Below are 115,343 nucleotides of genomic sequence, written 5' to 3'. Positions count from 1 at the left end.
ACTAAACGGTGGCGATTGGAACAAAACACCTTGTAGCGTATTCCGGCATTTCGACGTTCTTCCTGTGCTTATCCCGCGTCTGTTCAAAACAACTTCATCTTCGGTAAATCGCTTCGTCTCATGAGAAACTCATCCACCCCCCGCGCCGCCTGTTTTCCTTCGCTGATCGCCCAACAAGTAGCCCGGATAAGCTCACTCCATCCGGAATTGATTTGATTCAAACGTTGAAAGCTTAAATATGGACAATGACCAGATAAGTTACGCCGTATGGCTATAGGTCACTTTGCCAAGGCTACGGGGTAATTGGGATGCTGAGGGTTTACAATCAAAGACTGCTGGCGAGGGTCAATAATCAAATCCACTGCCTCCAAAGGAATGACACCGAGTAACGGCTCATTACCCAGCACAACCGCTTCGGTTACGTAAGTACGATTCTCAAATGCTATTTCTATTGGAGCGATTTTCGGCACCTTGAGTTGATGGCCATCTGCGAGCGTGGCCATTTGCCGACCAACTTCAGTAATATCAAAACCAAGCTGCAAAGCGATTGCTTCGGTGACATACATAAAAGTCGCTCCTGTATCAACCAATGCATTAATTTCCACAACTTGGTTATCCATCCCGTTAGTTCACATTCTCCGGACTCCTCTATGCGCGATCGTTTCTCAGTTAACTTTGGGATAACGAAGATGACTACTGCGGTTTAACAGTCAATCTGTTAAAAAGCATCTGAGCAAATTTATTCAGTGAGTGATTGGTATCGATCACAAATATACGTTTTTGAAATCCTGAGGTGTTGAGAATATCTGTATCGTGCTTCAGTGGAGCCCGCAAATCATGTTTTTCTTATTCCATCAAAAGCGGGCTACCTAAAGGAAGTGGAACTTTGATCGTTCAAGGCTTGGGCGGGTTGCGTTGCCATGCCTTGCCCAGTCCGGCCAAGCGGGTGCGCAGGCTTTTCTGGTCATCAGCCAGCATGTCCATTACACTCGAGAGCTGCTTCGACTTGAGAATGGCCAACAACATGAGTAATGCCGTGATCAGCGTGGTAACTAAGAAATAAGTCAGGCGAGTGGAGACGGGTGCGTCGGCTTCGGCAATGAGATTCATGCCGAGCAGCCCAGTAGCCACCGTGCCGATCATACTGAACGTGGTCACCACGGTGAGGCGGACGATTGTGGTGGATTGCTGGCGCTGCGTGTTGCTGTCGAGATATTGGCTCATGTCCCGCAGATCTTCTTTCACCTCCTGGTACAGGGAATCGTTGCCCAGATGTTTACTGCACAAGCGGTAGAGCGCCTGTACGTGGGATCTCTCGGACAATTCGTGATACCAGTAACGGTGGGTGAAGCGCAAGAAAGCCTCGAAACCGGCGTAAACCCTGCGTCGGAAGCAATTTATAGATTGCGGTACGCGAATATCCAAGTCATGCACCGCATCCACCATGCGGTTAGAAAATACCAACAGCGAGGCGCGGTGAAAATGTGCGATCAGGAACAGTAAAACGTACTGATGGCGGAACTGGGCCAGGATGCCGCGCGCCTTGTCATGAAAATAATCGGCATGTGCATCCCCAACGACAAGGAAGGCGCGACCAGTGCAGAGGAAGCGAGTGTTGGGGCCGGCCTTGGTGTCTGTCCAAAAGCGGTCATAGCAGTAGCGTGATTCGAATTCGACCACGTCCGGATCATGCGTTGGTAACGACTCGTCGGGAGGAAGGGTGGCGACCAGACCGAGGCGCACCCAGTTCTCCCGATCTATGTCGCGCGGATTGTCCACTGCCAGGAAGGCCATCAATGGCATCCGATGGTATTCGATCTGGCGGTAGCGCAAGATGCCAGTTTCTTTCGATGGATCCAGCACCAAAGGGCGCAGGAGAAAATCCCAGTGTTCTGAAACACCTGGTGAGCGATGCTCGCGGGTGTAGGAGAGAAATTTTTTGTGGTTATCTGAATCTGACACGGCGAGAACCGCACCATCTACAGATAACCACTCGGCTCGGTGGACATTGTGCTTGCCATGACCGTCTTCATCCCAGCCTGTAGGGTAGGCGCGGCCAAAACGATACAGCAGGTCGCATACCCAGGCGAATGGCAGATCGGTGGCGGATAATTCCACTTTGAGGAAAGCCACGTTGATGTCGTCGAAAAACCAGAGTTCGATATGCTCCACATCCAGCGTGATGGGTGCTTCGCCCTCGCGCAGAACCAGTCGCAAGGCGGAAACCCCGCATCTTCGGAATATTTTGATTGCCGAACCGCCAGGCGGATCGGATGCATTATCGGACATATGACCGCGGGTTTCGCCATAGATGAAGCGCTGGACATATGGCAAAAAGGTAACGAATTCCTTGTAGTGTCGTTCATCAAAATCAAGCCCATCCGCCTGAAATCTGTCCTTCAGCCTGCGCCATGGATTGTCTTTGTCGCCCTGTGCCAGCAATTCCCAGTAGGGTTGTGCGTTTCTGGCGCCCGCAAGCGGCATCATTTGCACTGGCCAGAAAAGCACTTCGCGGAAATGGCGGACAGTATGATTTGAAGTAGTAGTGGTCATCATGGATCAAATTTACAAAGGTTGTATTAATCTAACTCAAATATTATCAATGGAAACTTCAAATCGTTATAGAATCAGTGAGGCTTCTCGGCTAATTTACACGGAAAATCAAACTACTACTATTCAGGTTTCTCAATGCTTTGTTTAATTCATATTCACGCTAAACTAAAATGGTTCTGAGGCTATTGTCTTATACTAGCCGGTAACCAACTCCAAGTTCAGTAAGCAGAAATTCAGGCTGAGCTGGATTACGCTCTAGTTTTTGTCGCAAGTGTCCCATGTAAATACGTAAATAATGTGAGCGCTCTGAATAATTAGGTCCCCATACTGCCAGCATCAGTTGATTATGTGTAACTACCCGCCCGCGCGCATTGATGAGAGTCAATAGTAATCGGTATTCAATCGGTGTGAGGTGAATCTCCGTGCCAGCACGCGTTATTATATGTGCTGAAAGATCTATGGTTACATCACCAAAGTGTGCTATCGGATTGCTCTGATTCTCATTGCAATGATGTCGTCGCAAGTGTGCCCGAACGCGTGCAACCAGCTCCGGTATACCGAACGGTTTTGTCAAATAATCATCAGCCCCTATGTTAAGCGCTGCGACTTTTTCTTCTTCGCGATCACGGGCGGACAACACAACAATGGGCATTTCGGACCATCCACGAATTTGCCGAATGACTTCTTTTCCTTCGAGATCAGGCAGACCAAGATCAATAATGACAAGATCAGGTTGCCTAGTAGAAGCTTCAATTAAACCTCGTGTACCGCTATCCGCTTCTCTCACATCAAAATTCTCTGCTTCCAGCGCTATACGCACGAAACGACGAATCTGATTTTCATCTTCGATAATCAGAATTCGAGGTGTTTTCATAACAGTTCTTCTGGTATAGGAGCAATACCAAGTGGCAGCGTCACAGTAAAACGAGCGCCACCATCGACTCGATTTTCTGCGGAAATTTTTCCACCATGGGCTTCGATGATCGCTTTACAAAGCGCCAAACCAAGACCAACGCCTGGTTTGTTCGATTCAGTTTCTCCGCGTGTGAATTTGTCAAATAGTTTGGTTTCTTGGCCGAGTGGCAAACCAGGTCCATTATCTTCCACTACAATAGTTATTTCATTATTTCCGGCAGTGGCAGAAACCGAAATCGTACTGCCAGTGGGTGTATATTTGGCAGCATTATCGAGCAAATTGACAATAACCCGTTGTATTAAAATAGGATCACACTCACATAAAGGTAAGCTGGCAGGAATCGAAATAATCAGTTTTTTTGTGGTCATTACGCGATGAAGTTGCATGCATGCACTGCCTACAATCTCCTCTATTGATTGCCAATCCTTTTTCAGCTTTATGCCACTGGCTTGCAATCGTGCCATATCGAGTAGATTTGTGACCAACTCAGTCATTTGTTGCGCTTCATTCCGGATAGCAAGAGCAAGTTCTTTCTGGGTATTTTCTGGGATATTGGTGTCTGCAAGCGTGCTGGACAATCCGACCAAAGCGGTCAATGGAGTCCGTAAATCATGTGAGATCGCGGAAAGTAATGAATTCCGCAACCGTTCTCCTTCCATTGAGACCAATGCGTCCTGCGCAACCTCGACATAGTGGACGCGTTCCAGAGCCAGAGCAATTTGTGCCGCGAAAGTGTCGAGTAAGCGTTTTTCCTCCGGTTCATTAAGAAAAAGCAAATCCTTGGCTTCCAGAACGAGTACCCCGCGAGTGCGCATCGGGGCTTTAAGGGGAAGGTAATGTGAAGCGGCTGCAGACAATGTATGTGTACCAAGACCGGCAGGCAATTGATGATCATAAACCCACTGCGCAACAGCGATATCAATTGTTGGCTGAGAGGATGATGTGCCAGCTACTTTGGTCTTCTCTTGACTACTGGGCAGGAGCACCGCTACTGCTGAATTAAATATTCCACTGACATTCCGGTTTGCAATCTCAACGACTTGTTCAACGGTTAATGCGCCAGATAGCTCTTTGGAAAGGGCTGCCAGTGCTTGGGCGCGCCGTTCGCGCAAATTGGCAATAGTCGCTTCAAATCGCAGTTTTGCTGCAAGCTGTCCGATGGTTAAGGCGATTAGTAGCATCAAGGCGAAAGTGAATAAATATTGCACATCGGAAACAGAGAATGAGAATCGTGGCGGTACAAAGAAAAAATCAAACAACAACACTGACAGTGCTGCAGCCCATGCGCCGGGACCACGACCGAATCTGATCGAAATGCCCACGACAGTTAACAACAATATCATGACGACATTCGATAAATCGAAAATACGTAACAATGCTTCAGCTAATAGGGTCGTTATTCCACACGCAATTGTGGCCCACGCATAGTTCCGCCATTTGGTCGCGCCAGGTTTGATTTCCCGGTTCTTGATTCGAGTAGGTTTCTCATTGCCGACAACTACATAGATGTCAATATCGGGCGCTAATCGAGCTAGTGCATCGATAAAACGAGGACGCAAATGCTGAAACCAAGAGAAATCCGCTGGGCGGCCAACGATCAGCTTGCTGGCGTTCCGGCTTTGTGCATATGCAATCAATGTTGCAATCAAATCACTGCCAGCTAGCGTTGCCGTTTCTGCGCCGAGTTCTTCAGCTAACTTAAGATGATCAAGAATACGTTGCCGATCACCCTTGGATAAACGCTGGAGTGCTGGTGTTTCAACATATACTGCGTGCCAGTCAGCTTTTAGCTCATTTGCCAAGCGAGCGGCACTGCGCACCAGCTTATTACCCATGGAATCTGGGCCAATACAGGCAATAATACGTTCACGTGTCTGCCAAACATTGGCAATTGCATGATCTGCCCGATAGGCTCGCATTTGTGAATCGACACGATCGGCTGTGCGCCTTAAAGCGAGTTCGCGCAATGCAATCAGATTACCCTTGCGAAAGAAATTCTTGGCGGCATGTTCGGCTTGCTCGGGCACATAGACTTTGCCTTCTCTAAGCCGCTCCAATAACTCGTCAGGTGGCAGATCAACTAAGGTCACATCATCTGCGTTATCAAAAAAACGATCTGGAACCGTTTCCCAGACGCGGATGCCGGTGATGCTGCCAACCACATCATTCAAACTCTCAAGATGCTGAACGTTCAGCGTCGTATAAACATCAATTCCACGTGCCAAGAGTTCGTCAACATCCTGCCAGCGTTTCATATGCCTTGAGCCTTCGATATTTGTGTGCGCGAGCTCATCAATGATGATTAACTGCGGCGCTCGTTGCAGTGCAGCGTCGATATCGAATTCAAGAAGTGATTTCCCCCGGTATTTGATTTCATGTAATGGTAATAGGGGAAGCTTCTCCAAAAGCTTTATGGTGTCGCTACGCCCATGCGTTTCAACCACGCCGATAACGACGTCAATCCCTTCAGCTAACCGTTGTTGAGCGGCATTAAGCATGGCGTAGGTTTTGCCTACTCCAGCACAGGCACCGATGAAGATTTTTAGCTTGCCACGTTGCGCAGCAATTTCCTCTTTCTTGATCTCCGCTAACAGATGATCTGGATCAGGACGCTCATCAGTCATTATTTTTCCAATGCATCAAGGGCTAAGTTTAGTCGTAAAACATTGACACGCGAATCACCCAATAAACCCCACTGTGGCGTTTCAATTGATCGATCAACCAGAGATTTGACTATAGCCGCATCGGTATTACGCGCTGTTGCAACGCGTTCGACTTGGTAATATGCTGCGGCGGGTGAAATATGTGGATCCAGACCACTTGCTGACGTAGTGACGAGATCCGTTGGAATTTTTTCCACTTTGTCTGGGTGACTTGCAAGTATGTTCTTGGCACGTTCTTTAACTGCCTCTATCAATACGGGATTGGTTGGCCCCAGATTGGAGCCGCCTGAATTTGCCGCGTTATAGGGCATTGGAGCAGTCGCAGAAGGGCGGCTCCAAAAGTAGGTTGGCCCAGAAAAGTTCTGTCCAATCAGGGAAGAACCGATGACTTCTTCGCCACGTTTAATCACACTGCCAGCAGCATGTTCCGGAAAAGCGATTTGTGCAATGCCGGTAACTGCTAGCGGGTAAAGTAAGCCGGTAACAAGTGATATCAAAATAAATAATGTGATGGCCGGACGGATGAGGTTTTTCATCATAGCTCCTGATTTGCGATTAAACGAGGTCTAAAAGACCTAATAGGACATCAATCAGTTTGATGCCGATAAATGGAACGAGCAAACCGCCCAGACCATAAATCAGCAAATTTTTACGTAATAGCGAAGCAGCACCCAATGCTTGGTATTTCACACCTTTGAGCGCCAGTGGAATCAGAAACACAATAATGATCGCGTTGAAGATCACAGCCGAAAGAATCGCCGATGAGGGCGTGTTAAGCTGCATGATATCGAGCATCTTTAACTGTGGGTAAGTAGTGGCAAATGCTGCGGGAATAATTGCGAAGTACTTGGCGACATCGTTAGCGACTGAGAAAGTTGTCAGCGCTCCGCGCGTCATCAACATTTGTTTACCGGTTTCGACAATTTCGATCAGCTTGGTTGGGTTGGAATCAAGATCAACCATATTGCCTGCCTCTTTTGCTGCTTGCGTACCCGAGTTCATGGCAACGGCTACATCAGCTTGCGCAAGCGCCGGTGCGTCATTTGTGCCATCTCCGGTCATGGCAACCAATCTCCCTTGTACCTGATACTCACGAATCAATTTAAGCTTATCCTCAGGCTTGGCCTCAGCGAGAAAGTCATCAACACCCGCTTCAGCGGCTATCGCAGCAGCAGTTAAGCGATTGTCGCCCGTGATCATCACTGTTTTAATGCCCATTTTCCGTAATTCGCTAAAACGCTCTCTAATACCACCTTTAACGATATCCTTGAGTTCAATGACACCGAGCACGCGAGCGCCATCCGCTACGACTAAAGGGGTGCTGCCACGACGTGATACTTGATCAACTAGAACTTCAACATTTTCAGGGAAAGTACTCCCTAGGTTTTCAATATAGGCACGAATCGTATCTGCTGCGCCTTTTCGGATCTTGCGGTCACCAAAGTCTACGCCGGACATGCGTGTTTGCGCAGTGAAAGGAACGAAAACTGCATTATGCAATTCACGACCACGCAATCCAAATTCCTGTTTTGCAAGTACTGCGATGGATCGGCCTTCCGGTGTTTCATCGGCTAACGAGGCGAGTTGTGCGGCATCAGCTAATTCTTTAATCTGAACATTGAGTGCTGGTAAGAAGGCAGATGCTTGCCGATTACCCAGTGTGATTGTTCCCGTCTTGTCGAGCAGTAATACATCCACATCGCCAGCGGCTTCAACTGCACGCCCAGAGGTAGCAATCACGTTCACTTGCATCATCCTGCTCATTCCAGCCACGCCAATCGCTGACAGCAAACCGCCGATGGTCGTCGGAATAAGACAAACCAGGAGTGCGACTAAAACGGTAATGGATACCGGTGAGCCCGATCCTGCTGACTCAACACTATAGATTGAAAACGGTAATAGCGTTGCGCATACGAATAGAAATATCAGTGTGAGCGTAACGAGCAAAATAGTTAGTGCTATCTCATTGGGTGTTTTCTTACGTTTGGCGTTTTCTACCATTGCAATCATGCGATCCAGGAATGCCTCTCCCGGATTTGCTGTCACGCGAATTATCAGCCAATCCGATAGGATGCGCGTACCGCCAGTAACTGCTGAGAAATCGCCGCCCGATTCGCGGATAACCGGTGCAGATTCGCCGGTGATGGCGGATTCATCAACAGAAGCGACGCCTTCAATGACTTCTCCATCAGCCGGAATGAAATCGCCCGCTTCAATGAGTACGATATCGCCTTTTCGCAGCGATAGGGAGTCAATAGTCGTAATTTTTGCATCGAGCTTAGGCTCAGCTAATTTCTTTGCCATAATATTCTTCCGCGCACCGCGCAAGGCTGCTGCCTGTGCTTTGCCTCGACCTTCAGCGAGTGCTTCCGCAAAATTGGCGAATAAAACGGTGAACCATAACCATGCAGCTATCGTAAAAATGAATCCTGCTGGTGCTTCGCCATGGCCGACGAGAGCATCAATACCCAATATCGTTGTGAGGACACTACCGACCCAGACTACAAACATCACCGGATTACGCCATTGCGCTTGCGGGGTAAGTTTCTTCAGCGCATTGATGAGCGCCGGCTTGATCAATACCGGGTCGAATAACGGAAGGGTTCGTGTTTTTTTCATGAATACTCCTACCTGTTAGTGTGAGAATAGCTGCAAGTGTTCGATGATAGGGCCAAGTGCTAACGCTGGTACGTAGTTAAGTGCTCCGATGATGATGATTGTGCTGATTAGCAGCACAACAAATAATGGCCCATGTGTCGGCAGCGTTCCACTGGTTACAGCGAGCTTTGGCTTTGCTGCCAATCTGCCTGCAATGGCTAACACGGGAATAATGACGCCGAATCGCCCAAACCACATCGCGATAGCAAGCAGAATGTTGTAAAAAGGTGTATTAGCTGAAAGCCCCGCAAAGGCAGATCCATTATTGTTTCCAGCCGAAGTGAATGCATACAGCACTTCGGAGAATCCATGTGCGCCTGGGTTGGCCATACTTGCCTTGCCTACTTCAGTAACAACGGCGATTGCGGCACCACCGAGTACTAGCAAAGGCACAATCAGAATCGCAATCGACACCATCTTCATCTCGAATACGCCGATCTTCTTACCTAAATATTCCGGTGTGCGTCCGATCATCAATCCAGATAAAAAAACGGCGAGTATGGCGAATATGAGCATCCCATATAATCCCGCACCAACACCACCAAATACAACTTCACCCAGCATCATCAATCCCATCGGAATTAAACCGCCCAATGGCAGAAAACTATCATGCATCGCATTGACCGCTCCACAGGAGGCGGCTGTCGTGACTGTCGCAAATAATGCAGAAGAAATGATGCCAAACCGTATTTCCTTGCCTTCGAGATTGCCCATTGACCCATCCGCACCCAATTGGGTGATAAGTGGATTCGAGTGGGATTCAGACCACAATGCTACCGCTGCCATCGTAATGAATAGCACAGTCATCGCAGCAAGAATCGTCCATCCTTGCCGCTGGTCTCCGACCATTTGACCAAAAGCAAAGCAGAGTGCGGTCGGAATCAGGAAGATACTGATCATTTCCAGAAAATTAGTGAGCGGAGTCGGGTTTTCAAAAGGATGTGCTGAATTCGCATTGAAGAAACCACCACCGTTGGTTCCTATCAGTTTAATTGCTTCCTGCGAGGCAACCGGCCCCATGGCAATGGACTGTTTATCTGTTTTGATCGCCTCCATGATCACGTTTCCTAGATCATCCTGCAACGGCTGACCATTAAGATCTTGCTTCGGTGCGGCATATTCAAGCGGCTCTATCAGTTTGACTTCTTGATAAGCATTGAAATTCTGAATAACCCCTTGATTCACCAGAATTAATGAGAATATAAAAGACAATGGCAATAGCACATAGAATATTGAGTGCGATAAATCGAGCCAGGCATTACCGATACCAGCAGCATTCCTTCGCGTAAAACCGCGGATCAGTGCAATGACAACTGCAATGCCGGTTGCACCTGATGCGAAGTTCTGTACCGTCAAAGCGAGCATTTGTGTCAAGTAACTCATCGTCGACTCGCCGCCATAACCTTGCCAATTGGTATTGGTGACAAAGGATATTGCTGTATTGAAGGCCGAGTCTGAAGAAACAGCTCCAAATGCTTGAGGATTCAGAGGCAGTTCACTCTGAAAACGTTGCAAGCCATATACAACAGCTACACCTATAACATTGAATAGCACGATGGCTGTTGCATAACGTTGCCATGGCATATCTTCTTCCGGATTAGTGCCAATAAAACGACAGAATCTATGTTCAAATTTATCCAGCCAAATGAAGCGGCGCGTTAGCTGCCCATCAAATACGTTTGCAAGATAGCGGCCTAAAGGCCAGGCGACTACAAAGAGGACAATAAGAAATAAACCGATTTGTATCCAAGGTGATGTGTTCATGCCACCTCCTCAGCGTTGAATAATGCATAGAGCAGGTATAAGAACAATAAGACAGCAAGAATACCGGTTAGCCAATAAATCCAATTCATCTTTTATTCCTCATGATAGTAGTTGGTGATCAACCCTATGATCAATACTACAGACAAAATGGCAAAACAGAGATAATAAGTAAGATCCATATACTTACACTAAAGTTATTTACTTATTCAATATAAGCAATTGTGTGTAAAAATGGAGTTGAATTGAAAGGTTGTAGCGTAAAAATTGTGTAAAATTTATTGGCTGCTACACCGATGCTGCAAGAAACTACCATTCGTCATGGCAGTCTGGCATTGATTTGGCAAAAGAGGTATTTCAGCAAGTAGCCCGGATAAGCTTGCGTCATCCGGGAATCGACTTGATCCAAATTTTGAAAGCTTGGTGTAGGGGAAATGGCCAGATATACACACAGTTTTGACTCGGTTGGCAATCTTCAAAATCCATCCCATCGGCGGCGATATTCGCACGCTCACTTATGATGCCGCCAGTTGCATTACCAACACACCGGCATGGCGCGGGACAACGTGCACGATTGGAACAAACGCCTTGTAGCGTATTCCGGCATTTCGACGTTCTTCCTGTGCTTATCCAGTGTCCGTTCAAAACAATTTCATCTTCGGTAAATCGCTCCGTCCCATGAGAAACTCGTCCACTCCCCGCGCCGCCTGCCTTCCTTCGCTGATCGCCCAGACCACCAGTGACTGCCCACGGCGCATGTCTCCGGCCGCGAAGACGCCGGGGATGCTGGACATGTAGTTTTGATCGACCAACACATTGCCACGCTGGTCGAGTTTCACACCGAGCTGTGAGATCGGCCCTTCCGGTTCGGGGCTGATGAAACCCAGGGCCAGCAGGCACAAGTCGCAGTCGAGCGTGAACTCGCTGCCGGGGATTTCCTTCATCTTCACCGGGCGCGAACCTTGCATTTCCCATTCCAGGCGGATTCCGTGGAGTTTTTTGACGACGCCGTTTACGCCGGAGAAGGATTGAGTATTGATGGCGAAGTCGCGAACGTCGTGGCCGATGGGAGCGGCGGCTTCTTCGTGGGCGGAACTGACGCGGTAGATCATCGGCCAGTAGGGCCAGGGCATGTCCTGCACCCGGCCAGCGGGCGGCTTGGGAAGCAGCTCGAATTGTTGGACAGACTTGCATCCCTGCCGAATGGCGGTGCCGAGGCAATCGGCTCCGGTGTCGCCACCGCCGAGGATGATCACGTGTTTGCCCTTGGCGCTGATAAATTCCCGTTCGGGGATGTGGTCGCCGAAGTTGATCTTGTTCTGCATCGGCAGATAGGTCATGGCCAGGTGAATGCCATTCAGATCGCGGCCGGGGACGTCAATATCCCGTGCCTTGGTCGATCCGCCGCAGAGGACGATCGCATCGAAATCGCGGTGCAGGTCTTCGACCTTGATGTTGAAGCCAACGTTGGCGCCGGTGACGAAGTTGATTCCCTCGGCTTTCATCAGATCGACGCGGCGGTTGACGATATGCTTCTCCAGCTTGAAGTTGGGGATGCCGTGCATGAGCAGCCCGCCGACCCGGTCGGCGCGCTCGAATACCGTCACCAGATGCCCCGCTTTGTTGAGTTGGGCGGCGCACCCGAGTCCGGCCGGGCCGGAGCCGACGACGGCGACTTTCTTGTCCGTCCGCGTGGCTGGCGGGCAGGGCTTAACCCACCCGTTTTCAAACGCGTGATCAATAATGTTCTGCTCAATCGACTTGATCGTCACCGGCTTCTCATTGATCCCCAGCACGCATGCCTCTTCGCACGGCGCGGGGCAGATGCGCCCGGTAAATTCCGGGAAGTTGTTGGTCTTGTGCAGCATCTCGATGGCATCGTGCCATCGCCCTTTGTAGATCAGATCGTTCCACTCCGGAATGATGTTCCCCAGTGGACATCCGGTGGGGCCATGGCAGAACGGAATCCCGCAATCCATGCAGCGAGCGCCCTGGCGCTTGAGTTTCTCCTCGGCAATGTCGAGATAGACCTCGTTCCAGTCGAGAATGCGCGACTCGACCGGCCGGCGCGTCGCCGTTTCACGCTTGAATTCCTTGAAACCTGTGGGTTTGCCCATTGTTTTCTCTCACGTCAAAATTAAAAGTTAAAAATGCAGGATTCCATCTTCGCCTTCAATTTTTAATTTTTAGTTCACACTGCGCCCGCCTGGCGCTCGCTGAGCTTCCTGGCTGCTTCTTCAATCTCGCCCATTTTCTCCAGTGCATTGCGATAGTCGGTCGGCATTACCTTGACGAACCAGTGGAGTGCCTTCTCGAAATCGTCCAGGATCGCCTTGGCGCGAGTCGATCCGGTCAGCTTGTGGTGGTTCTCCAAAAGGATCTTGATCGTTTCGCGATCATAATCCTTGTCGGGCTTTTCCAGTGCCACCATCTCGGTATTGCACAGGCGCGGAAACTGGCCATTGTCGTCGTAGACGTAGGCGATTCCGCCGCTCATGCCGGCGGCAAAGTTGCGTCCGGTTGGGCCGATGACGACGACCCGCCCGCCGGTCATGTATTCGCAGCCATGATCGCCGACGCCCTCGACAACCGCCTGGGCGCCGGAGTTGCGGACGCAGAAGCGTTCGCCGACGACGCCGCGGATATAGACTTCGCCGGCGATTGCGCCGTAGCAAATGACGTTGCCGGCGATGATGTTTTCCTCGGGCTTGAATGTTGCCTGCTTCGGCGGGAAGAGGGCGATCTTCCCGCCGGAGAGTCCTTTGCCCAGGTAGTCGTTACTGTCCCCTTCCAGCATCAGCGTGACGCCGCGAGCAAGAAAGCATCCGAAGCTCTGCCCCGCCGATCCGGTGAACTTGAATGTGATCGTGTCGTCCGGAAGCCCTTTGTGCCCGTATTTCAAGGCGATTTGGTGCGACAGCATGGTGCCGACAGTGCGATTGACGTTGCGGATCTCAAGGTTGGCTGTAACTTTTTCGCCGCGCTCAATCGCCCGTGCCGCCAGCTGAATGAGCTGGTTGTCCAGTGCCTGTCCCAGCCCGTGCTCTTGCTTTTGCACACAGCGAACGGCTACATCCGCACCGACCTGGGGTTTGTGCAGGATCACGTCCAGATTCAGATGACGCGCCTTGTCATGGCTCGAGACATCCATGAACTCCAGCAATTGCGTCTGCCCGACCATGTCTTCAAACTTCCGGAATCCCATCTCAGCCATGTATTGCCGCACTTCCTCGGCGATGAAGAAGAAAAAGTTGATGACGTGCTCCGGTTTGCCGGCGAATTTCTTGCGCAGCTCGGGATCCTGAGTCGCCACGCCGACCGGGCAGGTGTTCAGATGACAGACCCGCATCATGATGCATCCGGAGGCAATCAGCGGCCCGGTGGAGAAGCCGAATTCCTCCGCCCCGAGCAGCGCTGCGATGACGACATCGCGGCCGGTCTTGAGGTGCCCATCCGTCTGTACGGTCACGCGCCCGCGCAGGTTGTTCATCACCAGGACTTGTTGTGTCTCCGCAAGTCCCAGTTCCCACGGGATGCCCGCGTACTTGATGCTGGTCAGCGGCGCAGCGCCCGTTCCGCCGGAATCGCCGGAGATCAGGATGTGATCCGCTTTGGCCTTGGCGACGCCGGCCGCGACGGTTCCGACTCCCACCTCGCTGACCAGCTTTACGCTGACGCGCGCCTTGGGATTGGCGTTCTTCAGATCGTGGATGAGCTGCGCCAGATCCTCAATCGAATAAATATCATGATGCGGTGGTGGTGAAATCAATCCGACGCCGGGCGTTGAGTGTCTGATTTTCCCGATATACGCATCCACTTTGTGTCCCGGCAATTGTCCGCCTTCGCCTGGCTTGGCACCCTGGGCCATTTTGATCTGCAATTCATCGGCGTTGGCCAGGTATTCAGCGGTGACGCCGAAGCGTGCGCTCGCCACCTGCTTGATGGCGCTGCGGCGAAAAATGATGTTGCCGTTCGCATCCGGCTGCGGATCGGGCTGGAAGCGCCGCGAGTCTTCGCCCCCTTCGCCGGTGTTGCTCTTGCCGCCAATGCGATTCATGGCGATGGCCAGGTTCTCGTGGGCTTCGGTACTGATTGATCCGAGCGACATCGCGCCGGTGACGAATCGCTTGACGATCTCTTTGGCTGGCTCGACTTCTTCCAGCGGGATCGGATTGACCGCTTTCCTGAAGTTAAGCAATCCGCGCAAAGTGCATCGGCTGCGCGCTTCATCGTCCAGCAGCGCGGTATATTCCTTGAACTTCTTGTACCCGTCGATGGGCTTCTCGACCCCTACTCGGACCGAATCCTGGAGTTTGGCCACCGTCTCGGGGTTCCACATGTGGTATTCGCCGTCGCGGCGCCATTGGTACAGTCCACCGGTATCCAGCACCTGCCCATTCACCTGGATCGGCGGAAATCCGCGGCGATGCCGCTCCAACGATTCACGCGCGATGATCTCTAGTTCGATTCCCTTGATGCGCGACGCTGTGCCGGTGAAATACCGGTCGATCATCTCCTTGCCAAGCCCGATCGCTTCGAAGATCTGAGCGCCCCGGTAGCTCTGCACCGTGCTGATTCCCATCTTCGATGCGACCTTGAGGATCGCCTTGTTGGCCGCTTTGATATAATTGTATTGCGCTTTCTCCAAGTTCAGGTCGTTGGGAAGCAATTCGTTCTTATCTAAATCCGCCAGCGTCTCGAAAGACAGATACGGATTCACCGCCCCGGCTCCGTATCCGATGAGTAGACAGAAGTGATGCGCCTCGCGTGCCTCGCCGGTTTCGATCACCAGACCGCATTGCGTGCGTGTGCCTGCGCGGATCAGGTGATGATGCACTGCTGCAGTTGCCAGCAGGCTGGGAATCGGCACGTTCCCGGCATCTACGCCCCGGTCCGACAGAATGAGGACGGATGCGCCTTCCTTAACCGCGTGAGCCGCCCGCTCCATCAATGCTTCCAGTGCATGCTGCAATCCCGTTTCGCCTGCGCTGACCTTGAAGAGCATCTCGAGCGTCACCGCTCGTAATTTACCGACAGCCACTTCCCGCAGCTTTTCCAGATCGGCGTTGCTGATGATCGGGCTTTTGAGCTTGATCAAGTGCGCTGCATCCGGCGTCTCGTCCAACAGATTCCCTTCGCGTCCGATGTAGGTATATGCCGATGTAACCAGCTCCTCGCGCATCGCATCCAATGGCGGATTGGTTACCTGCGCGAAGAGTTGCTTGAAATAGTTGTAGAGCAACTGCGGCTTCTCGGAGAGACATGCCAGCGGCGTGTCCGTCCCCATCGACCCGATCGCCTCGGCCCCGTTTACGGCCATTGGCGTCATGATCAGTTTGAGGTCTTCATGGGTGTGCCCGAACGTGCGTTGCCGCGCCATTAGCGTTGCATGGTCCGGCTGATGCACCTTGCTCGGGGCTGGAAGATTGTCCAACTCGATCAGATTCTGTTCCAGCCATCTCTTCCAAGGCCGTTTGTTTATGAGTTGCCGCTTGATTTCGCTGTCATCGATGATTCTTTCCTGCTTGGCGTCGATCAGGAAAATCTTGCCGGGCTGCAACCGCCACTTCCGCGCCACGTTTTCCGGTGGAATCGGCAGCACGCCTACCTCGCTGGCCATGATTACCAGATCATCCTTCGTTACGTAGTATCGCGACGGCCGCAGCCCATTTCGATCCAACACCGCGCCGACGAGCGCGCCATTCGTAAAGGCAATAGAAGCCGGTCCATCCCATGGCTCCATCAGGCAAGCGTGATACTCGTAAAACGCCTTGAGGTCCTCATCCATCTGATCGTGATTCTGCCACGCCTCCGGGATGAGCATCAGCACCGCATGGGCCAGGCTCCGACCGTTCACGCACAGAAATTGCAGCGCGTTGTCCAGTGTGGCCGAGTCTGAGCCGGATTCCGTCAGAATCGGAAACATCTTCTGGAGCTCATCTCCGAACACTTCCGATTGCAAAGATCCATACCGTGCCCGCATCCAGTTCCGGTTGCCGTGCAGCGTGTTGATTTCGCCGTTGTGAGCGAGGTAGCGATACGGATGCGCCAGCCGCCAGGATGGGAAGGTGTTCGTTGAAAAACGCGAATGGACGATCGCCAGGGATGACAGGAAATCCGGGTCCGACAAATCCGGGAAATACAGTCGAACTTGCGCTGCCGTCAGCATTCCCTTGTAGATTATCCGGTTGGCGGACAGGCAGCAAATGTAGAAATCTTCCGCGGCCTGCGGCGGAAAGTCACCGAACTCGATGGTATTTTCCGTTCGCTGGCGTACCAGGTACAGACGCCGGTCAAAATCCTGCCGGTTGTAGAAACTCTCTCCCATTCCGACAAAGATCTGCCGGATCATCGGCTCCACCTTGCGCGGACTCGGTCCGCACGCCTTGGCGTTGACCGGCACATCCCGCCATCCCAACACCACCATTCCGAAATCGACCGCGACTTTCTCCATCGCCTGCTCGCACAGCTTGCGGGCGGTCGCATCCTTGGGCAGAAAGACCATTCCCACCCCATATTGCCCCAGTTGAGGCAGCTCGATACCGATCTTCTTGGCTTCCCGCCGGATGAACTTATCCGGCATCCGGCACATGATTCCGGCCCCATCCCCGGAATCCGGCTCGCACCCACAGGCGCCGCGGTGTTCCATGTTTTCCAGCATCTTCAGGGATTGCTCGACGATGGAATGGGAGTCCTTTCCTTTGATGTGGGTGATGAATCCAACACCGCAGGAATCATGGTCGAACCGTGGATCGTACAGGCCCTGTGCGGGCGGATAGCCTTTTGTCATCGCTTTAGTCGCTCTAATTCTGGGCTGGTTCCAGTCGGACAAATTCCAGAATTATGATCATAGCGGATGAGGGGAGAGAATCCAAATATTTCTGGGAATGGGAAACTGAAGTTTCTTTGCCCCCCTCCGTCCAACAGCCGCTGATGGTTTGATGTATGCTGTCAAAAATGAGATCTAGAAGACAAATCACTGCTTGATGACAAGAAATCAGATGATCTATGTCTGAATTAATCCAGCAATTGAATTTTGTTTAGCAAAATGAGGAGATCGGGGGCAGGATAGTCCGCGTTAAGGATCGGGCAGCATGTCCTTCCCGGGGCATACCCTTCGCGCCGGACGGCGGCGCGATCCTGGAAAGCTCTAAAGGTTAAAGAAATGGTTTAATGTGTTATTTCCTTAAAATGAGCCATCGCGACCCTGGCAGCTCTCCTCGTTGAATCATCAGCTTCAAGTATTCCATTTTCAATTGCCTGATCCAAACTTACAATGCCGACAGCCAAGTGAATACGATCTGCAGATGACATATTTTTTTGGTGTAATGTCGAAAGAGCGTGAAATTTTGCAAGTTCTAAATGTTTAGAGATAACTTTTCTGTTATCTGCCAAGACCGCAGCCTCAGAATATCTAATTGCCTGATGTAAATGATTTTCTGTCCGACATGCTGAAAGAACGAATAGTAAGACAAATATAATGCTGAGATATAACGACGTGTTAACAATATCGCTAATTATTGGCATAAATTTATTTTTCATCATGTTACAAACACAGCTAGAATTTTAGAAATCAAAGTCAGAAAGATAAGTATAAATTTATAAAATCATCTTATTGCTTTAAACAAACGGGTTAAATGCCCTATTTGTAACTTTGTTCAAAATTCCTTAGACACAATCCACTCATAATCATTGCATAGTAAAAATTATGACAGTGGTGCTGTTCAAAGGCTGTCGGTATCGTTTCGATGCTCCTGCCTTGATGCTGAAGATATTTCCCAAACAACCATAAACATGGCCGCGATGGCCGGGCCAATGACAAGGCCGTTGAGTCCAAACATCTGAAGGCCACCGAGTGTAGAAATTAACACAACATAGTTAGGCAACTTGGTATCCTTGCCTACTAAAGCGGGACGCAAGACATTATCCGCCAGCCCCATTACGAGAGCGCCGAAGGCGATCAAAACCAAGCCCTGCCATACGGCACCGGTCGCCAGTAGGTAAATCGCCACTGGCAGCCAGACCAGACTAGCCCCGATTGCAGGCAGTAGTGAAAGAAAGGCCATTATCACACCCCATAGCAGTGGTGCGTGAATCCCCAGAAACCAGAAAATCAGGCCGCCGAGCATGCCCTGCAGTATAGCCACGAAAATACCGCCTTTAACCGTGGCACGAACGGCCGTGGTGAACTTGGTAAAGAGTGCGTGCTGCTGCTCAGCATGCAATGGGATTGCCTTCCTGATATTTTTGAACAATGCGTCCCCATCGCGCAGCAAAAAGAAAAGCAGATACAACATGACACAAAAATTGACGATGAAGTGAAATGTGAATTGACCGATGCTGAGGATCTGTGTGGCCAAAAACTGGCTACCCTGTCGAAGGCCGACGGCCAGTTTTTCCTGCACCGCACCAAGGTTCGTCAGTCCCAATTGCGCCATCATATTTTGAATCCAAGCGGGTAAAGCATCCCAGACCTGATGAAAATAGAGACCAAAATCCAGCTTGCCGGAATGAATCATGTCATACAGACCGGCAGCCTCCTGCATCAAGGATGTTGCAATCACCATCAATGGCAGGATCACTAACACAATGATAATTAGGATTGTAGTCAGTGCAGCGGCACTGGGGCTCTGCCGCATTGAACCTGATAGCCGCCGAAACATCGGCGCAAACACAATGGCCATCACTGTCCCCCAGAGAATTGCGCCGAAAAATGGCCATAAGATCCAGGCGAAGGCCAGCGAAGCTGTGACGAGGAGCAATAGGAAAGTCTTCTCTTCGAGTCTGTACATACTAATTTCCTTTCAGTTTGCTCACATACGCCGTTCAAAAAACGGCAGTATCTTTAGGTTCAAATTCTAAAAACTAAGTCTTGCAAAGGTCTCATCAAGTGTAAGGGGATCTGCACTTCGGATACCAAATTCCGCAAAGGTGTTGCGATGGTAAAAGGCCTTGGCTGCTTCGATTAATGCTTTAGATGGCATGCAACCAACTCGGGCACAGAGAGTGCCCTACGGGTCGTCGTTAATGATCACAAAATTCTGCGTGTGCTTTCTTACTTTTTGCAACGCAGCAAGACCGTCACCGCTACCCCTGATAATAATCGGGTATCCAGTATTTATTCATAGCAGTGCCATCAATAACGCTGTAACAGATTGCAGTTTGCTACAGATCGGATGAATGACTATGGCCACACACATTGATAATGCTTATTGTGATTCCGTTTGTTTCATTGAATCGCGAAATGTTGTATATAACGCATTGATCGTGACCAGTTGATTTAGCGCACTCATTAAGGTCTTAGTAATGTCTGTAGTTTCCGCAACTTGGGGTTCTTCGCGAGTGCCATGAGGATTGAAAGATTTGCTTTTAGTGAGTTCACCGAGGACAAATCCGATACCGCCTGCTAATAGCAAGCTTGCCGGAGCAGTCATTTGTTGCTGTGTTTTCTGAATGAGGGTATCAGCACGGATAATAACCATATGCTGATGTTGCAACACCTGCAACTCCGCATCCTTAATTTGCGCTGTTAAAGATTTGGTTTCATTTCCGTTTAAAATAGTATCTAACATCAGGTTTCCTCCTTGTTTCCAGGTGTAGGTGCCATAGATCGAAGGGTGCGAAAGGTCGCTGGGAATCGCAAATAATAGCCTTTGCTACGGATCACGCCCCATAGAACCAGCGCAAGCAGTAAATTCAAAACGACGGCCAGCAGTATTAACAGGATGTTATCTGTCAGAATCCCATATCGGTTCAGCACTAACATGACAGCTGCTAGGAATCCTAGCCACGCGACACTCAGCAAAACAGCGGCCATTATGCCGGCCACGATCATGACCACTAAACTATTGCCCGCCTGTTGTGCTTCAAGTGCCGCGAGCCGGAAGTGCATGTGATTCAATTCACGCAATTCATGCCATAACGACTGTACATCATCCGTCACGCTGGACTCATTTTCAGAATGACCATCTGTCGCAGCTTGCTCAGGCACCTCATTTTTTATCATTTGAATCCATCGTATTTAGCGATTATTCAATAATCTGCTCAGAAGAAAACCCACTCCTACTGCAATACTTACCGATGTGATTGGGTTTTCGCGAATATAAACGGTACATTCCTTCATCAGTCGCTGTTCAGCATGTTTCAGCTGATCTCCTTTATCAACAATTTTGTCAGCGGCTTGATTAGTTACCTGGGTGGCCTTATTAACCGCCTCATGCGCTAGATCATTCAATTCATCTCCCTTGTCAACAATTTTATCTGCAACCTGATGAGTGACATGGGTAGCCTTATCGATAGCTTCATGTGCTAAATGGGATGCTTTGTTTACAGTTTCCATGTGATGTTCCTCTTATCGTTTATTTGAACCGTGCGTTCTACAAGACTCACAGATTCATGAAATTTAATGGCCTAACGATTGTTAAACCACTTGCTTAATAGGAACCCCACACCTATCGCGATACCTACCGACGTCACTGGATTATCTCGAACATAATCGGTGGCTTCTTTCATCAATCGCTGCTCGGCATGTTTCAATTGATCGCCTTTTTCGCTCATTGTATCGGCAACCTGTTGAGTAGCTTTGCTAGCCTTATCAATGGCTTTATTGGTTGCCTTGCTGGCCTTTTCAACAGTTTCGTTTGTAAAATCAGTTACTGTATCTACAACTGTGTCGACATTTTTCATAGTGATACCTCTTAGTTTCTATTTAAACCATAAGTTATTTATGGTTCATGGATTAATGATATTTAATCAATTAACGATGACAGAATATCCACTTAATTGAGAACCAATGACTTACTGCTTCGTGGTTCCATAATAAGCATGAATTTCATTCTCCCAGGATTTGTCTGCCATATCCGGCCAATGGCTCTTATCGAATCCCGGTGCATTTTTAAGACGATCCTTATTCACGTTAAGCACAAAGTGTTTTTCTTCTGTGTCTAGCTTTAGTGCATTCCAAGGTACCGCAAATAGCTTGCTTCCTATCCCCAAGATACCGCCAAAAGACAACACCGCATAACACACTTGGCCGGTCGTTGTGTCCAGCATGATTTCTTTAATGTCACCCAGGTCATCACCATTTGGGTTGCAAACATCATTTCCAATAAGCGTTTCGGCGCCCATCAGACGAACTCCTGATGCTTTGTTGTCGCCTTTGTAAATACCATGAGTATCGCGATCTTCGTAATTCATATAAAACTCCTGCCAAAAAATAATATTGGTAAAGGATCCTTCAATCATATTCGTGATCACCAGATCCTGATAATGGAGCGTGTATGATGTTTTATACACCGCATGAGTAACAATATACGTATCACTCAATACAGTCGGTTCGATAGCGAACATAGGTAACATCAGAGTGATTGCTACTTCACAAGATATTCATCTCAGTTAACGATATCCCGCAACGAAAGGCATTCAATGGATTCACATAGTTACTATCGCTACGGCGTGGTATGTCGCAGCAGAGAGAAAAGATAATCGTAATTGGGGTTTCTGGTTACTTTTGCTTGGTAACCTATTATGGTTGATCTGGTCTATACCCAATGCTGCTTGGGCACTAGCGTCGATGCCGGTAATCTTAGCCGGCTTGAATATAAGAGGTGTACTAAAGTCTATTAAAATAAATTGACTTTAGTTTCTTTATTCACACATTGATATCCTTATAACTATTCGGCTTAATTGTGAAATTTATATTTATTTGCAAGTCTGGTTTTTCAGCGGTTTGCTAGGAGTCTGTCGGACTTAAGGCCAATCTACTGCGCCAGTGGGATAACGGTTCGTATTTCCTCAATTTTTCGTTGCATAGATCAACTATGCGCCACAAAATCGAGAAAATCCGCACTCGTTCTCCCACTCGGCTCGCTACGACTGCTTAAGTCCGACAGACCCCTGGCTTGCGATAGTTTTGCCATGACCTCTGATCAGGTAGTCTTCCGACTGCATTTCCATCAAACGCGAAACCGTGCGTTCAAATTCAAAACTGGTATCCGCTTTGACGTACAGTGATTGCAGCGGCACGGCGGCTGAGCACAGAAACTTGACGTTGTGTTCATACAGTGCGTCGATGAACGTGATGAAGCGCCGGGCCGCGTCGCTGTTTTCTTTATTGAACTGTGGAATCGCGACCATGATGACGGTGTGATAGGTGCGTGCAATCGCGAGATAGTCTGCCGGCCCCAGCGGATTGGCGCACAGGCGTTTAAACGAAAACACAGCAACGCCGCGCGCTGCTTTGGGCACAAATAATATGCGTCCCTGCACATTGAGTTCTTCGCTGGGAACCTTGGCCCGGTCTTCCACCCGACGATCGGTCAGGCGGAAGAAGATGGCTGACAATTGCGTCGTCGTTTCGGCATTGATCGGGTGGTAATAGGTTTGTGCGCCTTTCAAGCGGTTGTAGCGATAATCTACCGGACCATCCAGCGCAATAATATCGAGTTTTTCCTTGATTTGTTCGATGAAAGGCAAAAAGCGCTGACGATTCAAGCCATTTTTGTAAAGATCATCCGGTGGTCGGTTGGACGTGGCGACAACGATCACGCCCTGAGCAAATAATTCCTTGAATAGTCGGGTCAGTACCATCGCATCGGCGATATCGGTGACCTGTAACTCATCAAAACATAGCAATGTCGCTTCACCGGCTATTTTCCGCGCGACCGATGGAATCGGATCATCGTCACCGGCACGCCCGCCATGCCGGGCGCGTTCTTGTACAGAAAGATCATGCCATTCCTTAAGCCGCGCGTGGATATCCAGCATGAATTCATGAAAATGTACGCGCCGTTTTGATGCGATCGGAGCGACCGCATAAAACAGATCCATCAACATCGACTTGCCGCGCCCGACGCCGCCGTAAAGATAAATGCCTTGAGGGGCGGGTTTGTTACCATCCAGCCAACGGGATAAACAAGCTGGCCATCTGAAATGGAAGCCATTACTTTTGCTTGTTATCACGGGATAATCGATCAGTTCGCGGTGTAATCGTTCTAATGCAGCGACTGCATTGGCTTGACCGGCATCCGGCTTGAGTTCGCCGGCCTGTATCAGTGCGTGGTAGGCGGCTTGCGGTGCGGTGTCTTGGGGTGTGGTGGGTTGCATGTTCGATTATGGCGATGATCCGGTCGATGTTGCAAATTTGGCCTGCCCGGCAAGCCAGACCAATATCAGAACCGGAAAACCCAATAGTGCCGTGACGATAAAGAAATTTTCATAACCATACGCATCGACAAATTGCCCACTGAAACCGGCAATGAATTTGGGTAGCAACAACATCACCGAACTGAATAGCGCATACTGCGTGGCCGAGTAGGCGGAATTGGTCAGGCCTGACAAATACGCAATGAAGGCGCTGGATGCAATGCCGGCCGATAGATTGTCGGCTGAGATGGTAAAAACCAGCGCGCTGACATCATGACCGCGGCCTGCCAGCCAGACAAACAGCAGATTGGTGGCAGCCGATAACACGGCGCCCAGGAACAGCGTGCGCATGATACCGATTTTGACGGTCAGCACACCACCGATGGCCGCACCGGCGATCGTCATAATGACACCGTATACTTTTGAAATGGTGGCGACTTCCTCTTTGCTGTAGCCCATATCCACATAAAACGGATTGCTCATCACACCCATCACCACATCGGAAATGCGATAAATGGCAATCAAGCCTAAGATCAGCAATGCTTGTTTGCCGTGACGCACGATGAAATCGCGGAAAGGCGCGATCAATGCGCCGTACAGCCATACCAGAATATTGTTGATGCGGGGATGGAGATTCCAGTGCGCAATCGCCAGTTGCGCAATTTTTTCGTTGTCTGAAATCAACCGGCTGTAGGGGACATCCGGCTCGCGGATGATCAGTGTGGTAATGATGCCGACCGCCATAGTGGCGGCCATTACCAGGTAAGCGAAGCGCCACGGCGCATGGTCATACGTGGTGGAAACATCAATCGTCGCTGCAATCCACAGCACACCGGCCGATGCCAGGATCATCGCGATGCGGTAGCCCGCTTGATACGTCGCTGCCATGGCGCCCTGCAATTCGACCGCAACGGCTTCAATACGATACGCATCGAGCGCAATATCCTGGGTGGCGGAAGCAAAAGCGACCGCGAGTGCGAAAAATACCAATTGCGTCAGACTGACGACGGGATCGGTAAATGCCATGCCGACCAAGGCGGCAGCGATGATAATTTGCGACAGTAACAACCAGGCACGGCGCCGGCCGAGGAAGCGGGTCAGCAGCGGCAGCGGTAGCCGATCGACCAGCGGCGACCACAGCCACTTAAAACTGTATGCCAAGCCGATCCAGCTCAGGTGGCCGATGGTGGTGCGGTCGATGCCGGCTTCGCGCAGCCAGAACGACAGGGTGCCCATGATGAGCAGCAGCGGCAGGCCGGCGGAAAATCCCAGCGACAACATGCCCAGCACGCGTGGATGGGTATAAACCCGCAATGCCTGCAACCAACTGGAAAATCCGGTGGATGTCATAAGGTGTGATCGTAGTCGACGATCAGCGGTGCATGATCCGAGAAACGCTCGGTTTTATAAATCGAGGCACTGCGCGCTTTTTGCGCTATCGCGGGTGTGGCAATCTGATAATCAATGCGCCAGCCGACGTTCTTGGCCCAGGCTTGTCCGCGATTGGACCACCAAGTGTATTGATCCGGTTCGGCATTGAGCTGCCGGAATACATCGACAAACCCAATGTCATCAAAAACATTCGATAACCAAGTGCGTTCTTCCGGCAGGAAACCGGAATTTTTCTGATTGGAACGCCAGTTTTTCAGGTCAATTTCCTTATGTGCGATATTCCAATCGCCGCACAAAATAATTTCCCGGCCGTTGGCCATCAGTGTTTTCAGGATCGGAAAGAATTTTTCCATGAAGAAGAATTTTGCAGCTTGCCGGTGTTCGCCGCTGGACCCGGACGGCAGATAGAGTGAAATAATGCTCAAATTACCGAAATCTGCCTGGATAAAGCGGCCTTCGGCATCGATTTCAGGGATTCCGACGCCTTCGATGATGTTGTCTGGCTGACTGCGGCAATAAATGCCGACGCCACTATAGCCTTTTTGCGCAGCACAATGAAAGTAGCCCCGATAGCTATCCGGTGACAGCATATCCTTGGAAAAGTCGGGTAATTGCGCTTTGAGTTCCTGCACACACACAATATCCGCCGATTGTGCGGCCAGCCATCCAAAGAAGCCTTTTTTTGCAGCCGCGCGAATGCCGTTCAGGTTAAGCGTTATAATTTGCATCTTTTTATTTCTAGTGTGGTTAATTGTATGTCCGATTTCCGGCAGGCATTTATTCAGTTCGCCATTGAGCGCAATGTGTTGTGCTTTGGCGAATTTAAAACCAAAGCGGGGCGCATGTCGCCTTATTTCTTTAATGCAGGCTTATTCAACGACGGCGACTCTCTGCGCAAACTCGGGCAATTTTACGCCAAAGCGATTGTCGCTGCAGCGCTTCCGTTCGATATGTTGTTCGGCCCCGCGTACAAAGGCATTCCGCTGGTCAGCACGATTGCTATCGCGCTGGCGGAGATGGGGCATAACTATCCTTTCTGCTTTAACCGCAAGGAAGCGAAAGATCATGGTGAAGGCGGCGTGCTGGTGGGTGCTCCACTGAGCGGACGGGTGCTGATTGTCGATGATGTGATTTCCGCGGGTACCTCGGTGCGTGAATCGGTCGACTTGATTAAAGCCTCGGGTGCAACGTCTGGCGGTGTCGTGATTGCGCTTGATCGTATGGAACGCGGCATCGGGGAACTATCGGCGGTACAGGAAGTGCAGCAAATGCATGGGCTTTCGGTGACTTCGATTATTAATTTGGATGATCTGGTGGAGTATTTGCTGAATCACGCTGCGCTTGCGCAGCATTTGCAGGCGGTGCAGCGGTATCGGGAGCAGTATGGGGTGAACTAATAGCGCTGCGAAAACCATGGAATTTGATTGTACGCAGCAACTTGCTGTGAGGGTATTCAAACCTTTTATTCATTGTCGGACTCCCCATTAAGTACTGCTGATTAGATTTAGTTTTGCGAATTATTGATCATTTGACACTCTATCTAATTTGCAGTACTTTTATCTTATATATGTATATAGTAAGGCACTTATATCTTGCCACATGCTGAAAGTAGTAATTTCGCTATGTTTCACTTCAGATTCTACCAGTCTGCACGCTGGTTTGGCCTGTGAATCGTTCTTCTTTCCATGATTGTTATGCTTTTCTATCATGATGAATAGTGCACCGCGTACTGTCAATCTTGATTCGCAAAGTCTGGACAAAGTGATTAAAGCGCTTTCGGATGTGGTGAAAGACTTCAACCTTACCCGTCGCGAGCGGATTAGCTACTGGGGGTTAATGCTTAGTGCTGATTTGGCAATCGCGCATTTTCTTATTACGTTTGTTTGGCTATTTAGTTCGATATTTGTTCTCAATTTTGTTGATAAGAGTATTGTAGACGCGACGGTCACCCCTCCTGATTGGTTCAAGAATGTACTTGGATTGTTATTTATTTTGTCACTATTGGCTCTTCTCCTGTCCATATTAGCGGGCGTACCGTCGCTACTGTTTAGTATTTCATTGCTTCGCAAAACATTCCAGGAGCGAGCGAAGCTAGAGTTGTTGGGGATTACTGGGTTAACGAAGTCGTTGTGGAAGGAGAGCAGACGCAGTCGGTGGCTAAGTCGCCTTCGAAGTGGATTCCTGATTTTTATAAGTGTGTACATGATAATAGGAGCCGTTTCTGTCTCAATCTTTGTAAAAGCGCTCACGCTTAGACCTGATCTTGCGTTTGAACTTGAATCTGCACTATATCCAAATTTAGGGATTATTGGTTTTGGTAGGATGGTTGTTGCCGTGGCGGTTTGGTTGGCAATCATGCTATTCACCGCGAGATATCTGCGTAATCAGCGTGAACAGATAGACTTGGCGGCTAACGCGGGGCAATTGAGATCTGTGCTAGAGAAGATGTTGCAGCATGCTGGCGTGGCAGGAAAAGTTGAAGTACCGGCCGAATTTATTGAACAGGCTGCGAAGATCGAGTCAGTACAGATAGCCAGAACCCGCAAGACCGCAATTCTCAAGAGTGCGGACATTCGTACTAGCGGCTATGCGATCGTGTTCGAGGAGGGTGCTGCTCGACAACGTTCAATGTTGGGCATTGCAGATCGGATTGAGTTGCAGGATTTGGAAGCACAGCTAAGTACAGAAGATGTAGAATCCTTCTCGTCCTTAGGATCACTTTCTCAAGGCGTTGAAACAATATTACGAAGTTTGACTAAAAATGGGCGTGTTGAAATTGAATTTGTGATAAATCGTGAAAATCGCATCATTCGAGTTACAGCAGTGAGGTCATTCATTGAAGATGCTACTTGCACACCACCAGGAGTAAATGGTGGTTGATCAAGCATTGACACTCGAGCCATACGCGATCCAATTCTCGAGTACAGGTAAGGCAAGTCGGCATGAACTGCCACCTGAAGCGCAGATAGTGTTATTCGAAGTATTGGATATCTTGGCTGCTAATCCAGATGCTTTTCCAGGTCGAACGCGGGCGATTAGCCGCGATGGCACCATTCGATTGTATTTACATCCTTCCCCGGCTTTACAAGTGACCTTCGAACTAGATAGTACACGTAAGGTACTGTATCTGCTACACTTCGTTGCGCCAAAAATTCAAGTTATTAAGCCCGTTTTTATCAGCTACAGCCATAAAGATGCTTTGTGGTTGGAGAAGCTCAAGCAGTTTCTGCAACCCCTTGAGGACAAAGAATTGATTCGGATTTGGGATGACACAGAAATTCGACCGGGATCAGACTGGCTGAATGAGATCCGCATTGCCTTGGAATCGGCGAGGGTCGCCGTGTTCTTGGTTACGCAGAACTTCCTTAATTCCACCTTCATTCGCGAAAAGGAACTGCCGGAGCTACTGGAGGCAGCCCAGAATCGCGGTTGTGTGATTTTCTGGATTGCAGTGAGCTCAACTACTTTCGAGGATTCCCTGCTGGCTAAGTTTCAAGGTGCTAATTCTCCAGATAAACCACTCGATCTACTGTCTGAGGGTGAACAGAATCGCGTACTTGCTGAGATCTATAAAAAAATGAAGTCGGCTGTGATGCCGGACTGAGTCTTTCCGATTGTCGGTAAGCACTCTGTTTATCCGCCCCAGAAACGAAAATTTCCGGTATCCAGATGAATAAAATTAGAAGACGGGTAATAACCCACACCGCCTGCTTGCAGGGACATGGCAACAGTGCGCAGATCGGAAAGTCTACGACTCGGCAAGCGGATATCGATGGCCTTTCCATGCGTATGCATGCTGTTTTTAGCAACGCCGCCGCTTTGCTCTGCCAATTTGGCATTGGTAGCAGGTGAGCGGTACGCGGAAATCACGTGAAATTCCTGATTGGTACCCAGTTTGCGTTGCAGCAAATGCAGAATATCGAATAGCTCAGGATCTATTTTATAGCGATCGCCGGTTCGATGGTCGCGCAGCACATGGTTGATTGCGCGCATGCCTTCGGGGATATAGCGGCCATTGGCCCAGTAGGTGGCGCGGGTGCGTTCGCCGGTGTGTAAGTTGAGAAAGCTCAGTTTTTTCTCGAAAGGTCTTTTGAATGCTGCGTGTGCGGATGTTGCTGCTAGGGGGAGTGTCAACAGCGTGCATGCGCCTAATCCTGCTTTTAAAAAACGGCGGCGGCTGTGCACCGGTTCTGTTTCTGATAAATAATTTTGATTCAAAAGTTTTTGTATCAGCATCGTATGTTTTTCTCCGGAAAATTTTGTTATTGTTTTTGTTAATAACGCTACCAGCCGGCATATTGCAACGCGCGTAAATCCCGGCCGTAAATATCGGGTGAAAAATGTACCTGGTCCTGCTCATCAACCCAGGCCGTAATATACACTAAGTAAATGGGCAGTTGTTTAGGTAAATGCACGGCCATGGTCTTGCCGCTGTCCATGTCGGCGAGAAATTTGTCGGATACCGTTTGCCCGCCCATTAGGAAAGCAGCCAGTTCCAGCGGTTTTTCCAGGCGGATGCAGCCGGAGCTGAACGTGCGGATATCTTTTTGGAATAACGATTTGGATGGCGTGTCGTGCAGATAAATATCAAAACCGTTGGCGAACATGAATTTTATCCTGCCTAATGCATTGCCTGCGCCCGGATCCTGGCGTAACACGTAAGGAAATCCTTTTTTGACGCCATGCCAGTCAATCGTATCCGGATCGAGCGCTGTGGCATCACGGCTATGGCTTGGGTAAATCTTGAAGCCGCCCGCGGTGAAAAAATCCGGATCTTTCTGCTGTTTCGGTAACAAATCCTTACGCGCAATACTGGCGGGAACATTCCAATAGGGATTCAAAACCATATGCGAGAGCGCGCCATTGAAACTTGGCGTGGAACGATAATCACGTCCGACGATAATGCGCATGCTGAGAATATTCTCGCCCTGTGCAGCGGCGGTGAGCCGGAAGCCGGCCGTGTTCACCAGCACATAGCGTTTGCCCAGATCACCCGGAAGCCAGCGCAGACGTTCCATATTGATGCGCAACTGGCGTATTTTCCAGGCAAGCGGGATATTCAATGCACGGATAGTATTTTTCCCGATGATCCCGTCCGGATTCAGACCGTGCTGAATCTGATATGCCTTGATTGCAGCGACCAACGCATCATCGTACTGCTGGCTATTGCTTGAAGTGAGATGATATTCAGCAATACCGTCAGCGGCGTAGGCTTGTGCGATGCGCTGACGGATCAACGGAATGACTGTGTCGGTTGCGCCCGGGCGAATGGATGGGGTGCTGGGAATGTGAATCCATTCTGCATGACTGTTGATGAGATTCTGATAGCGCATCAGCGTTTGTTTGAGCAACTGATAACCGTGCTTTTGGGGAGATAGATCGTGCAGGGATTGTTGCAGACGACCAGTTTTGATTGCGCCATGCAAGAAGGTTGCCGCATCAAATTTGGGTTGCGGGATATGCCAGTCCGGATCAGCCGCGATGGCCGACAGCCGACCGCGCGATAAATCTTTGGCTAATTGCATGACTGCATGCGTTGTGCGTAACTCCAGTTCGATGGCTGCCGGTAAAGATTGTTTGGCTTGCTGCTGCAATTGCTGTAATTGTTGCAAGTGATAATCCTGGCTATTCAATCCTTCATTTTCGGCGCTGGCGATGAAGGCGAATGCCATTTCAAGTGAAGACGATTCCGGTTCGGGTGTTATCCAAACGGGCCGGTAATTTCGCGCGTTATAAAATTGCTGTAGATTTGCAGTTGCCGTCTCAGTAAAAGCAAATGAAGCTGGTTTCGCCAGCTGTTGCTCGAGTGCTTTTGCTTCAATGGTCAGTGCTTGAGAAATAGATGGCGTCAGCAGAAAAACAAAGTAACAAAAAAATTGAAAGATCAGTAAGAAGGATCTGAATGGATTGTGTGACACGCAATGATTCCTTGGCTGTAGCAGGGTTTGGGCCGAAAAAGTACTGAAATTTTATCATCAATATTGTTGATGACATGACTTGAATTCGGCCGGAAAACTGTGGTTGTTAGATGAATGGGGTGATCTATACCCATCCCTCTTGCAGCATGGCACTGCCTACCAAATGCATGGCAGCTTCGGTGCTTTGAGTGATTTCAGCCGCCAGCCATTCACGATCCACTTGATGGCTATCCAAACGCGACAGCTGTTGATCGAGTTCATCATTTGTCGCAGCACGGCCTAATGTTTGGGTATAAATCGTTTGCACATAATCCGTATTGGACAGATCATCCAAACCGGCATGTTGCTGGAACCAATCCAAGATACTGCGATGACTTACCTGAGCATCCAGTGCTTCCCGCCCTAATTGCCATTCCTCCGGGGTGGCGTCCCGGTCAAAGAAACTATGTACCAGGCGCGCTAGCATGTCTTCTGTTTGATTATGCGCAATCACCACTGTTTCACCGCTGTCAAAAGCGAGCATTTCAGCGTTCTTGAGGCTCAGCATGGCGCCATCATTGAGACGGGTTAATTCCAGACGATTATTGACAGATTCAAGGTGAACATCGTCACGATTGCCCAACATATGCAATACATCAAAGCCTTCGCCACCATCTGCATTTAAAGCCAATCCCAACGGTAAATAGCCCTGATCGTTACCCGCGTCGGCGATGACTTCGCGAATTACATCGAGCCGGATAATATTTGGATTCGTTTCCAAACCGGCTAGCAATTCATCGCTGGTTTTATCTTGGAATGCCACTGCTTCAGGCAGGTTATGAAAAGCAGTTAAAATATCATCCGTAGTGGCTGCTTGCCAGTTTTGTACGGCATCACCTTCAATAGCTGTCAAGTCACGTCCCAGCCAGGTTTTAACCAGATGATGTGCAACCGCTTCAACGCTGGAATAAGCGACGGACAAACTGGGGCCGGTGGCGAAATGGATCAACTCAACATCGGTGAATGTATCGACTTCACCGTTACTTTGCGTGAGCGTGATTACGCCACCATGCGCTTCAACCTGATAATCCGATAATTGACCCTCTTGAGACACGCTATCAAAACCCAAACCGCCATTGAGCTGATCGTTGCCGGTGGCGCCACTCAACAAGTCATTGCCGGTGCCGCCGAAAACAATATCATCGCCTGCATCGCCGGAAGTCTGATCATTACCGGCCAGGCTGCCGACCGTATCATTACCGCCACCACCCAGCAAAATATCATCGTCGGCGCCCAGCACGATATACTGATTTTGATTATCACCGACGACAAAGTTCTCACCGTTACCGCCGACAACCCGGGCAGCACCGATAATGGATGCGAATGCAACGTTGTCCAGCTGAATGATGGCACCGGATGGAAGGTTTCTGGCATCAATGATTAAGATTTGTTTGTCATCGTTATCGATATTTGATCCGGTAATAATAATGGGGACATCGAGTGCTTGGTTATTACCGATCGATGGCGTGATGGCCTGCACAGTGACGTGTTCATCTGTGGCCAATGTCGCTAGAAAATCCTTGGCACGATCGATGATTTCCTGGGTTAAGGAACTGTCTGAACCGGTTTTTTGCTCAATGCGCTGGGTTAGATCATCGATAGCCTCTGGTAAATCTAGCAGTTGTGATTTACCGGCAATATTCAAACCCGCACCGACAGGCAGGCTGGCGGTCAGTAAGGTATCGCCATTTGAATTACGGATGACGGGGATATCTGCATATTGGCGGAATAAGCTGTTCGGATCATCCTGGCGATTAGCGCTGACTGGCAAAACAGTGGTGATAACTGTGCCATCCGATTGCGTTGTCGTGCTGGTAGTGGCGCCATCAATAATCGTAGGGGTCGGGGCAGGGTTGCCGCCACCGCCGGATGAAGCAGGTGGAATGGTCACTGTTATACCGTTGCCTGCCAGGTCAGCAACATTGACAGCCGCATCGGCGCCAGCCGCCCAATCTTCTGCCGCAGCGACATTGTAGGTTGTCGCATCGCTCGATGCTGTACCGTCCTCATTCAGGAGCAGATTCACAGCAGCTTTATCCGTCGCACTCAATGTGAGTGTCAATGCGGTGCCGGAGGTAATTTCGACGTTGGCCGTATCGGTCAAGGTATAGGTGGCGCCGCCTTCGCCAGTGAACGTGAATTTATTGGCGACAATATCGTTGGTCGCGCCGACGGCTTTCAGGAAATCGCTGCCGGTTACCACCAATGCGCCGGTACTGGCGTTGTAAGTCGATGAGGTAATCGTTGGCACAGCCACGTTGGAGACGGTGATTCCGTTGCCGGTGGCATCAACCACATTGACAACCGCATCCGCGCCTACCGCCCAATCTTCTGCGGCAGCCAGATTATAAGTGGTGGCATCGGTAGAACTGGTGCCGTTCTTGTTGACGATCTGGTTGACGGCTGCTTTATCGGTACTGCTCAAAGTGACGGTGAATGCGGTACCGGAAGTAATTTCGACATCGATGGAATCGGTTAATGTGTAAGTTGCACCGCCTTCGCCGGTGAACGTGAATTTGGACACATCAATATCGTTGGCGGCACCGCTGGCTTTCAGGAAGTCTGTGCCGGTAACGATCAATGCGCCGCTGCTGGCATCGTAAGTGGCTGATGTGATGACGGGAGCAGCCACGTTGGAGACAGTAATGCCATTGCCGGTGGCATCCGACGTATCGCCGGTCGTTGCATTGGTATTCCAGTCATCCGCCGTGGCCAGATTGTAAGTCGTAGCACCTGCGGAAGTTGTGCCATTCTTGTTCATAATCTGATTGACCGCGGCTTTGTCAGTGGCACTTAATGTGACAGTAAATGCTGTGGCGGAGGTGATCTCGACATCGGCTGAGTCAGTCAAGGTATAGGTGGTGCTGCCTTCTCCGGTGAAGGTAAGTGTGGAAGCATCAATATCGGAACCGCCGCCATTGGCTTGCAGATTGGTACCGGTAACCACCAAGGCGCCTGTTGACGCATCATAGGTGGCTGAAGTGATGCGCGGGTTAATTGAAACCGTCACGGCACTGCTTGCATCGCTGATATCGCTGGCCGCATTTGCACCAGATAGCCAATTATCCGCGGCAGCCAGATTATAGGTAGAACCGCCTGATGACGTGGTGCCGGTTTGATCCAATAAAGCATCAACATTTGTCTTATCCGCGCCGGAAAGCGTGACGCTAAAGGAAGTTGCTGATGCGATTTCAACATCCGAGGCACTGGTAATCGTGTAAGTGGCATTTGCAGTGCCACCGGTCAATGTCAATGTTGAAATATCAATGTCGTTATTCGCGCCGACTTTGTTGAAAAAATCGGTACCCGTCACAACCAATAGGCCGGTATCGGAATCGTAGGTCGCTGAAGTAATGGCGGGTGTCTGGACATTGCTCACCGTGATGTCGTTGCCTGTCAGATCGGCGACAGTAATGGAAGCAGCCGTTCCGGCCATCCAGTTCTCAGCCGCTGCGATATTGTAGGTTGTTGCATCGGAAGAAGCCGTACCATTTTTGTTCAACAATCCATGTGCCACGAGTTGATCGGCGGCATTCAACGTCACGCTGAAGGAAGTCGCTGAAGTGATTTCGACATCCGCTGAAGTTAACGCGTAACTGCCGCCTTCACCGGTTAATGTCAGCAGGGAAACTGCAACATCGTTGGTTGCGCCGCTATTGGAGATTAAGTTCGCTCCGGTTACTGTCAATACATTGGTGCTGGCGTCAAACGTAGCGGAAGTGACCGTCGGGGCGGCATAGTTGCTGACCGTAATTGCGTTGCCGGTAAGATCGGCTACGGTTACCGCAGCATCGGCTCCGGCTGCCCAATCCTCGGCTGCGGCAAGATTATAGGTTGTGCCACTGACTGCCGATGCGCCATTCTTATTCAGCAATGCTTCGACATTGATCAGGTCTGCATCCGTCAATGTCGCTGAGAATGAAGTTCCCGAAGTAATTTCCACATCCGTGGCGCTGGTGAGGGTGTAAGTTGCTCCTCCTTCTCCGGTAATGGTCAGTTTGGAGAGATCGATATCGTTACTGGCGCCGTTTTGTTGTAGAAAACCGGTGCCGGTAACGGTTAATACGTTGCTGTTGTAATCGTAGGCCACTGATGTAATCGTGGGAACGGCCACATTGGAAACGGTGATGCCATTTCCGGTGAGGTCAGCCACGACGACTGCAGCATCGGCGCCTGCCGCCCAATCTTCCGCGACAGCCAGGTTATAGGTGGTAGCACTCGTTGATGAAGTGCCGTTTTTGTTGACGATTTGGTTAATGGCGGCTTTGTCGGTTGCGCTCAATGTAAGCGTAAAAGCCGTGCCGGAGGTGATTTCGACGTTTGCAGTATCGGTCAATGTGTAGGTTGCGCCGCCTTCGCCGGTGAAGGTGAATTTATTGGCGGCGATGTCATTGGTGGCACCGCTTAAACTCAGAAAACCGGTTCCAGTGACCGCCAGTGCGCCGGTATTGGCGTCATAAGTCGCCGATGTGATCGTGGGAACGGCAACATTGGAGACGGTCATGCCATTACCGGTGAGATCTGCGACGACAACCGCAGCGTCAGCACCGGCCGCCCAATCTTCCGCGGCAGCGAGGTTGTAGGTGGTAGCACTCGTTGATGAAGTGCCGTTTTTGTTGACGATCTGGTTAATGGCGGCTTTGTCGGTTGCGCTCAATGTAAGCGTAAAAGCCGTGCCGGAGGTGATTTCGACGTTTGCAGTATCGGTCAATGTGTAGGTTGCGCCGCCTTCGCCGGTGAAGGTGAACTTATTGGCGAAGATGTCATTGGTGGCGCCATTTAGACTCAGAAAACCGGTTCCAGTGACCACCAATACACCGGTATTGGCGTCATACGTCGCCGATGTGATCGTGGGTGCGGCAACGTTACTGACAGTAATGCCGTTGCCCGTGGCGTCAGAGGTATCCGCATTGCCGATCACGGTGTTCCAATCATCCGCGGCAGCCAGGTTATACGTTGTGGCACCGGTAGAGCTGGTGCCATTTTTATTGCTAATCGGGTTAATCGCGGCTTTGTCCGTTGCACTCAATGTAATGGTAAAAGCCGTGCCGGAGGTAATCTCGACATTGGAGGAATCGGTCAGGGTATAGGTCGCGCCACCTTCGCCGGTGAACGTAAATTTATTGGCGGTGATATCGTTGGTAGCACCATTGGCGTTTACGAAGTTCGTTCCGGTCACCACTAATGCACCGGTACTGGCATCGTAGGTGGCGGATGTGATGGTGGGTGTTTGTACATTACTGACGGTAATTCCATTTCCGGTTGCATCTGCATTACCGGTTTGGGAAGGATTCCAGTCAGCCGCAGCAGCAATATTAAACGTTGTGGCATCGACGGCGGCAGTGCCATTCTTATTCAACAATCCTTCCACATGCGTTTGATCTGCGGCATTCAGGGTTATGGTAAATCCGGATGCTGAAGTAATTTCAACGTTGGCCGAGGTGAGGGTATAAGTGGAGCCGCCTTGTCCGGTCAGGGTCAGTTTCGTTACATCGATATCATTGGCAGCACCTACTGTGGCGGTCATGTTGGTGCCGGTGACTACCAGTGAGTTAGTGCTGGCATCGTAAGTGGCGGATGTAATGGTGACGGGAATCGGCTGAAAAATAAAATTCTCGAACAATATGCCATCCTGCCCGGGTGTTCCTGAATCATAAAAACCAGGCGTTGTTTGCCGGACACGGATTTCGTCGACATTATCAAAGTCGGAAGACATGCTGAGGGTTTGCTGCGTTGTACCAGTAGAGAGCGTTAGCGACTGCGTGGCCACTTGTAATCCATTGCGAAAGCCCACGGCTTGCATCGAAGTGAATGCGCCTAATCCTTCCGTCATTTTTAATGAAACCAGATCAAATTCTCCGCCGTTGGCGGTGGCGAAGGCAAACCAAGTTCCTGTCGTGCCGCCACTGCTTCCATCGTTTAGGCCGATACCTACCGAAATGCCTGGTCCAAGCTGAGAATCTGAATCGTATAAACCGGCAGGATTGGACAGATTGACTAATGAGCCAAAAGCTATTCCAATGGCGGAGTCAGTGCCTTTGATGGTTAGATTGCCGTAGCCGGTGGTTCCTTTGGTATAAGTGGCAAGTGGTTCACCTGAAAGCTCATTGTCAGCAAATGAAATCGTTTCAGTCGCCAAGGTGCCGGCGTAATTGTCTAACGCATTTTGTGCAAAAATCTGCGGATGATTGATCTGCCCGCAATGGAATGCGAGTTCCCAGTTTCCTCCGAGAGATTTAGCACCGGTCAGATCGACAGAAGCGGCGATACTTGCTTGGATCGTTGCGCTTAACTGGCGGACGAATTGTTGCCCGATAGCGCCTTTGGCCACATGGCAGCCGTACAGTACAACTTCTGCTGTTTCTGAAAGCGCGTTGCGCCAGGATTGCAAGACAGGCTGATAGGCAGCGAATGAACTGCGGTTCAACGTGGCATTACCAAGGATCACTTCGGCTTGATTACCATGAGACAGGATGTGGACACTGTCTACACTGGAAGATTGATTCAGCACGTCAGTAATTTGCTGTACACCATCCTGATCAACATTCAGTATGACAACCTGCGTTCCCGCTTTAACGCCGTTAATCAGAGTTTGGTAATCGGCTACGCCACTGTCAATGAATAAAATAGATTGTTTGGGTTGCATTGTCTGAGTAGTCATCGTCTTTATACCTATATTGTCAGTTTCATTGAGGAGCTGCTGATTAAACCGTTATTGCATGATTAATTCAGTAAAACAGTTGCTTATTTGTTTTTTTAATATGGCAAGCAATAATTACATGTGTTCAATGGCTTTCCAACAAATGCTGGGCGACTTTATGGTCAAGTTCAGCAAGCCATGTCGTTGGCATCACCGCTAATATTTGCTGCAGAATCTCTTTTGCTGCACTGATTTCTTCCGGATTCTCTGATCGCTGCACGGTGGCTGAAAGCCATACATAGGCTTTTGCCAGATGCTCTGCCGATAATTGGTTTGTTCCGGGATCGGGTTCTGCGTCAAAAAAATGTTTGCCTGTCTGAAAATAGGCCGGCACGTATTTTAGTGCAGCGGCTTGTTCAAACATTTGTCGGGCTTTCCGGGGCGTATGTCCTTGTGATAAGCCTTTATCCATGATAATACCTAAATAATAAAAGGCTTCAGGGCTTTGTTTTTGTGCAGCTGCTTCAAACCAGAGATAAGCTTTTTGCATATCCTGAATGGATGCATCACCTTGCAGATAAAATTTCCCCATCCATATCTGTGCAGGAATGGCGCCTTGCTCCGCCGCAGGATGGCAAAGCGTAAGCGCTTTGATGGGATCTTTTGGGAATCCCTTGCCGGTCATATAGAGATTGCCCAGATGGCAATAGGAATGGGTGTGTCCTGCCTGAGCTGATTTCTGAAACCAATTCGCTGCTGCTGCGGGATTTGCCGGGCGATGTATACCTTCTTCAAAACAAATGCCGGTCAGATGCTGAGCTGTCGGAATGCCACCTTGTGCTGCTTGCTCAAACCATTGGCAGGCAATAGCTTTGTCCACTGCGCGTCCCCAGCCGTTTTGGTAAAAAAGACCTAGAGAAAATTGTGCCAGTACATTTTTGTCATCGTTGGCTGCTGCATGATATTCGGCAAATGCTTTTTCATAATCACCCGCTGCTAGTGCTGCTTGGGCATCTTTCATGATCTGGGTGTTGTCTGTTTGCGCATTTGCGTTTTCTTCAGGCGACAGCATTGCCATACACAGAAATATCAACAAAGCATTTTTCATTTTTGTTAATAGAATCACCGGTTAATTACCGTCCATGACGGATTGATCCAATTGCTGCCTAATTAATCCGATGATTCTCCTGGTCAAAGTGTAAAATAATCCAGCTATCGAGCAGGCCGTTGAAAAACCATCTGCGTTGCCGCTACGGTGTTAAAGACAGGCTCAGGATGCTTATTTATTACGCATAAACTGCGCTTTCTCGCCTGTTTTTGCCTGGTATCGGCTGCCTCGAAAACGTTTTTCAGCGGTCTGCTAGGGCCGCGAAGGAAAGATTCCATCGATTGCAATAATGCAGTTAACCGTGGTGTATGGTTGCATGATTGAAAATGGTTGAGATCCTCCGGTAGGACCGGCAGTCGCCGTGGTAATTGTCGTAGTTGCCACATTTACGCCACTGAGCGTAGTTTCAATGGAAGCTTGATTCATACTCACACTGGGCGCGGTTGCCGAGGAATATATCTTGGTCAGCGCTGGAGACATTGCAATCGCGCTGCCTCCTGGCGTATTGGTATCACCAGCCGCATTGACTGCTTTCAATGTCGAAGTCGCGGATGCACCAGGAGCAACCACCGAGGTGGAAGTCGAAGTCGCATCGACTGGATGAGAATGGGTAGGCATTTGATTAACCGTCAGCGTAATATTCTCGGAACCCGCTGTTTGTCCCATCACAAAGTTTGAGCCTCCTGCAGATTGGCCCTGATGTACAGGTACTTTGCCGCGCATGTCGGGTAGCGCAAAGGTAGTTGTGCCATTGCCGCCGTACGTGGTGCCAAGCAAGGCAAACACCGCTTGATATTGATTAATCGGTAGCAGTTGTCCATTACATGGGAGCCAACCCTGAGGCGCGTAATTAAAAGCAACGTAGTTAATCTCTCCAACAAATGGTTCCATACCTGCTGTAGCGTTGTCAGGCATTGCAGCAAAGAGTGCCATAGCTGTCGTAACAGTAAAAAAACCTTGTGTCTTTTGGGTGAGTTTCATAGGTTATTTCCTTCTCATTAAGATTTTGATTTCATATCTACCAACTGCTACGACAAATATTACCTGTTTTTTTGATATAAAGTGTTGGGTATCATAGCAGTGCTCCAATCCGATCATAATGTTTAAATCTCTTCGGGTTATATTCCCCGCCGCTTGCGGCGTAAAATATGTAGGTGAGCGCATATGTTCATAAGAGCCGCAATGTCACGGTTTTGATATATCACTGAGTACTTCCTGCAAAATATAGACGAGTGACTTTTGATGAACAGGCTGATGCTGCTCTGAAGGAAGTTTGTCTTGAGGTTGCAGAACGCCGACAGGTTGTAGAAACTGCAATCGGACACCTAAAAACGGATCACCGCATGGATTCGCTGTTGGTTACCGGGCAAATTGATGAGAGCAATACGCCGTTTGGGCCTAAGGAATGCTTTATTACAGCTTGCATTGTTTCAGCTGACTAATAGCTTTTACGCAGAAAACTTTATATTGGCATGACTGCGTGAATTTTGCAGGAACGACTCAGTAGCTTAAAGGATGCTTCTTGATGGGTGCAGAGCAAAATAATTTTTCGATTTCAGCGGCTAACTGCTTTTCTGCATTGATGTAGTCGGTATGTTGCTTATCGGCGGCAATTGTATTGGCAGGGGATTTAATCAACTGGTCCGCTAGCGTATGTGTTTGAAGGTGCAGCGCTACCACACTTTTGTGCCAAGCAGTGTCGCCGAATCGCTGCCGGCCTTCACCTTCCAGCCAGTGACTGAGTATGCAGTCGGATAATTGGATGGGATGTGGCGTCGATTGTTTGTCGTGCAAATGGATTAAATCGGGTATCTGTCCGGCGTCATGCGCTACCTTGGCAAATAGCAGCGATAGGTCGTCATGACTGACTACGGGTGCCGATAACCAGCCGGGATCAGGCTGCCAAGTGGATAACCACGCCGGAAATGCTTCTGCCGGCATCGGTTTGGCAATGCCATATCCTTGTCCCAGTTCGCAACCAAGGTTGATGAGCAAACGATGATGCTGGGCGGTTTCGACGCCCTCCGCAATCACGTTACGGTGGAACACGCTGGCCAGATCCACGACACCTTTAATAATGGCCAGATCCTCTTTGTCCTTGAGCATATCGCGTACAAAGCTTTGGTCGATCTTGATCAGGCGAATGGGTAGCCGTTTCAGATAGCTGAGCGATGAATAGCCCGTTCCAAAATCGTCTAATACGAATCCAACACCAATTTCATTGCAGGATTCAATCAGGTTTGTGACATGGGTGATGTCTTCCAGGGCACTGGTTTCCAGTACCTCCAGCTCTAACTGATGCGGTTGAACATGCGGGTGATTTGCGAGACAGGCGGATAATTTGGCAAAAAAGTCAGGTTGTTGTAGTTGACGCGCCCCGACGTTGACGCTGATTTGCATATTGATACCCATGGTTTGCCAGGTCTCGATTTGTGTCAATGCGGTTTCGATGACCCATTCACCCAACTCAATATCGAGCGGATGATTCTCAAGTTCCGGTAAAAACGATGCGGGTGTCAGTAATCCGTTTTCCGGGTGTCGCCATCGAATCAAAGCTTCAGCACAGAAAGCATGCCCCGTGCGTAAATTGATCTTGGGTTGATAATAGAGCACGAATTCCTGCTGATCCAAGGCCAGCTTGATGCGTTTAAGATTGAGATTGTGACTTCGAATTAGTTTGTCGTGTGCGGCGTCAAAGAAGTGAAAGCGATTTTTTCCGGCTAATTTTGCTTCATACATTGCCTGGTCAGCTTGGCGCAGCAACAAATCGGGAGAGGCGTCTTCATCTTGAGGATAAAGACTGATGCCGACACTGGCAGTAATATTGAGTGTTTCATCATGAATGACGATTGGCTTGGTTACCGAATCAAGAATACGGCGCACAAACGGTTCGCAGTCGGTTCTTGTGTTCAGGTTCTGAAATACCGCAATAAATTCGTCGCCACCGATGCGAGCCAGCGTATCGACTTTGCGGAATGAATCCTGCATGTTTTTGGCAATGTTGATCAGTAGCTTGTCGCCCGCTTCATGGCCGTATTGATCGTTGATGGCTTTAAAGCCATCCAGATCAATAAAGACCACCGCAATGAATTTACTGAGCCGCTTTGTGAGCGCCATGGCTTGCTGCAGCCGTATGGTCAGCAACGCGCGATTCGGCAGGCCGGTTAAAATATCGTAATGCGCGAGGTGTTCAAGTTCGCGTTGATGGGTTTTGATATAGGTAATGTCGGTGAAAATCCCCACGAAATGACGGGTTTCGCCATCTTCACTGCGAATTTGGCTGATATTCAGTAACGCTGCATATACCTCATCATTCTTGCGACGATTCCAGATTTCTCCGTACCAGTGTCCTTTTTCGTTCAGGGATCGGTACATATCTGCGTAGAAATCCATATTGTGCCGATCGGACTTGAGAATGTTGGGTTTTTTGCCGATGACTTCATCGCGCTCATAACCGGTGATATATGTAAAGGCGGCATTGACATCAATGAGAATGGAGTCGGCATTCATGATCATGATACCTTCGCGGGCATGAGCGAACACGCCGGCAGCCAATCTCAGCTGTTCTTCGGCACGCTTTTGCTGGGTAATATCGCGTACGGTTGCTTGCAGGCATAATTCGCCATTGATTTCAGAACGACTCAGCATCACCGTTGCCGGAAAGGTTTCGCCATTCAGGTGTTCGTATGTCCACTCAAAGTAGTGAAAACCATTTTTCAAAGCCAGTTCGGACATCTGATATGCTTTGTCTTCTGATAGTGTTTTATCACTCTGCCTGTTCGGGGAAAGGTCTGATAGTTTAAGCGTAGCGAATGTTTCTAAATCGGGAATACCGAACATTTCAAGTGCGGCGGAATTGCATGTGATGAACTTCAGCGGGTTTGCCATGAGTATGATCATGGCATCATAAGAGCCTTCGAACAGTGTGCGATAGCGGGCTTCACTCTCACGCAGTTGATTTTCCGCTTGTTTGCGTTCGGTGATTTCCACATGAGTGCCGACCACGCGTTGGGGCGAAAGCGGTTTTCCCTGGTTGTCGCGCGCCAGGATGCCGCGCGACAGGACGTACACCCAATGGCCGTTCTTATGCCGCATGCGGAATTCCACTTCATATTTGCTCGAGCGTCCTGCCAGATAATCGCTGAGTTGTGCCAGGGCTGTGTCTTTTTCATCCGGGTGCACCAGCATTGACCACGTGTCTAGACTTGGTGGCAGCTCGTTGGGGTGATAACCCACGATCTCCATCCAGCGCGGAGAATAATAGACCGCCTTGGTTTCGATATTTAAGTCCCACAGGCCTTCGCTGGCAGCTTGCAGCGCATAGGACAGACGCTCTTCACTGCGACGCAACGATTCACTGATTTCATGGGTTTGCGTAATATCCTGGATGGTGCCGAGTACGGAAAGCGGAGAGCCGTCTGTGGCAAATAGAATTTCGGCACGTAAGCGCACCCAAAAGATCTGATTATCAACCAGGATACGGTGATGGCAATCGAAAGGATCACCCTTGAGCGCTAAATTCCACATATCCTGCACCTGGTGATAATCATCCGGGTGGATGCGGGAAGAAAAACTTCGCTGGGTAATGGGTTCGCCAATCGGTACGCCGAGAATGCGATAGGTTTCAGCAGACCAGATAAATTGCTTGGTAACAATGTTGAGTTCCCAGCTGCCGATGTGTGCGACTGCCTGGGCGCGTTTTAATGTTTCTTCACTGTGCCGCAAGGCCAATTCAGCCTGCTTTTGCCGCGTGATGTCACGCACACTACCTTGCAGGAAGACCTGATTGTCGGATTGCATACGCGTGAGCAGCATCATGCAGGGGAATTCTTCCCCATCGATGCGCCGATGCTGCCACTCGAAATAGTGTGAACCTTGACGCAGGGCTGTTTCAATGACGTCGATGGCGGCATCCTTGGAAAGACGTCCATCCGGTTGCCGTTCGGGTGAAATGCTGTCAGGGCCTAATCCCAAAACGGAGAAATCAGTTGACTGAGCCAAACCAAACATTTCTGCAGCCGCCCGGTTGGCCATGGTGAATTGCCATGTCGGCGGTGCCAGAATGAATTGCGCATCGCGAGACTCTTCAAACAAGCTGCGGTATCTGGCTTCGCTCTCGCGCAGCTCATTTTCTGCCCGCCTCTGTTCGGTGATCTCACGATGAACACATTGAACGTATAGCTCTCCTTCAAGTTCTACAGGAAATACCAACACATCCGCAGGATATTCTTCACCATTCATGCATCGGTGTGTCCAGTCGAAATAGTGAAAACCATCGCGCATGGTGGCGCAGAGCACTTCGTGAAATTTTTCCTGTGACGTGCAGCCTTCGGGTTGGTATTCGGGTGAAAATTGCAGGGGAGTCAGGCCACTGATTTCATCGACGCTGGATGCTTTCAACATTTTGAGCGCCGCTCGATTGCACTCGACAACCTTGTTGGTGCGCGCTGACATGATCATCATCGCGTCACGTGAATTTTCGAACAATTTGCGGTAGAGCACTTCGCTTTCGCGCAGTTTGCGCTCTATTAGTTTTTGCTCGGTAATGTCACGTATAGTGGCGAGAATATAGAATTTGCCTGTTATTTCCATTCGCGTCAGCAAGACGGTGGAGGAGAAGGATTCACCATTCAGGCGCTGGTGCGTCCATTCGAAATAGCTGAAGCCATCCTGCAACGCTTTTTCGATGCATTCTGCGGATTTTTCTGCCGACAGGCAGCCATCTTCCTGTCGCTCCGGTGAGACATCGGTAAACCCCAGGGAGGTGAAGGTTTGCGTGTCTGGGACACCAAAGATTTTGAGTGCAGCCGGGTTGCTATCGACAAATTTTCTGGTTCGGGGTGACCAAACCAATTTGGCATCGTGAGAAGATTCGAAGATGACGCGATAACGCTTTTCGCTGTCGCGCAGCAGTGCTTCATTCTGTTTCTGTTCGGTAATATCCAGGTGGGTGCCGATGATGCGCCGCGGTGAGAGGGGATCTCCCTGGCTATCGCGCGCCAAGATACCGCGTGACAGGATGTAAACCCAGTGACCATCTTTATGGCGCATACGAAATTCCGCTTTGTATGTCTCCAGGAAACCTTCCAGATAATCATCGAGCAGCATCAGCGTTCTGTCTTTGTCCTCCGGATGCATTAACATTGTCCAAGTATCAAAATCAGGTGCCAGCTCGTCCGGGCCATAACCCAGCATTGCCTTCCAGCGTGGCGAATAATAAGCGGTTTGCGTTTCCAGATTAAAATCCCAGAGACCGTCATTGGCTGCTTGGAGGGCATAGGACAGGCGTTCTTCGCTACGCCGCAAAGCCGACTCGATTTGTTTTTGCTCGGTAATATCCCGTACTGAACATTGCAGGTAGTCCAGTTCGTTGGATTGCATGCGAGTCAGCAGCACCATGCAGGGGAATTCTTCACCATTTACCCGCTTGTGTTTCCATTCGAAATAGTGCGATCCCTGGCACAGCGCGATTTCAATCATGGCAAGCGCGGCATCCAAGGAAGAACGGCCATCCGGTTGTCGTTCCGGGGAGAGATTCCAGGGATTGAGTTCTAAGGTTATGAAATCCGAAGTCTTGGATAAGCCGAACATCCTGACAGCTGCCGAATTGGCTATCTGGAAGTCCCATGTCGGTGGAGCGAGAATCAACTGCGCATCATGTGATTCTTCGAATAAACTACGATAGTGAACCTTGGTGTTCTTAAGTGTTATCTCAGTGTGCTTGCATTCAGTGATATCAGTCAATATTGTACAGATCGTCGTTTTTTGCCTGAAAGCACTATGAAGAGGGAATTTTGAGCAAACAAGATAGCGTTGGTCGTGAGCAAGATCCAGATAATCCTCATACTCAATCGTTTTTTCAGACTGCATCACCATCTGATCATTTCGATCCAGAATAGCGGCAATATTCTTAGGAAAAAGCTCAGTACTGGTTTTGCCTAAAATATCACCGCGATGGATATCAAAAACTGTTTCGAATTTTTTATTGACAAACAGAAAGTTACCGTGAACGTCCTTGATATAAACAATCAGCCCACTATGCTCTATGATGTCAATGAGGTATCCGGAATTCTTCATCAGTTATGCTTGGAAGAGAATTATTCAAATGATGTATCACCTTTATGAAACGCATAAATGCAGCTTAATTAATAATCGCGTGGGGTATACCGGCGCAGCTTGTATGTTGTGATTATTACAATATGAGTGCGCTTTATTTCTCAATGCTTGAGTTACAAGATCGCCACTTCTGACTCGGCTGACTCGATTTTGCTGTGCCTAGATTTCTAACGGGGTTTGATTTCCGTTAGATTTTATGTGCTTATTGCATTGGTAAGCCAAAAAAACAATCGACCTTTTCGGCAATATGGCTAATAAAATACCAAATCTCTAGCTCATGGTCAAAAATACTGACATTCAATTGGAATATATTCTTACTTTCATGTGTTGAATAATCCTAGGTTGAGTGAAGTGTGAAGGGACTCTGATTCCTAACCGGCCTGCGTTGCCGCTACGGTGTTAAAACAGGCTCGGAATGCTCATGTATTACGCATAAATTGCGCTTTCTCGCCTGTTTTTGCCTGGTATCGACTGCCTAAAACGTTTTCAAACGGTCGGCTAATGGCACAAATTAACCGGTGATACCTTATGGAACGAACGATAGGTAATTGAATTGTGAATTTTAATTCTGTGATACGACGGATGTTGATTTCTTTTAATAGCATACAAGCTAAAATACCCAATCGAGTTTCAAGTGAGCTCAACCAGTTTGCTGAGGCGGATGTAAAGTGAAAATATAATGGGTCAGATAATTTATTTATGCTGGAAGAATCTTGAGAGGAATTTTGCAAGATCATTGATGAATCAACAGGATGATGAAACTAAGCGATCTGAAAAACTGGACGGACTACTGGGAGCAACTCCGGATTGCGTTGCTGGAACCAACAGTCGATAAGGCACTGCTGGAGGCATCTTTGCACGAAGCGCGTATCAAGATGCCGGTGCCAGTATTATGGTTGCTGGGCAAGACGCAGGCTGGCAAGACATCGATTATCCGAGCGCTGACCGGTAGCGAAGCGGCCGAAATTGGTAATGGTTTTCAGCCGTGTACGCGCAGTTCCCGTTTTTATGATTTTCCTGCTGAGGTGCCGGTTATCAGGTTTCTGGATACGCGGGGGCTGGGCGAAGTTTCGTATGATCCTGATGACGATATTCACTACTGCGAGTCTCAGGCGCATTTGCTGGTTGCTGTGATGAAGGTGTCTGATATCAACCAGACTGCGGTATTTGACGTGCTGCATACCATCCGCGGGCGTCATCCCGAATGGCCTGTATTGATCGTGCAAACCGGTTTGCATGAACTTTATCCGGGTGAATGCGGGCATGTGCATCCGTGGTCTTATGATAGTGATCCATTGCCGGAAACGGTTCCGGTTGATTTGCGCCGCGCTTTGTTGGCACAACGCAGTGCCTTGAAACAACTGCCCGGTGCTGCACCGGTACGCTGGGTGGCGGTGGATTTGACATTGCCTGAGGATGGGCTTGAACCGCCGAATTATGGCTTGGAAGCCTTGTGGCAGGCGATTGAATTACTATTGCCGTTGGGTTTGCAGCACCAGCTCAGTGGCGATAAAGAAGTGCACGATCTGTATGCGCGTACCGCGCACCAGCATATCGCGGGGTATGCGCTCGTAGCGGCAGGATTGGGCGCTTTACCGGTGGTGGATCTGGTCGCGGTATCGGCGGTTCAGGCGAAGCTGCTGCATAGCTTGGCGCTGCTATACGGACAGCATTGGGATAAAAGCACCATGACAGAATTTCTCGGACTAGCGGGAGCGGGAATTGCATCCGGGTATCTTGCCCGTTTGCTGAGCCGTGCTGTGGTTAAAGTGATTCCTTTCTGGGGACAGACGGTCGGAGCGGTATGGGGCGCCAGTTCCAGTGGTGCGACTACGTATGCATTGGGTAAGGCGGCGATCTACTTCTTTGCCCGGCGCAAGGATGGTTTGAATGTCGATCCTGAAGCGCTGCGCCGGATTTATGCAGAGGAATTGGAACGCGGTGCGTCCATACTCAAAGATCGTTTGCAGGGTAAACCCGAATGAAAACACCGCTGCCACGTTTTGATCCGCTGCGATTATTGGTTTTCATGCTGATGCTGCTGCCTATACTGGCATTGCTGGGTTTTGGTGTGCTATGGCTGTGGCAGAGTGGAAATCTACAGGTTTGGCTGATCGCCATGGTGCTATGTGGTGTTATGGGGTATGGCTTGCAGCAGTGGCTGGTGCGGCGTGAGCGTCGCTTGTTAGCGGATGCGGCCACCGAACCCAATCCGGATTGGCCGCCGAGCGCGGATGTGGTGTGGCAGAAAGTTGAAGCATTGGCGGCAACATGCAGTCCGGAGGATTGGCCACTCGAGGACGGGACATGGATGCTGGAACTGGGACAGAAAGCGCTGGAAACCGTTGCGCATTGTTATCACCCGGATGTAGAGAAACCGCTGCTCGAACTGACTGTGCCGCATACGTTGCTGATTATCGAACGCGCGAGCCGTGATTTGCGCCAGGATGTCGCTGAAAAAATACCGTTCAGCAATCGCCTGACCATCGGCGATCTGTTCCGCATACAACGCTGGAAGGCCAAGGCAGAGCAAATAGTCAATATCTATCGGGCGGGCAGTATCATTTTCAATCCCGTCAATGCGCTGCTTGGCGAGGCGTGGCGGCATTTGCGCGCGCGCAGTTTTGATGAGGCCAGGAATGAATTGCATCGTTGGTTTTTGCGCGCGTATGTGTGCAAGGTGGGTTATTACGCCATTGATCTGTATAGCGGTCGTTTGCCATTAGGTGATGAAGAGCCGACGGCATCGCCAACACCGCTATCCAGGGCGGATCTGAACCAAGTTGCGGAAACAGAAAGGGCGGTTGTGGAGCCGTTGCGTATCCTCATCCTTGGACGATCCAATGCGGGCAAATCCAGCTTGATCAATGCCTTGTTTGGAGAGCTTGCGACGAGCACCGATGTGCTGCCTGACACAACTCAGGCGCTCAAGCCATTTGCTTTGTCACGCGAAGGATTAACCCAGGCATTGATATTTGACAGCCCCGGGTGTGATAGTCCGTTGTTTGATAACCAACAAATGCTGGCAGCGGCTGTGAATGCCGATTTGATTTTATGGGTTAGCCCGGTCAATCGCCCTGATCGGCAGATCGAGCGCGATTGTTTGGATGCCTTGCGCGCGTCCCAGGCGGCAAGAATGGATCGCCATCCGCCACCTTTGCTGGTCGTGGCCAGTCATATTGATCGATTGCGCCCGGTTAATGAATGGCAACCTCCCTATGATTTGACTGATCGGCTGAATAGTAAGGCGGCCAACATCAACGCCGCGGTACGGGCTATCGCTGCTGATCTTGCGGTGCCGGTAGAGCGGGTCATTCCTGTCTGCCTGCTGGATGGCAAAGTTTATAATGTGGATGATACCCTGTGGGCGGCCATACTAGACCATCAGGAAGAAGCGCTCAGAGTGCGTCTGATGCGCTGTCTGGACGCAAGGAAGCGCGCCGAAGACTGGGTGATGCTGCGCCGCCAGATGGCGGGTGCCGGGCGGTTCTTGCGGAATTTGCCGGAAATACTGGGCAAACGCGCCGAGCGATAGCGATGCGACGGCAAGGTAACAACACATACCGGATTTTTCATATGTCGAGATCAACTTTCTTGAATAGAATAGTGCGCAATTCTGTTTTAACCGATTACCCCTTGAGTAGATCAGTGAGTCGTTTCTTGTCGGCATTTTCCCTATTGCTTTTGCTGAGTTTCATAGTACTGGCGGCTATTCCGGGCCAGGCGCAGGCACAATACTGGTGGAATGCAAGCCGTGAGCCGGTTGGATTGGCGCCGGATCCTGCGACAACGCCGGAAGCGATTGTTCAAGTATATGGTGCGCGCGCTTATAGCTGGCGCGGCTATTTGGGAATTCATACGTGGATCGCGGTGAAACCATCCAGAGCGCAGTCCTATACCATCTATGAAGTGATCGGATGGCTGCAGCGCAGGAAAATGCCGGTGTTAGTGATTTATGAAAACGTGCCTGACAGGCGCTGGTATGGCAATGTTCCGGAGATACTGCTGGAGAAGCGGGGTGACGGTGTGGACGCATTGATTGAGAAAATTGATCAAGCGGCAAAGAGCTATCCGTATGCAAAGGATTACACGATCTGGCCGGGACCGAATTCCAATACGTTTACTGCCTGGGTGTCACGGGCTGTTCCGGAGCTTCAGCTGGATTTGCCGCCAACAGCGATCGGCAAGGATTATCTGGGGTATCGGTTGGTTTCACAAGCACCGAGTGGCAGCGGTTTCCAGATTTCAGTGTTTGGTTTGATGGGGGTATTGGTCAGCGCGGTGGAAGGAATTGAGTTCAACTTTCTCGGACTTTCTTTTGGCGTTGATCTGGATCCGCCGGCGATCAAGTTGCCGTTAATAGGACGTAAAAATTTGGATTCATGACCGCTGAGTGATTGAAAAATGACTGTGATCATTTAATTGATAATTATTCTTATCCATAATATAGTAGCCATCAGTAATCAATCCAATTCTTGAACTTTCTTCCTGGAATTTTGTAATGCTTCGATTTAACTTAAATTATTTTTTTGTGACGGTTTTCTGCTTTTCTTCTTTGTTCGCTACCCATTCGTTACATGCTGAAGAAGTGGTCGTTTATTCGGCGCGAATTGAACAGCTCATCAAGCCCATGTTTGATGCCTTCACCAAGGAAACCGGAATCAAAGTCAAATATACCACTGACAATGAAGGCGCATTGCTGGCCCGATTGGAAGCAGAAGGGAAAAATACACCGGCTGATATGTTGATAACCGCAGATGCCGGGAACCTCTGGGCAGCGGCGCAAGCGGGATTGCTGAAACCTGTGCAATCCGATGTGCTTCAGAGCAATATTCCAGCACATTTACGGGATCCTGAAAATGCATGGTTTGGTTTGTCGATACGCGCACGTACATTGATCTATAACACTAAAAAAGTAAAACCAGAAGAACTTTCGACGTATGAGAATCTGGCCGATCCCAAGTGGCGTAATCGTTTATGTTTGCGTACTTCAAAGAAAGTGTATAACCAATCGCTGGTGGCCATGATGATTGCCGAACATGGTCAAGCTGAGACGGAAAGGATCGTTAAAGGCTGGGTAGCGAATCTGGCAACCGATCCATTGTCGGATGATACCAGAGCGCTGGAATTTGTCGCTGCCGGCAAATGTGATGTGACCTTGGTGAATACCTATTACTACGGTCGGCTAATGAAGAAGGATCCAAATTTACCGTTGGCGGTTTTCTGGCCAAATCAGAATGACGGTGGCGTGCATGTGAATATTTCAGGTGCCGGTGTCACGCGTCATGGCCGTAATGGGCAAGCCGCCATTAAGTTACTGGAATTCTTATCATCCGATAAAGCGCAGAATCTATTTGCAGATGTGAATATGGAATATCCGGTAAATCCCAAAATTGCAGCGGATCCATTTGTCGCATCGTGGGGCGGCTTTAAGCAAAACCCGATGAATCTGGTTAAGGCCGGTGAATTACAGACGACTGCTGTGAAATTGATGGATCGCGCAGGTTACCGGTAATAAGGCGGGGTGAGTGCACAGAACAATGCAGCGCGCGGCGTGGTGGAAAATAAAACTCCCGTAGCAAATGTGTCCGACCGGTTAAATCCATATCATGTCATGACCATGTGGCGTCTGGTTCCTTTTATAGCGGCTGCATTGGTATTAGCACCTGTTGGTGTGATCGTTTCATCATTTTTTGCGCCTGCCAGTGATATTTGGCAACATCTGGCTGAAACTACGCTGCCGCTTTTGTTGGTCAATACGTTCTGGCTTGCGTTGGGCGTTATCACGGGTACCGCGTTCTTGGGCATCAGTCTGGCCTGGTTTACGGCTGTGTATGAGTTCCCCGGGCGCCGCTTTTTTTCCTGGGCGTTGTTATTGCCGCTGGCGATGCCCGCCTATGTGACGGCCTTTGTCGCATTGGGCTTGTTTGATTTCACCGGTCCACTACAGACTGCATTGCGTGCGTGGTTGGATTCCGATTTATCCTGGTTTCCGGATATACGAGGTAGGATAGGCGTCATTATTGTCATGACGTTGGCTTTTTATCCCTATGTGTATTTGCTGGCGCGCAATGCCTTTCTGAGTCAGGGTAAACGCTCGTTGGAAGTGGCGCAATCGCTGGGTTTAAACCGCCGGCAAGGCTTCTTCAAGGTGGTGCTGCCCATGGCACGTCCCTGGATAGCCGGGGGTATCATGCTGGTGCTGATGGAAACGCTGGCGGATTTCGGCACGGTGGCGGTGTTTAACTACAATACGTTTACGACGGCTATTTACAAAGCGTGGTTCAGCATGTTTTCCCTGCATGCGGCTTCCCAGCTTGCTTCCTTGCTGATTATGATTGTTTTTGTGGTAATTGTTGTGGAGCAACAATTCAGGGCGCGTATGCGCTATGCTGAAAATAAAAGAAGCGCAAGAGCACAACGCATCCAACTGACAGGCTGGCATAATTGGCTGGTTACCGGTTTTGTTCTCAGTGTATTGTTTTTTGCATTTCTGCTGCCGGTTACGCAATTAAGTGTCTGGGCGCTACAATCGTTTGCACAAGATTATGATGTCGCGCGTTACCTGGAATTTCTGTGGCATTCGCTATCGTTGTCCGGCTTGGCCGCTGTGTTGACCTGTCTGGTTGTGATTGCCATGGTTTATGCGGCGCGGCGTTATCCCGGCCCTGCCACGCGCACCGCAGTGCGTACGGCAACCATTGGCTATGCATTGCCCGGCACGGTGCTGGCGATTGGCGTGTATGTGCCGCTTGCCTGGCTGGATGGGCAACTCAGTGAGTTAATCCTGCATTGGTTCCGGATTGAAACGGGTCAACTGATTCAAGGCACGCTGATGATCATGCTGATCGCCTATTTGATACGCTTTATGGCGGTCAGTCATTATCCCATTGACGGTGCGATGCAACGCATTACCCACAGCATTGATGAAGCGGCGATGAGTTTGGGGTTGCATGGTTGGGCGATGATCCGGAAAGTGCATATTCCGATACTGAAACCGGGTATTTTTACTGCGGCAACCTTAGTGTTTGTTGATGTCATGAAGGAAATGCCCATTACATTGATGACACGTCCTTTTGGCTGGGATACGCTGGCTGTGCGGATTTTTGAAATGACTTCGGAAGGGCAATGGGAACAGGCAGCCTTGCCTGCCGTGACGCTTGTGTTGGCCGGTTTGATACCGATCATATTGTTCATGCGCCAAACTGAGAAATAAATTAATGAATCCAGTGTTATTGCAACTTAACAATGTCCGGCAAGCTTATGGTGAGCAAGTCGTTATTCGTGATTTATCTCTGCAATTGCAGCAAGGGCAGATTGGTTGTTTGCTGGGGCCGAGTGGTTGCGGTAAGACAACCGCATTACGGTGTATCGCCGGTTTTGAGTCGGTGTCGGCAGGAGAAATCTTGCTCAATGGCGTGTGTGTGAGTAGCGCAAATTTCTTTGTGCCACCGGAGCAACGGCAGGTGGGTATGGTTTTTCAGGACTACGCGCTATTTCCGCACCTTGATGTCGCTGCCAATATCGGTTTTGGCTTGCATCGACTGGCCAGAACGGAGCGCGAACGGCGCGTCGATGAATTGCTGCATGTGGTGCATTTGTCTGAGGTGTCCGGAAAGTATCCGCATGAATTGTCAGGTGGTCAACAGCAACGTGTGGCACTTGCGCGCGCGCTGGCACCGAAACCGGAGTTGTTGTTGTTGGATGAGCCTTTTTCCAATCTGGATGTCAGTTTGCGTGAGCGTTTAAGTATGGAGGTGCGTGAGATTCTGAAAGATCAGGGAACTACCGCTATTCTGGTGACGCATGATCAGGCTGAGGCATTTGCTGTTGCCGATGAGATCGGTGTCATGCATCAGGGTGAGGTTCAGCAATGGGATACTGCTTTTAATCTTTATCATTGCCCGGCTAATCGTTTTGTTGCAGACTTTATCGGTCAGGGCGTGTTTCTTCCCGGGCAAATGATTGACGATCAACAGATTGAAATCGAATTGGGTGTGTTAAGAGGTAAGATTTCGCAGCAATGCGCGCCAGATTATGATCAATGCGGCAAAGGCTGTCGGGTGGATGTGTTATTGCGTCCCGATGATATTGTGCATGATGATACCAGTCCTTTGCGCGCGACCGTTGTTCACAAGGCATTTCGTGGTGCGGAGATTTTATATACACTGCATCTTGCCAGCGGAGCGCAAGTGCTGTCACTCGTGCCCAGTCACCATAATCATACGATCGGTGAGAAAATAGGCATCAGGCTTGAAGTTGATCATGTTGTGGCATTCAGCCAAGCGATTTCGTGATTGTTTTAGGTGGCGATGCGCTGTCAATTTTGATTGGTCAGTTGTTTCATGATACTTTGTTGTCGGGACATACTTCCCTTTTAGTGCTTTTTTCTATAGCATATCAAGTCAGTAGTATTTATACCTTTCTATTAAACTTTATTCCCAATAAATACCCCCGTTAATTAATCTCAGAAATAACGTTGGGGTTACAATCTTAAAACTGAAAACTGAATAATTTGAATGAGGATTATATGAGCCAGCATATCCATTACGTTACTGACGCCAATTTTGAAGCAGAAGTGTTGCAATCTACAATTCCCGTGCTCGTTGATTACTGGGCGGAGTGGTGCGGTCCGTGTAAAATGATAGCGCCGATACTTGATGAGATTGCAAGCGAGTATGGCGGGCGCCTGAAGGTGGCTAAACTGAATATTGATGAGAATCAGATTACACCACCGAAATATGGTATTCGTGGTATTCCGACATTAATGTTATTTAAGAATGGTAATATCGAAGCGACCAAAGTGGGGGCATTATCGAAATCACAATTAACAGCATTTATTGACAGCCATATTTAAACCCGCTAGTCTTACGAATATGAATTTGTGGGTCATATGAAAATTGTAAAGACCACATATCTATTTTAACTATCCCATCTGTAACAACTTTCCTTCCAGCATCATTATCTTTCACTTAAGTATTATTTTTTCACGAGCCTCTTCATGCGCTTATCTGATCTCAAAAACTTACATGTCACTGAATTAGTAAAAATGGCCGTCGAGAACGAAATTGACGGCGCCAATCGAATGCGAAAGCAGGATTTGATTTTTGCATTGCTCAAGAATCAGGCGCGTAAGGGCGAGAATATTTATGGGCATGGAACGCTGGAAGTGCTGCAGGATGGCTTTGGCTTTTTACGTTCTCCGGATACATCGTATCTGGCCGGACCGGATGATATTTATATTTCGCCAAGCCAGATCAGGCGTTTTAATTTGCACACAGGGGATTCGATAGACGGTGAAATTCGTCCTCCGAAAGATGGTGAACGTTATTTTGCACTGGTAAAAGTTGATAAAGTTAATAACGAGCCTCCGGAAAATTCCAAGCAAAAGATTCTGTTTGAGAATCTAACGCCATTATTTCCTGACGAGCGATTGGTGCTTGAGCGTGACATTAAGGCGGAAGAAAATATCACCAGCCGTATTATCGATTTGATCGCTCCCATCGGCAAAGGTCAACGTGGTTTGCTGGTTGCCAGTCCAAAATCCGGTAAAACCGTTATGTTGCAACACATTGCACATGCCATTGCAGCTAATTATCCGGATGTGATCCTGATGGTGCTGTTAATTGACGAGCGTCCTGAAGAGGTAACGGAGATGATTCGTTCGGTCAGAGGGGAAGTGATTTCTTCCACGTTTGATGAGTCGGCCATGCGGCATGTGCAAGTAGCCGATATGGTCATTGAGAAAGCCAAGCGCTTGGTAGAGCATAAGAAGGATGTCGTCATATTGCTCGATTCAATTACGCGACTGGCGCGCGCTTATAATACGGTGGTGCCTGCTTCGGGCAAGGTTCTGACCGGTGGTGTGGACGCCAGCGCGTTGCAACGTCCTAAACGTTTTTTCGGTGCTGCGCGTAATATCGAGGAAGGCGGATCGTTGACCATTATTGCGACTGCGTTGATTGATACGGGGTCGCGTATGGATGATGTGATTTATGAAGAATTCAAGGGCACCGGCAATATGGAAATCCATCTTGACCGGAAAATGGCTGAGAAACGTATTTATCCGGCGATTAATGTCAATCGATCGGGCACACGTCGGGAAGAATTATTAATTCCTCCAGATGTGCTGCAAAAAATCTGGGTATTGCGTAAATTGCTGCATCCCATGGATGATATGGACGCTATGGCGTTTTTGCTGGATAAGATCAAGGCAACTAAGAGTAATTCTGATTTTTTTGATTCGATGAGACGAGTTTAAGCGTAGTTTTTCATAGTTGCACCGATACGCGCATTAAAGGATAATACATCGCTTTTTAATGTCCCCCTTGGGGATGGAATAATTGAGGATATTGGCAATGAAAGTAGACATTCATCCAGACTACCAGGAAATAACTGTAACTTGCAGTTGTGGCAACGTTTTTAAAACACGCTCTACCATGAAAAAAGCGTTGAATATTGAAGTATGTTCACTTTGTCACCCATTTTATACCGGTAAACAGAAAATTGTAGATACTGCGGGTAGAGTCGAGAAATTCCGCCAAAAATACGGTAAGCCAGCAGCTAAATAGCATTGGCTGGTAAACGTTAGTTTCCTCAACTATCTGCAAGTAAATGTAAGTAGGTGTTGTTGGTTGCAATGATTGCGTTACTTGGGTGAGCTTGAATGATATGGGTTATTCTGATGATTAATTTCAATCGGAGTAATTCTCATCAGTAATGCACAGCAAGCCAAATTGTTTCGTTATCCGGATCCGTCCATGCAACTCTGTGTTTTTTATGAGAGGGGATATTAATAAAATCTCCTTCGTTGAGCTGTATTGACGATTGATCTTCAAAGGACAATACGGCTTTTCCTTTTAATATCATAACCCACTCATTTTTTTCTTGATCGTACCAATCGGATTCAGCGGATCTATGGCCTTTTGAGATAATTCTTTCGATGGCTACCGTATCGTGTTTGAGCAGACACTGAAATAGTTCTTTATCTAAGTGATGAGGGATATTTGAAAAGATATTGTGTAGTTTCATTTTATATCGTCTCTCCGAATTGACTGAATATTTTTAGCGTATTGTAAGTTAAAATTTTTGTTAAGTAGCCGTTCTTGGCAGAGCCATTTTTCTCAATAACCGTGCGATAGATTGGATGGTTCTGGAATTACCAATCGCTATCAATTGATCCCAAAACGAATACACAAAAACATCAGCTGATGCTGAATCCTGTGAAGATTCTGATCCGCACTGCTACAAACAGAAAATGTTATCAACAGGCTTGCATTCTTGCTTATTCGGTCTTATTTCATTCACCGGCAGTTACTGTGAATAATCGCAATTCTGGCAAATTACATTTTTCTTCAACATTCCTCAATAACAATTTCCAGGCGAATCGTGATGGTTTCCCGGGCGTGATTAAAATCGTATTATTTATTGGAAGTTATATGGATATTAGTATCTTTATTTGAAGTAAATAATTCACTGATAAATTGACTTGAATTTTTCTGCATGATCCCCACATAAATAAGCAAATTTTTTAAGGAGGCAAATGTGCAAGCTGAAACAACCAAAGAACACCTAAGTTTTCAAACTGAAGCGAAACAGCTATTAAAGCTGATGATTCATTCCTTATACAGTAATAAGGAAATATTTTTGCGTGAATTGATTTCGAATGCCTCTGATGCTGCAGATAAACTTCGTTTTGAAAGTCTCACGGATGCGGCATTGTATGAATCCGATTCCGATCTCAAGATCCGCGTGAGTTACGATAGTAATGAGCGGACTATCACCATTTCCGATAACGGTATCGGTATGTCCCGTCAAGAAGTGATTGATCATATCGGGACTATCGCCAAATCGGGTACACGGGAGTTCTTTAATTCGTTAACCGGCGACCAGGCCAAAGATGCTCATTTAATAGGTCAATTTGGTGTCGGATTTTATTCGGCATTTATCATTGCCGACAAGGTGACTTTAAATACCAGGCGTGCCGGGTTGACTGCCGAGCATGGCGTCTGTTGGGAATCGAGTGGTGAAGGTGATTACACACTGGAAACCATAGAGAAGACGACACGGGGTACTGAAGTAATTCTGCATTTGCGCGAGGATGAAGATGAGTTTCTCAATGGCATGCGGATCCGTAACATTATTCGTAAGTATTCTGATCATATCACGCTGCCTATTGTGATGAAGAAGGAAGAATGGTCGCAGGAAGAGAAGAAAAACAAAATCACTGATGAAGATGAAACAATCAATCAGGCAAGTGCGTTATGGGCGCGTCCAAAAAATGAAATTACCGTTGAGCAATATCATGAATTTTACAAACACGTAGCGCATGATTTTGAACCTCCGCTTGCTTATCTGCATGCTCGGGTGGAAGGGAAACAGGAATACACTCAGCTACTTTATATCCCGGCACGGGCGCCTTTTGATTTATTTGATCGTGAACGTCGCCACGGTATTAAGCTATATGTGCAACGGGTTTTTATCATGGATGATGTTGAAAAGCTGTTGCCTAATTATTTGCGCTTTGTCCGCGGCGTGATTGATTCGAATAGCCTGCCTCTGAATGTGTCGCGTGAGATATTGCAGGAATCTAAGGATATCGACACGATCAGAGCGGGTGTGGTCAAGAAGGTTCTGGGATTGATAGAAGATTTATCCAAGAACAAAGATGATGCAGATAAAGAGAAATTTAGTACTTTTTATCGAGAGTTCGGCCAGGTACTGAAGGAAGGTGTAGGTGAGGATTATGCAAATCGTGAACGAATAGCTAAATTGTTACGTTTCGTGACTACCCAAAGCGATACCGACGAGCCGACAGTTGCGTTAGAAACGTATGTGCAGCGCATGAAAGAAGGACAAGAAAAGATTTACTTTGTAACAGCGGATAATCTGAAAGCGGCAAAAAACAGCCCTCACCTGGAAGTTTTCCGCAAGAAAGGTATCGAAGTGCTATTGTTAGCAGATCGCGTGGATGAGTGGTTGGTAAGTAATTTAACTGAATTTGAAGGCAAGCCGCTGCAATCTGTCGCTAAAGGTGGCTTAGATCTGGGTAGTCTGGAAGATGAGGCTGAGAAAGAAGAACGTGAAAAAGAAACCAGCGCTTATCAGGAATTGACAGAGAAAATGAAAGTAGCGCTGGGTGAGCAAGTAAAAGATGTGCGTGTTACTTTTCGTCTAACAGAATCTCCAGCTTGTCTTGTTGCCGATACCTATGAAATGGGGGGTAATCTGGAGAGATTGTTGAAATCGGCAGGGCAAAAGGTGCCGCATGCTAAGCCAATTCTAGAGATCAATCCACATCACCCGATGGTGCAACGATTAAAGACAGAGGTGGACAATTTTGAAGACTGGAGTCATATCTTGTTTGACCAGGCTTTACTGGCTGAGGGTGGTCAGCTTGAGGATCCTGCAGCTTTTGTAAAGAGACTCAATGAATTGTTATTGTTGAAGTCTTAAGTTGATAAGAATTGAATGTTCGTGAAGATAGAAATTGGCATTTGAAACTTCTATTTGTTTCCAATGTCAATTTCTTGAATAAGGCGGAAACGTTAACAGACCTTTGAGAAACGTTTTCGAGGTAGCCGATAGTAGGCAGAAACAGGCGCGAAAGCGCAGTTTATGCGTAATCAATGAGCATTTTGAGCCTGCTTTAACACCGTAGCGGCAACGCATAGTTTTTCAACGGCCTGTTAGACAATTTTCCAGATAGCGATTTATAACAGATAGTGAGCAGATCAAAGAATAATCAGATGACTGATTCAGTCAAAGTCTATCAAGCGAAACTGGTTGCACCATTTGCTGTGCTAGGGATTATTACTGAAGAGGATTGGTTAACCGATATCGAGTATTTGTCCATGGATACGCAGCCTCTGGCACCACAGAGTTATCTCGCAAAAGAAGTTTGTAGGCAATTGCAGGCATATTTAACTGAACCCGGTTTTAGATTTGATTTAAGCTTGCATATTGGTGGTACAACGCATCAACGCCGGGTGTGGCAAGCCATTCAGACCATTCCGAGTGGAAAGACGAGTAGTTATGCGGAAATAGCAACGCAGCTGCATTCCGCACCCAGAGCAGTAGGTCGGGCATGCGGCGCCAATAGAATTCCGATCATCATACCCTGTCATCGAGTGATTGCTAAGAATGGTGGATTAGGAGGTTTTATGAATGCAAGTGATGGAAATCCCTTAGAGATCAAACGATGGTTATTACGCCATGAGAGTGCTTGATTTAGACGCAAATTTATTAGATGAGTTTTCCGACACTTTATGGTTGGAAGATGGCTTGTCACGTAACACGCTGGATAGCTATCGCAATGATTTGCGACTTTTCAGCGAATGGTTGAGAAGAAGAAATCAAGAAGATAGGGTGCTCATGGATGCAACGCATTCTGATTTGCTCGAATTTCTGGCGTCCAGAGTTTCCGCTAAGATTAAGGCCAGCACGACCAGCCGAGAGCTGTCCAGTCTGAAACGTTTCTATCGCTTTTTATTGCGCCAAGGCAAAATTGCGACGGATCCCAGTCTTAATATTGAAACGCCTAAGTTGCAGCGTAGTTTGCCTCAGAGTCTTACAGAAAAAGAGGTCGAACTGTTGCTGAGCGTGCCTGATCTTAAGCATCCACTTGGTTTGCGTGATCGTGCCATGGTGGAAGTTTTATACGCCAGCGGACTGCGAGTATCGGAACTGATCAATCTAAAGTATTCGCAAGTCAGCATGGATATGGGGGTTCTGCGAGTCATGGGGAAAGGCAGAAAGGAACGCCTTGCACCGCTCGGAGAAGAATCACTCGAATGGTTGAGTCGCTATACCAAAGAAGCTAGACCTGCTTTACTGAATGGTATTGTCACCGACACCATATTTGTAACGACACGTGGCGCAGCCATGACACGTCAGGCATTCTGGTATCTCATCAAACGCTATGCGCAAATAGTGGGTATTACCAAACAACTATCTCCGCATACGCTGCGTCATGCATTTGCTACCCATCTGCTCAATCACGGTGCTGATTTGCGTGTGGTGCAACTGTTACTGGGTCATGCCGACATTTCGACTACGCAGATTTACACGCATATTGCACGTGAACGTCTGAAACAGCTACACGCCGAGCACCATCCGAGGGGATGACCCGGTTTTTGGTTATTTTTATTTCTTAGACAATAGCGTATAAAGTGCCAAACTCCCAAGGCTGATAAAAGCCAGCAATGACCAGTCCGGAATCGTTAGTGATAAAAATTTCCAATCGACATTAGCGCAATCCCCATTGGCCTCAAACATTCCAGGCCACCATTCGGCAATCGGTAAAGCATTTAGAAAGGCTTCCTCCGGACTGATGCCGCACTCAAATGATTCCGGAAAACGTATCAACCAAGCGTGTCGCGCAGCAATGACAGTTCCGGCGAATGCGAAAACACTCATCAGGCAACCGTAGAAACGGCGTCCAATGCGTTTGGGATTGTGGAGAAATAATGCCACGAATGCAGTGAGTCCCAACAGCCAGTAGGCGAGCCGTTGTGCTACGCATAGCGGGCAGGGTAGAAGCCCTTCGACATGCTGCAGATATTGCGCATAACCTAGGACACCGATACAACTGAGCAGAATAATTAAAAATAATAATTTCATTTTGTGTTTCTCATGAGTCTGATTGACATCCCAGTCTATCCATTAATCATTTGTGGATTCTACACAATTTGCTATGATGAACGAATTCAGCTGGCTGAATATTTGTAATAGCACTGGAATTTCTTTTTCATTGATATCTAATCAAGGAGATTCACCATGCAAACAAAGCTATTTTTTACCATGTTGATTATTTTCACTTTCCTGGCTTCGGGTGCCTGCATCGCTGCAGAATCAGAAGAAGTAAACGAGATTGCTGAAGCCAAAGCTAAAACTAAATTTGATCATATCGGATTGGCTGTGTATTACGAGAATGAAGCCAAGGCAATGAGAGAAAAAGCAAAAGAGCAAGAAAAGCTGCTGGCAGAGTATAAAAATCACAGCGAATACTATGGCCGGGAAGGCCTGGATTTCGAGGCGCATCATGAAGCATTATTAAGAAAATATACCAAATCGGCAGAGCGCAACATGGAAATGGCCGCCTCTCATCGAAAAATGGTAGAAAAAGTTAAATAAATACTTTATTTCATGCTGCTGCTTATTAGTCTGTATTCACACAGGCGGCACTCCAGTGTCGCCGTTGTTAGGTGGGGTGCTAGCCATATGTTTGATTCACCGATACGAACGCCATAGGACTGCTGGTTGGTTATCAGTATCTATCCGCAAAATTGCTGCATGTATCTGCCACGGATAGCTTGCGGTCACTATATAAGTGCGCTGGTGGTGCCTTTATTTTTCTTTCCAGATGGCATAAATCAGCAATCCCCAAGCAGTCAGGAATGAAACACCGCCAAACGGCGTGATCATGCCAAGCCCGCGCATTCCGGTCACGCTTAATACGTAAAGACTGAAACTGAATAGAATAATGCCGACCATCATCAGCCAGCCGGATATCGGAATTAGACGGGATTTGGGGAAGTGCAGTAATAGCAGGCCAATGATAATGATTCCCAAGGCGTGATAAAAATGGTATTGCACGCCGGTGTGATACACCGTGAGCATATCGGCTGATAAGACTCGTTTCAGGCCGTGTGCACCGAAAGCGCCCAGTGCGATGCATAAAAATGTGTTGAGTGCGCCCAGTATCAGGAAAGTTTTTGGCATCGGTGATTTTGTCCTTGTTGTTGTTTTGAATAAAGTGGAATGAGTGCTGGTGCTATGTATAGGTATCAGGAATTCTTTGTCTTTATGACATCCGCCTCGCACATTCCGTGCGCGAATTTTACCTGAATCCTATCGCCGGGATTCATTTGTTTGCTGTCACGGATGATGGTGCCTTGCATGGAATACGTAATGCTATATCCGCGTTCCAAGATCGATTGCGGATTCAGGTGGGATAACTGTATTTGCATATGTTGCAGCCGGACTGACAGTGTTTCGAAATAACGGGAATAGACAGAGTGGAAATGTGAAGTCCACTCTTTTTGTTGTTCTGCCAAACGGACAATATTGGGACTTACAGCCGCCAGTCGTTGACTGTATTCGAGTAATCTCCACTGTTTCTTTTCGATTTGATGTCTCCAGGTGTTGCTGAGCCGGTCCTGTAAATGTTCCAGATGGATGGTTTGCTGCTTGATGCGATCACCCGGGTAAATTAAACGATGCGTCAGAATATCCACTTGTTGCATGGCGTATTCAATGCGATGCAAAGTGATGCGATACATGCGCTGGTGCAGCATGCTCAAACGATGACTCAATTCCTTTCGATCCCTGCTAGCGAGCTCAGCGGCTGCGGTCGGTGTGGGTGCACGCATATCCGCGACAAAATCTGCGATGGTGAAGTCTGTTTCATGGCCGATACCGCTGACGATGGGTATCGAACTGGCGGCAATGGCAAGTGTCACAATTTCTTCATTGAATGCCCATAAGTCTTCAATACTGCCGCCGCCGCGGCACAGTATCAGCACATCGCATTCGGCTCGTCGGCACGCAATTTTAATTGCATCGGCGATACTGCCGGCCGCTGTTTTCCCCTGCACCAGGGTGGGGTAGATGACGATGGGCAATGCTGGCATGCGGCGTTGCAGTGTCGATAGCACGTCTCGTAGCGCTGCGGTATCCGGGGAGGTGATGATGCCGATTTGTTGCGGAAACGCGGGCAACGGTTTTTTATTCGTGGGACTGAATAACCCAGCCTGTTCCAATTTGGATTTAAGCTTTTCAAAGGCCTCGAATAATTCACCGAGTCCGGCGCGTCGCATGGTTTCGACGTTTAATTGAAAATCACCGCGTGGTTCGTACAATGTGACGATTGCAAGCACTTCCACTTGCATACCATCTTTAGGCTGCCAGTCAATATATTGATTCTTGTGACCGAATAAGACACAGCGAACTTGCGCATCGGCATCCTTGAGGGAAAAGTACCAATGACCCGATTGATAACGCTTCAAATTGGAAATTTCACCTTGAACCCACAGCAATGGGATGCTCTGTTCCAGAAATTGCTTGGTGTTACGATTTAATTCACTGACCGTCAGCACTTTATGAAGGTTACCGGACATGATTGGGGGTAGGTTCATTTAGCTACTTCTATTGTGTAATAATCCACATGCCTTGTAGGAAGTGTGTGGTGTATTGTCAGAGTGCGTGTAAGAAGTGTGGTTTGTTGTAACTATCTGTTTATTAAAAAAATTACATATAGATTAATAAATAATCAAGTTAAAAAAGTTGTTTGGATATGCTAACTTAATAGCACTATTCGTCATATACTCACAAACTTATCCACAGAAATTGTGGATAGAAAAAGTACTGCTTCCTTGCTGAAAATGCGCGATCAAGATACATTACATGCCAAATTGATCGCTTAGTTATAAAATAAGCAAACCAGGTATTATCATAAACCGCAGAATAATACCTGATCTACAGTGAGTGAGGAGATTATCGCGTGTTATCTTTGATTCAAGCGGCCGGTTGGCCGATCTGGCCAATCATTATTGCTTCCATTGTTGCCATGGGTATCATTGTGGAACGGATGTGGACACTACGTTTAAGTGTTATTTCTCCTAAAGAATTATTGCCCAGAGTATTAAACGAGTATAAAAGAAATGGTGTAAACCCTGAAATGGTTGCGCGCTTGCAACAGCATTCACCATTGGGGGAAGTGCTTGCCGCCGGGCTTAAAAATGTTAAGAGCTCGCGAGAAGTCATGAAAGAGTCGATTGAAGAATCAGGCCGTGTGGTTGCGCATGATTTGAATCGGTATCTGACAACTTTGGGGACGATTGCCGCGTTGAGTCCACTGATGGGATTGTTTGGTACCTTGGTGGGTATGATTGAAATCTTTGGTTCAAATTCTCCTACGGGAAGTAATCCGGCACAACTTGCTTATGGGATTTCTGTGGCTTTGTATAATGCGGCATTCGGCATACTGGTAGCGATTCCGAGCATGATTTTCTACCGCCATTTTCGTGCGAAAGTTGATGGTTTCGTTCTTGAGATGGAATTACAAGCTTTAAAGCTGATAGAAATCGTGCATGGTGAAAGGGAAAATTAAGAAGTATTGGCGTTATTTTTCAACTTCCTTATATTTCTTAAGGACTTTGAATGATTTCTGTCAAGTTGGCAAAACATGAAGTTGACGGAGTAGTGTATACTTCGGCCGAATCAAATATTGACAGAGCATTTTGCTTGCTTTTAGTGAGATAAGTGTAAAGATTGATGGTTTCTTTTTGTGATAATGATGTTCTTTTCAGAACTGAATGTTTTACAAGTAAACGAATGAGAGCACCAGAATTTTGAGGAATATACATTCGGTAGTAAATATCAGGCAGTTAGTTAGTAGTGTATTGTTTTTATGCGTCATGATCTTACAGGGTTGTGCAACAGCGCCAAAGGGTGGCGATCAGGACGTAGATCCGATCGATCCGCATGAGAAGGTCAACCGCGCTTCCTATGATATTACCGATCGAGTCGATCGCGTGGTATTTGAACCCGTTGTGAATGCCTACATTGATTATGTACCCAATGCAGCGCAACGATCTATTGGGAATTTCTACGATAATCTGTCGTATCCCAATGTCGTTCTGAATTCTTTCTTGCAAGGTAAGGTAAAACAGGGTTTCCAGGATACGCTACGCTTTTTTGTTAACTCATCGGTTGGCATGTTTGGGCTTTTTGATATGGCGACTCACATGGGTTTACAAAAGAATGATGAGGATTTCGGCCAAACACTAGGTGTATGGGGGTTTAATCCGGGCTCTTATTTGTTTATTCCGTTCCTGGGACCGAGTAGTGAGCGTGATGTTTCAAGTATCCCGGTCAGTATTTTCACCAATGTGCTTTTTTACGCAGGTCTTGCAGTGGGTTCAGCATTTGCTGCACCTTTGACGGTTCTCGGTGCTATCGACAAGCGCGCACGTTTAATCGGCCCGATGCGCATTCGTGATGAAGCAGCGCTGGATCCTTATTTGTTTGTGCGTGAAGCATCATTACAACAGCGTGAATTTCTGGTTCATGATGGCAAGCTGCCATTAGACCTTTATTATGAGCCTTTTCAGGATAATCCCTTTGATAAAGGCTCGGAAAAGCAAAAACAGAAAAAAACTGACTAACTTTGGTTAGGGGTTGATAGTTAGATGCTTCAGGGTTAATGGTGCTGACGGATGATAAGAATCTTTATGTGAATAAAGTAGAGCTAGACTGGACGGTATATACATGTATACCTATTGGAAAATTTGTAACAGCCATAGCGCTTAGGAATATATGAACGGATCCCAAAGAAAACCTAACATATCGCAACAACGGAATGATTTCATTTTTGAGAACGAAGCACCTTTAGTGGATATAACAGCCGATTCGAGTCGTGAAAAAATCAATGCCGACGAGCTGGAACAAAAATTTTCCCAAGCTCGCACGGCTATGTTGTCTTTACAGAATCCGGACGGACATTGGTGTTTCCCACTCGAAGCGGATTGCACCATCCCGGCAGAATATATTCTGATGATGCACTTCATGGATGAAATCGATGTCATCCTGGAGAATAAAATTGCGCGTTTTATTCGTGATAAACAGGACATGGCACATGGCGGATGGCCATTATATTATGGCGGCGCATTTGATATCAGTTGTACCATTAAATCGTATTATGCCCTGAAGCTGGTAGGCGATTCTCCCGATGCGGCACATATGGTGCGCGCACGAGAAGCTATTTTAGAACGCGGCGGTGCGGCCAAAGCCAACGTCTTTACCCGCTTGCTGCTGGCAATGTATGACCAGATCCCGTGGCGCGGCGTGCCTGTTGTGCCTTCGGAACTGGTACTGCTGCCGCGCTGGTTTCCTTTTCATCTCAGCAAGGTTTCCTACTGGTCACGCACCGTCATGGTGCCTTTATCCATCTTGTGCACGATGAGGGCGCGTGCTATCAATCCGCGTCAAGTCAATATCCGTGAATTGTTTATTGTGCCACCGGAAGAGGAAACAAACTATTTTCCGCAAGCGGAAACACTGCTTAAACGTATTTTCATGTTGATTGAGCGCATATTGTCGCGGGTGGAGCCCAAGTTGCCTCAATCGGTGCGCCAATATTCCATACGCCGCGCAGAAATCTGGACACTCGAACGTCTGAATGGCGAATGTGGCATTGGCGCTATTTTTCCCGCTATGGTCAATGCGCATGAAGCATTGACATTGTTGGGCTATGCCTATGATCACCCCAATCGGGTGCAATGTCGTAACGCGTTGCGCGGGTTGCTGGTCGATGAAGGTGAACGCGTTTGGTGTCAGCCTTGTACCTCGCCTGTTTGGGATACGGTGCTGACAAGCCTGGCGTTACAGGAAGACCCAACGACGGATCAGAAACCGGTGCTGCAAGCGCTGGACTGGCTGGTGGAACAACAGATTCTGGATGAACCCGGCGATTGGCGCGATAAGCGGCCGGATTTGCCGGGTGGTGGTTGGGCTTTTCAATATGCGAATCCGCATTATCCGGATCTTGACGATACGGCTGCAGTGGCCTGGGCGCTGGATCAGGGCGATGCGCAACGCTATCAAAAGGCACTGGACCGCGCAGCCAACTGGTTGTTCGGCATGCAGTCGCGCAATGGTGGTTTTGCCGCTTTTGACATCGACAACACCCATCACTATCTGAATGAAATTCCTTTTGCCGATCACGGTGCATTGATCGATCCGCCTACCAGCGATGTGACGGCGCGTTGCGTCGGTTTTCTTGGAAAATACGGCAAGCAGCATCACCAGCATGCGGTGCTGCGTGGTATCAGCTATTTGTTGCGGGAACAGGAATCAAACGGTGCCTGGTTCGGGCGCTGGGGTACCAATTATATCTATGGCACATGGTCTGTGCTGGAAGCATTTCGCTTGGCCAAGTTCGATATGCAGCACGCATCGGTGCGTCGCGCCGTGAAGTGGTTAAATTCCGTGCAACGCGCGGATGGGGGTTGGGGTGAAACCAACGACTCCTATTTGGATATCAAACTGGCAGGACAATTTGCTGAAACCAGTACTGCCTTTCAAACAGCTTGGGCGGTATTGGGTTTGATGGCGGCCGGTGAAGTCAACAGTGAGTCTGTGCGCAAAGGTGTCAACTACTTGCTGCGCAATCAGTCGAGTGATCATTTGTGGGAAGATCCCTGGTTTACCGCGCCTGGTTTTCCGCGGGTTTTCTATCTGCGCTATCACGGTTATTCAAAATTCTTCCCACTCTGGGCGCTGGCGCGTTACCGTGCGCTGACCAGAACAGTAGCCACGTGCGTGTAACCGGCCTGGTGACGGCGTTGCGGGCTGAAGCCCGCTGTGTCTCATCCGCGCATATTCCATTCAACGAAAAGGTGCAAGTTAACGACCATGCGGTTTTGTGGTTAAGTGGCATGGGCGCACAAGCGGCACGGGCAGCGGCAGAGGGGCTGTGTCAGCATGGTGCTACTGCACTGGTGAGTTTTGGTGTTGCTGGTGCATTGGATGCCAATTTGAAACCGGGCGACCTGATACTGCCGGATGTTATACATGCCGGAAAACAGTTGCCCGTCACCACGGCATGGCGCAATCGCCTACAGCAAATGCTTCCGGCCGATATCACTGTGGTCAACGGCATATTGGCGAACAGCGCAGTGCCATTGACGGGTGAACAAGCAAAACAGGATCTGGCGCAAGCAACGGGTGCTTGTGCGGTGGATATGGAGAGCGGTGCTATTGCTGAAGTTGCTGCTGCAGCAGGCATTTCTTTTATCGCTGTACGTGCCATTATCGATCCGCTTCAATTCTCACCGCCGCAGGCACTTCTCAGTGCGGTGTATCCGGATGGGGGAGTAAATTCAATGCGCCTGCTCGCATTATTACTGAAACGCTCAGTCCATGTGAATACGCTGCTCCAGATGGGAGTTGGTATGCGTGCTGCACGCAAAACGTTATCACGGGTGATTCAATCGGCCGGTGCTGGATTGGACAGTCAAGCAGTCGTTTGATCTGTATAAAATTCAAGCTTCTACTGTGATTGCAATTGTAACGCAGCCAAACGTGCATACAGCGCGCTGGATTGCAGTAACTCGGTGTGTGTGCCCAATGCATCTAGATGGCCATGGTCGAGCACGGCGATCCGGTCTGCGGATTGTACGGTCGCCAGGCGATGTGCAATGACTAATGTAGTGCGATTATGCATTAATCGCTGCAGTGCTTGTTGCACCCAATGTTCACTTTGTGCGTCCAGTGCACTGGTCGCTTCATCCAACAACAGAATCGGTGCATCGGCCAACAGGGCGCGTGCGATGGTCAACCGTTGTTTTTGTCCACCCGATAACCCCAAACCTGAATCGCCTAAGTGCGTTTGATAACCCTGCGGCAGCTTGCAGATGAAGTCGTGCGCGTAAGCAGCCTCAGCAGCCGCTTCCACTTCGGCATCGGTGGCATCAGGGCGAGCATAGCGCAGATTGTCACTGATGGTGCCAAAAAACAGCACCGGATTCTGTGACACCAGCGCAAAGCACCGGCGTAAGGCAAAAAGATCCAGATGTCGGATATCAATTCCTTCCAGTTTGATGCAACCGGATTGACTATCAAAAAAGCGCAGCAGCAAATCAAACAACGTTGATTTACCGGCACCGGAAGGACCTACCAGCGCCAGCGTTTCACCTGCCCGGATAGTGAGTGTCAGTTTATTGATGGCAAGCACGTCGGGGCGGGAGGGATAGGCGAAGCACAATTGATCAATCTTGATATTGCCAGATACTTTAGGCAATGGCTGGGGCTTCTCTGGGGATTGGATCAGATTGCGAGCCCGTAACAATTCCATCGTCCGTTCGGCGGCTCCGGCGGCACGTTGCAACTCGCCGATGACTTCCGAAATGGAAGCGACAGCCGAACCCACAATGACGCTATAGAAAATAAAAGCAGCCAATTCGCCACCGCTGATGCGGCCTTCAATCACATCAATGCCGCCCACCCATAGCATCAGGCCTACCGCACCCAGCACCAATACGATGACAACGGTGACGAGTAACGCACGCTGCGTAGTGCGCTGTTTGGCAACCGCAAAAGCTTCTTCCACTTGATCGTGAAATATACGTTGGTCGATGGCTTGGTGATTGTAAGCTTGTACCGTTTTAATTTGCCCGAGAACCTCGCCGACATACGCGCCTACCGTAGCGATTTTGTCCTGGCTTTGGCGCGACAGATGCCGCACCCGGCGGCCGTAGATCAGAATGGGAATGACCACCAGCGGCACACAAATCGTTACCAGTGCGGTCAGTTTCGCATTCGTGATGAATAACCAGATAATGCCGCCCAGCATCATGATCAGGTTGCGTAGCGCGAATGAAACAGACGACCCGATCACGGTTTGCAGCAATGTCATATCGGCGGTCAGACGCGACTGGATTTCGAGACTGCGGTTTTCCTCGAAAAAGCCCGGATGCAAATGGATTAAATGGTTGAATACTGTGCGGCGGATATCCGCAATCACCCGTTCGCCCAGCCACGTAACCCAGTAATAACGGGTAAACGTACCAACAGCCAAGGCAATCACCAGCAGCAAAAATATCACCACATATTGGCTCAACAGATCTTTTGATTGCGTTGCAAACCCTTGATCAATGAGCAGGCGGATGCCTTGTCCGATTGATAACGTGATTGCCGCTGTGAATAACAAAGCCAACAAGCTGTAGATGACTTGGCGTTTGTAGGGTGAGATAAACTGGGCTGCCAGTTTGACGGCTTGCCGGCGGGTTTGGGGGTTTTGGGGAGGATTTGCCATGAATATTGTGATGTAAATTAAAAAGGAAACTATATGTTTTCAAGAGGATATTGAAAAACTATCTGAACTCAATTGTCGAGCCCTAAACGAGCCATTTCTATCAGTTCTTGTGTTTCAGGGGATCTGTGGTATCCCAGCAACCAATCGGCACCAAGCATTAAATTAAAATTGCAATTGATATGTTTATGATGAAGATAATGATGCTGAGCAAGGAATTTAAAATAGCCGGTTTTTATTACCAGCCTCATTAACGGTGACGCTGTAGCTATCCTTTTATGATGCGGAAGATGTATATAAGGATGAACATACTCTGCAATCCAGATATAAAAAGCGAGTGGCGCCAGAACACCTAGAGCAAACCAGCCTCCTCCCAAATAACAAACAATAAACACCCACAAAAGATGGGGATAGCAATACCGAATCTTTTCGTAAAAATTGCCTACTCTGAGACCATAACTATTGAGGATAATTGATTTCTTATCATTTGCAATTAATAATTGATCCAATTCTCTCTTTTGCTGCTCAGAGTCAAAAATGGTGACATGATTAGTTTTGAAGGTTCTGAAATGATGAATCACATGATGTGAATACCATGAATTGTCGAGATAGGCTCCTAAATAGCCCAATCTACGCCATGATCTTCTCGTTTGCCACTTAGCATGCAAAAGATATTTGTGAACAATTGACTCGGCAATTGAGAAAAGGACATATCCCAACACAGAGCCTAAAATTATCTGACCTGAAGCACTCATTCGGCGTTAGCCTAGGGAAACTCTGAATAATTCATGTTTGTCATTCCGAACAAAGTGAGGAATCTTTGTGAATCAATGTCATAGATTTCTCGCTGCGCTCGAGATGACAGTTATTCAGAGTTTCCCTAGCAGAAGTTGATTCGCGCTGACGATGCAGTTTCTATCATGGTTTGCGATAAGCTTTTACCGCTTTGCTCCGATCAAGTCAATGGATGGCTGGTGTCTGTGCGGGCAGTGGTCATCTTGTTTAAATCCTGTTCCCGTTGGCATATCATATGACCATTGAATGCAAAACCCGGAATCAGTAGTGGAGCACACCAATAATTTTATCGATAATTTGATTAATAATGAGGCTTGGTAATGAAAAAAATCCTGATCGCCATTTGCTGTAGTTTAATATTGTCTTCCTGCACATGGATTAAAGTCACTTCGAAAGGCGAAAGCGTGCGCCTGGTGCAATCGGTCAAAGCAGTAGAGTCCTGCAAAAAGCTGGGGAATGCAAATGCAAAAGTTGTCGATCAAATCATATTTGACCGTGATGCGGAGAAAGTTGCCGGCGAACTCGCGGATCTTGCGCGCAATGAAGCGGGTCTGATGGGGGGGGATACCATTGTTCCCATTTCGGAAATTGTCGATGGAAGACGCAGTTTCGGTGTTTATCGATGCTTTCAATCCAAACGTATTGATTGAGATGTCCGATGGTTATTGCATCCTATGGGAACTGTGGTGCAATCGTAAGTCATAGCAAAATAGCAAATAAAAAAAACCGCCTTGGTTAGAGGCGGCTTTTTGTTAAAACATTTAAGTGCGTAGGTTGGGTTGAGGAACGAAGCCCAACGTTTAAGGCTTAAATGTTGGGCATCTCTTCGTTCAGTCCGGTCTACGTGCTGAGGTTAGCATGTGGCGAGGTTTACGCAAGTGCCAGATTTGGTCCAAGTTAATAAGGAACCATTGGCTCCAGCTGCGGGGGTAAGTATATATGTTCCGCCACCAGCTGCAGCAGAACCTGTTGCTGTAATAACGCCGTCAGTAACTGCAACGGAAACAACGTTTCCACTGGCACCGGCTGCTCCGGGTACGCCTGCAGCACCAGCGTCACAAGCAGCCAGAGCATTGCCTTCCAAAACACAAGATTCGACACCTAATTTGAAAGGTGCTGTAGCGCTGACAACCTCAGTAAACCTGGCTTTCTGAGTATAAGTCTGATAAGCAGGCACTGCAATCGCAGCCAAAATACCAATAATTGCGACAACGATCATTAATTCGATGAGTGTAAAACCTTTTTGTGTTTGCATGAGTGATTCTCCTTAAAGTTGAGTAGGACACATCAAGTGTGTGTGATGTTGCCAGCAGGAATTGTGCCAATTTTTCTTATTGAATAATTCTACTAGAACAGGGGCTGTAACGGGTATATCCAAAATAAATTTAGTACAATTTTGCAATTTGTCCTACTTTGTTTCGCAAGGTGTCCTACTTTGTAGCTCTACTAATAAAGAAGCGAAGTAGGGTTTGGCCTGTTGTTATCAGCACGCGGAATGGATCCAACAATTACAGAAACTGAGTCCTCTGGTCTTCTTCCGACACGTGATGGCGCATTATGAATATTAATGCTGTGACAGCTACAGCCGAAAAACTTCTTCCCATAATTGCAATACCGCCATACGGTCATTGCTCAAGTGATCGGCGGCAATACGTGTGAATTTCTGCAATTTGTCCCTTGAAACGGTAGCACCTGTCAGTTCCGGTTCGCCGCCTAATCTCAGGCGGTGTTGCAGGCGGCGGTATTCGCGGTAGGCGGTACGTGTTTTGGTGGCGGCTTCAGCGGACACGAGTCCCAGTTCACCTGCCAGCTTTAGCAATGCAATGTTGCCAATGTTGCCGGTCAATTGCGGATATTGATTGGCATAGCCCAGTACCAGATACTGCACAATGAATTCCACGTCAATAATGCCGCCACGGTCGTGCTTGATATCAAATAGATTGGTTGGGTTAGGATGAATATCCAGCATCTTTTCACGCATTTTCAAAATTTCTTGTTTGAGTTCGATTAAATTGCGCGGCTTACACAGAATTTCTTTGCGGGTATTTTCGAAAGCTTTTCCTACTTGCTTGTCGCCCGCGACGAAGCGTGCCCGGGTTAATGCCTGATGTTCCCAAACCCAGGCTTGTTCATGCTGATATTGCGCAAAAGCTTCCATCGAGCTGACCAGTAAACCGGTGGCACCATTGGGGCGTAGGCGCAAGTCCGTTTCGTACAATAAACCTGCTGACGTGTGGCGGGTCAACCAGGCATTGATACTTTGCCCGAGTTTGGTGTAAATCTCCGCAGCATCAGGATGAGGGTCTTCATACACAAAAATCATATCGAGATCGGAAGCATAACCGAGTTCTTTTCCTCCCAGCTTGCCATAACCGATGATGGCGAATGCAGGTGTCTCGCGGTGGCGTTTTTTCAAGCCGCACCAGGCGAGGTTCAATACGGTATCCAGCACCAGATCGGCCAGTGCGGTCAGGTGATCGCTCAGTGTTTCGAGTAGTAATGAGCCTTCCAGGTCGGTGACTAATAAGCGGAATACTTGGGCATGCTGGAAGTGCCGCAAAACGTCCATTTGCCATTCGATCACGTCATTTTTGGGATTGTTGACATGATTTAACTGATAGGTCAATTCGTTGCTGAGTGCATTCCAGTCCGGGACAGGGTGCGGCGCGTCATGGCGCAATAATTCATCTAATAGAATAGGGTGTCGCCCCAGATAGTCACTGGCCCATTGGCTGACACTGACAAGTTCTGCAACACGTTGCAGGGTATGAGGGTGCTCCAGCAAAAGCGCCAGATAGGATGTCTGCGAACTGATCTTTTCGAGTAACTGCAACGTACGTTCCAGTGTGATTTCAACGGGTGGCAATTCAGCAACAGCCTCGACCATCATCGGAACCAGTGTGTTGATTTGTTGCCGGCTGGATTCGGGTAGCTGGTGATAAAAGGTGCTGTGATAAAACAACCGCAGCCGTTCTGAAATTTTTGCGGGTTCGGTGAATCCCATGGTGCTTAGTTGTGTGGCGGCTGCTTCTGTTTGTGAAATGTCCTGCGTTTCAGCTTGCCATAAATAAGCCAGCATGTCGTGGGTGGGTGATTTTCTAGGGGTGGCAAAAATGAGCTCAAATTGACGCGTTACGTCCTTGCGATGTACATCCAGTTGTTGCATAAAACTTGTGTAATCTGGAAAGCCCATCGCGGTTGCGATCAGGTTTTGATCGGCTGGGTTTAAAGGGAGTGTTTGTGTTTGCTGATCATCCAGATATTGCAGGCGGTGTTCCAGTTTGCGCAGGAAGTGATAGGCCTGCGTGAGTTCCGCAACCGCTTGCTGCGGCAGTTGCTGTTTTTTTTGTAAACGTTCTAAAACGCTGAGTGTCGGTCGAATACACAGATCGACATCGCGACCTCCGCGGATCAACTGAAAAACCTGCGTAATAAATTCTATTTCACGAATGCCGCCGGGGCCTAATTTGATGTTGTCGTGCATCTCACGGCGTTCGACTTCTTTGCGTAATTGCGCGTGTAAACGGCGCATTGATTCATACGCACCAAAATCCAGATACTTGCGGAACACAAAGGGTCTGACAATTTTCTCCATGAGAATCGATTCGGTTTCGGCATCGCTCTGTCCTGCGATGACTCGACCTTTGATCCAGGCATAACGCTCCCATTCGCGTCCCTGTTTGATGAAATATTCTTCCAGCATGGGAAAACTGATTGCCAAAGGGCTGTTTTCTCCATGCGGACGTAGGCGCATATCGACCCGGAATACATAGCCATCGACCGTATAATCGTTCAGGCTGGCAATGAGTTTGCGACCGAGGCGGGCAAAGAATTCATGATTTGAAATGGATTTTGCGCCATCGGTCTCGCCATCTTCCGGGTAGACGAAGATCAAATCGACGTCGGAAGAGACATTGAGTTCGCCGCCGCCCAGTTTGCCCATGGCCACAACCAGCATATGTTGGGTGGTGTTACTGTGTTCCCCTTGGGGTGATCCAAAGCGATTGGATTGCGTTAACCAGCTTTCATGGTACTTGAGTGCGAAATTGATGGTGACTTCAGCGAGCTCGGTCATGCTGGACATGACTTCCGCTAAATCAGCCTGGCCGCTGACATCACGTAAGGTTAATCGCAGCATGACTTGCTTGCGCAAGTCGCGCAGTACGCTATGGAGGATTTCCTCGGTGGTGATATGTTCGGATTGGGAATCCAGAAATGCCTGCATGGCGGCTTTTCGGAAGGGCAATTGCAGTTCTTTGAGCAGTGCTATTTTTCGCGCAGGTTCGCTGTCCAATATGCGCTGCACATAGCGGCTGAAAGGCAAGACAGTGGCAAGAATCGCATCAGGTGTGTTACCAGTAGTGTGCATCATTGAGCATTCAGCAATTAATTCAATTTCATAGAATAACAAAGACAGCGTTTGCTGGCATCAGATTTATTGTAAATCAAAATAGAACGTTGCCGGCGTAGATGCTAGAATCGGGTTTGGTGTTGAATATATCTCCTGTTTTTTATAGGGGTTTTGCATAACTTTATAATAATATTGATATATTGCAATATATAATCAATAAACTTAAAGCAGTTTCTTATCAGAATTTTGAAAATTAAAGTAGTGGAATCATGTTAAACGATAGCATTAAGCATAATCAGCCGGCGATTGAAAATGAAAAACGCGCAAGCTTTCGTGTTGCTGCCATTCAGATGGCTTCAGGCCCGAGTGTGTCTGCAAATCTGGAGGAAGCAGCGCGCTTGATAGAAGAGGCAGCTTCCCAGAAGGCCGAGCTGGTTGTATTGCCTGAATATTTTTGCATTATGGGGATGAAAGACACGGATAAGTTGACTGTGCGTGAACAACCCGGTGACGGGCAAATACAGAAATTTCTCAGTGATACGGCAAAACGTCTGGGAATATGGCTGGTGGGTGGGTCAGTACCATTAGCTTCATCCGAACCGGATAAAGTTTATAATAGCTGTTTGGTATATGCAGATAACGGAGAACAAGTTGCGCGTTACGACAAAATTCATTTGTTTGGGTTGCAACTGGGTCATGAATGCTATGCTGAGGAAAAAACTATTAAGGCGGGAAGTGAAGTTGTCACGATAGACTCTCCATTTGGTCGTATCGGACTGTCGATATGCTACGATCTGCGCTTCCCGGAGTTATTCCGTATGATGAATAATGTTGATATTATTCTGGCACCTGCGGCATTTACCGCAATTACCGGCAGAGCGCATTGGGAAATCCTGGTGCGTGCACGTGCGGTTGAAAATATGGCATACGTGATAGCGCCCGGGCAAGGCGGTTATCATGTCAATGGACGCGAAACGAATGGGGATAGTATGATTGTGGATCCCTGGGGTGTGGTGATGGAGCGTTTGCCACGGGGTCCTGGCGCTGTGGTGGCGACACTTGACCCGGGATATCAGGCGAGTTTGCGAACAAATCTGCCCGCACTGGACCATCGAATCTTGCAATACTGTTAAGTTAAGCGTTTGTTAATCATGAGCAAATTTTCTACGTGGCTGCATCATTTATATATAAAATAAAACCGGATAGTTATGACGATTGAATGCATGACAGAAAAAAAAGATTTTTATGCAATTGCCGACCGTTGCTTGTTGTCGCCCTATGATATTGATGCAACCGGATTACAGCGCGTATTGGATCAGATACTCACGCATAAAATCGATTACGCGGATCTTTATTTTCAGTATAACCGTTCTGAAGGCTGGATGCTGGAAGAAGGCATCGTCAAGTCGGGCAGCTTCAATATCGAGCAAGGAGTTGGTGTTCGTGCGATTAGCGGCGAGAAGACAGGATTCGCTTATTCCGATGACATCAGCATGCCGGCTCTGGTATCGGCGGCTCAGGCAACACGGGCAATCGCCAATCAGGGCAGTATGCCTGCAGTGCAAGTCATGAAACGTAGTGCGGTGGATCGTCATACGCAGCTGTATTTGCCGGAAGATCCTATCGCAAGTCTTAAAGATGCAGATAAAGTAGCTTTGCTAGAAAAACTCGAGCGTTATACCCGGCAGTTGGATCAGCGGGTTACTCAGGTGGTGGCGTCGCTTGCCGGTGAATATGAAGTGGTACTGGTAACGCGCAGTGATGGACTGCTTGCGGCTGATGTGAGGCCACTGGTTCGATTGTCCTTGCAGGTGATCGTGGAAGGAAACGGTCGGCGTGAGCAAGGTGTTGCCGGTGGCGGCGGGCGCTTTAATTACACTTATTTTACCGATGAAATTTTGCAGGATTATGCAAAAAAAGCGGTGCATCAAGCCGTGATTAATTTGGATGCACGCCCGGCGCCGGCTGGTACCATGACGGTTGTTCTGGGGAGTGGCTGGCCTGGGATATTGCTGCACGAAGCAATTGGTCATGGACTGGAAGGAGATTTCAACCGCAAAGGCAGTTCAGCGTTTTCGGGGCGTATTGGTGAGCGCGTCGCAGCTCCCGGTGTTACCGTAGTCGATGATGGAACAATTCCACAAAGGCGTGGATCGTTAAATATTGATGACGAAGGTAATCCGACGCAATGTACTGTATTGATAGAAGATGGCATACTTAGGGGCTATTTGCAGGACAGCCTGAATGCTCGATTAATGAACTTTCCTGTGACCGGTAATGGTCGGCGCGAGTCTTTTGCGCATATACCGATGCCGCGCATGACGAATACCTATATGCTGAATGGCGATAAGGATCCGGCAGAAATCATCGCTTCGGTCAAGCATGGTTTGTATGCCGCAAATTTCGGTGGCGGGCAAGTGGATATCACCAGTGGAAAATTTGTTTTCTCAGCGGCAGAAGCCTATATGATTGAAGATGGGAAAATTACTTATCCTGTTAAAGGAGCTACTTTAATTGGTAACGGCCCGGATGTGCTGACGCGCGTTTCTATGATCGGGAACGATATGTCACTCGATCCAGGTGTCGGAACATGTGGCAAGGATGGACAGAGTGTGCCTGTGGGTGTGGGGCAACCCACATTGCGCATCGATGGGTTGACAGTGGGTGGTACGGGAAATTAGCGGTAAGCAGCAGTAGAGCTGCCGCATGAATATTTAATAACTAGTTGAATTGATATTGGGATGCAGAAAGCATGAGTGTGGAATTAACCGGCGCTGAGATTACAATACGCTGTTTGCAGGAGGAAGGGGTGCAGTGTATTTTTGGCTATCCCGGTGGGGCAGTATTATTTATTTACGATGAATTATTCAAGCAGGATAAGGTTCGGCATATTTTGGTGCGTCATGAGCAAGCGGCCGTGCATGCAGCCGATGGTTATGCCCGTTCTAGCGATAAAGTAGGCGTGGCTTTGGTAACCTCGGGCCCGGGCGTGACGAATGCGGTAACAGGGATCGCAACCGCCTATATGGATTCGATTCCTATGGTCGTGATCAGCGGTCAGGTACCGACAAGCGCGATTGGTCTGGATGCCTTTCAGGAAGTTGATACGGTCGGTATAACGCGTCCTTGCGTCAAACATAACTTTCTCGTAAAAGATGTCACCGAATTGGCGCAGACTATTAAAAAAGCCTTCTATATCGCCTCAACAGGTCGTCCAGGTCCTGTGTTGGTGGATATACCCAAAGACGTTTCGCAGCAAAAAACCAAGTTTGTCTATCCGGATAAGGTAACCATGCGTTCCTATAATCCTGTGGTTAAAGGACATTCCAGGCAGATCAAGAAAGCCGCTGAATTGATACTCAGTGCTAAGCGTCCGATGATCTATGCAGGTGGCGGGGTGATTCTGAGCAATGCGGCACCGCAGTTGACTGAGTTGACGCAGCTGTTGAATTTTCCTTGTACCAATACCTTAATGGGATTAGGTGGGTACCCTGCTACCGATAAGCAATCCTTGGGTATGTTGGGTATGCATGGCACTTACGAAGCTAATATGGCGATGCAGTATTGTGACGTTCTGGTGGCTGTAGGTGCACGTTTTGATGATCGTGTAATTGGTAATCCCAAGCATTTTTCTAATGAAAATAGAAAAATTATCCATATTGATATTGATCCATCGTCTATTTCAAAACGCGTTAAGGTCGATGTGCCGATAGTGGGTGACGTCCTGGATGTACTGAAAGAGCTGATTAAACTGCTAAAGGCCGGAAAGGAAAAACCGGATCAAACAGCATTGAAGGAATGGTGGAAACAAATCGAACTATGGCGTGAGCGGGATTGCCTCAAATTTGATCGTGATAGCAAAATTATCAAACCGCAGATGGTTATTGAGAAGTTGTTCAATATTACCAAAGGTGATGCATTTATTACCTCGGATGTCGGGCAGCATCAAATGTGGGCCGCGCAATTTTATAAATTTGATAAGCCCCGGCGCTGGATTAACTCGGGCGGATTGGGCACGATGGGATTTGGAATGCCTGCGGCAATGGGAGTGCAACTGGCTAATCCGAAAGGTAAAGTGGCTTGTGTGACGGGTGAAGCGAGTATCCAGATGTGTATTCAGGAATTATCAACCTGCAAGCAATATAAGTTGCCATTGAAGATTATTAACTTGAATAATCGCTACATGGGCATGGTTAGACAATGGCAGGAGTTTTTTCACGGTAATCGCTATGCGGAATCCTATATGAATGCACTGCCGGATTTTGTTAAGCTGGCTGAAAGCTATGGACATGCCGGAATGAAAATTGAACGGCCTGAAGATGTGGAAGGTGCTTTAAAGGAAGCGTTTAAGCTGAAAGATCAACTGGTATTTATGGATTTTATTACCGATCAGACTGAAAATGTTTTCCCTATGGTACCAGGTGGTAAAGGGCTCTCTGAAATGATTCTGGTGTAAATAAATGCGACATATTATTTCTTTATTAATGGAAAATGAAGCCGGTGCCTTGTCTCGCGTAGCTGGCCTGTTTTCAGCACGTGGTTATAACATCGAATCACTTTCAGTGGCACCCACTGAGGACCCAACTTTGTCACGAATGACATTGGTGACGGTAGGATCTGATGAAGTAGTCGAACAAGTAACAAAACAACTGAATAAGTTGATTGAAGTGGTAAAAATCATCGATCTGAATGATGGTAGCCATATCGAGCGCGAATTGATGTTGGTAAAAGTACGTGCAGTTGGCGCAGATCGGGAAGAAATTAAACGGTTGGTTGAAATTTTTCGTGGCTGTATTATCGACGTGACAGACAAGTCCTATACCATCGAATTAACAGGTACCAGCTCGAAACTGGATGCATTTCTTGAGGCGGTTGGGCGTAGCGCAGTTCTGGAGACAGTGCGCACAGGTGCATCCGGCATAGGGCGCGGAGAATGGATTTTAAAGGTATAATCCCTATTTGCTGATGAATTAAGAATCCCGAGGCCAGTAATCCAAAGCAATCAGTTTTTTTAAACAAGGCGTTTTCGCTATTGCTTGCCCGTTTCTGTGCTAATTTTGTTGAAAAGGAAAATAATGAAAGTTTATTACGATAAAGATGCAGATCTGTCTCTAATTAAAGGAAAAAAAGTAGCAATTCTGGGTTATGGTTCGCAAGGGCACGCACATGCTAATAATTTGAGCGAATCGGGCGTGAGCGTTACGGTTGGTTTGCGTAAAGGCGGAGTATCCTGGAGTAAAGCAGAAAAAGCCGGTTTAAAGGTCGTGGAAGTGTCTGAGGCTGTCAAGAACGCGGATGTTGTCATGGTATTGTTGCCTGATGAACAGATCGGATCCGTGTATAAGAAGGAAATTGAGCCCGGGTTGAAGAAAAATGCTACATTGGCGTTCGCCCATGGTTTCAGCGTACATTACGGACAGGTAACACCACGTGAAGATCTTGATGTCATCATGATTGCCCCGAAAGGCCCGGGTCATTTGGTGCGCTCTACGTATTTGCAAGGCGGCGGCGTACCTTCGTTGATAGCCGTACATCAGGATAAATCAGGTAGAGCACGTGATCTGGCGCTTTCTTATGCGGCTGCTAATGGCGGTACTCGGGGCGGTGTGATCGAAACAAGCTTTCGCGAGGAAACCGAAACAGATTTGTTTGGTGAGCAAGTGGTGTTGTGCGGTGGTTTGACCGCATTAATCCAAGCTGGCTTTGAAACGTTGGTGGAAGCCGGTTATGCACCGGAGATGGCGTACTTTGAGTGTTTGCATGAAGTCAAATTAATCGTTGATTTGATTTACGAAGGCGGTATTGCCAATATGCGGTATTCAATTTCCAATAACGCCGAATATGGCGATGTATCGCGCGGCCCACGCATTATTACTGACGAAACCCGTACAGAAATGCGTAAAATTTTACGTCAGATTCAGACGGGGGAATATGCCCGCGAATTCATTCTGGAAAACCAGTCGGGCGCACCGGTGCTGAAGGCAAGTCGTCGTATCGCATCCGAGCATCAGATTGAGCAGGTTGGTGCAAAGCTGCGTGATATGATGCCGTGGATCAAAAAGAATAAACTGGTCGATCAAGTGAAAAACTAAAGAACTGGCTTTTCTGTGATTTGAATTTTGGTTTATTTACCATTTTAGATTTCTTTGTAATTACTTATGGCTCATTATCCTCATCCTATTATCGCTCGTGAAGGCTGGCCGCATATCGTAATAGCGTTTACTGTTGCTTTTGGTGCTACGCTATTAGTGGGTTGGCTCTGGGCAATACCACTTTGGGTAATTGCCTTGTTTGTTCTGCAGTTTTTTCGTGATCCACCCAGGGAAGTGCCGTCAGATCGCAATGCCATATTGGCGCCTGCTGACGGTAGAATTGTCGCGGTAGAAAAGATTCAGGACCCTTATCTGGAACGGGAAGCTATTAAGGTCAGCGTGTTTATGAATGTGTTTAATGTACATTCTAATCGTAGTCCGGTCGATGGAACAGTGCGTGACAAATGGTATTTTCCTGGAAAATTTGTAAATGCGGATTTACCCAAGGCTTCCCTGGAAAACGAGCGTAATGCGCTATGGATTCAGGCAGATAATGGTGCGGATGTGACCTGTGTGCAGGTGGCGGGCTTAGTCGCAAAACGTATTATTTGTCATGCATCATCCGGCGATCATTTGGCACGCGGTCAACGTTTCGGCTTTATACGATTCGGTTCGAGAGTCGATGTCTACTTGCCATTGAATACTAAAATCAATGTCAACATTGGCGATAAGGTGTTCGCAACATTGACAGTATTGGCGGAGTTTCGTGAAGAATATAAACAGACTGACACAAGCCATTGAAAAACGTTTTCGAGGCAACCAATACAAGGTTTATGACTTACTGTCATTTTGCTATATGCACTTATCATCGCTAGCATTTTTCATATATACCAATAATGCCTGATCCTCTACCAGAGCGCACTATGCTCAAGTCCCGGTTACGACGGCGTGGCATCTATTTGTTACCCAACTTATTTACTACCGCTGCGCTATTTGCGGGATTCTATGCCATTGTGCAGGCGATGAACGGGAATTTTGAGTATTCAGCGATAGCCATTTTTATTGCTATGGTGCTGGATGGATTGGATGGTCGTGTTGCACGGCTTACAGGCACTCAAAGTGAGTTTGGGGCAGAATACGATAGTATGTCCGATATGGTTTCTTTTGGGATTGCGCCGGCATTGATCGTTTATGAATGGGCCCTAAAAGATATGGAGCAATGGGGCTGGATCGTTGCATTCATTTACTGTGCATGTGCGGCGCTGCGACTTGCACGATTCAATACCAACATAGAAGTCGTCGATAAGCGTTTCTTTCAGGGACTGCCCAGTCCTGCAGCAGCAGCATTGATAGCCGGGCTTGTTTGGGTAACGCTTAATTTTCAAGTACAAGGCAGCGATATTAAATGGCTGGCTTGTGTGGTGACTTTATTTGCTGCGTTAACTATGGTGAGCAATATTCCTTATTATAGTGGTAAAGAGATCAATTTGCGTCGACGGGTACCGTTTTTTACTATCCTGTTATTGGTGCTGTTTTTCTTTGTTTTAATCCCCAGCCACCCGCCTCTGGTATTATTCTGTCTGTTTGCAGTCTATGCGTTTTCTGGTTTCTTTATCAAATTATGGCGTTTTAGCAGAAATAAAAAAAATAGTGAAACACCTGGACCCTGAGCACTGTCTCTTGCACAAAAAGAAAAAACTATTTATATTCCGCCATTATGTCAGTAAAAAACTATATCCATTCACTCCATCTACTGTCAGAACCAGTGATTCTACTGGCGCTGTTATTGCGCCTTGCGCGCTAAAAATTTCTACCCCCTATTCCTTTCTAGCCTATAAAATTCGATAAACGAGTTTTATCATATTGTGAGTTTTCTTCCTCAAGTGGAGAGCATAATGCAAGAGCATTTAATTATTTTTGATACTACCCTGCGTGATGGCGAACAAAGTCCTGGCGCATCAATGACTAAAGAAGAAAAGGTTCGCATTGCCTGGCAATTGGAACGTATGGGTGTGGATGTGATTGAAGCAGGTTTCCCAGCAGCTTCTAATGGGGATTTTGAAGCTGTCAAAGCCGTTGCTGATTCAGTGAAAGGAAGTGTGGTATGTGGTCTGGCGCGCGCGATTGAAGCTGATATTCAGCGTGCAGGTGAAGCACTGAAAGGTGCGCAGTCAGCACGTATTCATACGTTTATTGCGACATCACCGATTCATATGAAGAAAAAACTGCGGATGTCGCCGGATCAGGTCATCGTACAAGCGGTGAAGGCTGTAAAATGGGCGCGCCAGTATACTGATAATGTTGAATTTTCTCCAGAAGATGCCGGTCGTTCAGAAATAGATTTTTTGTGTCAGATACTTGAAGCTGTTATTGATGCAGGTGCGACCACACTGAATATTCCGGATACCGTCGGTTACACCATGCCGGAGCAATTCGGCAAGTTGATTCGTGACTTGCGTGAGCGCATTCCTAATTCTGATAAAGCAATCTTTTCAGTGCATTGTCATAACGATTTAGGATTGGCTGTAGCCAATTCATTGACTGCCGTGATGAATGGTGCGCGGCAAGTCGAATGTACCATCAATGGCTTAGGGGAAAGGGCGGGTAATGCAGCACTGGAAGAGGTTGTGATGGCTGTGCGCACGCGCCAGGATTACTTTCCTTGTGATACAAAAATTGATACCACACATATTGTTTCGGCAAGTAAATTGGTCTCCGGTATTACCGGTTTTCCGGTGCAGCCTAATAAAGCGATTGTGGGAGCCAATGCTTTTGCGCATGAATCAGGAATTCATCAGGATGGTGTGTTAAAACATCGCGAAACCTACGAAATCATGCGCGCAGAAGATGTGGGTTGGGGCGCGAATAAGTTACTGCTAGGAAAACATTCGGGGCGTAATGCGTTCCGCAACCGTCTTATGGAATTGGGTATTGAATTGGAATCGGAAGAAATGCTCAATAATGCCTTTTTGCGTTTTAAGGAATTGGCCGATAAGAAGCACGAAATATTTGATGAAGATCTGCACGCATTGGTCTCGGATGAAGTATTGGTACTGCAGGAGTGTTACAGGCTGATATCGCTGACGATTCATTGCGAAACAGGCGAAATTCCTTACGCACGCATCGTGATTTCAGATAATGGTAATGAAATACATGCCGAATCGCAAGGAAGTGGTCCGGTTGATGCAACTTTCCGGGCGATCGAAACGCTGCTGATGAGTGGCGCCGAGTTACAGTTATTTTCGGTCAACAACATTACCAGTGGAACAGATGCACAAGGGGAAGTCACTGTTCGGTTACGCAAATCTGATCGTATTGCGAACGGGCATGGGGCAGATACGGATATTGTTGTAGCCTCTGCAAAAGCGTACCTGAGTGCATTAAATAAACTGTGTAGCAAGTTGGAACGAGCTCACCCGCAAGTATAGTATGGCTTGTCAATTACGCTACGAGATAATGAAACATAAATTGGCATGGTTATTTTGCCTGATTGCGCTGTTATTGAGCGCTCAGGTGCAAGCCTTTCAGTTTCAGGATGCAACAGGGAAAGTTCATAAGCTTGCAGACTATAAAGGACGGTGGGTACTGGTTAACTTCTGGGCAACCTGGTGCCCGCCCTGCTTAAAAGAGATTCCTGACTTGATCGCCTTGTATGAGAGCCGTAAGGATATTATGGTGATTGGTGTGGCGATGGATTCTGGCGATCCACAAGTGGTGATGGATTTTGTACGATCGATGTCAATTACCTATCCCACCGTTCTGGGTAATCGGGAAATTGCTTCTCAACTGGATGATATCTCACTTTTACCCAGTACTTATTTTTTTGATCCGGATGGTAACCCGGCTGCGCGCCAGCTGGGCATTATTTCGCGCGAAAGTATAGAAAAATTTATTGAATCGAAATCGCCCAAGAAGTAGCAAATGGTGAATGCTAGGTATAAATTACGAGAAGCGCGATAGCAGGGCTTTTGACTCAGTTAACCATTAGGTGATGAAGCGTTATATCGCCAAGTACTCAGCCATTTATCGAATACCAGTTGTGGGTAGGCAGCCTCACCAAGGCTGCCATTATATCGACCAAGCGCGCGGAAATAATCGCCTTTTTCCTGATCAAGGTAATGACGCAGAATAGTGCATCCATAGCGCAAATTGATACGTAAATGAAAGAGATTGTGATCCTGGTGGCCGATGAGATCGACCCAGAACGGCATGACTTGCATGTAGCCGCGTGCGCCGGCATGGGAAACGGCATATTTCTTGAAACCACTCTCGACTTGGATGACACTTAATACGAGCTGGGGATCCAGCCCTGCCCGTGTTGCTTCATAATAAACCGTTCGCAGAAATTCTTCCCGTTCAAGTGTATCAGGTATGAATTTTTCCAATCGACGACTCATGATGACAAGCCATGTGATGTTATCAGCCATGGCAGCATATTCCGAATACGACACTGCTTGATCGCTGGTTTCGTGAAATATGCCGGTTTGGGCGTAGGCGGCAAGCTGCTCATAGTGCGGATTATTGGCATATATGCTAGTGCAGCAGAGCACAGTGAAAATCGTAATCGTTAATTTATGCATAACTTGGTTGTTATAAATGAAAGAATTTCATCGATAGGTATTGCTTGCGAAGTTTGATCTTTTCGTCCTTGGTATTCAACAACGGATTGTTTCAATCCTCGTTCGCCGATGACAATTCGATGTGGAATCCCCATGAGCTCCATATCAGCAAACATGACACCAGGACGTTCATCCCGATCATCCAAAAGTACTTCGATCTGTGCACTTGAGAATTGCTGGTAGAGTTTTTCCACCGTGTCTTTTACCTGACTGCTTTTTTGCAGGCCGATCGGAACAATGACGAGCTGAAAAGGGGCTATTGTGGCTGGAAAAATAATGCCATGTTCATCATGATTCTGTTCAATGGCGGCAGCAACAATGCGCGAAATGCCAATACCGTAGCACCCCATTTCCATATATCGTGTTTGGCCTGATTCATCGAGATAACTTGCTTTCATGATTTCAGAATATTTTGTACGTAACTGAAAAATATGACCGACCTCAATGCCGCGACAAATTTCCAGTGCTCCTTTATCATCGGGCGAGGCATCGCCTGCAACAACATTGCGGATATCGAAAACATGATCGGGTATTTTAAGATCGCGCTCAAAATTGACATGAGTCAGATGAAAGCCTTCTGCGTTTGCGCCACAAACGAAATTACTCATATTGATAACAGCATGATCAGCAATGACACAAGTTTCTAAACCAACGGGACCGATATATCCAGGTACTGTTCCAGTTTCTTGTAGGATATCCGCTTCACTCGCCATTTGAAATTCAGATAAAAAGGGTATTTTCCTGACTTTCAATTCGTTGAGCTGGTGATCGCCGCGCAGCAGCAATAAGAATATTTTGTCGTGTGCTTTTACCGCGAGCGTTTTGATGGTTTGTTGTAATGGTATTCCTAAAAACGCTGCCACTTCAGCGCAGGTTTTTTTATTGGGTGTCGAGATTTTTTGCATGGCATCGGTGGATTCACCCCGTTCTTGTTGCGATACCAGTGCACTGGCCAATTCAATATTGGCGGCATAATCTGAATCCGGACAAAATGCAATGGCATCTTCGCCGGAATCTGCTAGCACATGGAATTCATGCGAACCGCTGCCACCGATGGCACCGGTATCAGCTGCTACAGCACGAAATTTCAATCCAAGGCGGGTAAAAATACGACTATATGTTTCGTACATAAGTTGATAAGTTTGCGCCAAGCTATTTTCGTCAGTATGAAATGAATATGCATCTTTCATCAAGAACTCTCGTGCACGCATGACTCCAAAACGTGGTCGAATTTCGTCACGAAATTTGGTTTGAATTTGATAAAAATTAAGTGGCAGCTGACGGTAGCTTTTGATTTCTTTGCGTGCTATGTCGGTGATGATTTCTTCATGGGTAGGACCAAAGCAAAAGTCATGCTCATGGCGATCTTTGATCTTCAGCATTTGTGGTCCGAATACATCCCATCTACCGGTTTCTTGCCATAATTCTGCGGGTTGTATGGCGGGCATTAGAACTTCTATGGCGCCACTTTTATTCATTTCTTCACGAACAATATTTTCTATTTTTCTGAGTACTCTCAGGCCGAGTGGCATCCAGGTGTATAGCCCGCTGCCAAGACGTTTGATAAGCCCGGCACGCAACATCAGTTTGTGACTAATGAGTTCCGCTTCAGCAGGTGCTTCTTTGAGGGTTGAAATAAAAAATTGCGAGACGCGCATGAATGATTCCATTATGATAATAAATTAAAGCGATTTTACCTTGAAATAGTAAGGGAAGTGCGGATTAGTCTATACATAACTTGCAGATAACCTAGTGAACGCAAATGAAGCTATAACGAAAGTATGGGTTTTTGTTTTATGGACACTTTCAATCTGCAGTAAAGTATGAAAAAATCTATACATTTGATGGGTCAAATGGATAATTTACATGATTGACCGTAATGGATACCGCCCCAATGTCGGTATTATCCTGCTGAATTCAAAGAATGAAGTTTTTTGGGGCAAACGTATTAAACAAAATTCTTGGCAATTTCCCCAGGGTGGCATCAAATCAGGAGAAAGTCCTGAGCAGGCCATGTACCGGGAACTAACCGAGGAGATAGGGTTGCGCCCAAGTCATGTGGAGATTGTCGGACGAACACGTGATTGGTTGCGCTATGAGGTGCCTGAGCGTTGGATAAGACGTGAATGGCGGGGAAATTACAAAGGACAAAAGCAGATCTGGTATCTGTTGCGTCTAATCGGGCGTGACAGTGATGTTTCGTTACGTGGAAGCACGCACCCGGAATTTGATGCATGGCGTTGGAATCAGTATTGGGTTGAGTTGGACTCGGTTGTTGAATTTAAACGTAAGGTTTATAAACAGGCACTAACAGAGCTATCGCGTTTGCTGAAAATGGATGCGTGTCAAAGCACTGGCTACGGCAAGAATAATTCGCCTAAAGAAGTAAGCAAAATTGTCTTGGCTAGCCAACTGGAAATCAATGAATAATCCATCCGCGTTGTGAAAAAATATTCTGCTATAGAGTATTGAAGTACATATGAATTACTCTACTATTTTTTGACAAGCAGAATATTGTCGCCTTGTTTTGTGTTTTAAGATTCCCACTTGTGAATGTTTCATCAGGCGTAATCGGCTGCGCCATTACAGCCGTTTTTTAGGGAGAATACCGATGAAGATACGTACACTGGTTGCGTCACTACTATCGATTGGCGCTCTTGTCGCCTCGATTAATGTTTCAGCCAATGAGCCTATCCAGCCCATTAAAGCACCGGCAGTGAAAAATGCGGATATGGTTGAATTAGGCAAGATGTTGTTTTTCGATCCACGTTTGTCGAAATCCGGTTTTATTTCTTGCAATTCTTGCCACAATTTGAGCATGGGAGGTACGGACAATATTCCAACTTCTATTGGTCATGCATGGCAACAAGGACCTATTAATGCGCCGACTGTATTGAATGCCAGCATGAATTTGGCGCAATTTTGGGATGGACGCGCTAAAGACCTAAAAGAACAGGCAGGCGGCCCTATTGCAAATCCAGGGGAAATGGCATCAACGCATAAAGCGGCTGTCGAGGTTTTGCAATCGATTCCTCAGTACCGCGGGCGTTTTCAAAAAGCATTTGGTTCCGATCAGGTCGATATTGATCGCGTAACGACTGCAATTGCAGCTTTTGAGGAAACTTTGGTTACGCCGGGATCGCGTTTTGATAAATGGCTGGAAGGTGATAAAAAAGCATTAAATTCGCAAGAATTGGAAGGATATGAGTTATTTAAGAGCAGCGGTTGCTCAGGCTGCCATAATGGACCAGCGGTAGGTGGTGCACTGTATCAGAAGTTTGGCGTATACCATCCTTATAAAACAGCGAGTAAAGCGGAGGGCAGAAAAGCGGTCACTGGAAAAGATACTGATTTAAACGTTTTTAAAGTACCAACGCTGCGTAATATTGAATTAACCTATCCCTATTTTCATGATGGTGCAGCGGCAACATTGGAAGATGCTGTAAGAACAATGGGTAAGGTGCAATTGGATCGTGATTTTGATAAAAAGGAAATTGACAGTATTGTCGCCTTCTTAAAGACACTCACCGGCGAACAGCCTGACTTTAAGATGCCGATTCTGCCACCTTCCAATAATAGTACGCCAAGACCTGCACCATTTTAATTCTCAGGATTTAGAGACAGTTCGTCTAAATTTTGTCATTGAAGCGATGAATACAGTTTAAGCATCCGGACTGGAAGTGCAGTTTGGATGCTTAAAATATCTCGTAAAGATAGATTGGAAGTGAATTTTGATAGTTACTCATAATGGTTGGAGTTAATGTCAAATCAAGGTGTTGCAGTGTTGGTACAATCTAATGTAGATTTACATTTAAAAATCAAGTAGAGTCACTATTCCGATAACCAATAATTAGAATAGGGAGTTACCTATGGGTAACAAGGGACAGTTACTGCAAGATCCATTTCTGAATATATTGCGTAAAGAGCATATTCCGGTATCAATCTATTTGGTGAATGGGATTAAATTGCAAGGACAAATTGATTCGTTTGATCAATATGTGGTGCTGTTAAAAAACTCAGTGACGCAAATGGTGTATAAACATGCAATTTCTACAGTGGTGCCTGCAAGAGCGGTTACCATGCCGATTGAAACAGTGGAAGCACATGACACGTAGTGCCTGAATGTCGTTCAGGTATGCATAAATTACCCGTAGCAGACGCAGTCGTCTTAGTTAGCCTCGATTTTGGCAATGGTGATCATACCGATCGTGTGCAAGAATTGCAGCAGCTGGCCCTCAGCGCTAAGCTCCAAGTTGTAGCAGTTATTGAAGGAAAGCGCACCCGACCTGACTCTACGACCTACATCGGAAGCGGCAAGGTCGATGAGTTGGCGCAAGTAATCATGCAGACTAAAGCGTCATTGGTTATTTTTAACCATGATTTATCACCGGCTCAGCAACGTAACTTGTCTGTACGCTTGAACTGTAACGTTATTGATCGTACTAGCCTGATCCTGGACATTTTTGCTCAGCGAGCTAAGAGCTATGAAGGAAAACTACAAGTTGAATTGGCACAACTTGAGCATCTGGCAACTCGATTAGTGCGAGGATGGACTCATTTGGAAAGGCAAAAGGGTGGTATAGGCTTGCGTGGTCCCGGTGAAACCCAATTGGAAACAGATCGAAGGTTGATTAGAAAGCGAGTTAAGTTACTTAAAGAGAAGCTTGCGACCTTACAGCGTCAACGTAATGTACAAAGACGATCAAGGCAGCGTACCAATGTATTGTCGGTGTCCATAGTTGGTTATACCAATGCAGGGAAATCGACATTATTTAATAAATTGACACGCGCGCAATCGTATGCTGCAGATCAGCTGTTTGCTACATTGGATACAACAACACGAAAACTGTTTCTTACGCCGGGTTGCTCAGTTGTGATTTCGGATACAGTAGGGTTTATTCGTGAATTGCCGCACACCTTGGTTGCGGCGTTTCGTGCGACGCTTGAAGAGACTGTTCAAGCTGATATACTGCTTCACGTGATAGATGCCAGCAGTTCCAATCGGGATGAGCAAGTTGAAGAGGTTAACAAAATATTAAAGGAGATTGGTGCTGATTCCATTCCTCAGATTTTAATCCTGAACAAGATTGATTTAACTGATTTGTCTTTAGGCGGTAAAGGTTGCACGCGCGATGAATATGATAGAATATCGCGCATTCGCTTAAGTGCAAAAACAGGTGAGGGCATAGAGTTTGTAAGGCAAGCATTGACAGAAGCAAGCGCAGAAAACTTCGAAAAAATGTATGAAGAATCTACCGATACTAAGAAAATAACCGAAGGCTGTGCTTCGGCACGAGGACTTTTTTGAACGAACAAAACAGGAATTATTATGGGATTAAATGATCCACAGTGGGGAAAAAATAAAGGTGATTCTGGTCCACCGGATCTGGATGACGTGTTGCGTAATGTCAATAAAAAGATCAATAATATTTTTGGACAAAAAAAAGGTGGCGGGGATGATGAAGGCCCCCGTGATAAAGCTCCGAAGCAGCAAAGTGGCGGTAATATCGTATTAATATTGGGTTTGTTGGTAGTGGTATGGCTGGGCAGTGGATTCTATATTGTGGATGAGGGGCACAGAGGTGTTGTATTGCGTTTCGGTCAATTTGTAGAAACCGCTCCGGCAGGTTTACGTTGGCACCTACCTTATCCCGTTGAGAAAGTGGAAATAGTGAATGTCAGTCAAGTTCGTACGGTTGAAATTGGCTATCGTAACAATGTGAGGAGCAAAGTACTCAGAGAATCATTGATGCTAACTGATGATGAGAACATCATCGATATTCAGTTTGCGGTGCAATATATTTTGAATCATCCGGAGAATTTTCTATTTAAAAATAGGAATTCTGATGATGCAGTTCTGCAGGCTGCAGAAACTGCAATTAGACAAGTCATCGGCAAAAGCAAAATGGATTATGTGCTCTATGAAGGTCGCGAGCAAGTGGCTGCTAAAGCAACGCAGTTAATGCAAAAGATTCTAGATCGCTATGAAATCGGTATCTCTATCAGCAAAGTAACAATGCAAAATGCACAACCGCCGGAACAAGTTCAGGCTGCGTTTGATGATGCAGTGAAGGCCGGACAGGATAGGGAACGGCAAAAAAATGAAGGTCAAGCTTATGCTAATGACGTTATTCCAAGAGCTGTCGGTAATGCAGCCCGATTAATTCAAGAATCTGAAGGGTATAAGCAGCGCGTCATTGTCAGTGCAGAAGGTGATGCCAGACGTTTTGAACAAATCCTGGTTGAATATAGTAAAGCGCCCACAGTGACTCGTGAACGCTTATATTTGGATATGATGCAGCAAGTACTTTCTAATACCAGCAAGATTCTGGTTGATCAGAAGAGCGGCAATAATCTATTGTATTTACCATTGGATAAATTGATTCAAATGACCGGATCCACACCAGCTTCACCGGTAGCTGTGCAATCGTCAGCACAGGAATCAGCGCCTGACAGCAGTATACGAGCACGAGAATCTTTTCGTAGTCGTGAACGGGAGATTAGATAGATGAAAAATTTTACATCAGTACTTTCAGGCATCATTATTGCCGTTTTTTTTCTGGGTAGTTCAGCCATTTATATTGTAGATGAGCGGCAACAGGCAATTCTATTTCAACTGGGTGAAGTGATCGATGTTAAAACTGAACCGGGTTTATATTTCAAAATTCCTTTAGCACAGAATGTACGTTTTTTTGAGAAACGTATTTTGACCATGAACACGGAAGAACCAGAACGTTTTATTACATCAGAAAAGAAGAACGTTTTGGTAGACTTGTTTGTTAAGTGGCGTATTGTTGATGTCAAGCAATATTATATCAGTGTGAGGGGGGATGAAGGTTTGGCACAAACGCGCTTAGCCCAAACCATCAATGCCAGTCTGCGTGACGAATTTGGTAATCGGACTGTGCATGATGTAGTTTCAGGTGAACGCGATGTCATTATGGAGATCATGCGTCAGAAGGCAGATAGTGATGCCCGCTCAATTGGTGTGGAAGTTGTTGATGTGCGCTTAAAACGTGTCGACCTGCCGCAAGAGGTTAGTGAGTCTGTTTATAGACGTATGGAAGCGGAACGAAAAAGAGTGGCCAATGAATTGCGTTCTACCGGTGCAGCTGAATCTGAAAAGATTCGTGCTGATGCTGATAGACAGCGGGAAGTTATTTTGGCAGAAGCTTACCGTGAAGCTCAGAAAACAATGGGTGATGGCGATAGTCAAGCGGCTGCGACTTATGCGGCGGCTTTTCAGAAAGATGCGGAGTTTTATGCTTTCTGGCGTAGTATGGATGCGTATAAACAATCATTCAAGAACAAGGGTGATATGATGGTTCTTGAACCGACTTCCGATTTCTTCAAATATTTGAAGAATCCTGCTGCTGGTAAATGATAATTAAGAACTGACAGAATAAAAGGATATTTACTGTTCAGAGATCCTGTTGGAAATTTTATGCTCATAAAATAGAGAGCTATTTCCGAATCTAGGGTGATCTTGTGAATAGGAATATCACTTTATTTTGCAGTAACTTTTGAAGAGGTTCTGGGAATCGCAGTTACTTTTATACTCGATTACAACAGAACCTCTTAATTTTTGTGCTTATTTTTTGAAAGTGCAATGAGAAATTGATTAATCAGGAGTCGCTGTTATATGTGGGAAACTTTTCTGATTGCAGTTGCATTGATGTTGATTTTAGAAGGAATGCTGCCATTTTTATCTCCCAGCGCTTGGCGAGAAGCATTTAGAAAATTAATCGAAATTAATGATAATCAAATACGTTTTATAGGCCTGACTTCGATGCTGATTGGATTAATGCTGCTTCTTATCGTAAGCTAATTTGCTGTTCTCAATTCTTTTTATTGATGTTTGTCGATCATGACTATGCGTAATTGGTTACTTCCAGAATATGTCGAGGATATATTACCCGTAGAAGCATTTCATATTGAGATAGTGCGTCGGCAAGTCATTGATTTATTGCTGGTGAATGGCTATCAGCAAGTCATTCCGCCCTTGTTAGAGTATGTGGAATCGCTATTGTCCGGTAGTGGCAGTGACATGGATCTGCAAATGTTTAAAGTGATCGATCAACTGAGTGGACGCATGATGGGTTTACGTGCTGACATGACACCACAAGTTGCCAGGATTGATGCGCATTTGCTGAATTGTGCAGGAATAACACGCTTATGTTACGTCAATAGTGTACTGCATACCGTGCCGTCCGGAATAACTCAGACGCGAGAGCCACTGCAGATTGGTGCGGAACTTTATGGTCACTCCGGTTTGGAAAGTGATCTGGAAGTTCAACGGCTCATGTTGCAGTGTTTATCTGTTTCAGGTGTGGGTGAAATTCAGCTGGATCTCGGGCATGTGGCAGTTTTCCGGGGATTGATTAAAGGTGCGGGTATATCGCGAGAACTCGAAACCGAATTATTCTCGGTTTTGCGAGCAAAAGATGTTTCAACGCTACAAGAATTGTGTATAAAGTTGCCAAAACATACTCGTGAAGCATTGATGCTATTACCTGATTTATATGGCGATAAAAAAATTCTGACACATGCCGGTGAACGATTACCGGATTATCCTGAAATAAAGACGGCACTTAATGAACTTAATACCATTGAGGAAGAATTAAAGCCAACTGTCGATAAGATTTCATTCGATTTGGCTGATTTACGTGGGTATCATTATCACACAGGTATTGTTTTTGCTGCTTATGCCAGCGGGTGCTCAAACGCTGTTGCTTTAGGTGGGCGTTATGATGAGATTGGTAAAGCTTTTGGGCGAGCACGACCGGCAACTGGTTTTAGCATGGACCTAAGAGAGTTATCCAAATTGGTGAAGCCCAAAGCATATCCAAAAGGAATACGTGCGCCTTTCCAGAAAAAAGATACAGAGTTAGAAGCTAAGATTGAACAGTTACGTAAAGCAGGACACATAGTCATCATGGAATTGCCAGGACAAAACAATGAATCTTTGAATTGTGACAGGCAGTTAGTATTGCATAATGGACAGTGGATCGTTGCAGAAATCTAATTTTTTAGAAATAGAGTTATTTAGAGATTAAAGATATGACTAAAAATGTTGTAGTCATTGGTACGCAATGGGGTGATGAAGGAAAAGGGAAAATTGTCGACTGGTTAACAGATCATGCGCAAGGCGTGGTGCGTTTTCAAGGGGGACATAATGCGGGTCACACACTGGTTATCGGTAATAAAAAGACCGTATTGCATCTGATTCCATCCGGTATTTTGCGTGATAGCGTGATTTGTTATATTGGCAATGGCGTGGTGATTTCGCCAGGCGCATTGCTGGATGAAATTGACATGCTTGAACAAAATGGTGTTGATGTGAGCGGGCGATTGCGGATTAGTGCGGCCTGTCCTCTAATCTTACCTTGCCACATCGCACTGGATAATGCGCGCGAAACTGCTCGTGGCGTCGGAAAGATTGGAACCACAGGACGTGGCATCGGTCCGGCTTATGAGGATAAAGTGGCTCGGCGTGCGATTCGCCTGCAAGACTTGTTTCATAGGGACCGTTTTGCAGCCAAATTAGGTGAGATGCTGGATTATCATAATTTTGTGTTAAAGCATTATTTTAATCAGCCTATCGTAGATTTTCAGAAAACCATGGATGAAGCACTGATCCAATCCGAGAGGATTAAGCCCATGGTGGCAGATGTGCCTCAACTTTTATTTGATGCGCACAAATCGGGTAAAAACTTGTTGTTCGAAGGTGCGCAGGGTACGCTATTGGATGTCGACCATGGTACCTATCCATTTGTTACATCCAGTAATTGTGTGGCTGGCGCAGCGACATCCGGTAGTGGTGTAGGGCCGCAAATGCTGCATTATGTATTAGGTATCACTAAAGCATACACCACACGAGTCGGCTCCGGTCCGTTTCCAACCGAGTTGGATGATGAGATCGGCAAGCATCTGGCTACACGTGGGAATGAATTTGGATCGACAACAGGGCGTCCTCGTCGTTGTGGCTGGTTTGATGCAGTTGCACTCAAGCGTTCGATTCAAATAAACGGTGTAACGGGACTATGTATTACCAAACTTGATGTACTGGATGGCGTAGAGAGCCTTAATCTGGGGATAGGTTATAAGCTGGACAACGGTAGCAATAGTAATATATTGCCGACAGGTGCTGATGATCTGAGTGGTTGCGAGCCAGTCTACGAGGAGATACCGGGCTGGTTGGAAAATACTGAAGGAATCAGAGAGTTTGATCAACTGCCCAAAGCAGCGCAGAATTACCTAAAACGCTTGGAAGAAGTATGCGAGATTCCGATAGACATGATTTCCACGGGGCCTGATAGAGAAGATACTATTTTATTGCGTCATCCATTTAAGTAGTAACCTATCGTTAAAATGATTTTATGCAGCACTCGCATCGGATACGCATAGTAAATTGGGAAGACGAGGCATCTGCTTTACGAATGATTCGAACAGCGGTTTTTATTCATGAACAACGAGTCCCGGAAGACCTGGAATGGGATGAGTTTGATGCAATCAGTACGCATGTGCTTGCACTTAATGCTGACGGACAGCCCGTAGGAACTGTACGATTGTTACCGGATGGACATATCGGACGTATGGCGGTATTAAAAGAATGGCGTGGGAAGGGAATCGGCAGCGCCATGATGCTAAAAATACTGGAAGAGATAGGTAATCGCGGAATACCCGAAGTCATGCTAAATGCACAGACTACTGCTGTTCGATTCTACGAAAAGTTTGGATTTCAGGCATATGGGAAAGAGTTTATGGATGCGGGAATTGCGCATGTCAAAATGATTCTTCAACGATAGCGATAGCTAACAGACCGCTGAAAAACTTTTTCGAGGCAGCCGATACCAAGCAAAAAAGGTGAGAAAGCGCAGTTTATACGTAATCAATGCACATTTTGCGCCTGTTTTTAACACCACGGCAGCAACGCATATAGTTTTTCAATGGCCTGCCAAATAAGTTTTAATTATTTTCTCTCAGTTTTTCCCCATTCACTCGCTAAGGCCTCAGTGGCTTGTTTCCACTGATTCGTTGCTTGCTCCAGCAACGTTCTAGCCTTTTCAGCCTTTATTCGAGCAATTTCTGCTTCTTCTTCCGCCGCTGATAGCTTTTGTTTGATAGAGGCTACTTTCTTTTCTGCAAACGCTGCATCTTTAGCGAGTGTTTCAGCAGATTGTTTGGCTTGTATCATGCGCTCATAAGTATTGCTGGCATTTTTCTGCAGATGCTCAATGGCTTCTGCACTTGCAAACGGCACGTACAAAATACTCAAAAATAGGGCAAAGCAAATGCTAATGAATAGTCCGATGTTATTATTGAAAATAGTCTTCATCATTGTCCTTAAAATCATTGATGTCGATTGAATTCATCCCAAGAATTCGAATGGTAAGGGAGAAACAAATTTTGAATCCTGTGAAACAAAAACTGCAGTACTGATGCATTTTTCCAATACACTATATGAGTCAGCGTGGAATCTAATGAATGCCATTTTTGAATTTCAGGTAATTGATTCATGTGCAAATAGGGTATTGAATTAAAATCAGTTTGTCAAAAAGCATATGCCTTTGTTTATCATTGGCATGAGCTTGAACAATTTCTTATTAAAAAATGTATCTGGCAGGCTGTTGAGAAACGTTTTCGAGGCAGTCGATACCGGGTAAAAGCAGGCGAGAAAGCACACTTTATGTGTAATCAATGAGCATTTTGAGCCTGTTTTTAACATCGTGGCGGTAACGCAGATAGTTTCTTAACAACCTGCTAAATATTTTCTAATAAGCAGCAAGTTATAAAACGAACATTTATAATGGAATTACGATAACTTAGATGAAGTATAAGTCATTCACAATTAATAGTTGCGATTTATGCGATGGAATAGAAATATTTATGAGAAAAATGAAAATGTTTGTATGGTCTGTGATTAAAGTAAGCGCGTTTCTTTTTTGTGGTTTATGGTTAAGTGGATGGTCATTGTCAGCGCATGCGAGCTGTACAGGGTGCTTATGTCCGGGAGATCCCTGTAATCTTTGTCCACTACCCGCGATGGAAGGCGCACCGTTAAAACCCAATGAACCTGAATTGTGCGCCAGAATAAGAGAAAAAGTTCCACCAACTTCAGCACAGCCCGGATCCAACGAGTATTTCCCGAATCTGGACAAATCGGTCATGGTATGTGTTAACGAAGGAGGGGACGTTATTAGAAACCGGCAGCGTAGCGCAGAGTTTTCAGCACGGTTTTATTGCAAACCGCCTAGTAATCCAAAAAAGCAGTAACTTTGACTATTTATGTGTCAATCTGATCTGAGCTAACATCCATTAGCGGGCTGTTGAAAAATGTTTCAGAGGCAACCGAAACCAGGTAAAAGCAGGTGAATAAGCGGTTTATGCGTAATCAATGAGCATCCTGAGCATGTTTTTAACAACGTAGCGGCAACGCAGATAGTTTTTCAACGCCTGTTAGAAGGGTAATAAGAAATCGAGTGAAAATAAAATTTGATCTTTGTTACCACCAAACGGCCGATAAGCGGCTGTATGATAGGCATCGACCCGATCGTAACGAATATTGGGGCGAATATTTAGCTTCTTTAATAAATCCCATTTAAGTTTCAAGGTCTTGGCTGCCTTCCAGTTTAGCCCTACAGTCACGGAGTAATAATCTGCCGGTGCAATGGTTACGCTGCTGAGGTCGCCCGCATAGCTGACTGCTGTACCATTGACGACATTAGTAGCAGCGGCTATCCGGAACGGGGATGGATTGCGAAAACCGGCCTTGTCGCGATACCATTCGCCCCGAGCACCGATTGCCAGATTATCTGTTAGATCATAGTATAGATGTGCAATCGCACTAAACCATTCCGCATCTTTTGTTACATTGGTGTATTTCGGATTGTTCAACAGAACGCCACCTGCAAGCCCATAAACATGGTGTAGAACTAATAGGGTTTTAGGCGTAATCCTGTGCTGCAAAATAATGTTATAAAATCCCCAGGGTTCACTGCTGCGCGTCGAAATTTCGCCATAGGTGCCGGAGAAATGAAATGAAGTCGCGCGATTATCACTAGTCCACGTAAAACCGGCAAGCCCGCTCCAATTTCCTAATTGTTTGTCCCATCCGCCATCCCATCCGCCATTGGCGCTGCCGGTAAGTGGGCCACCTAAGATTAACCAGTTTTTGTTGACGATATAGTTTGCCAGCATGCCTGTATGGGTGAAGGGTTCGCCAACATTCAGCGTATAAGCGCGCGTATAAAAGAAATTGTCGGGTGCTGGAACGGTTTCAAAGCCCGTCGGGGTATAAAAATGTCCCAGCTTGATGTTAAGTCCATTGCCAATCGGTACATAGGTTTCTAGGTATGCTTGCGGAAGGGCAATACCATACGTCCGCGTGGAAGAGCAACATAAATTGAGATCCCAGTTACTTCTTTTCAGAGGTTCTCCGGAATTCACATCAAACGCTGGCACACCAAAAGCCTGAGTAAATATGGCGTCTGTTCCAAACATAAAATCGAAACGCCCGCCAAAATCCCATACTTTGCCTTCTGAGACGACCGGGCGCCGCATAAACAAATTCAATTGATTGAGTTGAAACCGGTTAGCCTGATCGGCAAAAATAACCGGGCCATTAAAACCATTGGTTTGACTGGGATTAAAGGTCGCCCCGCCGTGAATCCAGCCGCCCAATTCCAACCTGCTATCGTTAAATAATTTTTTAATCCTGGGATGATTGGCATGGAGATTATCCGCATGCGTTGTAAACGCTGTAAAAATTAATACACTGCATGTTATGGCAAATAACAACCATCTTGGAAGCTTCAAGATACATTGCATTCTGGGACTATTCCGGAAGAAGAAAAGCGCGTGTTATGCCAGCATTGGATTTGTTGGGTACTTCATACGACGACTCAAGTATTTTACAGAATAAAATATGCGGGCGTGATTATAGACGCTTTAATGAAACATTCCCATCCGGATGGCGACCGGAGGGTAGTTTCTTTTGCATTCCCGGCAATTTTTGATTGCTTGTTTTTGTTGCAATTTTCTTGCTTTGTGCATGGGACTCTACGGAAAATGGCTTAATTATCTAAGTATTACACGGGAAATGGTTAATGGTTTCCATTAATGAAAAACAATGGTTTTCCCAATATACAGAGCGTACCGGCCGAATTAAGATGATGTCATGCGTTTTATATTTGGAGGGTATTCATTATGAAAGCACTAAAACTTCTAATACCGCTGCTTGCGCTGACTGTATTAGCTGCTTGCGCGCAAATGAGTCCATCTGTGGTTGCTCCGGTAGGGGTTGCCGATAATGATCATGAAGCCTTGGTAAAGCATTACGAGAACTTGGCCAAGGAAGCAAAAATACGACTACAAGAGAACAAAGAAATACTTGAAGACTATGAAGCACGTTCTTATTACTATGGCAGGCAAGGCCTGGATTTGCCATCACATACGTCGGCCAATATTCGTGCACATGAGAGAACATTGAGAGAAAGCCTGAAATATGCTGAACTTCATAGGAAAATGGCAATGGAACAACAGAATAGTCAGATAAATACAGCGGAAATCGATCCGGATGATCGTGATCTTACAACGGAGAACCCCGAGTATTCCGGTAACAAAGAACTTTGAGAATCGATCAAACAACCGTCGAGTGAGATCGGCGGTTGCGGTTTTCAGTTTCTTCGCCTTCCCGCTGATGCGAGATGGCGAGATGGTTAGAAGGGCAGTACGAAATCCAGCGAAAACAGAATCTGATCCTTATGACCGGCAAACGGTCTATAAGCCGCTGTATGGTAAGCATCGACCCTGTCATAACGGATGTTGGGACGAATGCTGAGCTTTTTTATCGCATCCCACTGAAGCTTTAGTGTCTTGGCTGCTTTCCAGTTTAGCCCGACAGTCGCTGCATAATAATCCGCTGGCGTAATGGTTACGCTGCTGAAATTGCCAGCATAACTCACGGGTACGCCATTCACAATGTTGGTGGCTGCTGCGATCCGGAATGGCGATGGATTGCGAAAGCCGTCCCGGTCGCGAAACCACTCTCCCCGGAAGCCTAGCGATACATGCTCGGTAAGATCATAGTATAAATGGGCGACCAGACCCATCCATTGAGCATCTTTGACAACGTTGGTGTGCTTCAGGTTATTCAATAACACGCTGTTAGCGAAACCGTGAACATGGTGAAGAACCAACAGCGTTTTGGGATTAATTTTGTGTTGCAATACCGTATTATACATTCCCCATGCTGCGCTGTTTTGTGCCGAAGTCTCGCCAAAAGTGCCGGTAATATTCAGTGAGGTTGCATGGTTATCGCTGGTCCAGGTGATGCCGCCAATGCCGCCCCAGTTACCTAACTGCCTATTCCATCCGCCGTCCCAGCCGCCAGTGGCGCTACCAGTCACAGCACTGCCGGAAACTGCCCAATTATTGTTAATGGTATAGTTTGCCTGCAAACCGGTGTGCGTAAAGGGCTCACCGGCATTAAAAGAATAAGCACGCGTATAAAAAAAGTTATCTGGTGCCGGCACTGTTTCAAAACCGGTTGGTGAATAAAAATGCCCCATTTTGAGATTGAGTCCATTTTTACCAATCGGCACGTGTGCTTCCAGGTAAGCTTGCGGGAGTGCTATGCCATAGGTGCGCGTGGATGAGCAGCATATATTGAGATCCCAGTTATTTCTTTGGAGAGGTTCACCGGAATGTACATCAAAAGTTGGAACACCAAATGCTTGCGTATAGATGGCATCTGTACCAAACATAAAATCAAAACGCCCGCCAAAATCCCATTTATTGGTTTCAGATACGACCGAGCGCTGCAGGAACAAATTAAATTGATTCAACTGAAAACGGTTGGCTTGATCGGCAAAAGCAACCGGGCCATTAAACCCATTGGTCTGGCTGGGATTAAGCGTTGCGCCCCCATGAATCCAGCCGCCGAATTTTATTCGATTGTCATTAACAAATTTCTTTAAAGTACCTGCAGCATACAGAGTAGCCGAATCGGTAATAAAAATAAGTACACTGCCTATTGTGGCCAATAACAGCCATTTTGAGTATTTCATCTTTGTGTGACGATATGGGTTGGTTTGTAAATGCGCAATGTCCACGACAAGTGGTTGAGCGGATTGTGGCTTTTAGTTCATCAAAACTGGAATGATGTCATTTTCAGAAGACTTGCTAATTCATAGGGTGAATTCTTTTTCTTAATTGCAGATAACATGCTCATTCTCGATAACTAACAGATTCAGTTCCTTGTGTGGCGACATAAAAATGCTGAGGCTGAAGTACAAGCACCCGCTCTCTCAAAACGTTTAGTAGGATTACTCGTTTTAAAAGTTACATGAACCCATCTCATTATTTTGTTTTATTTTACTATTTTATTTTGAGTATTACATCAATCATGAGATTGTGGTGAATTACGATGTTGTCATATCAAAGCAATAAAGATCGGCGTAAATGGTCATCGATTCGTAGTTGATTCGATAACCATTCATCTGACAGGATAAACAGGTATTGCTATCACAGGCCGCTGGACACCCGCAGACAATGGCATAATGCCAGAGGCGGTATTTTTGAATGCCGGTCAGGATGGTAAATAAGTCTGACCAGTGATTGTCTTAACAGCAACAGGCTTGTTAGGCCGTGCGATAGCTCATCAATCAGCGTAACTTGGATCAGCAGTATCTTTCCGGAGGTATGAATTGGGTGATTCCGCTTATTACTAAATCATGACATGAATCAAGAAGAGGAAATTGAGCGGCTAACCATGTTGAGAATATCAGGCAATATCGCAATACCCTTGGCTGAGATCGAAATACAAGCGGTACGCTCACAGGGCTCCGGCGGACAGAATGTCAATAAAGTGTCGACCGCGATTCATTTGCGGTTTGATATCAGGGCTTCATCATTGCCAGAAATATACAAAGAAAGATTACTGAATTTAAAGGATAATCGAATCTCGAATGAAAGTGTCGTTATCATCAAGGCGCAGCGACATCGTAGCCAGATCAAGAACAAAGAAGATGCACTCAACCGGCTGCGGGAAATGATCAAAAGCGTTATTGTCCGGATGAAACCGCGAAAACCCACTCAGCCAACAAAAGCTTCCAAGATAAAACGTTTGGAAGGTAAAGCGATTCAGAGTCGAAGAAAGTCGCTACGGGGTAAGATTGAAGAGGAGTAATTCTGCTGAAACGAATGCGCAACTGTCAGTCATGTTGGCGAGCATGACTTAATATTCTGGAGTATCTACAATTAAAATGAATATCACAACCAACGAAAAAATCATAGCTGCGACCAAACTATGGCTGGAGCGGGCCGTCATTGGTCTCAATCTGTGCCCATTCGCCAAGGCCGTACACGTGAAAAATCAGATAAGCTATGTGGTGAGCAGTGCGACAACGCATGAGGATTTGCTAAAAGACCTCATGCAAGCGCTGGAAATGCTGGCTGAAACACCCGCAGTCAGTGTCGATACAACCCTGCTGGTTCATCCTTATGTGCTCACCGATTTTATCGACTACAACGATTTTCTCGATGTAGTCGATGCTGCGCTGGAGGACATGGACTTGGAAAATGTGTTGCAAGTGGCCAGTTTTCACCCGCAGTATCAATTTGCCGGGACGCAGCCTGACGATATCGAGAACTACACCAATCGATCGCCGTATCCCATGCTGCACTTGTTGCGCGAAGCTAGTATCGTGCAGGCGGTGTCGGCTTTTCCCGAAGCCGGGAAAATATTCGATAAGAATATAGAGACACTGCGTTGTTTGGGGCACACAGGCTGGAATGACTTGGGGCTGGCCAAGGTCAGTCCTCTTTTGGAAAATTAATCTATGCGCAAAGAGATCTAACGGTGACATCGCCAACTTTCTCTTCACTGACCCCTGATTGCGTCATGAACGCGTTGGACAGCCTGGGATGCCATAGCGATGGCCGCCTATTGGCACTTAACAGCTACGAGAATCGCGTCTATCAGGTCGGTATGGAAGACGGTTTGCCGCTGATAGCAAAATTCTACCGGTCGGAGCGCTGGACGGATGAAACCATACTGGAAGAACACGCTTTCGTGCAGGAGTTGGTCGAGCGCGAAATTCCTGTGGTACCTGCATTGGTGTTGGGTGGAAAAACACTCCACACCTTCGAAGGGTTTCGTTTCGCCATTTTTTCCAAACGCGGTGGACGGGCACCTGAATTTGAAGATCGCAACACGCTGGAATGGATGGGGCGCTTTCTGGGTCGCATCCACGCCATTGGCGCACTCAAGCCGTTTCAGCATCGCCCCACACTGGACATAGCGAGCTTTGGTGTAGAACCGCTTGATTTCTTACTGACCAATCATTTTATCCCGATTGATCTCGAGGTTGCCTATCGCAGCGTAGCAGAGCTGGCACTGACGGGTGTGCGTCATTGCTTTGCACGTGCCGGCAGCAATGTGAAAGCGCTACGTCTGCATGGCGATTGCCATGCGGGCAATGTGCTGTGGACGGAAAGCGGTCCGCACTTCGTGGATTTTGACGATAGCCGTATGGGGCCGGCTGTGCAGGATTTGTGGATGTTATTGTCGGGCGAACGTGCAGATATGGTGCGGCAGTTGAATGACGTGTTGGCGGGGTATGAAGATTTTTACGATTTTGATTCAAGTGAGTTGTATCTGATCGAAGCTCTACGTACCTTGCGTCTGATTCATTACGCCGCCTGGCTGGCACAGCGATGGGACGATCCAGCCTTCAAGCAAGCCTTTCCGTGGTTTAATACGCAACGTTATTGGGAAGAACGCATTTTGGAATTACGCGAACAGATCGCGCTAATGGACGAGCCGCCGTTAGGGGCTTATCGGACTTAAGGTCAATCGACTGCGCCAGTGGGATAACGGTTCATATTCCTTCAATTTATTGTTGCATAGATCTACTATGCGCTTCAAAATCGATAAAATCCGCACTCGTTCTTCCACTCGGCTCGCTACGATTGCCCTTAAGTCCGGCAGACTCCTGGGGCTGACTTGATTAATGTTGTGTATGTTTCGTTGGACGCATGGTGAAAAAGCTATTCCCTGAATTTGAGCATCGAGCTCAGCCCGTAATTCCTCCGCATCAGTTCATTATCCGACTGGCTCACAGCGGTATTATCTCACTCGTACTCATAGCACTTTCCTTGCTCATCGGTATGGTCGGCTATCACATCCTTGAAGGACTGAGTTGGATTGATGCATTCCTAAATGCGTCAATGTTACTGGGCGGAATGGGACCTGTAGATACACCAATTACTTTTGGCGGCAAGCTCTTTGCAGGTCTGTATGCGCTTTATTGCGGCCTAACTGTTATCGTTGCCGCTGGCGTTATTCTCGCACCTGTCGTACATCGTATCCTCCACAGGTTCCACATGGAAGGTGGCAATCAAAAATAGATCTGGTCATGAACTATCAAAGCGATATCTCCACTTTGAGGCTAAACGAATATCAATAAAATGTTAAATTGCCGAGTACTGAAGAATCGCTCTCAATGCTTTTTGATGCGGTTGATTGGTCGCAGTTTGTGTTGCCATAAGACTAATTGCGCTTGTTATAGCCATAAAACACAACGTCTTAACATCGTTCCTGATACCTGCCAGGTTGTCATCAATTATGGGTGGGCTGTGCCCAAGAAGACTTTAAACAAATTTATTACAAATAGACCCTATAACCTGCTTTTTTAAAGCATTGGCTATAATTTCATGGAGTTATACTTGTTTCGTCTTATTTTGTTTGGTTGAAAGTCAGAAACAAACTTTTAATTAAATTGTCACTATAGTTAGAGGTGAATCCAATGAAAACAGATAAACAAGTAGGGGCAGGGTGCTATTCATTATTTAATCATTTGCAACGTATCGCTGATTTGCATATTCCAGAGATTGATTATGAAACTGCTATCCAGATTCCTGAAAATTCTTTTCAATTCCATACTGTTGCATTTTTCCATAACTTGCGCTTAGCTGCCCTTGAGAACAATTTCGCCAATCTTTTGACTTGTTGTTATTATGAATCTGAAGATTTTGAACAGTTTCAACGTTTAACACCTTTCCTGTGTTCTAAAAGCCATTTAGTGTGTAGTCATACCTTGCAACCATTTCATCAAGTTGATGAGGAAACGGTGCTTGATTTTTTCATGCGCTTTGCTGCCAATTTCTCTAAAGAAAATGACTTAAGTAAATTTATTCAATTTAAAATTATCCCTTTCATGCACAGTTTTAAAATACACAAGGAAGAGATAACTCATTTGTTTCCCCAGCAGCAGCGAGCAGCAAACCAATTGCTGCATTAACTTAGGCTGGTTGAAAGACTATCTGCGTTGCCGCTGCGGTGTTAAAAACAGGTAAAAAATGCGCATTGATTACGCATAAACTGCGCTTTCTCGCCGGTTTTTGCCTCGAGAGCGTTTTTCAACGGGCCTGCTAACGCTCAAGGATTGCGCTGCCGTCCGGCGCGAAGGGCATGCCGCCGGATCCCTGATACGGTTTTACTTTATTTTGCTTTCCCCTTAATGCTAAATGTTTTCAACAGTCTTCGTGCAATAAGGCGGTAATAAAAAGGGCGCTTCTTTGCTATCCCTTGTTTTTACATTGATTTTGTTTGCAAGCAACTCGTCATCATCAGACTCATCTATTTCATCGCTAGGAATTTTGGACATGGCACTTCTTCAAAGCACATTCTTCAAGATAGATCACCCCGCGCGGTGAAGGTCTCCACTTTTCATCTGGCCGGATTAGGAGTGATTGAATTTTTATTTTATATGGGAAAGCTAGTTTTGCACGCTGATGGAATTGTGGAGTAATGTACTAGTCTAACGTTTCTGTCTCACTACCCATATCGAATATTCACCGGGATTCCTATGAAAAATATGAAATTGACATATCTAGCAATCGTGCTGCTTATGACATTCATAACAAACAGTTCTGTTTGGGCGCGAGGTGGAGGGCATAGTCACAGTCATTTAAGTATTGGCCTAGGTTACTTCGGCCCTGGATTTTATGGTGGTTACGGGTATGGTGGCTATGGCTTCGGTGGGTATGGTTATGGCGGATATGGTTATGGCTATCCTTTTTACTATCCACCTGCTTATGCTTATCCACAAACTGTGATCGTACCGACGTCACCGCCGGTTTATGTACAGCAACCACAGGTACAACCAGCTCAGCCACAAATCAGTTATTGGTACTATTGCCAAAACCCTGAAGGTTACTACCCATACGTAAAAAATTGCCCGGCGGGTTGGCTACAAGTAGCGCCGCAGCCTTCCGGACAATAACGAATAAAGGTAAACATGCTAATAATGAGAAGATTATCCATATTACTGATCGCTTGTATATTGAGCGCCTGTGTAAATCTGCCAACAGGCCCCAGTGTGATGGCATTACCCGGTTCTGGTAAAAGCTTTGATCAGTTTCGTCAAGATGACAGCGAATGCAAAGAATACGCTTATCAACAGATTGAAGGCAATACTCCTCGACAATCCTCCCGGACGAGCGGTGTAGAAGGTGCCGCCATTGGAGCCGGGCTTGGTGCTGCCGCAGGCGCTGCTATAGGTGGTGGAGAGGGTGCTGCCATAGGTGCTGGTTTAGGTCTTTTAGCAGGCGCACTGTTTGGAACAAGCAATGCCACATCTTCAGGAAATATCAGTCAACAAAGATATGACAACAGCTATATTCCTTGCATGTATGCGAAAGGCCATACTGTTCCCGTTTCGGGTAACGTCACCAGGGATCCATCCGCTGTTTATGATGGCCGCAATCGAAGAATTTCAACGCCGCCAGCGAGCTCTACTCTACCACCACCCCCGCCCCCGCCCCCGCCGGGTAATCCACCGCCACCACCGCCTACTCGATAATTTTTTCAGTGGCTTGTGAGGTTTTTAGATAACAAGTCGATGATTATTAATACTTCTTGGTGTGTATTCAGGAAACCATGAGGTGATACCTCTTTGTTGGGCAATTATGATCAGCGATAAGGCACATAACTGATGTACGAAACTGGCATCTTCTACATTGATTCCATAAATTCTTTAAGCACGGCCGCATGATTAATATCCTCGCTTTTAGCTGCATATACCAAGGCTACATTCTTATGTTCGATTAATAAGTTTGAAATAATTGCTGCAGCAGGATTTTGTGTAAGTTCTGCAACATAGTGAGTGCGAAATTCAAGGAATTTTTCTGGATCATGCCCAAACCACTTACGTAATTCCGACGAAGGTGCAATCTCTTTTAGCCACAAATCAATTGCTGCTTGTTCTTTAGTCAATCCTCGAGGCCACAATCTATCCACCAAGATCCTGTATTCATCTTTCGCAGCCTTTTCGTATACCCGTTTAATTTTGATAGCGCTCATGGTATTTGTAGAACATGGCAATGATTTTTGATCATTCTCAACCCATTTCACTGCTCGCAAAAGTGGATTTCAAAACTGTATCGGTGCTCTAATATGCACTGATTTGACGTAGGGAAGTCGAGCCGGATACGGTGGTTCCATATGTCCGGTTTCCGCGAAGATTGGGTCAGAACAACCTGGTATATGCCTTGTGGGCTCCAAATGCATTATCAGTAGAAGCTGTTATAACTGCCGCTAAAGAGAATTAAACAGAACATAACTGTAAAAAAGAATTAAACAGAACGTGACTGTAAAATAAATAGTAATTGCATAAACTTCAAATAACTGAGGTTTTTTTAATAGGTCTCTGATCTTCATAAATTTTACTCCTTGTAATCATTTGCGTTGTTTTCCTTGACCGCATATTTTTGTTCAAATGCCCCCGCTGATGCTTTTTGTTCCCTTGCAATGATTTGCTTGATTACAAAAACGGGGGCACGATCTTTATCAGGTTTAACCCGAACTATTATTCCGTACTACTTGAGGATGATTAAGACCATTCGTTTCTAGCTTGGCAACCTGATTTATGCCTTGTAGGCCCCATACTGCATTATCAGTAGATGGCGCTATGACTGCCGCCAAATAAAACGTAATGGTATAAAGGATAGTGATTGCATAAACTACAAATAACTGGGGTGATTTAAATAACTCTTTGGTTTCCATAAGTTCTACTCCTTGTAGTACATTTGTTGATTATTTATACAAGTAGTAAAGAATGTGCATCTGACTTGTAAAAATAACCCTATTAATGAAACGCTCTCTCAGGTTGACAATAAGATCCTTCATTGACCAACCGGAAGTATCTCACTTTAAGTGAATAAGAACGCGCTAATTAAGGTTAATATAAATATTAGTCTTTTAGTTACAATAAATAACCATAATTTCTTTGCGGCATCTAATATAAATATCTCACCTTGGAAGAGATAATATAGAGAGAGTGGATCGGAGGGAAGTACCAAAAAATGAAACATTTCGTTTCCATATTAGATACAATTGCATCATGCAAGATCTTAACCTTTTCATCATTTTTGCACGCGTCGTGGAAGCAGGCAGTTTTGCGGAAGCGGCGCGTCGTATGGATATCTCTCGTGCAGCGGTCAGTAAAGCCGTCGCTAAACTTGAGAAGAATCTGAGTACACGATTACTTCTCCGCAGTACTCGACATCTTAGTTTGACGGAGACAGGTATCGCGCTTTCAGAGCATGTAGCACGTATCCTGGCAGAGGCTGAACATGCCGAGCAAGTAGTGAGTAGCCTTCATGCTGAACCGCGCGGAACACTGAAAGTGAGTGTGCCCAGCTCTTTTGGCACGCGCCATGTCGCTCCTGCACTTCCTTGTTTTCTTGCTCGTTACCCTAAAATAAAAGTTGATTTGACCATTACCGATCGTCCAGGTGACTTGATCGAAGAAGGATATGATGTGCAAATTCGTGTGACAAACGAGCCTGATCCCAATCTAGTAGCTCGTAAGATTGCGCCTGTGCGCCGCATATTGTGTGCAACCCCGCAGTACTTCCAACAATGGGGGGTGCCGCAAACACCAGAAGATCTGGTGAAACATAACTGTCTCGATTGTGCGCTCTCGGCTGAACAAGGCTACTGGCGCTTCATCGGGCCGGGAGGCAAGATCAAGGTTCCAGTAACAGGGACCTTGCGTATCAATGATAATGACGCGCTTGCACAAGCAGCTCTCCATGGATTAGGAATCGCTTTGTTGCCCACCTATACTATTGGCATGGAATTGCAAAAAGGCCGGCTTCAGGCGGCGCTTCCAGAATACCTATCGGTAGAGCGTCATATTTATGCGTGCTATCTTCCAAGTAGACATTTGCCGAAAAAGATAAGCTCTTTTATTAATTTCCTGACAGAACACGTCGGTGATATGCCTTACTGGGATCAATCTTTAAAATAGGTCTGGCTTCAGACCTAATGCTTATGAAACGTAATTAATAGCTATTTACATGAAGTGGTACCGCAAAACTGTACAGGTTGTTAAGCTCTGCTATGGACAATCCGAGGATCATAATCATGAGCAAGAAACGCACACAATATTCCAGTGAATTCAAGGCGAAAGTAGCGCTGGCGGCGATACGGGGAGATGAAACCATTGCGCAACTGGCAGCACGTTATGGGATACATCCCACGCAGATCAATAGCTGGAAACGGCAACTCATAGAACAAGCGGCCGAGTTGTTTTCCAAGAACAACAGTGCTGGCAAAGCAAGCGGACAAACCACAGACGATTTACATCGTGTCATAGGGCAACTGACGGTAGAACGCGATTTTTTAGCCAGAAAGCTCGATCATTAAGCACAACGGAACGCAAGATGATGATTGAGCTTAACGACAAACCAAGTCGTGTTCGCCAATGCCACTTACTAGGTTTGGCGCGCTCGACTTATTATTATCAGCCACAACCAGCTACTGACGCGGAACTGACTTTGCTACGAAAAATGGATGAGCAATACCTAAAAACACCGCAATATGGATCACGCAGCTACGCCACGTGGTTTTTGCGTCAGGGAATACTGATCGGTCGCAAGAAAGCAGCATCCATGATGAAGACTCTGGGCATTATCAGCACCGCGCCCAAACCGGGAACCAGTATTCCAGCCAAACAACACAAAATATATCCTTATCTGCTCAAAGGTAAGGTAATCAATCGACCCAATCAAGTCTGGGCTGCTGATATTACCTATGTACCGATGGAGAAAGGCTTTGGCTATTTGGTTGCCATCATGGACTGGCATTCCCGTAAAGTACTGAGCTGGCGCTTATCCAACACGATGAATGCGGATTTCTGCGTTCAGGCATTGGAGGCTGCTATTCAAGATCACGGCTGTCCGCAGATATTCAATACCGATCAGGGTGCTCAATTCACCAGCGAAGCATGGATTGCTGTTTTGAGAAATCACGATGTTCAGGTCAGCATGGATGGAAAGGGTTGTTATCAGGATAATATTTTTGTTGAACGGCTATGGCGTACAGTAAAGTATGAGTTCTTATACACCAGGGCATTTAGTGACTTAAAGGAGGTAAGGAAAAGTTTGACTCAGTGGTTTGACTGGTACAATCAGGAACGTTTTCATCAAAGTCTTGATAACCAAACTCCCAATGAGGTTTACTATCAATTTCAAGCAATTCATCAGGCTGCCTGAGCTTGATTAACTACCCATGGCAGAGCTTAATTCTACTTTCAGGTTGTACAGTTGTAGGGGACCACTTCACAGATTTTTGGTAAGAAGCTAAGAATGTCCTGTTTATCAATACAAAGTAGCCATAGTCACATTACCAAGCAGAATGTTTCTTAATAGTTTTCCTTAGAAAAGAACAATAGTTTCCCCAATATCCATGGCTCTATTGACTCAGATAATATGCTCCCATGTCGTTCTACTTGGAGTTACTATCATGAGCATAAAACTGAGAAAATATCTTGTGGTTTTACCTTTGCTTTCTCTATTGGTCGCGTGTGCACAACTGGGTCCACTAGAAGCACAAATTGATGATGGTAGAAAGCTGGCACAGAATGCAAAAACTTATAGCGATCATGATAAGTTGGCTAATTACTATGACGATGTAGCCAAAGAAATGGCCACAAAAGCTGCAGAAAAAAAGAGAGCCTTGCAACACTATGAAGATAAAAGCCAATACTATGGGCGAGGAGGGCAGGATTTCCAATCACATGCCACGGGCAATTTACGTTATTATGAGCAAGCTGCACAAGAAGCACAAAAACAGGCTCATTTTCATCGAAAGATAGCGGCAGAATTAATGCGACGCGAATATGCCAAGCCGACAGAAATTCCTGATCAACAAGGCAACCGTACAATCAAGACTAAGCAAGATTCGAACTCAAACAACTTGTGAAACGCCTAGAAATCCAATGAAGATAAGGATCTTGGTTTTATAGGTAATAAGAATCCAGTAAGAATTATTTGATTCCCAACACCACCTCTTCAAAGCGCCCTCGGTTTTCTGACCCTGGGCGTTTTGCTTTCCCTGCAGTGACTTTTACAAAAAAAGCATTCGTAGACCGCACAAGTTAGTTGCTTCATTCTATCTAAATAATCATAAATTCTTCTATAAAGTGGAATGCGTCTCTAATAGTTTCTCTTATTAAAGAATAATGGTTTTCCCGGTATGCGCCATTGTCTTGACTGAGATAAGGTACGATCCACTTTGAAAAGAGAATTTAGAAAAATGAACCATACAGCAAAAAAAAATAATCAAACGCTATACATTTGGACAGGGACTCTGTTTTCGATTCTATTGAATTTGAGTAGTGTACATGCGAATAACATGACAAACCTGTTCAAGGAAAGTGGTTTGGAATTGGGTGGTTGGATCAACGGTGGCGCGACATACAATGCCAATAATCCTTCGGACGGTTTCAATGGTGCCGTTACGTTTGCGGATCGCGCCAATCGATTTCAGTTAAATCAGCTCAATCTATTTTTACAGCGTAACGTGGAATCGGAAGGCAAAAAATGGGATATTGGCGGTCGTTTCGACTTCTTATTTGGAACAGATGCCATCTATGCACAGGCTTTTGGTATATCAGCCTTCGATGAGAATACCGGTGAACCATCGGACAGGGGTAACTGGGATCTCAATTTGTGTTGTAAATCGACCCGTACTTATGGGATTGCACTTCCTCAAGCCTACCTTGAAACTTACCTGCCGGTCGGAAATGGTCTCAATATTAAAGCCGGTCATTTTTATTCACCGCTGGGCTATGAAACTGTCCCTGCTCCCGATAACTTCTTTTACACCCGCGCTTATATTCTTAACAGTGGCGAACCGTTCACGCACACAGGTTTCTTAGGCAGTTATACAATCAATCAAAATTGGGCAGTTCAAGGTGGCGCAACCACGGGCAGCGCGACCGGAGGCTGGGATGGCGGTTTTGATAAACAATTAGATAACTGGGGAGGATTAGCCAATATTCGCTGGAACAGTAATGATCAAAAAACCTCGGTAGCACTGGGTGGAACGTACGGACAAACAGCAGTCAATGAACCCTGGATAATGTACAGCACTGTCCTGCAACATTGGATCACACCCAAGACTCATTGGGTCTTGCACCATACTCATGGCTGGGCAAGCAACATTAACCTGCCCGGAGGAATTCAAAATGCAGCCTGGTATAGCATCAATACGCACCTGACATATGATCTTTTCCGTGATTTATCCATAGGCATACGTGCTGAACGATTTCACGACCGGAATGGCTGGCGTGTTTTCTCACCCTACCGGATACTTTCGGCTCTGAATAACAAAGGGGTTAGCTATGCAGGCAACATACCATTTATCAGTGCACCTGCAGATTATTACGCAGTCACGCTGGGCATCAACTGGAAACCAGCTAAGAGATTGAAAATTGACTGGAAACCGATGCGCAATATCAGTATCCGTAAAAACATTCGCTACGACAGGGCAGACGGCATCGATATGGCATTCCGCCCGTTTGATGGCAGAAAGGATCAATTTCTGTTCTCGCTGGATGCTACGATTCCTTTCTAATTCAAGTCAATAAGATTGGCGATAGTCTGATAAGCCCGCTTGGATTTTAGAATGGCGGATAACTACCTTGAGTTACACAGTACAAGTGGATGGTATGCTATTGAAATGACAATCTAGCAGTCTTGTAGAGGCCACGGTAAATTACCATTCTTGACGAAACAGGACAGGGAATAAAAAAATGAAAAGCTGGTGCGTAAATCCGCCGCCTCAGCTTCGCAATGAACCGCAATACGGGTTCACTGCGTTTTAATTAAAAGCGGACAATTTATTTGCCACAAAAACGAACATTCCTATTTGTTGTTAACAGTTCAGTTGCTTTATGGGGTCTACGAAAAATTTACCGCCGTGGCTACAAATATCAGAAAGCGGGTGTGATGTTGTCTGAACAGGTACCCAGGCAATACCGGCAACTGGATCTCTTTGGTTCGGTATCAGCAGCAGATAATCAATCTGGCAAATTAATGAACATCATGGGTCAAATCAATGCTCGTATGGGTCGAGGCACTTTAAAATTGGCATCCGAAGGTTTTAGGCAGTCCTGGAAGATGAAGCAGGGTAACAAGAGTCCTAATTACAATACGAACTGGGAAGAGTTGGTCTGTGTGTTATGAAATAATTAAACTATTAGGGAAGTGAAGGGTTTTGAGATAAAAACTAAATGATCAAAATTTGTTAAATAAATTTGCTCCGTGCGCCCTGCACCTATTCTCGCGGCAAGACTATGGGGGATCACAAGTTGAATCAAAATTTATTTGATGGGGTAATTGATGGTAATTTAACTGTCATACGCTTGCAGCCAGCATGAATCATAGATCCATGGCGGAGAAGGCGGGATTCGAACCCGCGGTACGGTTTGAGCCGTACACACGCTTTCCAGGCGTGCACCTTAAGCCG

The 115,343-nt window shown here is 47.1% G+C and carries 97 protein-coding genes and 1 pseudogene; 55 read left to right on the top strand and 43 right to left on the bottom strand.

Annotated features, from left to right (window positions below; all coding sequences use genetic code 11):
- Positions 1–278: 278 nt before the first annotated feature.
- The 9 genes from Q0K92_RS01350 to Q0K92_RS13005 form a co-directional block, all read right to left on the bottom strand.
- Positions 279–620 (bottom strand): retroviral-like aspartic protease family protein, encoded by a 342-nt coding sequence (locus Q0K92_RS01350; protein WP_297323999.1) that lies wholly within the window; start codon positions 618–620, stop codon positions 279–281.
- A gap of 274 nt (positions 621–894) precedes the next feature.
- The gene (locus Q0K92_RS01345; protein ID WP_297323998.1) at positions 895–2,556 is read right to left on the bottom strand and encodes a CorA family divalent cation transporter; all 1,662 of its coding nucleotides are present in this window, start codon (positions 2,554–2,556) and stop codon (positions 895–897) included.
- 187 nt (positions 2,557–2,743) lie between these two features.
- Positions 2,744–3,427 carry a response regulator gene (locus Q0K92_RS01340; protein WP_297323997.1) on the bottom strand — a complete coding sequence of 228 codons (684 nt, stop codon included), beginning with the start codon at positions 3,425–3,427 and terminating at the stop codon, positions 2,744–2,746.
- Positions 3,424–6,093: an ATP-binding protein gene (locus Q0K92_RS01335; RefSeq protein ID WP_297323996.1), complete on the bottom strand. Its 2,670-nt coding sequence runs from the start codon at positions 6,091–6,093 to the stop codon at positions 3,424–3,426. The genes Q0K92_RS01340 and Q0K92_RS01335 overlap by 4 nt, the downstream gene beginning before the upstream one ends.
- On the bottom strand, positions 6,093–6,668 hold the full coding sequence (gene kdpC, locus Q0K92_RS01330) for a potassium-transporting ATPase subunit KdpC (RefSeq protein WP_297323995.1): 576 nt from the start codon (positions 6,666–6,668) through the stop codon (positions 6,093–6,095). Before kdpC ends, Q0K92_RS01335 begins: the two co-directional genes overlap by 1 nt.
- Before the next feature lie 19 nt (positions 6,669–6,687).
- Entirely contained in the window at positions 6,688–8,751 is a 2,064-nt protein-coding gene (gene kdpB, locus Q0K92_RS01325; RefSeq protein ID WP_297323994.1) for a potassium-transporting ATPase subunit KdpB, read from the bottom strand.
- Positions 8,752–8,766: 15 nt separating this feature from the next.
- Positions 8,767–10,554 carry a potassium-transporting ATPase subunit KdpA gene (gene kdpA, locus Q0K92_RS01320; protein ID WP_297323993.1) on the bottom strand — a complete coding sequence of 596 codons (1,788 nt, stop codon included), beginning with the start codon at positions 10,552–10,554 and terminating at the stop codon, positions 8,767–8,769.
- Entirely contained in the window at positions 10,551–10,643 is a 93-nt protein-coding gene (gene kdpF / locus Q0K92_RS13010; protein WP_366083885.1) for a K(+)-transporting ATPase subunit F, read from the bottom strand. Before kdpF ends, kdpA begins: the two co-directional genes overlap by 4 nt.
- A 117-nt stretch (positions 10,644–10,760) precedes the next feature.
- A complete protein-coding gene (locus Q0K92_RS13005; protein WP_366083894.1) occupies positions 10,761–10,829 on the bottom strand; it encodes a hypothetical protein in 69 nt (22 codons plus the stop codon).
- 187 nt (positions 10,830–11,016) lie between these two features.
- Here Q0K92_RS13005 and Q0K92_RS01315 point away from each other — a divergent pair, with 187 nt between their 5' ends.
- A complete protein-coding gene (locus tag Q0K92_RS01315) occupies positions 11,017–11,145 on the top strand; it encodes a hypothetical protein (RefSeq protein ID WP_297323992.1) in 129 nt (42 codons plus the stop codon).
- A 47-nt stretch (positions 11,146–11,192) separates the two neighbouring features.
- Here the strand turns inward: Q0K92_RS01315 and Q0K92_RS01310 are convergent, their stop codons facing one another.
- The 12 genes from Q0K92_RS01310 to Q0K92_RS01255 all read right to left on the bottom strand — a co-directional run bounded on the left by Q0K92_RS01310 (position 11,193) and on the right by Q0K92_RS01255 (position 25,814).
- On the bottom strand, positions 11,193–12,668 hold the full coding sequence (locus tag Q0K92_RS01310; RefSeq protein WP_297323991.1) for a glutamate synthase subunit beta: 1,476 nt from the start codon (positions 12,666–12,668) through the stop codon (positions 11,193–11,195).
- 74 nt (positions 12,669–12,742) lie between these two features.
- The gene (gltB, locus tag Q0K92_RS01305; RefSeq protein ID WP_297323990.1) at positions 12,743–17,341 is read right to left on the bottom strand and encodes a glutamate synthase large subunit; all 4,599 of its coding nucleotides are present in this window, start codon (positions 17,339–17,341) and stop codon (positions 12,743–12,745) included.
- 380 nt (positions 17,342–17,721) lie between these two features.
- On the bottom strand, positions 17,722–18,096 hold the full coding sequence (gene smbP, locus Q0K92_RS01300; protein WP_297323989.1) for a small metal-binding protein SmbP: 375 nt from the start codon (positions 18,094–18,096) through the stop codon (positions 17,722–17,724).
- Positions 18,097–18,275: 179 nt separating this feature from the next.
- Positions 18,276–19,343: an AI-2E family transporter gene (locus Q0K92_RS01295; RefSeq protein WP_297323988.1), complete on the bottom strand. Its 1,068-nt coding sequence runs from the start codon at positions 19,341–19,343 to the stop codon at positions 18,276–18,278.
- A 417-nt stretch (positions 19,344–19,760) separates the two neighbouring features.
- Positions 19,761–20,123: a hypothetical protein gene (locus Q0K92_RS01290; RefSeq protein WP_297323987.1), complete on the bottom strand. Its 363-nt coding sequence runs from the start codon at positions 20,121–20,123 to the stop codon at positions 19,761–19,763.
- On the bottom strand, positions 20,123–20,557 hold the full coding sequence (locus Q0K92_RS01285; RefSeq protein ID WP_297323986.1) for a phage holin family protein: 435 nt from the start codon (positions 20,555–20,557) through the stop codon (positions 20,123–20,125). The genes Q0K92_RS01290 and Q0K92_RS01285 overlap by 1 nt, the downstream gene beginning before the upstream one ends.
- A gap of 15 nt (positions 20,558–20,572) precedes the next feature.
- Complete coding sequence (locus tag Q0K92_RS01280; RefSeq protein WP_297323985.1) at positions 20,573–20,890, bottom strand: hypothetical protein; 318 nt, start codon at positions 20,888–20,890, stop codon at positions 20,573–20,575.
- Positions 20,891–20,961: 71 nt separating this feature from the next.
- A complete protein-coding gene (locus tag Q0K92_RS01275; RefSeq protein ID WP_297323984.1) occupies positions 20,962–21,237 on the bottom strand; it encodes a DUF883 domain-containing protein in 276 nt (91 codons plus the stop codon).
- A 111-nt stretch (positions 21,238–21,348) separates the two neighbouring features.
- A complete protein-coding gene (locus Q0K92_RS01270) occupies positions 21,349–21,900 on the bottom strand; it encodes a PRC-barrel domain-containing protein (RefSeq protein ID WP_366083882.1) in 552 nt (183 codons plus the stop codon).
- A gap of 519 nt (positions 21,901–22,419) precedes the next feature.
- Positions 22,420–23,655, bottom strand: coding sequence for a cell division protein ZapE (gene zapE, locus Q0K92_RS01265; RefSeq protein ID WP_297323983.1), 1,236 nt, complete (start codon positions 23,653–23,655; stop codon positions 22,420–22,422).
- Positions 23,656–23,661: 6 nt separating this feature from the next.
- Entirely contained in the window at positions 23,662–25,044 is a 1,383-nt protein-coding gene (locus tag Q0K92_RS01260; RefSeq protein ID WP_297323982.1) for an MFS transporter, read from the bottom strand.
- Positions 25,041–25,814: an exodeoxyribonuclease III gene (locus Q0K92_RS01255; RefSeq protein WP_297323981.1), complete on the bottom strand. Its 774-nt coding sequence runs from the start codon at positions 25,812–25,814 to the stop codon at positions 25,041–25,043. Before Q0K92_RS01255 ends, Q0K92_RS01260 begins: the two co-directional genes overlap by 4 nt.
- Positions 25,815–25,841: 27 nt before the next feature.
- On the opposite strand from Q0K92_RS01255, the gene pyrE reads away from it, so the two are divergent.
- From pyrE to Q0K92_RS01240, 3 genes are all read left to right on the top strand, one after another.
- On the top strand, positions 25,842–26,483 hold the full coding sequence (gene pyrE / locus Q0K92_RS01250) for an orotate phosphoribosyltransferase (RefSeq protein WP_297323980.1): 642 nt from the start codon (positions 25,842–25,844) through the stop codon (positions 26,481–26,483).
- Positions 26,484–26,793: 310 nt separating this feature from the next.
- A complete protein-coding gene (locus Q0K92_RS01245; protein ID WP_297323979.1) occupies positions 26,794–27,966 on the top strand; it encodes a hypothetical protein in 1,173 nt (390 codons plus the stop codon).
- Complete coding sequence (locus tag Q0K92_RS01240) at positions 27,959–28,690, top strand: toll/interleukin-1 receptor domain-containing protein (RefSeq protein ID WP_297323978.1); 732 nt, start codon at positions 27,959–27,961, stop codon at positions 28,688–28,690. The genes Q0K92_RS01245 and Q0K92_RS01240 overlap by 8 nt, the downstream gene beginning before the upstream one ends.
- Before the next feature lie 29 nt (positions 28,691–28,719).
- On the opposite strand, the gene Q0K92_RS01235 is transcribed toward Q0K92_RS01240, so the two are convergent.
- The 5 genes from Q0K92_RS01235 to Q0K92_RS01215 form a co-directional block, all read right to left on the bottom strand.
- Complete coding sequence (locus Q0K92_RS01235; protein WP_297323977.1) at positions 28,720–29,322, bottom strand: DUF882 domain-containing protein; 603 nt, start codon at positions 29,320–29,322, stop codon at positions 28,720–28,722.
- A gap of 47 nt (positions 29,323–29,369) precedes the next feature.
- Entirely contained in the window at positions 29,370–31,004 is a 1,635-nt protein-coding gene (locus Q0K92_RS01230) for a L,D-transpeptidase family protein (RefSeq protein ID WP_297323976.1), read from the bottom strand.
- A 124-nt stretch (positions 31,005–31,128) separates the two neighbouring features.
- Complete coding sequence (locus Q0K92_RS01225) at positions 31,129–37,704, bottom strand: DUF4347 domain-containing protein (RefSeq protein ID WP_297323975.1); 6,576 nt, start codon at positions 37,702–37,704, stop codon at positions 31,129–31,131.
- Between the two features lie 124 nt (positions 37,705–37,828).
- Entirely contained in the window at positions 37,829–38,791 is a 963-nt protein-coding gene (locus tag Q0K92_RS01220) for a tetratricopeptide repeat protein (protein ID WP_297323974.1), read from the bottom strand.
- Between the two features lie 252 nt (positions 38,792–39,043).
- Positions 39,044–39,772 (bottom strand): tail fiber protein, encoded by a 729-nt coding sequence (locus Q0K92_RS01215; protein WP_297323973.1) that lies wholly within the window; start codon positions 39,770–39,772, stop codon positions 39,044–39,046.
- 173 nt (positions 39,773–39,945) lie between these two features.
- On the opposite strand from Q0K92_RS01215, the pseudogene Q0K92_RS01210 reads away from it, so the two are divergent.
- Positions 39,946–40,095, top strand: a pseudogene (locus Q0K92_RS01210) (IS200/IS605 family transposase); the annotation flags it as partial.
- 196 nt (positions 40,096–40,291) lie between these two features.
- On the opposite strand, the gene Q0K92_RS01205 reads toward Q0K92_RS01210, so the two are convergent.
- Positions 40,292–45,868: a PAS domain S-box protein gene (locus Q0K92_RS01205; protein WP_297323972.1), complete on the bottom strand. Its 5,577-nt coding sequence runs from the start codon at positions 45,866–45,868 to the stop codon at positions 40,292–40,294.
- A 791-nt stretch (positions 45,869–46,659) separates the two neighbouring features.
- Between Q0K92_RS01205 and Q0K92_RS01200 the strand changes: the two genes are divergently transcribed.
- From Q0K92_RS01200 to rpmE, 9 genes are all read left to right on the top strand, one after another.
- Complete coding sequence (locus tag Q0K92_RS01200) at positions 46,660–47,892, top strand: DUF697 domain-containing protein (protein ID WP_297323971.1); 1,233 nt, start codon at positions 46,660–46,662, stop codon at positions 47,890–47,892.
- Positions 47,889–49,442 carry a GTPase gene (locus tag Q0K92_RS01195; protein ID WP_297323970.1) on the top strand — a complete coding sequence of 518 codons (1,554 nt, stop codon included), beginning with the start codon at positions 47,889–47,891 and terminating at the stop codon, positions 49,440–49,442. The genes Q0K92_RS01200 and Q0K92_RS01195 overlap by 4 nt, the downstream gene beginning before the upstream one ends.
- Positions 49,443–49,555: 113 nt before the next feature.
- On the top strand, positions 49,556–50,293 hold the full coding sequence (locus Q0K92_RS01190) for a DUF3750 domain-containing protein (RefSeq protein ID WP_297323969.1): 738 nt from the start codon (positions 49,556–49,558) through the stop codon (positions 50,291–50,293).
- A 115-nt stretch (positions 50,294–50,408) separates the two neighbouring features.
- Positions 50,409–51,422 (top strand): Fe(3+) ABC transporter substrate-binding protein, encoded by a 1,014-nt coding sequence (locus tag Q0K92_RS01185; RefSeq protein ID WP_297323968.1) that lies wholly within the window; start codon positions 50,409–50,411, stop codon positions 51,420–51,422.
- A 99-nt stretch (positions 51,423–51,521) separates the two neighbouring features.
- Positions 51,522–53,123, top strand: a complete 1,602-nt coding sequence (locus Q0K92_RS01180; protein ID WP_297324036.1) for an iron ABC transporter permease — start codon at positions 51,522–51,524, stop codon at positions 53,121–53,123.
- A gap of 4 nt (positions 53,124–53,127) precedes the next feature.
- Positions 53,128–54,204 (top strand): ABC transporter ATP-binding protein, encoded by a 1,077-nt coding sequence (locus tag Q0K92_RS01175; protein ID WP_297323967.1) that lies wholly within the window; start codon positions 53,128–53,130, stop codon positions 54,202–54,204.
- A gap of 233 nt (positions 54,205–54,437) precedes the next feature.
- Complete coding sequence (gene trxA, locus Q0K92_RS01170) at positions 54,438–54,764, top strand: thioredoxin TrxA (RefSeq protein WP_297323966.1); 327 nt, start codon at positions 54,438–54,440, stop codon at positions 54,762–54,764.
- A 144-nt stretch (positions 54,765–54,908) separates the two neighbouring features.
- Complete coding sequence (gene rho / locus Q0K92_RS01165) at positions 54,909–56,168, top strand: transcription termination factor Rho (RefSeq protein ID WP_297323965.1); 1,260 nt, start codon at positions 54,909–54,911, stop codon at positions 56,166–56,168.
- Between the two features lie 97 nt (positions 56,169–56,265).
- Positions 56,266–56,478, top strand: coding sequence for a 50S ribosomal protein L31 (rpmE, locus tag Q0K92_RS01160; RefSeq protein ID WP_297323964.1), 213 nt, complete (start codon positions 56,266–56,268; stop codon positions 56,476–56,478).
- Positions 56,479–56,620: 142 nt separating this feature from the next.
- On the opposite strand, the gene Q0K92_RS01155 is transcribed toward rpmE, so the two are convergent.
- Entirely contained in the window at positions 56,621–56,938 is a 318-nt protein-coding gene (locus Q0K92_RS01155; protein ID WP_297323963.1) for a cupin domain-containing protein, read from the bottom strand.
- A gap of 513 nt (positions 56,939–57,451) precedes the next feature.
- Here Q0K92_RS01155 and htpG point away from each other — a divergent pair.
- From htpG to xerD, 3 genes are all read left to right on the top strand, one after another.
- On the top strand, positions 57,452–59,362 hold the full coding sequence (htpG, locus tag Q0K92_RS01150) for a molecular chaperone HtpG (RefSeq protein ID WP_297323962.1): 1,911 nt from the start codon (positions 57,452–57,454) through the stop codon (positions 59,360–59,362).
- Positions 59,363–59,655: 293 nt separating this feature from the next.
- Positions 59,656–60,135, top strand: a complete 480-nt coding sequence (locus Q0K92_RS01145; protein WP_297323961.1) for a methylated-DNA--[protein]-cysteine S-methyltransferase — start codon at positions 59,656–59,658, stop codon at positions 60,133–60,135.
- Positions 60,122–61,033, top strand: coding sequence for a site-specific tyrosine recombinase XerD (gene xerD / locus Q0K92_RS01140; RefSeq protein ID WP_297323960.1), 912 nt, complete (start codon positions 60,122–60,124; stop codon positions 61,031–61,033). Before Q0K92_RS01145 ends, xerD begins: the two co-directional genes overlap by 14 nt.
- An 18-nt stretch (positions 61,034–61,051) precedes the next feature.
- Here xerD and Q0K92_RS01135 read toward each other — a convergent pair whose 3' ends face one another.
- Positions 61,052–61,528, bottom strand: coding sequence for a disulfide bond formation protein B (locus Q0K92_RS01135; RefSeq protein ID WP_297323959.1), 477 nt, complete (start codon positions 61,526–61,528; stop codon positions 61,052–61,054).
- A gap of 180 nt (positions 61,529–61,708) precedes the next feature.
- On the opposite strand from Q0K92_RS01135, the gene Q0K92_RS01130 reads away from it, so the two are divergent.
- Positions 61,709–62,041 carry a hypothetical protein gene (locus tag Q0K92_RS01130; RefSeq protein WP_297323958.1) on the top strand — a complete coding sequence of 111 codons (333 nt, stop codon included), beginning with the start codon at positions 61,709–61,711 and terminating at the stop codon, positions 62,039–62,041.
- Between the two features lie 213 nt (positions 62,042–62,254).
- Here Q0K92_RS01130 and Q0K92_RS01125 read toward each other — a convergent pair whose 3' ends face one another.
- Positions 62,255–62,629 (bottom strand): DUF423 domain-containing protein, encoded by a 375-nt coding sequence (locus Q0K92_RS01125; RefSeq protein ID WP_297323957.1) that lies wholly within the window; start codon positions 62,627–62,629, stop codon positions 62,255–62,257.
- Positions 62,630–62,694: 65 nt separating this feature from the next.
- The gene (gene xseA, locus Q0K92_RS01120; RefSeq protein ID WP_297323956.1) at positions 62,695–64,044 is read right to left on the bottom strand and encodes an exodeoxyribonuclease VII large subunit; all 1,350 of its coding nucleotides are present in this window, start codon (positions 64,042–64,044) and stop codon (positions 62,695–62,697) included.
- Positions 64,045–64,409: 365 nt separating this feature from the next.
- On the opposite strand from xseA, the gene Q0K92_RS01115 reads away from it, so the two are divergent.
- From Q0K92_RS01115 to Q0K92_RS01100, 4 genes are all read left to right on the top strand, one after another.
- Positions 64,410–65,018, top strand: coding sequence for a MotA/TolQ/ExbB proton channel family protein (locus Q0K92_RS01115; protein WP_297323955.1), 609 nt, complete (start codon positions 64,410–64,412; stop codon positions 65,016–65,018).
- A 307-nt stretch (positions 65,019–65,325) separates the two neighbouring features.
- Positions 65,326–66,075, top strand: a complete 750-nt coding sequence (locus tag Q0K92_RS01110) for a VacJ family lipoprotein (RefSeq protein ID WP_297323954.1) — start codon at positions 65,326–65,328, stop codon at positions 66,073–66,075.
- Positions 66,076–66,226: 151 nt separating this feature from the next.
- Positions 66,227–68,236, top strand: a complete 2,010-nt coding sequence (shc, locus tag Q0K92_RS01105; protein WP_297323953.1) for a squalene--hopene cyclase — start codon at positions 66,227–66,229, stop codon at positions 68,234–68,236.
- Complete coding sequence (locus Q0K92_RS01100; protein WP_297323952.1) at positions 68,227–68,940, top strand: phosphorylase; 714 nt, start codon at positions 68,227–68,229, stop codon at positions 68,938–68,940. Before shc ends, Q0K92_RS01100 begins: the two co-directional genes overlap by 10 nt.
- 20 nt (positions 68,941–68,960) lie before the next feature.
- Here the strand turns inward: Q0K92_RS01100 and Q0K92_RS01095 are convergent, their stop codons facing one another.
- Together Q0K92_RS01095 and Q0K92_RS01090 are read right to left on the bottom strand one after the other, a co-directional pair.
- Positions 68,961–70,724: an ABC transporter transmembrane domain-containing protein gene (locus Q0K92_RS01095; RefSeq protein ID WP_297323951.1), complete on the bottom strand. Its 1,764-nt coding sequence runs from the start codon at positions 70,722–70,724 to the stop codon at positions 68,961–68,963.
- 68 nt (positions 70,725–70,792) lie between these two features.
- The gene (locus Q0K92_RS01090) at positions 70,793–71,476 is read right to left on the bottom strand and encodes a hypothetical protein (protein ID WP_297323950.1); all 684 of its coding nucleotides are present in this window, start codon (positions 71,474–71,476) and stop codon (positions 70,793–70,795) included.
- A gap of 360 nt (positions 71,477–71,836) precedes the next feature.
- On the opposite strand from Q0K92_RS01090, the gene Q0K92_RS01085 reads away from it, so the two are divergent.
- Positions 71,837–72,166: a DUF4156 domain-containing protein gene (locus tag Q0K92_RS01085; RefSeq protein ID WP_297323949.1), complete on the top strand. Its 330-nt coding sequence runs from the start codon at positions 71,837–71,839 to the stop codon at positions 72,164–72,166.
- 203 nt (positions 72,167–72,369) lie between these two features.
- Here the strand turns inward: Q0K92_RS01085 and tapA are convergent, their stop codons facing one another.
- On the bottom strand, positions 72,370–72,771 hold the full coding sequence (gene tapA / locus Q0K92_RS01080) for a type IVa pilus major pilin TapA (protein WP_297323948.1): 402 nt from the start codon (positions 72,769–72,771) through the stop codon (positions 72,370–72,372).
- A gap of 324 nt (positions 72,772–73,095) precedes the next feature.
- On the bottom strand, positions 73,096–75,885 hold the full coding sequence (glnE, locus tag Q0K92_RS01075; protein ID WP_297324035.1) for a bifunctional [glutamate--ammonia ligase]-adenylyl-L-tyrosine phosphorylase/[glutamate--ammonia-ligase] adenylyltransferase: 2,790 nt from the start codon (positions 75,883–75,885) through the stop codon (positions 73,096–73,098).
- A 251-nt stretch (positions 75,886–76,136) separates the two neighbouring features.
- Here glnE and Q0K92_RS01070 point away from each other — a divergent pair, with 251 nt between their 5' ends.
- The 9 genes from Q0K92_RS01070 to Q0K92_RS01030 all read left to right on the top strand — a co-directional run bounded on the left by Q0K92_RS01070 (position 76,137) and on the right by Q0K92_RS01030 (position 85,817).
- Positions 76,137–77,000: a carbon-nitrogen hydrolase family protein gene (locus Q0K92_RS01070; protein WP_297323947.1), complete on the top strand. Its 864-nt coding sequence runs from the start codon at positions 76,137–76,139 to the stop codon at positions 76,998–77,000.
- Between the two features lie 75 nt (positions 77,001–77,075).
- Positions 77,076–78,548 (top strand): metalloprotease TldD, encoded by a 1,473-nt coding sequence (gene tldD, locus Q0K92_RS01065; RefSeq protein WP_297323946.1) that lies wholly within the window; start codon positions 77,076–77,078, stop codon positions 78,546–78,548.
- Between the two features lie 71 nt (positions 78,549–78,619).
- Entirely contained in the window at positions 78,620–80,323 is a 1,704-nt protein-coding gene (locus Q0K92_RS01060) for an acetolactate synthase 3 catalytic subunit (RefSeq protein ID WP_297323945.1), read from the top strand.
- 4 nt (positions 80,324–80,327) lie between these two features.
- Positions 80,328–80,819: an acetolactate synthase small subunit gene (gene ilvN / locus Q0K92_RS01055; RefSeq protein WP_297323944.1), complete on the top strand. Its 492-nt coding sequence runs from the start codon at positions 80,328–80,330 to the stop codon at positions 80,817–80,819.
- A 123-nt stretch (positions 80,820–80,942) separates the two neighbouring features.
- The gene (gene ilvC, locus Q0K92_RS01050; protein ID WP_297323943.1) at positions 80,943–81,959 is read left to right on the top strand and encodes a ketol-acid reductoisomerase; all 1,017 of its coding nucleotides are present in this window, start codon (positions 80,943–80,945) and stop codon (positions 81,957–81,959) included.
- 66 nt (positions 81,960–82,025) lie between these two features.
- Positions 82,026–82,700 carry a phosphatidylserine decarboxylase gene (locus tag Q0K92_RS01045; protein ID WP_297323942.1) on the top strand — a complete coding sequence of 225 codons (675 nt, stop codon included), beginning with the start codon at positions 82,026–82,028 and terminating at the stop codon, positions 82,698–82,700.
- Between the two features lie 95 nt (positions 82,701–82,795).
- Positions 82,796–83,569 (top strand): CDP-diacylglycerol--serine O-phosphatidyltransferase, encoded by a 774-nt coding sequence (gene pssA, locus Q0K92_RS01040; protein ID WP_297323941.1) that lies wholly within the window; start codon positions 82,796–82,798, stop codon positions 83,567–83,569.
- Between the two features lie 225 nt (positions 83,570–83,794).
- Positions 83,795–85,327 (top strand): 2-isopropylmalate synthase, encoded by a 1,533-nt coding sequence (locus Q0K92_RS01035; RefSeq protein ID WP_297323940.1) that lies wholly within the window; start codon positions 83,795–83,797, stop codon positions 85,325–85,327.
- A gap of 25 nt (positions 85,328–85,352) precedes the next feature.
- Positions 85,353–85,817 (top strand): TlpA disulfide reductase family protein, encoded by a 465-nt coding sequence (locus tag Q0K92_RS01030; RefSeq protein ID WP_297324034.1) that lies wholly within the window; start codon positions 85,353–85,355, stop codon positions 85,815–85,817.
- A gap of 59 nt (positions 85,818–85,876) precedes the next feature.
- Here Q0K92_RS01030 and Q0K92_RS01025 read toward each other — a convergent pair whose 3' ends face one another.
- Together Q0K92_RS01025 and Q0K92_RS01020 are read right to left on the bottom strand one after the other, a co-directional pair.
- Entirely contained in the window at positions 85,877–86,479 is a 603-nt protein-coding gene (locus Q0K92_RS01025; protein WP_297323939.1) for a transglycosylase SLT domain-containing protein, read from the bottom strand.
- The gene (locus Q0K92_RS01020; RefSeq protein WP_297324033.1) at positions 86,467–88,176 is read right to left on the bottom strand and encodes a proline--tRNA ligase; all 1,710 of its coding nucleotides are present in this window, start codon (positions 88,174–88,176) and stop codon (positions 86,467–86,469) included. Before Q0K92_RS01020 ends, Q0K92_RS01025 begins: the two co-directional genes overlap by 13 nt.
- Before the next feature lie 208 nt (positions 88,177–88,384).
- Between Q0K92_RS01020 and Q0K92_RS01015 the strand changes: the two genes are divergently transcribed.
- From Q0K92_RS01015 to Q0K92_RS00970, 10 genes are all read left to right on the top strand, one after another.
- Entirely contained in the window at positions 88,385–88,948 is a 564-nt protein-coding gene (locus Q0K92_RS01015) for an RNA pyrophosphohydrolase (RefSeq protein ID WP_297323938.1), read from the top strand.
- A gap of 181 nt (positions 88,949–89,129) precedes the next feature.
- The gene (locus Q0K92_RS01010; protein WP_297323937.1) at positions 89,130–90,122 is read left to right on the top strand and encodes a cytochrome-c peroxidase; all 993 of its coding nucleotides are present in this window, start codon (positions 89,130–89,132) and stop codon (positions 90,120–90,122) included.
- Positions 90,123–90,387: 265 nt separating this feature from the next.
- Positions 90,388–90,633, top strand: coding sequence for an RNA chaperone Hfq (gene hfq, locus Q0K92_RS01005; protein WP_110340015.1), 246 nt, complete (start codon positions 90,388–90,390; stop codon positions 90,631–90,633).
- Between the two features lie 20 nt (positions 90,634–90,653).
- The gene (gene hflX, locus Q0K92_RS01000) at positions 90,654–91,826 is read left to right on the top strand and encodes a GTPase HflX (RefSeq protein WP_297323936.1); all 1,173 of its coding nucleotides are present in this window, start codon (positions 90,654–90,656) and stop codon (positions 91,824–91,826) included.
- 21 nt (positions 91,827–91,847) lie between these two features.
- Complete coding sequence (hflK, locus tag Q0K92_RS00995; protein WP_297323935.1) at positions 91,848–93,026, top strand: FtsH protease activity modulator HflK; 1,179 nt, start codon at positions 91,848–91,850, stop codon at positions 93,024–93,026.
- The gene (gene hflC, locus Q0K92_RS00990; RefSeq protein WP_297323934.1) at positions 93,027–93,902 is read left to right on the top strand and encodes a protease modulator HflC; all 876 of its coding nucleotides are present in this window, start codon (positions 93,027–93,029) and stop codon (positions 93,900–93,902) included.
- Between the two features lie 258 nt (positions 93,903–94,160).
- Positions 94,161–94,346: a DUF2065 domain-containing protein gene (locus tag Q0K92_RS00985; RefSeq protein WP_297323933.1), complete on the top strand. Its 186-nt coding sequence runs from the start codon at positions 94,161–94,163 to the stop codon at positions 94,344–94,346.
- A 45-nt stretch (positions 94,347–94,391) separates the two neighbouring features.
- On the top strand, positions 94,392–95,543 hold the full coding sequence (locus Q0K92_RS00980) for an ATP phosphoribosyltransferase regulatory subunit (protein ID WP_297324032.1): 1,152 nt from the start codon (positions 94,392–94,394) through the stop codon (positions 95,541–95,543).
- A gap of 35 nt (positions 95,544–95,578) precedes the next feature.
- Positions 95,579–96,874 carry an adenylosuccinate synthase gene (locus Q0K92_RS00975; protein WP_297323932.1) on the top strand — a complete coding sequence of 432 codons (1,296 nt, stop codon included), beginning with the start codon at positions 95,579–95,581 and terminating at the stop codon, positions 96,872–96,874.
- Between the two features lie 83 nt (positions 96,875–96,957).
- Positions 96,958–97,326, top strand: coding sequence for a GNAT family N-acetyltransferase (locus Q0K92_RS00970; protein ID WP_297323931.1), 369 nt, complete (start codon positions 96,958–96,960; stop codon positions 97,324–97,326).
- A gap of 164 nt (positions 97,327–97,490) precedes the next feature.
- Here Q0K92_RS00970 and Q0K92_RS00965 read toward each other — a convergent pair whose 3' ends face one another.
- Positions 97,491–97,859 (bottom strand): hypothetical protein, encoded by a 369-nt coding sequence (locus Q0K92_RS00965; RefSeq protein ID WP_297323930.1) that lies wholly within the window; start codon positions 97,857–97,859, stop codon positions 97,491–97,493.
- Positions 97,860–98,977: 1,118 nt separating this feature from the next.
- The gene (locus tag Q0K92_RS00960; RefSeq protein WP_297323929.1) at positions 98,978–100,348 is read right to left on the bottom strand and encodes a porin; all 1,371 of its coding nucleotides are present in this window, start codon (positions 100,346–100,348) and stop codon (positions 98,978–98,980) included.
- A gap of 378 nt (positions 100,349–100,726) precedes the next feature.
- On the opposite strand from Q0K92_RS00960, the gene Q0K92_RS00955 reads away from it, so the two are divergent.
- Positions 100,727–101,152: a hypothetical protein gene (locus tag Q0K92_RS00955; RefSeq protein ID WP_297323928.1), complete on the top strand. Its 426-nt coding sequence runs from the start codon at positions 100,727–100,729 to the stop codon at positions 101,150–101,152.
- A gap of 86 nt (positions 101,153–101,238) precedes the next feature.
- Here Q0K92_RS00955 and Q0K92_RS00950 read toward each other — a convergent pair whose 3' ends face one another.
- Positions 101,239–102,588: a porin gene (locus Q0K92_RS00950; RefSeq protein WP_297323927.1), complete on the bottom strand. Its 1,350-nt coding sequence runs from the start codon at positions 102,586–102,588 to the stop codon at positions 101,239–101,241.
- Positions 102,589–103,292: 704 nt separating this feature from the next.
- On the opposite strand from Q0K92_RS00950, the gene arfB reads away from it, so the two are divergent.
- The 5 genes from arfB to Q0K92_RS00925 all read left to right on the top strand — a co-directional run bounded on the left by arfB (position 103,293) and on the right by Q0K92_RS00925 (position 106,824).
- Entirely contained in the window at positions 103,293–103,709 is a 417-nt protein-coding gene (arfB, locus tag Q0K92_RS00945; protein ID WP_297324031.1) for an alternative ribosome rescue aminoacyl-tRNA hydrolase ArfB, read from the top strand.
- 76 nt (positions 103,710–103,785) lie between these two features.
- Positions 103,786–104,358 (top strand): DUF1415 domain-containing protein, encoded by a 573-nt coding sequence (locus tag Q0K92_RS00940; protein ID WP_297323926.1) that lies wholly within the window; start codon positions 103,786–103,788, stop codon positions 104,356–104,358.
- 23 nt (positions 104,359–104,381) lie between these two features.
- Positions 104,382–105,371 (top strand): serine/threonine protein kinase, encoded by a 990-nt coding sequence (locus tag Q0K92_RS00935; protein ID WP_297323925.1) that lies wholly within the window; start codon positions 104,382–104,384, stop codon positions 105,369–105,371.
- Between the two features lie 191 nt (positions 105,372–105,562).
- Positions 105,563–105,931: a hypothetical protein gene (locus Q0K92_RS00930; RefSeq protein WP_297323924.1), complete on the top strand. Its 369-nt coding sequence runs from the start codon at positions 105,563–105,565 to the stop codon at positions 105,929–105,931.
- A gap of 398 nt (positions 105,932–106,329) precedes the next feature.
- Complete coding sequence (locus tag Q0K92_RS00925; protein ID WP_297323923.1) at positions 106,330–106,824, top strand: hypothetical protein; 495 nt, start codon at positions 106,330–106,332, stop codon at positions 106,822–106,824.
- 222 nt (positions 106,825–107,046) lie between these two features.
- Here Q0K92_RS00925 and Q0K92_RS00920 read toward each other — a convergent pair whose 3' ends face one another.
- Entirely contained in the window at positions 107,047–107,190 is a 144-nt protein-coding gene (locus Q0K92_RS00920; RefSeq protein WP_297323922.1) for a hypothetical protein, read from the bottom strand.
- A 201-nt stretch (positions 107,191–107,391) separates the two neighbouring features.
- Here Q0K92_RS00920 and Q0K92_RS00915 point away from each other — a divergent pair, with 201 nt between their 5' ends.
- Both Q0K92_RS00915 and Q0K92_RS00910 read left to right on the top strand, forming a co-directional pair.
- Complete coding sequence (locus tag Q0K92_RS00915) at positions 107,392–107,808, top strand: hypothetical protein (protein ID WP_297323921.1); 417 nt, start codon at positions 107,392–107,394, stop codon at positions 107,806–107,808.
- Between the two features lie 15 nt (positions 107,809–107,823).
- A complete protein-coding gene (locus Q0K92_RS00910; protein WP_297323920.1) occupies positions 107,824–108,387 on the top strand; it encodes a YMGG-like glycine zipper-containing protein in 564 nt (187 codons plus the stop codon).
- A 152-nt stretch (positions 108,388–108,539) separates the two neighbouring features.
- Here Q0K92_RS00910 and Q0K92_RS00905 read toward each other — a convergent pair whose 3' ends face one another.
- Together Q0K92_RS00905 and Q0K92_RS00900 are read right to left on the bottom strand one after the other, a co-directional pair.
- Positions 108,540–108,938: a DUF488 domain-containing protein gene (locus tag Q0K92_RS00905; protein ID WP_366083864.1), complete on the bottom strand. Its 399-nt coding sequence runs from the start codon at positions 108,936–108,938 to the stop codon at positions 108,540–108,542.
- 441 nt (positions 108,939–109,379) lie between these two features.
- Positions 109,380–109,589: a hypothetical protein gene (locus tag Q0K92_RS00900; RefSeq protein WP_297323919.1), complete on the bottom strand. Its 210-nt coding sequence runs from the start codon at positions 109,587–109,589 to the stop codon at positions 109,380–109,382.
- Between the two features lie 337 nt (positions 109,590–109,926).
- On the opposite strand from Q0K92_RS00900, the gene Q0K92_RS00895 reads away from it, so the two are divergent.
- The 5 genes from Q0K92_RS00895 (at position 109,927) to Q0K92_RS00875 (ending at position 115,060) form a co-directional block, all read left to right on the top strand.
- Complete coding sequence (locus tag Q0K92_RS00895) at positions 109,927–110,838, top strand: LysR family transcriptional regulator (protein ID WP_297323918.1); 912 nt, start codon at positions 109,927–109,929, stop codon at positions 110,836–110,838.
- Between the two features lie 113 nt (positions 110,839–110,951).
- Positions 110,952–112,084, top strand: a protein-coding gene (locus tag Q0K92_RS00890) for an IS3 family transposase (protein WP_297324029.1) whose coding sequence is annotated in 2 segments (ribosomal slippage) — positions 110,952–111,222 and positions 111,222–112,084 — 1,134 coding nt in all. Because the reading frame shifts where the segments join, the coding sequence is not laid out codon by codon here.
- Between the two features lie 250 nt (positions 112,085–112,334).
- Positions 112,335–112,793: a hypothetical protein gene (locus Q0K92_RS00885; protein ID WP_297323917.1), complete on the top strand. Its 459-nt coding sequence runs from the start codon at positions 112,335–112,337 to the stop codon at positions 112,791–112,793.
- 333 nt (positions 112,794–113,126) lie between these two features.
- Positions 113,127–114,449: a porin gene (locus Q0K92_RS00880; protein ID WP_297323916.1), complete on the top strand. Its 1,323-nt coding sequence runs from the start codon at positions 113,127–113,129 to the stop codon at positions 114,447–114,449.
- A 269-nt stretch (positions 114,450–114,718) separates the two neighbouring features.
- Positions 114,719–115,060, top strand: coding sequence for a DUF4113 domain-containing protein (locus Q0K92_RS00875; protein WP_297323915.1), 342 nt, complete (start codon positions 114,719–114,721; stop codon positions 115,058–115,060).
- Positions 115,061–115,343 lie beyond the last annotated feature (283 nt).

Origin of the sequence: Nitrosomonas sp., from assembly GCF_024282095.1 — a bacterium.
GTDB lineage: Bacteria > Pseudomonadota > Gammaproteobacteria > Burkholderiales > Nitrosomonadaceae > Nitrosomonas.
The sequence above is the reverse complement of the archived record's forward strand: the minus strand, read 5'-3'. Positions and strand labels throughout refer to the sequence as shown.

Coding starts and splice junctions, on each gene's coding strand:
- Q0K92_RS01060 (WP_297323945.1), top strand. CDS start 78,620: ATGAGTGTGGAATTAACCGGCGCTGAGATTACAATACGCTGTTTGCAG.
- Q0K92_RS00980 (WP_297324032.1), top strand. CDS start 94,392: ATGCGTAATTGGTTACTTCCAGAATATGTCGAGGATATATTACCCGTA.
- kdpA (WP_297323993.1), bottom strand. CDS start 10,554: ATGAACACATCACCTTGGATACAAATCGGTTTATTTCTTATTGTCCTC.
- rho (WP_297323965.1), top strand. CDS start 54,909: ATGCGCTTATCTGATCTCAAAAACTTACATGTCACTGAATTAGTAAAA.
- Q0K92_RS01070 (WP_297323947.1), top strand. CDS start 76,137: ATGTTAAACGATAGCATTAAGCATAATCAGCCGGCGATTGAAAATGAA.
- Q0K92_RS01125 (WP_297323957.1), bottom strand. CDS start 62,629: ATGCCAAAAACTTTCCTGATACTGGGCGCACTCAACACATTTTTATGC.
- Q0K92_RS01275 (WP_297323984.1), bottom strand. CDS start 21,237: ATGAAAAATGTCGACACAGTTGTAGATACAGTAACTGATTTTACAAAC.
- pyrE (WP_297323980.1), top strand. CDS start 25,842: ATGTCCGATTTCCGGCAGGCATTTATTCAGTTCGCCATTGAGCGCAAT.
- Q0K92_RS01130 (WP_297323958.1), top strand. CDS start 61,709: ATGTTGATTATTTTCACTTTCCTGGCTTCGGGTGCCTGCATCGCTGCA.
- Q0K92_RS00955 (WP_297323928.1), top strand. CDS start 100,727: ATGAAAGCACTAAAACTTCTAATACCGCTGCTTGCGCTGACTGTATTA.
- kdpB (WP_297323994.1), bottom strand. CDS start 8,751: ATGAAAAAAACACGAACCCTTCCGTTATTCGACCCGGTATTGATCAAG.
- Q0K92_RS01110 (WP_297323954.1), top strand. CDS start 65,326: ATGATCTTACAGGGTTGTGCAACAGCGCCAAAGGGTGGCGATCAGGAC.
- kdpF (WP_366083885.1), bottom strand. CDS start 10,643: ATGAATTGGATTTATTGGCTAACCGGTATTCTTGCTGTCTTATTGTTC.
- kdpC (WP_297323995.1), bottom strand. CDS start 6,668: ATGAAAAACCTCATCCGTCCGGCCATCACATTATTTATTTTGATATCA.
- Q0K92_RS00940 (WP_297323926.1), top strand. CDS start 103,786: ATGAATATCACAACCAACGAAAAAATCATAGCTGCGACCAAACTATGG.
- Q0K92_RS00900 (WP_297323919.1), bottom strand. CDS start 109,589: ATGGAAACCAAAGAGTTATTTAAATCACCCCAGTTATTTGTAGTTTAT.
- Q0K92_RS00925 (WP_297323923.1), top strand. CDS start 106,330: ATGAAAACAGATAAACAAGTAGGGGCAGGGTGCTATTCATTATTTAAT.
- Q0K92_RS01345 (WP_297323998.1), bottom strand. CDS start 2,556: ATGATGACCACTACTACTTCAAATCATACTGTCCGCCATTTCCGCGAA.
- Q0K92_RS00895 (WP_297323918.1), top strand. CDS start 109,927: ATGCAAGATCTTAACCTTTTCATCATTTTTGCACGCGTCGTGGAAGCA.
- Q0K92_RS01020 (WP_297324033.1), bottom strand. CDS start 88,176: ATGCGCGTCTCGCAATTTTTTATTTCAACCCTCAAAGAAGCACCTGCT.
- gltB (WP_297323990.1), bottom strand. CDS start 17,341: ATGACAAAAGGCTATCCGCCCGCACAGGGCCTGTACGATCCACGGTTC.
- Q0K92_RS00985 (WP_297323933.1), top strand. CDS start 94,161: ATGTGGGAAACTTTTCTGATTGCAGTTGCATTGATGTTGATTTTAGAA.
- zapE (WP_297323983.1), bottom strand. CDS start 23,655: ATGCAACCCACCACACCCCAAGACACCGCACCGCAAGCCGCCTACCAC.
- Q0K92_RS01045 (WP_297323942.1), top strand. CDS start 82,026: ATGGCTCATTATCCTCATCCTATTATCGCTCGTGAAGGCTGGCCGCAT.
- Q0K92_RS01285 (WP_297323986.1), bottom strand. CDS start 20,557: ATGATAAAAAATGAGGTGCCTGAGCAAGCTGCGACAGATGGTCATTCT.
- Q0K92_RS01280 (WP_297323985.1), bottom strand. CDS start 20,890: ATGGAAACTGTAAACAAAGCATCCCATTTAGCACATGAAGCTATCGAT.
- Q0K92_RS00885 (WP_297323917.1), top strand. CDS start 112,335: ATGAGCATAAAACTGAGAAAATATCTTGTGGTTTTACCTTTGCTTTCT.
- Q0K92_RS01220 (WP_297323974.1), bottom strand. CDS start 38,791: ATGAAAAATGCTTTGTTGATATTTCTGTGTATGGCAATGCTGTCGCCT.
- tldD (WP_297323946.1), top strand. CDS start 77,076: ATGACGATTGAATGCATGACAGAAAAAAAAGATTTTTATGCAATTGCC.
- Q0K92_RS01200 (WP_297323971.1), top strand. CDS start 46,660: ATGATGAAACTAAGCGATCTGAAAAACTGGACGGACTACTGGGAGCAA.
- Q0K92_RS00880 (WP_297323916.1), top strand. CDS start 113,127: ATGAACCATACAGCAAAAAAAAATAATCAAACGCTATACATTTGGACA.
- hflX (WP_297323936.1), top strand. CDS start 90,654: ATGCATAAATTACCCGTAGCAGACGCAGTCGTCTTAGTTAGCCTCGAT.
- arfB (WP_297324031.1), top strand. CDS start 103,293: ATGTTGAGAATATCAGGCAATATCGCAATACCCTTGGCTGAGATCGAA.
- xerD (WP_297323960.1), top strand. CDS start 60,122: ATGAGAGTGCTTGATTTAGACGCAAATTTATTAGATGAGTTTTCCGAC.
- Q0K92_RS01175 (WP_297323967.1), top strand. CDS start 53,128: ATGAATCCAGTGTTATTGCAACTTAACAATGTCCGGCAAGCTTATGGT.
- Q0K92_RS01290 (WP_297323987.1), bottom strand. CDS start 20,123: ATGTTAGATACTATTTTAAACGGAAATGAAACCAAATCTTTAACAGCG.
- Q0K92_RS01035 (WP_297323940.1), top strand. CDS start 83,795: ATGCAAGAGCATTTAATTATTTTTGATACTACCCTGCGTGATGGCGAA.
- Q0K92_RS01295 (WP_297323988.1), bottom strand. CDS start 19,343: ATGTACAGACTCGAAGAGAAGACTTTCCTATTGCTCCTCGTCACAGCT.
- Q0K92_RS01270 (WP_366083882.1), bottom strand. CDS start 21,900: ATGTTCGCTATCGAACCGACTGTATTGAGTGATACGTATATTGTTACT.
- Q0K92_RS01090 (WP_297323950.1), bottom strand. CDS start 71,476: ATGAGTGCTTCAGGTCAGATAATTTTAGGCTCTGTGTTGGGATATGTC.
- Q0K92_RS01225 (WP_297323975.1), bottom strand. CDS start 37,704: ATGACTACTCAGACAATGCAACCCAAACAATCTATTTTATTCATTGAC.
- smbP (WP_297323989.1), bottom strand. CDS start 18,096: ATGATGAAAAATAAATTTATGCCAATAATTAGCGATATTGTTAACACG.
- Q0K92_RS01185 (WP_297323968.1), top strand. CDS start 50,409: ATGCTTCGATTTAACTTAAATTATTTTTTTGTGACGGTTTTCTGCTTT.
- ilvN (WP_297323944.1), top strand. CDS start 80,328: ATGCGACATATTATTTCTTTATTAATGGAAAATGAAGCCGGTGCCTTG.
- pssA (WP_297323941.1), top strand. CDS start 82,796: ATGCCTGATCCTCTACCAGAGCGCACTATGCTCAAGTCCCGGTTACGA.
- Q0K92_RS01255 (WP_297323981.1), bottom strand. CDS start 25,814: ATGCAAATTATAACGCTTAACCTGAACGGCATTCGCGCGGCTGCAAAA.
- Q0K92_RS01350 (WP_297323999.1), bottom strand. CDS start 620: ATGGATAACCAAGTTGTGGAAATTAATGCATTGGTTGATACAGGAGCG.
- Q0K92_RS01085 (WP_297323949.1), top strand. CDS start 71,837: ATGAAAAAAATCCTGATCGCCATTTGCTGTAGTTTAATATTGTCTTCC.
- Q0K92_RS01205 (WP_297323972.1), bottom strand. CDS start 45,868: ATGAAGAATTCCGGATACCTCATTGACATCATAGAGCATAGTGGGCTG.
- shc (WP_297323953.1), top strand. CDS start 66,227: ATGAACGGATCCCAAAGAAAACCTAACATATCGCAACAACGGAATGAT.
- Q0K92_RS00910 (WP_297323920.1), top strand. CDS start 107,824: ATGCTAATAATGAGAAGATTATCCATATTACTGATCGCTTGTATATTG.
- Q0K92_RS00915 (WP_297323921.1), top strand. CDS start 107,392: ATGAAAAATATGAAATTGACATATCTAGCAATCGTGCTGCTTATGACA.
- rpmE (WP_297323964.1), top strand. CDS start 56,266: ATGAAAGTAGACATTCATCCAGACTACCAGGAAATAACTGTAACTTGC.
- ilvC (WP_297323943.1), top strand. CDS start 80,943: ATGAAAGTTTATTACGATAAAGATGCAGATCTGTCTCTAATTAAAGGA.
- tapA (WP_297323948.1), bottom strand. CDS start 72,771: ATGCAAACACAAAAAGGTTTTACACTCATCGAATTAATGATCGTTGTC.
- Q0K92_RS00960 (WP_297323929.1), bottom strand. CDS start 100,348: ATGCAATGTATCTTGAAGCTTCCAAGATGGTTGTTATTTGCCATAACA.
- Q0K92_RS00970 (WP_297323931.1), top strand. CDS start 96,958: ATGATTCGAACAGCGGTTTTTATTCATGAACAACGAGTCCCGGAAGAC.
- Q0K92_RS01340 (WP_297323997.1), bottom strand. CDS start 3,427: ATGAAAACACCTCGAATTCTGATTATCGAAGATGAAAATCAGATTCGT.
- Q0K92_RS01010 (WP_297323937.1), top strand. CDS start 89,130: ATGAAGATACGTACACTGGTTGCGTCACTACTATCGATTGGCGCTCTT.
- trxA (WP_297323966.1), top strand. CDS start 54,438: ATGAGCCAGCATATCCATTACGTTACTGACGCCAATTTTGAAGCAGAA.
- Q0K92_RS00975 (WP_297323932.1), top strand. CDS start 95,579: ATGACTAAAAATGTTGTAGTCATTGGTACGCAATGGGGTGATGAAGGA.
- Q0K92_RS01260 (WP_297323982.1), bottom strand. CDS start 25,044: ATGACATCCACCGGATTTTCCAGTTGGTTGCAGGCATTGCGGGTTTAT.
- Q0K92_RS01215 (WP_297323973.1), bottom strand. CDS start 39,772: ATGAAACTCACCCAAAAGACACAAGGTTTTTTTACTGTTACGACAGCT.
- Q0K92_RS01025 (WP_297323939.1), bottom strand. CDS start 86,479: ATGCATAAATTAACGATTACGATTTTCACTGTGCTCTGCTGCACTAGC.
- Q0K92_RS00965 (WP_297323930.1), bottom strand. CDS start 97,859: ATGATGAAGACTATTTTCAATAATAACATCGGACTATTCATTAGCATT.
- Q0K92_RS01135 (WP_297323959.1), bottom strand. CDS start 61,528: ATGAAATTATTATTTTTAATTATTCTGCTCAGTTGTATCGGTGTCCTA.
- Q0K92_RS01155 (WP_297323963.1), bottom strand. CDS start 56,938: ATGAAACTACACAATATCTTTTCAAATATCCCTCATCACTTAGATAAA.
- Q0K92_RS01335 (WP_297323996.1), bottom strand. CDS start 6,093: ATGACTGATGAGCGTCCTGATCCAGATCATCTGTTAGCGGAGATCAAG.
- hfq (WP_110340015.1), top strand. CDS start 90,388: ATGGGTAACAAGGGACAGTTACTGCAAGATCCATTTCTGAATATATTG.
- Q0K92_RS01145 (WP_297323961.1), top strand. CDS start 59,656: ATGACTGATTCAGTCAAAGTCTATCAAGCGAAACTGGTTGCACCATTT.
- hflK (WP_297323935.1), top strand. CDS start 91,848: ATGGGATTAAATGATCCACAGTGGGGAAAAAATAAAGGTGATTCTGGT.
- Q0K92_RS01195 (WP_297323970.1), top strand. CDS start 47,889: ATGAAAACACCGCTGCCACGTTTTGATCCGCTGCGATTATTGGTTTTC.
- Q0K92_RS01015 (WP_297323938.1), top strand. CDS start 88,385: ATGATTGACCGTAATGGATACCGCCCCAATGTCGGTATTATCCTGCTG.
- Q0K92_RS01245 (WP_297323979.1), top strand. CDS start 26,794: ATGATGAATAGTGCACCGCGTACTGTCAATCTTGATTCGCAAAGTCTG.
- Q0K92_RS01095 (WP_297323951.1), bottom strand. CDS start 70,724: ATGGCAAATCCTCCCCAAAACCCCCAAACCCGCCGGCAAGCCGTCAAA.
- Q0K92_RS01310 (WP_297323991.1), bottom strand. CDS start 12,668: ATGGGCAAACCCACAGGTTTCAAGGAATTCAAGCGTGAAACGGCGACG.
- Q0K92_RS01180 (WP_297324036.1), top strand. CDS start 51,522: ATGACCATGTGGCGTCTGGTTCCTTTTATAGCGGCTGCATTGGTATTA.
- Q0K92_RS00950 (WP_297323927.1), bottom strand. CDS start 102,588: ATGAAATACTCAAAATGGCTGTTATTGGCCACAATAGGCAGTGTACTT.
- Q0K92_RS01235 (WP_297323977.1), bottom strand. CDS start 29,322: ATGCTGATACAAAAACTTTTGAATCAAAATTATTTATCAGAAACAGAA.
- glnE (WP_297324035.1), bottom strand. CDS start 75,885: ATGCACACTACTGGTAACACACCTGATGCGATTCTTGCCACTGTCTTG.
- Q0K92_RS00920 (WP_297323922.1), bottom strand. CDS start 107,190: ATGTCCAAAATTCCTAGCGATGAAATAGATGAGTCTGATGATGACGAG.
- hflC (WP_297323934.1), top strand. CDS start 93,027: ATGAAAAATTTTACATCAGTACTTTCAGGCATCATTATTGCCGTTTTT.
- xseA (WP_297323956.1), bottom strand. CDS start 64,044: ATGAACCTACCCCCAATCATGTCCGGTAACCTTCATAAAGTGCTGACG.